Origin of the sequence: Rhodococcus sp. USK10, assembly GCF_019378875.1 — a bacterium.
Classification (GTDB): domain Bacteria; phylum Actinomycetota; class Actinomycetes; order Mycobacteriales; family Mycobacteriaceae; genus Rhodococcus_F; species Rhodococcus_F pseudokoreensis.
The window spans coordinates 7012870-7127255 of the sequence record NZ_CP076048.1 but is presented as its reverse complement, the minus strand read 5'-3'; the positions used below and the strand labels follow the sequence as shown (position 1 = coordinate 7127255).

108 protein-coding genes, 1 tRNA gene and 1 pseudogene (2 of these 110 only partly in view) are annotated in these 114386 nt (G+C 68.7%); 42 read left to right on the top strand and 68 right to left on the bottom strand.

Features of this window, described 5'->3' with window-relative positions; all coding sequences use genetic code 11:
* Positions 1-627, bottom strand: the 5' portion of a protein-coding gene (locus I1A62_RS39650) for a 4-hydroxy-3-methylbut-2-enyl diphosphate reductase (protein ID WP_087556506.1). The gene continues 384 nt to the left of window position 1, outside the view; 627 of the gene's 1011 nt are visible here — the first part of the coding sequence; its start codon is at positions 625-627; its stop codon lies off the left edge, out of view.
* 142 nt (positions 628-769) lie between these two features.
* Between I1A62_RS39650 and I1A62_RS39645 the strand changes: the two genes are divergently transcribed.
* The 3 genes from I1A62_RS39645 to I1A62_RS39635 are packed head-to-tail and all read left to right on the top strand — an operon-like array spanning position 770 to position 2890.
* The gene (locus tag I1A62_RS39645) at positions 770-1402 is read left to right on the top strand and encodes a lipid droplet-associated protein (RefSeq protein WP_219457720.1); all 633 of its coding nucleotides are present in this window, start codon (positions 770-772) and stop codon (positions 1400-1402) included.
* Positions 1399-2655: an exodeoxyribonuclease VII large subunit gene (gene xseA / locus I1A62_RS39640; RefSeq protein WP_219457719.1), complete on the top strand. Its 1257-nt coding sequence runs from the start codon at positions 1399-1401 to the stop codon at positions 2653-2655. The genes I1A62_RS39645 and xseA overlap by 4 nt, the downstream gene beginning before the upstream one ends.
* Before the next feature lie 4 nt (positions 2656-2659).
* Positions 2660-2890 (top strand): exodeoxyribonuclease VII small subunit, encoded by a 231-nt coding sequence (locus I1A62_RS39635; RefSeq protein ID WP_124389433.1) that lies wholly within the window; start codon positions 2660-2662, stop codon positions 2888-2890.
* Positions 2891-2905: 15 nt separating this feature from the next.
* Here the strand turns inward: I1A62_RS39635 and I1A62_RS39630 are convergent, their stop codons facing one another.
* On the bottom strand, positions 2906-3475 hold the full coding sequence (locus tag I1A62_RS39630; RefSeq protein ID WP_009479114.1) for a DUF4245 domain-containing protein: 570 nt from the start codon (positions 3473-3475) through the stop codon (positions 2906-2908).
* Between the two features lie 189 nt (positions 3476-3664).
* Here I1A62_RS39630 and glpX point away from each other — a divergent pair, with 189 nt between their 5' ends.
* Positions 3665-4705: a class II fructose-bisphosphatase gene (gene glpX, locus I1A62_RS39625; RefSeq protein WP_037231517.1), complete on the top strand. Its 1041-nt coding sequence runs from the start codon at positions 3665-3667 to the stop codon at positions 4703-4705.
* Between the two features lie 97 nt (positions 4706-4802).
* Positions 4803-6206, top strand: a complete 1404-nt coding sequence (locus tag I1A62_RS39620; protein ID WP_219457718.1) for a class II fumarate hydratase — start codon at positions 4803-4805, stop codon at positions 6204-6206.
* Positions 6207-6266: 60 nt separating this feature from the next.
* On the opposite strand, the gene I1A62_RS39615 is transcribed toward I1A62_RS39620, so the two are convergent.
* Positions 6267-7124 carry an acyl-ACP desaturase gene (locus I1A62_RS39615; protein WP_124389430.1) on the bottom strand — a complete coding sequence of 286 codons (858 nt, stop codon included), beginning with the start codon at positions 7122-7124 and terminating at the stop codon, positions 6267-6269.
* Between the two features lie 156 nt (positions 7125-7280).
* On the opposite strand from I1A62_RS39615, the gene I1A62_RS39610 reads away from it, so the two are divergent.
* Together I1A62_RS39610 and I1A62_RS39605 are read left to right on the top strand one after the other, a co-directional pair.
* Entirely contained in the window at positions 7281-8891 is a 1611-nt protein-coding gene (locus I1A62_RS39610; protein WP_219457716.1) for a serine hydrolase, read from the top strand.
* Positions 8892-8918: 27 nt separating this feature from the next.
* A pseudogene (locus tag I1A62_RS39605) lies at positions 8919-9351 on the top strand (limonene-1,2-epoxide hydrolase family protein).
* A 74-nt stretch (positions 9352-9425) separates the two neighbouring features.
* Here I1A62_RS39605 and I1A62_RS39600 read toward each other — a convergent pair.
* From I1A62_RS39600 to I1A62_RS39590, 3 genes are all read right to left on the bottom strand, one after another.
* Positions 9426-10793, bottom strand: coding sequence for a PhoH family protein (locus I1A62_RS39600; RefSeq protein WP_160103132.1), 1368 nt, complete (start codon positions 10791-10793; stop codon positions 9426-9428).
* 309 nt (positions 10794-11102) lie between these two features.
* Positions 11103-12398, bottom strand: coding sequence for a serine hydroxymethyltransferase (glyA, locus tag I1A62_RS39595; RefSeq protein ID WP_124389426.1), 1296 nt, complete (start codon positions 12396-12398; stop codon positions 11103-11105).
* 66 nt (positions 12399-12464) lie between these two features.
* Positions 12465-13685 (bottom strand): DUF885 domain-containing protein, encoded by a 1221-nt coding sequence (locus I1A62_RS39590; RefSeq protein ID WP_124389425.1) that lies wholly within the window; start codon positions 13683-13685, stop codon positions 12465-12467.
* 169 nt (positions 13686-13854) lie between these two features.
* Between I1A62_RS39590 and coaA the strand changes: the two genes are divergently transcribed.
* On the top strand, positions 13855-14787 hold the full coding sequence (gene coaA, locus I1A62_RS39585; protein ID WP_124389424.1) for a type I pantothenate kinase: 933 nt from the start codon (positions 13855-13857) through the stop codon (positions 14785-14787).
* A gap of 41 nt (positions 14788-14828) precedes the next feature.
* Here the strand turns inward: coaA and I1A62_RS39580 are convergent, their stop codons facing one another.
* Positions 14829-15596: an isoprenyl transferase gene (locus tag I1A62_RS39580; protein WP_219457714.1), complete on the bottom strand. Its 768-nt coding sequence runs from the start codon at positions 15594-15596 to the stop codon at positions 14829-14831.
* Between the two features lie 161 nt (positions 15597-15757).
* Between I1A62_RS39580 and I1A62_RS39575 the strand changes: the two genes are divergently transcribed.
* The gene (locus tag I1A62_RS39575) at positions 15758-16426 is read left to right on the top strand and encodes a hemolysin III family protein (protein WP_124389422.1); all 669 of its coding nucleotides are present in this window, start codon (positions 15758-15760) and stop codon (positions 16424-16426) included.
* A 6-nt stretch (positions 16427-16432) separates the two neighbouring features.
* On the opposite strand, the gene I1A62_RS39570 is transcribed toward I1A62_RS39575, so the two are convergent.
* Genes I1A62_RS39570 through mca form a run of 3 tightly spaced genes read right to left on the bottom strand, consistent with a single transcriptional unit; the run spans position 16433 to position 19661 of the window.
* A complete protein-coding gene (locus I1A62_RS39570; RefSeq protein ID WP_219457712.1) occupies positions 16433-18448 on the bottom strand; it encodes a thioredoxin domain-containing protein in 2016 nt (671 codons plus the stop codon).
* Positions 18449-18465: 17 nt separating this feature from the next.
* A complete protein-coding gene (locus tag I1A62_RS39565; RefSeq protein WP_072940693.1) occupies positions 18466-18786 on the bottom strand; it encodes a hypothetical protein in 321 nt (106 codons plus the stop codon).
* Positions 18783-19661, bottom strand: coding sequence for a mycothiol conjugate amidase Mca (gene mca, locus I1A62_RS39560; RefSeq protein WP_087555983.1), 879 nt, complete (start codon positions 19659-19661; stop codon positions 18783-18785). Before mca ends, I1A62_RS39565 begins: the two co-directional genes overlap by 4 nt.
* Positions 19662-19851: 190 nt before the next feature.
* Here mca and I1A62_RS39555 point away from each other — a divergent pair, with 190 nt between their 5' ends.
* Both I1A62_RS39555 and greA read left to right on the top strand, forming a co-directional pair.
* The gene (locus I1A62_RS39555; protein ID WP_124389420.1) at positions 19852-20277 is read left to right on the top strand and encodes a DUF4307 domain-containing protein; all 426 of its coding nucleotides are present in this window, start codon (positions 19852-19854) and stop codon (positions 20275-20277) included.
* A 225-nt stretch (positions 20278-20502) separates the two neighbouring features.
* On the top strand, positions 20503-20997 hold the full coding sequence (gene greA / locus I1A62_RS39550; protein WP_005238978.1) for a transcription elongation factor GreA: 495 nt from the start codon (positions 20503-20505) through the stop codon (positions 20995-20997).
* Between the two features lie 80 nt (positions 20998-21077).
* On the opposite strand, the gene I1A62_RS39545 is transcribed toward greA, so the two are convergent.
* A complete protein-coding gene (locus I1A62_RS39545) occupies positions 21078-22427 on the bottom strand; it encodes a bifunctional lytic transglycosylase/C40 family peptidase (protein WP_124389419.1) in 1350 nt (449 codons plus the stop codon).
* A 146-nt stretch (positions 22428-22573) separates the two neighbouring features.
* Entirely contained in the window at positions 22574-24466 is a 1893-nt protein-coding gene (locus tag I1A62_RS39540) for a YecA family protein (protein ID WP_219457710.1), read from the bottom strand.
* 120 nt (positions 24467-24586) lie between these two features.
* Between I1A62_RS39540 and I1A62_RS39535 the strand changes: the two genes are divergently transcribed.
* Complete coding sequence (locus I1A62_RS39535) at positions 24587-24778, top strand: hypothetical protein (protein ID WP_009479096.1); 192 nt, start codon at positions 24587-24589, stop codon at positions 24776-24778.
* A gap of 25 nt (positions 24779-24803) precedes the next feature.
* Positions 24804-25574, top strand: coding sequence for an FAD:protein FMN transferase (locus I1A62_RS39530; protein WP_124389417.1), 771 nt, complete (start codon positions 24804-24806; stop codon positions 25572-25574).
* An 8-nt stretch (positions 25575-25582) separates the two neighbouring features.
* On the opposite strand, the gene ilvA is transcribed toward I1A62_RS39530, so the two are convergent.
* The 4 genes from ilvA to I1A62_RS39510 all read right to left on the bottom strand — a co-directional run bounded on the left by ilvA (position 25583) and on the right by I1A62_RS39510 (position 30105).
* On the bottom strand, positions 25583-26815 hold the full coding sequence (gene ilvA, locus I1A62_RS39525; RefSeq protein ID WP_124389416.1) for a threonine ammonia-lyase: 1233 nt from the start codon (positions 26813-26815) through the stop codon (positions 25583-25585).
* Between the two features lie 72 nt (positions 26816-26887).
* On the bottom strand, positions 26888-28060 hold the full coding sequence (locus I1A62_RS39520; RefSeq protein ID WP_087555687.1) for a cystathionine gamma-synthase: 1173 nt from the start codon (positions 28058-28060) through the stop codon (positions 26888-26890).
* A gap of 21 nt (positions 28061-28081) precedes the next feature.
* Positions 28082-28615 (bottom strand): hypothetical protein, encoded by a 534-nt coding sequence (locus I1A62_RS39515; protein ID WP_219457708.1) that lies wholly within the window; start codon positions 28613-28615, stop codon positions 28082-28084.
* 104 nt (positions 28616-28719) lie between these two features.
* Positions 28720-30105 (bottom strand): cystathionine beta-synthase, encoded by a 1386-nt coding sequence (locus tag I1A62_RS39510; protein ID WP_124389412.1) that lies wholly within the window; start codon positions 30103-30105, stop codon positions 28720-28722.
* A gap of 135 nt (positions 30106-30240) precedes the next feature.
* Between I1A62_RS39510 and I1A62_RS39505 the strand changes: the two genes are divergently transcribed.
* On the top strand, positions 30241-31263 hold the full coding sequence (locus I1A62_RS39505) for an SGNH/GDSL hydrolase family protein (RefSeq protein ID WP_219457706.1): 1023 nt from the start codon (positions 30241-30243) through the stop codon (positions 31261-31263).
* Between the two features lie 107 nt (positions 31264-31370).
* Positions 31371-32588: an acetyl-CoA C-acetyltransferase gene (locus tag I1A62_RS39500; protein WP_219457704.1), complete on the top strand. Its 1218-nt coding sequence runs from the start codon at positions 31371-31373 to the stop codon at positions 32586-32588.
* Positions 32589-32656: 68 nt separating this feature from the next.
* Here the strand turns inward: I1A62_RS39500 and I1A62_RS39495 are convergent, their stop codons facing one another.
* The 3 genes from I1A62_RS39495 to I1A62_RS39485 form a co-directional block, all read right to left on the bottom strand.
* Positions 32657-33511: a Bax inhibitor-1/YccA family protein gene (locus I1A62_RS39495; protein WP_219457703.1), complete on the bottom strand. Its 855-nt coding sequence runs from the start codon at positions 33509-33511 to the stop codon at positions 32657-32659.
* A gap of 163 nt (positions 33512-33674) precedes the next feature.
* The gene (locus I1A62_RS39490) at positions 33675-34817 is read right to left on the bottom strand and encodes a class I SAM-dependent methyltransferase (protein WP_219457701.1); all 1143 of its coding nucleotides are present in this window, start codon (positions 34815-34817) and stop codon (positions 33675-33677) included.
* 1 nt (position 34818) lies between these two features.
* A complete protein-coding gene (locus tag I1A62_RS39485; protein ID WP_219457698.1) occupies positions 34819-35526 on the bottom strand; it encodes a nitroreductase in 708 nt (235 codons plus the stop codon).
* Between the two features lie 103 nt (positions 35527-35629).
* Between I1A62_RS39485 and I1A62_RS39480 the strand changes: the two genes are divergently transcribed.
* From I1A62_RS39480 to I1A62_RS39470, 3 genes are read left to right on the top strand one after another with little or no spacing between them, the layout of a single operon-like run.
* Positions 35630-39118 (top strand): serine/threonine-protein kinase, encoded by a 3489-nt coding sequence (locus tag I1A62_RS39480; RefSeq protein WP_124389511.1) that lies wholly within the window; start codon positions 35630-35632, stop codon positions 39116-39118.
* Positions 39119-39176: 58 nt separating this feature from the next.
* Positions 39177-39905 (top strand): flavodoxin family protein, encoded by a 729-nt coding sequence (locus I1A62_RS39475; RefSeq protein WP_206005719.1) that lies wholly within the window; start codon positions 39177-39179, stop codon positions 39903-39905.
* A gap of 24 nt (positions 39906-39929) precedes the next feature.
* Complete coding sequence (locus tag I1A62_RS39470; protein WP_124389406.1) at positions 39930-40799, top strand: class II glutamine amidotransferase; 870 nt, start codon at positions 39930-39932, stop codon at positions 40797-40799.
* An 8-nt stretch (positions 40800-40807) separates the two neighbouring features.
* Here the strand turns inward: I1A62_RS39470 and I1A62_RS39465 are convergent, their stop codons facing one another.
* Together I1A62_RS39465 and I1A62_RS39460 are read right to left on the bottom strand one after the other, a co-directional pair.
* The gene (locus tag I1A62_RS39465; RefSeq protein WP_124389405.1) at positions 40808-41863 is read right to left on the bottom strand and encodes a ferredoxin--NADP reductase; all 1056 of its coding nucleotides are present in this window, start codon (positions 41861-41863) and stop codon (positions 40808-40810) included.
* A 106-nt stretch (positions 41864-41969) separates the two neighbouring features.
* Complete coding sequence (locus I1A62_RS39460) at positions 41970-42731, bottom strand: SDR family NAD(P)-dependent oxidoreductase (RefSeq protein WP_219457697.1); 762 nt, start codon at positions 42729-42731, stop codon at positions 41970-41972.
* Positions 42732-42844: 113 nt separating this feature from the next.
* Between I1A62_RS39460 and I1A62_RS39455 the strand changes: the two genes are divergently transcribed.
* Positions 42845-43618: an SDR family oxidoreductase gene (locus tag I1A62_RS39455; protein WP_219457695.1), complete on the top strand. Its 774-nt coding sequence runs from the start codon at positions 42845-42847 to the stop codon at positions 43616-43618.
* Positions 43619-43689: 71 nt separating this feature from the next.
* Here the strand turns inward: I1A62_RS39455 and I1A62_RS39450 are convergent, their stop codons facing one another.
* Genes I1A62_RS39450 through I1A62_RS39425 form a run of 6 tightly spaced genes read right to left on the bottom strand, consistent with a single transcriptional unit; the run spans position 43690 to position 49339 of the window.
* Positions 43690-44502, bottom strand: a complete 813-nt coding sequence (locus I1A62_RS39450) for a MaoC/PaaZ C-terminal domain-containing protein (RefSeq protein WP_219457693.1) — start codon at positions 44500-44502, stop codon at positions 43690-43692.
* A 2-nt stretch (positions 44503-44504) separates the two neighbouring features.
* Complete coding sequence (locus tag I1A62_RS39445; protein ID WP_219457691.1) at positions 44505-45683, bottom strand: lipid-transfer protein; 1179 nt, start codon at positions 45681-45683, stop codon at positions 44505-44507.
* Positions 45680-46129, bottom strand: a complete 450-nt coding sequence (locus I1A62_RS39440) for a MaoC family dehydratase (protein ID WP_219457689.1) — start codon at positions 46127-46129, stop codon at positions 45680-45682. The genes I1A62_RS39445 and I1A62_RS39440 overlap by 4 nt, the downstream gene beginning before the upstream one ends.
* Positions 46126-47238 (bottom strand): acyl-CoA dehydrogenase family protein, encoded by a 1113-nt coding sequence (locus tag I1A62_RS39435; protein WP_219457687.1) that lies wholly within the window; start codon positions 47236-47238, stop codon positions 46126-46128. The genes I1A62_RS39440 and I1A62_RS39435 overlap by 4 nt, the downstream gene beginning before the upstream one ends.
* Positions 47238-48176, bottom strand: a complete 939-nt coding sequence (locus I1A62_RS39430; protein ID WP_219457684.1) for a bifunctional MaoC family dehydratase N-terminal/OB-fold nucleic acid binding domain-containing protein — start codon at positions 48174-48176, stop codon at positions 47238-47240. The genes I1A62_RS39435 and I1A62_RS39430 overlap by 1 nt, the downstream gene beginning before the upstream one ends.
* The gene (locus I1A62_RS39425) at positions 48173-49339 is read right to left on the bottom strand and encodes an acyl-CoA dehydrogenase family protein (RefSeq protein WP_124389397.1); all 1167 of its coding nucleotides are present in this window, start codon (positions 49337-49339) and stop codon (positions 48173-48175) included. The genes I1A62_RS39430 and I1A62_RS39425 overlap by 4 nt, the downstream gene beginning before the upstream one ends.
* Before the next feature lie 139 nt (positions 49340-49478).
* Between I1A62_RS39425 and I1A62_RS39420 the strand changes: the two genes are divergently transcribed.
* Positions 49479-49919, top strand: coding sequence for a nuclear transport factor 2 family protein (locus I1A62_RS39420; RefSeq protein ID WP_219457682.1), 441 nt, complete (start codon positions 49479-49481; stop codon positions 49917-49919).
* Here the strand turns inward: I1A62_RS39420 and I1A62_RS39415 are convergent.
* Genes I1A62_RS39415 through I1A62_RS39405 form a run of 3 tightly spaced genes read right to left on the bottom strand, consistent with a single transcriptional unit; the run spans position 49903 to position 53691 of the window.
* The gene (locus tag I1A62_RS39415) at positions 49903-50790 is read right to left on the bottom strand and encodes an LLM class F420-dependent oxidoreductase (RefSeq protein ID WP_219457680.1); all 888 of its coding nucleotides are present in this window, start codon (positions 50788-50790) and stop codon (positions 49903-49905) included. The genes I1A62_RS39420 and I1A62_RS39415 overlap by 17 nt on opposite strands.
* A 13-nt stretch (positions 50791-50803) precedes the next feature.
* Positions 50804-52471 carry an AMP-binding protein gene (locus I1A62_RS39410; RefSeq protein WP_219457678.1) on the bottom strand — a complete coding sequence of 556 codons (1668 nt, stop codon included), beginning with the start codon at positions 52469-52471 and terminating at the stop codon, positions 50804-50806.
* Between the two features lie 26 nt (positions 52472-52497).
* Positions 52498-53691, bottom strand: a complete 1194-nt coding sequence (locus tag I1A62_RS39405; RefSeq protein WP_219457677.1) for an NADH:flavin oxidoreductase — start codon at positions 53689-53691, stop codon at positions 52498-52500.
* Positions 53692-53845: 154 nt separating this feature from the next.
* Between I1A62_RS39405 and I1A62_RS39400 the strand changes: the two genes are divergently transcribed.
* On the top strand, positions 53846-55507 hold the full coding sequence (locus tag I1A62_RS39400) for a class I adenylate-forming enzyme family protein (RefSeq protein ID WP_124389392.1): 1662 nt from the start codon (positions 53846-53848) through the stop codon (positions 55505-55507).
* 73 nt (positions 55508-55580) lie between these two features.
* On the opposite strand, the gene I1A62_RS39395 is transcribed toward I1A62_RS39400, so the two are convergent.
* The 6 genes from I1A62_RS39395 to I1A62_RS39370 form a co-directional block, all read right to left on the bottom strand.
* Positions 55581-56396 (bottom strand): mycofactocin-coupled SDR family oxidoreductase, encoded by an 816-nt coding sequence (locus I1A62_RS39395; RefSeq protein WP_308340760.1) that lies wholly within the window; start codon positions 56394-56396, stop codon positions 55581-55583.
* 17 nt (positions 56397-56413) lie between these two features.
* Positions 56414-57064: a PaaI family thioesterase gene (locus I1A62_RS39390; protein ID WP_124389390.1), complete on the bottom strand. Its 651-nt coding sequence runs from the start codon at positions 57062-57064 to the stop codon at positions 56414-56416.
* A complete protein-coding gene (locus tag I1A62_RS39385; protein ID WP_124389389.1) occupies positions 57061-57933 on the bottom strand; it encodes a MaoC/PaaZ C-terminal domain-containing protein in 873 nt (290 codons plus the stop codon). Before I1A62_RS39385 ends, I1A62_RS39390 begins: the two co-directional genes overlap by 4 nt.
* Position 57934: 1 nt before the next feature.
* Entirely contained in the window at positions 57935-60136 is a 2202-nt protein-coding gene (locus I1A62_RS39380; protein ID WP_219457674.1) for an acyl-CoA dehydrogenase, read from the bottom strand.
* A 23-nt stretch (positions 60137-60159) separates the two neighbouring features.
* A complete protein-coding gene (locus tag I1A62_RS39375) occupies positions 60160-61323 on the bottom strand; it encodes a steroid 3-ketoacyl-CoA thiolase (RefSeq protein ID WP_219457672.1) in 1164 nt (387 codons plus the stop codon).
* A gap of 189 nt (positions 61324-61512) precedes the next feature.
* On the bottom strand, positions 61513-62124 hold the full coding sequence (locus I1A62_RS39370) for a TetR family transcriptional regulator (RefSeq protein WP_192581691.1): 612 nt from the start codon (positions 62122-62124) through the stop codon (positions 61513-61515).
* Between the two features lie 184 nt (positions 62125-62308).
* Between I1A62_RS39370 and I1A62_RS39365 the strand changes: the two genes are divergently transcribed.
* On the top strand, positions 62309-63847 hold the full coding sequence (locus I1A62_RS39365; protein WP_124389386.1) for an FAD-dependent oxidoreductase: 1539 nt from the start codon (positions 62309-62311) through the stop codon (positions 63845-63847).
* Here the strand turns inward: I1A62_RS39365 and hsaA are convergent, their stop codons facing one another.
* Positions 63848-65014, bottom strand: a complete 1167-nt coding sequence (gene hsaA, locus I1A62_RS39360) for a 3-hydroxy-9,10-secoandrosta-1,3,5(10)-triene-9,17-dione monooxygenase oxygenase subunit (protein ID WP_124389385.1) — start codon at positions 65012-65014, stop codon at positions 63848-63850.
* A gap of 166 nt (positions 65015-65180) precedes the next feature.
* Between hsaA and I1A62_RS39355 the strand changes: the two genes are divergently transcribed.
* Genes I1A62_RS39355 through I1A62_RS39345 form a run of 3 tightly spaced genes read left to right on the top strand, consistent with a single transcriptional unit; the run spans position 65181 to position 67391 of the window.
* Positions 65181-66344 carry a Rieske 2Fe-2S domain-containing protein gene (locus I1A62_RS39355; protein WP_219457670.1) on the top strand — a complete coding sequence of 388 codons (1164 nt, stop codon included), beginning with the start codon at positions 65181-65183 and terminating at the stop codon, positions 66342-66344.
* Entirely contained in the window at positions 66322-66576 is a 255-nt protein-coding gene (locus I1A62_RS39350) for a hypothetical protein (RefSeq protein ID WP_219457669.1), read from the top strand. Before I1A62_RS39355 ends, I1A62_RS39350 begins: the two co-directional genes overlap by 23 nt.
* Before the next feature lie 23 nt (positions 66577-66599).
* On the top strand, positions 66600-67391 hold the full coding sequence (locus I1A62_RS39345; protein WP_219457667.1) for an SDR family oxidoreductase: 792 nt from the start codon (positions 66600-66602) through the stop codon (positions 67389-67391).
* 11 nt (positions 67392-67402) lie between these two features.
* Here the strand turns inward: I1A62_RS39345 and I1A62_RS39340 are convergent, their stop codons facing one another.
* Complete coding sequence (locus tag I1A62_RS39340) at positions 67403-68188, bottom strand: SDR family NAD(P)-dependent oxidoreductase (protein WP_124389381.1); 786 nt, start codon at positions 68186-68188, stop codon at positions 67403-67405.
* A 231-nt stretch (positions 68189-68419) separates the two neighbouring features.
* Here I1A62_RS39340 and I1A62_RS39335 point away from each other — a divergent pair, with 231 nt between their 5' ends.
* Both I1A62_RS39335 and I1A62_RS39330 read left to right on the top strand, forming a co-directional pair.
* Positions 68420-69235: an alpha/beta fold hydrolase gene (locus tag I1A62_RS39335; RefSeq protein WP_124389380.1), complete on the top strand. Its 816-nt coding sequence runs from the start codon at positions 68420-68422 to the stop codon at positions 69233-69235.
* A 70-nt stretch (positions 69236-69305) separates the two neighbouring features.
* Positions 69306-70532: a low temperature requirement protein A gene (locus tag I1A62_RS39330; RefSeq protein ID WP_219461687.1), complete on the top strand. Its 1227-nt coding sequence runs from the start codon at positions 69306-69308 to the stop codon at positions 70530-70532.
* Here I1A62_RS39330 and I1A62_RS39325 read toward each other — a convergent pair.
* The 12 genes from I1A62_RS39325 to I1A62_RS39270 all read right to left on the bottom strand — a co-directional run bounded on the left by I1A62_RS39325 (position 70529) and on the right by I1A62_RS39270 (position 81574).
* A complete protein-coding gene (locus tag I1A62_RS39325) occupies positions 70529-71365 on the bottom strand; it encodes a DUF427 domain-containing protein (protein ID WP_219457666.1) in 837 nt (278 codons plus the stop codon). The genes I1A62_RS39330 and I1A62_RS39325 overlap by 4 nt on opposite strands.
* Positions 71366-71384: 19 nt before the next feature.
* On the bottom strand, positions 71385-71984 hold the full coding sequence (locus tag I1A62_RS39320) for a hypothetical protein (protein ID WP_219457664.1): 600 nt from the start codon (positions 71982-71984) through the stop codon (positions 71385-71387).
* Complete coding sequence (locus tag I1A62_RS39315; RefSeq protein ID WP_124389377.1) at positions 71984-72352, bottom strand: PEP-utilizing enzyme; 369 nt, start codon at positions 72350-72352, stop codon at positions 71984-71986. Before I1A62_RS39315 ends, I1A62_RS39320 begins: the two co-directional genes overlap by 1 nt.
* Positions 72353-72366: 14 nt before the next feature.
* Positions 72367-72753 carry a hypothetical protein gene (locus I1A62_RS39310; protein WP_124389376.1) on the bottom strand — a complete coding sequence of 129 codons (387 nt, stop codon included), beginning with the start codon at positions 72751-72753 and terminating at the stop codon, positions 72367-72369.
* 78 nt (positions 72754-72831) lie between these two features.
* Positions 72832-73983, bottom strand: a complete 1152-nt coding sequence (locus tag I1A62_RS39305; protein WP_219457663.1) for a S9 family peptidase — start codon at positions 73981-73983, stop codon at positions 72832-72834.
* Entirely contained in the window at positions 73980-74891 is a 912-nt protein-coding gene (gene bphC / locus I1A62_RS39300) for a biphenyl-2,3-diol 1,2-dioxygenase (protein ID WP_206005750.1), read from the bottom strand. The genes I1A62_RS39305 and bphC overlap by 4 nt, the downstream gene beginning before the upstream one ends.
* 87 nt (positions 74892-74978) lie before the next feature.
* Positions 74979-76157, bottom strand: a complete 1179-nt coding sequence (locus I1A62_RS39295; RefSeq protein WP_219457661.1) for an acyl-CoA dehydrogenase family protein — start codon at positions 76155-76157, stop codon at positions 74979-74981.
* Between the two features lie 40 nt (positions 76158-76197).
* The gene (dmpG, locus tag I1A62_RS39290) at positions 76198-77256 is read right to left on the bottom strand and encodes a 4-hydroxy-2-oxovalerate aldolase (protein ID WP_219457659.1); all 1059 of its coding nucleotides are present in this window, start codon (positions 77254-77256) and stop codon (positions 76198-76200) included.
* A gap of 35 nt (positions 77257-77291) precedes the next feature.
* Positions 77292-78197 (bottom strand): acetaldehyde dehydrogenase (acetylating), encoded by a 906-nt coding sequence (locus tag I1A62_RS39285; protein WP_219461685.1) that lies wholly within the window; start codon positions 78195-78197, stop codon positions 77292-77294.
* Positions 78198-78204: 7 nt separating this feature from the next.
* On the bottom strand, positions 78205-78990 hold the full coding sequence (locus I1A62_RS39280; protein WP_219457657.1) for a 2-keto-4-pentenoate hydratase: 786 nt from the start codon (positions 78988-78990) through the stop codon (positions 78205-78207).
* Positions 78990-80702 (bottom strand): FAD-binding protein, encoded by a 1713-nt coding sequence (locus I1A62_RS39275; protein ID WP_219457656.1) that lies wholly within the window; start codon positions 80700-80702, stop codon positions 78990-78992. The genes I1A62_RS39280 and I1A62_RS39275 overlap by 1 nt, the downstream gene beginning before the upstream one ends.
* Positions 80699-81574 (bottom strand): alpha/beta fold hydrolase, encoded by an 876-nt coding sequence (locus I1A62_RS39270; protein WP_219457654.1) that lies wholly within the window; start codon positions 81572-81574, stop codon positions 80699-80701. Before I1A62_RS39270 ends, I1A62_RS39275 begins: the two co-directional genes overlap by 4 nt.
* A 196-nt stretch (positions 81575-81770) precedes the next feature.
* Between I1A62_RS39270 and I1A62_RS39265 the strand changes: the two genes are divergently transcribed.
* Positions 81771-82307: a flavin reductase family protein gene (locus I1A62_RS39265; protein WP_124389367.1), complete on the top strand. Its 537-nt coding sequence runs from the start codon at positions 81771-81773 to the stop codon at positions 82305-82307.
* A 33-nt stretch (positions 82308-82340) separates the two neighbouring features.
* On the opposite strand, the gene I1A62_RS39260 is transcribed toward I1A62_RS39265, so the two are convergent.
* On the bottom strand, positions 82341-83234 hold the full coding sequence (locus I1A62_RS39260) for an IclR family transcriptional regulator (RefSeq protein WP_124389366.1): 894 nt from the start codon (positions 83232-83234) through the stop codon (positions 82341-82343).
* A 199-nt stretch (positions 83235-83433) separates the two neighbouring features.
* Here I1A62_RS39260 and I1A62_RS39255 point away from each other — a divergent pair, with 199 nt between their 5' ends.
* Both I1A62_RS39255 and I1A62_RS39250 read left to right on the top strand, forming a co-directional pair.
* Entirely contained in the window at positions 83434-84330 is an 897-nt protein-coding gene (locus I1A62_RS39255) for a TIGR03619 family F420-dependent LLM class oxidoreductase (RefSeq protein ID WP_124389365.1), read from the top strand.
* Entirely contained in the window at positions 84327-84809 is a 483-nt protein-coding gene (locus I1A62_RS39250; RefSeq protein ID WP_124389364.1) for a nuclear transport factor 2 family protein, read from the top strand. The genes I1A62_RS39255 and I1A62_RS39250 overlap by 4 nt, the downstream gene beginning before the upstream one ends.
* A 71-nt stretch (positions 84810-84880) precedes the next feature.
* On the opposite strand, the gene I1A62_RS39245 is transcribed toward I1A62_RS39250, so the two are convergent.
* A complete protein-coding gene (locus I1A62_RS39245; protein ID WP_219457652.1) occupies positions 84881-86344 on the bottom strand; it encodes an MFS transporter in 1464 nt (487 codons plus the stop codon).
* A 247-nt stretch (positions 86345-86591) separates the two neighbouring features.
* Here I1A62_RS39245 and I1A62_RS39240 point away from each other — a divergent pair, with 247 nt between their 5' ends.
* The 5 genes from I1A62_RS39240 to I1A62_RS39220 all read left to right on the top strand — a co-directional run bounded on the left by I1A62_RS39240 (position 86592) and on the right by I1A62_RS39220 (position 90791).
* Positions 86592-87527: a 3-oxoacyl-ACP reductase gene (locus I1A62_RS39240; RefSeq protein WP_219457651.1), complete on the top strand. Its 936-nt coding sequence runs from the start codon at positions 86592-86594 to the stop codon at positions 87525-87527.
* A gap of 25 nt (positions 87528-87552) precedes the next feature.
* Entirely contained in the window at positions 87553-88296 is a 744-nt protein-coding gene (locus I1A62_RS39235; protein ID WP_124389362.1) for an SDR family NAD(P)-dependent oxidoreductase, read from the top strand.
* Positions 88297-88320: 24 nt separating this feature from the next.
* Positions 88321-89154 carry a mycofactocin-coupled SDR family oxidoreductase gene (locus I1A62_RS39230; protein WP_124389361.1) on the top strand — a complete coding sequence of 278 codons (834 nt, stop codon included), beginning with the start codon at positions 88321-88323 and terminating at the stop codon, positions 89152-89154.
* Between the two features lie 91 nt (positions 89155-89245).
* Positions 89246-89785 carry a MarR family winged helix-turn-helix transcriptional regulator gene (locus I1A62_RS39225; protein ID WP_087560224.1) on the top strand — a complete coding sequence of 180 codons (540 nt, stop codon included), beginning with the start codon at positions 89246-89248 and terminating at the stop codon, positions 89783-89785.
* A 19-nt stretch (positions 89786-89804) separates the two neighbouring features.
* Complete coding sequence (locus I1A62_RS39220; RefSeq protein ID WP_124389360.1) at positions 89805-90791, top strand: helix-turn-helix domain-containing protein; 987 nt, start codon at positions 89805-89807, stop codon at positions 90789-90791.
* Here the strand turns inward: I1A62_RS39220 and I1A62_RS39215 are convergent.
* Together I1A62_RS39215 and I1A62_RS39210 are read right to left on the bottom strand one after the other, a co-directional pair.
* On the bottom strand, positions 90763-91365 hold the full coding sequence (locus I1A62_RS39215) for a metallophosphoesterase (protein WP_219457648.1): 603 nt from the start codon (positions 91363-91365) through the stop codon (positions 90763-90765). The two genes, I1A62_RS39220 and I1A62_RS39215, sit on opposite strands and share 29 nt — an antisense overlap.
* Positions 91362-91835, bottom strand: coding sequence for a hypothetical protein (locus I1A62_RS39210; RefSeq protein ID WP_225857873.1), 474 nt, complete (start codon positions 91833-91835; stop codon positions 91362-91364). The genes I1A62_RS39215 and I1A62_RS39210 overlap by 4 nt, the downstream gene beginning before the upstream one ends.
* 132 nt (positions 91836-91967) lie before the next feature.
* Between I1A62_RS39210 and I1A62_RS39205 the strand changes: the two genes are divergently transcribed.
* From I1A62_RS39205 to I1A62_RS39195, 3 genes are all read left to right on the top strand, one after another.
* Positions 91968-92411, top strand: a complete 444-nt coding sequence (locus I1A62_RS39205; RefSeq protein ID WP_219457646.1) for a hypothetical protein — start codon at positions 91968-91970, stop codon at positions 92409-92411.
* A 155-nt stretch (positions 92412-92566) separates the two neighbouring features.
* Positions 92567-92938 carry a hypothetical protein gene (locus I1A62_RS39200; protein WP_087560264.1) on the top strand — a complete coding sequence of 124 codons (372 nt, stop codon included), beginning with the start codon at positions 92567-92569 and terminating at the stop codon, positions 92936-92938.
* Between the two features lie 17 nt (positions 92939-92955).
* Positions 92956-93732, top strand: a complete 777-nt coding sequence (locus I1A62_RS39195) for a trans-aconitate 2-methyltransferase (RefSeq protein ID WP_219457643.1) — start codon at positions 92956-92958, stop codon at positions 93730-93732.
* A gap of 47 nt (positions 93733-93779) precedes the next feature.
* Here the strand turns inward: I1A62_RS39195 and I1A62_RS39190 are convergent, their stop codons facing one another.
* Complete coding sequence (locus I1A62_RS39190) at positions 93780-94667, bottom strand: pentapeptide repeat-containing protein (RefSeq protein WP_219457641.1); 888 nt, start codon at positions 94665-94667, stop codon at positions 93780-93782.
* Positions 94668-95002: 335 nt separating this feature from the next.
* Here I1A62_RS39190 and I1A62_RS39185 point away from each other — a divergent pair, with 335 nt between their 5' ends.
* On the top strand, positions 95003-95911 hold the full coding sequence (locus tag I1A62_RS39185) for an HNH endonuclease (protein ID WP_257890663.1): 909 nt from the start codon (positions 95003-95005) through the stop codon (positions 95909-95911).
* A 236-nt stretch (positions 95912-96147) separates the two neighbouring features.
* On the opposite strand, the gene I1A62_RS39180 is transcribed toward I1A62_RS39185, so the two are convergent.
* From I1A62_RS39180 to I1A62_RS39155, 6 genes are all read right to left on the bottom strand, one after another.
* A tRNA-Leu gene (locus I1A62_RS39180) sits at positions 96148-96224 on the bottom strand.
* A gap of 50 nt (positions 96225-96274) precedes the next feature.
* Positions 96275-97219 carry a Ppx/GppA phosphatase family protein gene (locus I1A62_RS39175; RefSeq protein WP_219457639.1) on the bottom strand — a complete coding sequence of 315 codons (945 nt, stop codon included), beginning with the start codon at positions 97217-97219 and terminating at the stop codon, positions 96275-96277.
* A complete protein-coding gene (locus I1A62_RS39170) occupies positions 97216-97770 on the bottom strand; it encodes a DUF501 domain-containing protein (protein ID WP_124389354.1) in 555 nt (184 codons plus the stop codon). The genes I1A62_RS39175 and I1A62_RS39170 overlap by 4 nt, the downstream gene beginning before the upstream one ends.
* On the bottom strand, positions 97767-98489 hold the full coding sequence (locus I1A62_RS39165) for a septum formation initiator family protein (RefSeq protein WP_219457638.1): 723 nt from the start codon (positions 98487-98489) through the stop codon (positions 97767-97769). Before I1A62_RS39165 ends, I1A62_RS39170 begins: the two co-directional genes overlap by 4 nt.
* A 33-nt stretch (positions 98490-98522) precedes the next feature.
* A complete protein-coding gene (gene eno / locus I1A62_RS39160; RefSeq protein WP_219457636.1) occupies positions 98523-99809 on the bottom strand; it encodes a phosphopyruvate hydratase in 1287 nt (428 codons plus the stop codon).
* Between the two features lie 196 nt (positions 99810-100005).
* Positions 100006-100776 (bottom strand): lytic transglycosylase domain-containing protein, encoded by a 771-nt coding sequence (locus I1A62_RS39155; RefSeq protein WP_124389352.1) that lies wholly within the window; start codon positions 100774-100776, stop codon positions 100006-100008.
* A 246-nt stretch (positions 100777-101022) separates the two neighbouring features.
* On the opposite strand from I1A62_RS39155, the gene efeU reads away from it, so the two are divergent.
* From efeU to efeB, 3 genes are read left to right on the top strand one after another with little or no spacing between them, the layout of a single operon-like run.
* Positions 101023-101958 carry an iron uptake transporter permease EfeU gene (gene efeU, locus I1A62_RS39150; RefSeq protein WP_219457635.1) on the top strand — a complete coding sequence of 312 codons (936 nt, stop codon included), beginning with the start codon at positions 101023-101025 and terminating at the stop codon, positions 101956-101958.
* 16 nt (positions 101959-101974) lie between these two features.
* Entirely contained in the window at positions 101975-103114 is a 1140-nt protein-coding gene (gene efeO / locus I1A62_RS39145) for an iron uptake system protein EfeO (protein ID WP_219457633.1), read from the top strand.
* A gap of 2 nt (positions 103115-103116) precedes the next feature.
* Positions 103117-104397, top strand: coding sequence for an iron uptake transporter deferrochelatase/peroxidase subunit (gene efeB, locus I1A62_RS39140; RefSeq protein WP_219457631.1), 1281 nt, complete (start codon positions 103117-103119; stop codon positions 104395-104397).
* A gap of 18 nt (positions 104398-104415) precedes the next feature.
* Here the strand turns inward: efeB and I1A62_RS39135 are convergent, their stop codons facing one another.
* The 7 genes from I1A62_RS39135 to I1A62_RS39105 all read right to left on the bottom strand — a co-directional run.
* Positions 104416-108384, bottom strand: coding sequence for a bifunctional diguanylate cyclase/phosphodiesterase (locus tag I1A62_RS39135; RefSeq protein ID WP_219457630.1), 3969 nt, complete (start codon positions 108382-108384; stop codon positions 104416-104418).
* A gap of 260 nt (positions 108385-108644) precedes the next feature.
* A complete protein-coding gene (locus tag I1A62_RS39130; protein WP_192581690.1) occupies positions 108645-108791 on the bottom strand; it encodes a hypothetical protein in 147 nt (48 codons plus the stop codon).
* 43 nt (positions 108792-108834) lie between these two features.
* A complete protein-coding gene (locus I1A62_RS39125) occupies positions 108835-109674 on the bottom strand; it encodes a glycoside hydrolase family 16 protein (protein ID WP_219457629.1) in 840 nt (279 codons plus the stop codon).
* Between the two features lie 56 nt (positions 109675-109730).
* Positions 109731-111839 (bottom strand): hypothetical protein, encoded by a 2109-nt coding sequence (locus I1A62_RS39120; protein WP_219457628.1) that lies wholly within the window; start codon positions 111837-111839, stop codon positions 109731-109733.
* On the bottom strand, positions 111832-112629 hold the full coding sequence (locus tag I1A62_RS39115; protein WP_218269401.1) for a glycoside hydrolase family 16 protein: 798 nt from the start codon (positions 112627-112629) through the stop codon (positions 111832-111834). The genes I1A62_RS39120 and I1A62_RS39115 overlap by 8 nt, the downstream gene beginning before the upstream one ends.
* A gap of 31 nt (positions 112630-112660) precedes the next feature.
* Positions 112661-113332, bottom strand: coding sequence for a DUF998 domain-containing protein (locus I1A62_RS39110; protein WP_124389344.1), 672 nt, complete (start codon positions 113330-113332; stop codon positions 112661-112663).
* Between the two features lie 2 nt (positions 113333-113334).
* Positions 113335-114386 carry the 3' portion of a hypothetical protein gene (locus I1A62_RS39105; RefSeq protein WP_219457627.1) on the bottom strand. It continues 190 nt past the right edge of the window, so only the last 1052 of its 1242 coding nucleotides appear in the window; its start codon lies beyond the right edge, outside the window; the stop codon is at positions 113335-113337.

Genomic DNA, 114386 nt, shown 5'->3' with positions numbered 1-114386 from the left:
ACTCGGGAAACGCTCCCGCAGGCGCGCGACGGTCTGCATCGTCTCGTCGACGCTCAGCGTGGTCTGCGACAACCAGATGACCTTCGATTCGTCGCGGACCGTCACGGCGTCGACGGAATCGGGGCCGTCCACGAGTTGCACGTGATCGGGGGCCTCGCCGGCCGTGCCCTCCACTTCCTCGTGGCCCTCGTGGCCGATGAGGAGGATGTCGAAGTCGTCGCGGGCGAATCGCTTGGCTTCCTGGTGGACCTTCGTGACCAGCGGGCACGTAGCGTCGATGGTGCGCAGATTGCGTGCGGCGGCCGATTCGTGGACCGCCGGTGACACGCCGTGGGCGGAGAACACGAGCAGCGCACCCTCCGGAACCTCATCGGTCTCGTCGACGAAGACCACACCCTGATCGCTGAGCGTCTCGACGACGTGCCGGTTGTGGACGATCTCCTTGCGCACGTAGATGGGGGCGCCGTGCTTCTCGAGCGCCTTCTCCACCGTCTCGACGGCGCGGTCCACGCCGGCGCAGTAGCCGCGGGGCTCTGCGAGCAGTACGCGCTTCCCGCCGTCGGCACGCGACGCTCCCGAATCTGCAGAACGTGTGATACCCACATTGAGTGGAACAGCCGAAGACATGGCTCCAGACTACGGGTCACCCCGGACGGACGACACTTTCGCGGGGCCTCGGCGGGGTAGTGTGCGCATCGTCGCACCCAAGTCGTCGACGCTGTGGGCACGTCGGCTACCCAAACGTGCCGTTGTCAGGCAGGCTGTGGGAATGATTCGTCCCCCGTTCGTGGCGCGTGTCGCCGCTGGAATCGCCGTGACGGCCGTCGAAGAGGCCAGGAAACTGCCGACCACCGCGGCGACCCTGCCCATGACCGCGGTCAGTCAGGTGCTGCAGACCACCATGCGCGTGCAGCAGTCCATGACGGCGCTGGCCATCAAGGGCGACCAGGCCTTCGCACTCATCAACTGGACCCACGACGACGAGCAGCCCGCGTGGGCCGTCTTCGACGAGGACACCGATCCGGCGCCCGGCGTCGACGGTGCCACCGAGGAGCGGTCAGCCGGACCCGGCCGGTTCGCGCTGTACTCGCTGAGCCCGCAGGACGAGAGAACACCCGAGAAGATCTCGGCCCCGAAGGTCACACCCGCCGCCACCAACGGCGCCGCCACCACGAAAACGGCGAGCAAGAAGCCGGCCACCGCCCGGCCTGCCGTGGCCGAACCCGAGATCGCCGTCGTCCTCGACTACGGCACGCTGACCCTCGCCCAGTTGCGGGCGCGTCTGCGCACCCTGTCAGTCGGGGACCTGACGACGCTGCTGGACTACGAGAACGCGACCCTGGCCCGCGCGCCGTTCCAGACCATGCTGACCAACCGCATCACCACCGCCAAGGCCAAGTGACCTCCGCACAGCCCCGCGCAGCCAGTACCGGACCGAGTACCGCCGAGCAGCCGTGGCCGGTCCGCACCGTGTCGGCCAAGGTCGCACAGTGGATCGACCGGCTCGGGAGTGTCTGGGTGGAGGGACAGATCACCCAGATCAACGCGCGTCCGGGCACCCGGACGGCGTTTCTGGTGTTACGTGATCCCTCCGTCGACATGTCGCTGTCGGTGACCTGCTCCCCGCAGTTGCTGCAGAGCTCGCCCGTCCCGCTCACCGAGGGCAGCCGGGTGGTGATGTTCGGCAAGTTGTCGTTCTACACGGGCCGCGGTTCGGTCTCGTTGCGGGTCACGGAGATCCGTGCGATCGGGATCGGCGAACTCCTGGCCAGGATCGAGCGGTTGCGCGCGCTGCTGGCCGCCGAGGGCCTGTTCGACCCGCGGCTGAAGCGTCCGCTGCCGTTCCTGCCCGGCACCATCGGGTTGATCACGGGACGCGCCAGCGCCGCCGAGCACGACGTCCTCAGCGTGGCGCAGCGCCGCTGGCCCGCCGTGCGCTTCGAGGTGCGCAACACTCCGGTGCAGGGCGCGACCGCCGTCCCGCTGATCCTCGACGCGTTGAAGGAACTGGACGCCGACCCGCACGTCGACGTGATCATCCTCGCGCGCGGCGGCGGCAGCGTGGAGGATCTGCTGCCGTTCTCGGACGAGACGCTGTGCCGGGCGATCGTCGCGTGCCGCACCCCAGTGGTCAGCGCCATCGGCCACGAACCGGACAGTCCGCTCAGCGACCACGTCGCCGACCTGCGGGCCGCGACACCGACGGACGCCGCCAAGCGGGTCGTGCCGGATGCCGTCGCCGAGCAGGCACTCGTCGGCGAACTGCGGTCGCGGAGCGCGGCCGCCCTGCGCAACTGGGTGCAGCGCGAGTCGCACCTGATCTCCCAGCTGCGCAGCAGGCCGGTCCTCGCGGACCCGTTGCGCGCACTCGACGACCGGTCGGACGAGGTCGAGCGGCTGCGGGAGGCCGGGCGACGCGACATCAGCCGGGCGATCGCCGCGGAGAGCACCACGATCGAGCACCTGCGGGCACGGCTGACGACCCTCGGCCCCGCCGCGACCCTGGCCCGCGGCTACTCCGTGGTCCAGCGGATCGTGCCGGACGGCGACCCGGAGGTTCTGCGTTCGGTCGACGACGCCCCGCCGGGCACTCAGATTCGCGTTCGAGTCGCCGACGGCGCAATCCGCGCCGCGGTGATGGGAAAGGACAAGTAGGAACATGAGCAACCCCACCGGAAACGACGCCGACATCGCGGAGCTCGGGTACGAGGCAGCGCGCGACGAACTCGTCGACGTGGTCAAGGTGCTCGAACAAGGTGGCCTCGACCTCGACGCGTCACTCGCGCTGTGGGAGCGCGGCGAGGCGCTGGCCAAACGCTGCGAGGAGCACCTCGCGGGGGCCCGCAAGCGCGTGGAGACGGCCCTCGCCCAGGCCGAGGACGAGGGCTGATCCGCGCCCCCGTCGTCAGGCGGCGAGGATCGGGGCGTCGGCCGCCGCGGTGGTGAGCTGCTCGAACGCCTCGGGTGATGCGCTGCCCGTGACGAGCAGCCGGACGTCGCCGAAGTCGGACACCCAGATCGGTTCGACACCCTCCCCGCCGTACACGATCCAGCTGTGACCTGCGACGTCCTCGGTGCCCGTCGCCGTGCGCGGACCACCCGCGACGAACGGCACCAGCACCGTCTCGACGGCGTTGCTCTGCGTCAGCTGGATGTAGCGGCCGGCCTCGGTGATGAATCCGACGGTGCTCGAATCGCCGCCGCCGTCGCCGCTGACGATGCTGCGGCTGCCCGAGTTGGGCGTCCAGCCCTCCGGCGTCTCCGGCTTGCGCACCGGGAACGGCAGGTCCTGCGCGTCGTACTTCAGCGCCGCGTCCACGTCGAAGCTGGGAATCGGGCCGCTCGTGGGTCCGCCCGGGCTGAACGTGCACTGGCTGGCGATACCCGCGATCAGCACACAGAACAGGACAAGGGGTACGAGCGACCACACCATGTCGCGGTTGTTGTGCAGGATGCGGGGTTTATCAGATGCCACGCCCACCAGTATCCAGGGTCGGTCCCGGAACAACGATTCTCGGTCCCGTGATTCGCGCCCCAGCAGCGCACGTCACACATCTTTCTGGGAGAATCAGCTGCGAGATCCACTCGACAATCGGCGGCCGACGGCCACCGACACAGCGTCGACGTACAACGTCGACCGTGACTGCACCAGGAGGCACTGCCCATGACGGCTAGCACCACTTCGAGTCGCCGCGAGGCCCCGGACCGAAATCTTGCTCTGGAATTGGTCCGAGTCACCGAGGCTGGTGCGATGGCTGCCGGTCGCTGGGTCGGACGTGGCGACAAGGAGGGTGGCGACGGCGCCGCCGTCGACGCCATGCGCCAGCTCGTGAGCTCGGTCTCGATGCGCGGCGTCGTCGTCATCGGCGAGGGCGAGAAGGACGAAGCCCCGATGCTGTTCAACGGCGAAGAGGTCGGCAACGGCGACGGACCGGACTGCGACTTCGCCGTCGACCCGGTGGACGGCACCACCCTGATGTCCAAGGGCATGCCGAACGCGATCTCCGTTCTCGCGGTCGCCGAGCGCGGCGCGATGTTCGACCCGTCCGCCGTGTTCTACATGGAGAAGATCGCCGTCGGACCCGACGCAGCCGATGTCATCGACATCACAGCGCCCGTCGCCGAGAACATCAAGCGGGTCGCGAAGGTCCGCAAGGCGTCGCCCTCCGACGTCACGGTCTGCATCCTCGACCGTCCCCGGCACGCCCGGCTGATCGAAGAGGTCCGGGACACCGGGGCCCGGATCCGCCTCATCTCCGACGGCGACGTCGCGGGTGCGATCGCCGCCGCACGTCCGGAGTCGGGCACCGACATCCTGCTCGGCACCGGTGGCACGCCCGAGGGCATCATCGCCGCCGCCGCCATGCGCTGTATGGGTGGTTCGTTGCAGGGCCGGCTGGCCCCGACCGACGACGCGGAACGCCAGAAGGCCATCGACGCAGGCCACGACCTGGACCGCGTGCTGACCACCGAGGATCTCGTGTCCGGTGAGAACGTCTTCTTCTGCGCCACCGGTGTCACGGACGGCGACCTGCTGCGCGGTGTCCGCTACTACGGTGGCGGCGCCTCGACGCAGTCGATCGTGATGCGGTCGAAGTCGGGCACCGTCCGCATGATCGACGCGTACCACCGTCTGGAGAAGCTGCGCGAGTACTCGTCCGTGGACTTCACGGGCGAGGACGGCGCCGTCCCGCCGACGTTCTAGGCCCTTCGGGCTCGTGCGCCTTTCCGGTGGCCGCAGCAACCGGAAAGGCGCACGGGGAGCACCCCCACGACGCGCTCGAAAGTGGCATGTTTGACGCATGACCGAGAGCAACGAGCAGCAGTACCGGATCGAACACGACACCATGGGCGAGGTGCGGGTGCCCGTGGATGCGCTGTGGCGCGCGCAAACTCAGCGCGCCGTCGAGAACTTCCCGATCAGCGGTCGAGGTCTCGAGCGCACCCAGATACGCGCGATGGGTCTGCTGAAGGCAGCCTGCGCGCAGGTCAACAAGGATCTCGGCCTCCTCGACGCCGAGAAGGCGGACGCCATCATCGCCGCGGCGGGCGAGATCGCCGAGGGCAAGCACGACGACCAGTTCCCCATCGACGTCTTCCAGACCGGTTCGGGCACCAGTTCCAACATGAACGCCAACGAGGTGATCGCGTCGATCGCCGCGGCGAACGGTGTGGTCGTCCACCCCAACGACGACGTGAACATGTCGCAGTCGTCCAACGACACCTTCCCCACCGCGACGCACGTCGCGGCGACCGAGTCTGCGGTGAAGGACCTGCTGCCCGCTCTCGACCACCTGCGCCTGGCCCTGCTCGACAAGTCCACCGAGTGGAAGACCGTCGTGAAGTCGGGCCGCACCCACCTCATGGACGCCGTCCCGGTGACCCTCGGTCAGGAGTTCGGCGGGTACGCCCGTCAGATGGAGGCGGGGATGGAGCGGGTGGTGGCCGTTCTTCCGCGGCTCGGTGAGCTGCCCATCGGCGGCACCGCGGTCGGGACGGGACTCAACGCCCCCGACGGATTCGGCCCGAAGGTCGTCGCCGAACTGGTCAAGGCGACGGGTGTCGACGCCCTGACGCCGGCGAAGAACAGCTTCGAGGCGCAGGCGGCGCGTGACGGTCTGGTGGAGGCGTCCGGCGCGCTGCGAACGATCGCGGTGTCCCTGACCAAGATCGCCAACGACATCCGCTGGATGGGGTCGGGTCCGCTCACCGGTCTCGGCGAGATCCGTCTCCCCGACCTGCAGCCCGGCAGTTCGATCATGCCCGGCAAGGTCAATCCGGTTCTCCCGGAGGCCGCCACCCAGGTCGCCGCACAGGTGGTCGGTAACGACGCCGCGGTCGCCTGGGGCGGTGCGGCGGGTGCCTTCGAGCTCAACGTGTACATCCCGATGATGGCGCGAAACCTGCTCGAATCGCTGACGTTGCTGGCCAACGTGTCGCGGCTGTTCGCCGACCGGTGCGTGGTGGGGCTCGTCGCGAACATCGAGCATCTCAAGACGCTCGCGGAGTCGTCGCCGTCCATCGTGACGCCGCTGAACTCCGCGATCGGGTACGAAGAGGCCGCGGCGGTCGCGAAGCAGGCGCTGAAGGAGAAGACGACCATCCGCGAGACCGTCGTCGACCGCGGTCTGATCGACGACAAGCTGACCGAGGAAGAACTCGACAAGCGTCTCGACGTGCTGGCGATGGCGAAGGTGAAGGACTGACCCTGCCGACGAAAGAGGGCCCGCACTCGGTTCGAGTGCGGGCCCTCTCGCGTCGAAGTCCTACAGCAGCGCGGACAGTTCGTCGCGGGCCTTCTCGCCCTCGGCGCCGAGGTCGGTGCGTCCGGCGATGTTCCACGAACGGAGCAGCGGAGCGAACACCTTCTCCCCCTGCTGGGCGGGGTCGTAGATGCCGGCCTCCGCGAGCACCGCGGTGCTGTCGGTTCCGCCGGGCAGTGCCACGCTCGGCACGTCGAACGCGGCGATCCGCGAGGCGATGGCACGCATCGTCTGGTCGGGCACCAACTCGAACGCCGCCTCGACGATGTTCCGGTAGAAGAGCGACTGCAGTTCGTCGTCGGCGGCCAGCCGCTCGGCGATGACGGCCACCAGCGCGTCCTCACCGAGTGCGGCCGTGTTGTGATGACGCACGGCCGCGGCCTTCTCCTCGAGCGCGGAGTTCGCGAGCATCTCGATCAGATGCATCGGCGGCATCGCGTAACCGCGGACCATCTCGTCCATCCGGGCGCGCTCGAGGGCGACGGGATCGACGGCACGCGTCACCATCAGGTAGTTGCGGAGCACGATGGAGTGCCGGTTCTCCTCGGCGGTCCAGCGGCCGACCCAGCGCCACCACGGGCCCACGAGGGCGAGGTGCTTGGCGATCTCGCGGTGGTACGCGGGCACGTTGTCGGCCACCAGCACGCCCACCGTCAGCGCGAGCGCCTCGACGTCGCTCAGGGTCGACTGATCTGCCGACCAATCCGTTCCACCCATGAACGCGAAGTTCTTGCCCTGGTCCCAGGGAACCAGATCGTGCGGCTGCCAGCCGTCCGCCTCGGCGATGTGGCGTGTGAGGTTTTCGTCCACCACCGGGGCCAGCTCACTGAGCAGCTGCGAGTCGTCTTTTTCAATCGGCATCCGCACACCGTAGCGTCCGCGACTCGGAGCCGGGTCGACCACCGGTGGATTCGACGTGAACAACACCGGCGTTGTGACGAAAACAGGCAGGTCATGGGCTTGCAGTCGTTAGGCTGACAGTTCACAGCTGCCCCGGGCCCGAGCAGAGGATCACCAATGCGCAGACTTCGGAACCTGACGATACTTCTCTCGGCGCTCGCCCTCGGCGGGTCACTCGTGACCGGGTGCGGCTCCGACACGGACGACGCCGGGTCCGCCGACTCGTCCGGTGCGAGTCCCACCTCGGAGTCCTCCGGGCCGCCCAACCCGGCCGCCGTCGCGGGCGTCGACATTCCCGACGGCCAGATCGACGACGCCGTGGGCCGCCTCGACGACCTGGCGAACGAGTTGATGGAGAGCTCCGGACTGCCGGGCATGGCGGTCGCCGTCGTCCACGGCGGGCAGACCGTCTACGCGAAGGGATTCGGTGTGCGTGAGGCGGGCACGGATCAGAAGGTGGACGCCGACACCGTGTTCCAGCTGGCGTCGATGTCGAAGCCGGTGGGGTCGACGGTGGTGGCCCGTCAGGTCGATGCCGGCGTCATCGGCTGGGACACTCCTGTGGTGTCCAAGCTGCCCGGTTTCGCCCTCGCCGACCCGTGGGTCACCGAGCACGTCACGGTGGGCGATCTGTACTCACACCGGTCGGGATTGCCCGATCACGCCGGCGACCACCTCGAGGACCTGGGGTACAACCAGCAGCAGGTGCTCGACAAACTCCGGCTCGACCCGCTGAACCCGTTCCGGATCACCTACGAGTACACCAACTTCGGCCTCACCGCGGCAGCCGAGGCCGTCGCGGCGGCATCGGGGACGGATTGGGCGACGCTCTCCGAGCAGGCGATCTACGGGCCGCTGGGGATGTCGTCCACGAGTTCGCGGTTCGCCGACTACGAGACCCGCAGCGACCGCGCCGTCGCGCACCAACTCGTCGACGGCAAGTACGTCGCCGATGCGGTACGCAACCCCGACGCGCAGTCCCCCGCCGGTGGGGTGAGCTCGTCCGTCAACGACATGGGCAAATGGCTGGCAATGCTGCTGGCCGACGGGACGTTCGAGGGCAAGGAGATCGTCTCCCCCGAGGCGCTGCAACCGGCGGTCAGTCCTCAGATCGTGTCCAGCCCACCGCGTTCGATGGACAGCCGTCCGGGGTCGTACGGTTACGGGTTCAACGTCTCGACCACCCCGGCAGGCCGGGTCTCCCTCAGCCACTCCGGCGCGTTCCAGCTCGGGGTGGCGACGAACTTCGTCGCGATACCGTCCGCCGACGTCGCGATCGTCGCCCTCACCAACGGCTCGCCCGTCGGAATTCCCGAAACCCTCACCGCCGAGTTCGCCGACCTCGTCCAGTTCGGGGAAATCCGCGAGGACTGGAGATCGTTGTACCGGCAGGCCATCTCGCCGATGTCCGACCCCGAGGGCAGTCTCGTCGGCCAGACGGCCCCCGCGAACGCGGCACCAGCGCAGCCGCTCCCGACCTATGCGGGCACGTACAACAACGCGTACTGGGGCCCCGCGGTCGTCACCGAGAGCAACGGCGCGCTCACGCTCGGGCTCGGGCCCGCCGGGCAGACGTACCCCCTGACACATTGGGACGGCGACACCTTCACGTTCACGCTCAGCGGGGAGAACGCTCCGCCCGGAACCATTTCCAAGGCCACGTTCGCCGGCAACGACGTCACACTCGAGTACTACGACACCGAAGACAACGGGACATTCGTCCGCTGAGCCGACACAATCGACGGGGAGAAGATCATGAGCACCAACTCGCATGCACCGACGGGAACCGATCGCACGGAGACTGCGAATGTCCGGGTGGTCCGGGCATTCCTGGACGCCCTCGTCGCCGGCGACCCGGACGCCGCGCAACAGTATCTCCACGACGACATCGTGTGGCACAACGTGTCGCTGCCGAAGATCCGCGGCATCGGCGCCGTCATGCGGATCTTCCGCGGAATGAGCCGTCCCGGTTTCGGATTCGACGTGCGCCTGCACCACATCGCCGACGACGGAACGGCCGTGCTGACCGAACGTACCGACGTCCTGATCTACAAGCGGCTGCGCAGCGAATTCTGGGTGTGCGGCACGTTCGAGATGAGGGACGGCAAGATCGCCGTCTGGCGCGACTACTTCAGCAACCGGGATGTCCTCTGGGGCACCCCTCAAAGGCATCGTGCGCGCGTTCTGACGTGTCCGACCGATGTCACCTCGGTCCGATCGGATCGGGGTGACATCGGGCGGATCACGCTGCGGGGCAGGCGCCTACGGCGTCGGCCCGAACTCCTCCAGCATCTCCGTCACCAGCGCCGCGATCGGCGAACGCTCACTGCGCGTCAACGTGATGTGCGCGAACAGCGGATGCCCCTTGAGCTTCTCGATCACCGCGGCCACGCCGTCATGACGTCCGACCCTCAGGTTGTCGCGCTGTGCGACGTCGTGAGTGAGGATCACCCGGGACCCGGTGCCCAGCCGGGACAGCACCGTGAGCAGCACGTTGCGTTCCAGCGACTGCGCCTCGTCCACGATCACGAACGAATCGTGCAGTGACCGTCCGCGAATATGCGTGAGCGGCAGCACTTCCAGCATGCCGCGGCTGATCACCTCGTCCATCACCTCGGTGCTGGCCAGTCCGTCGAGAGTGTCGAAGACCGCCTGGGCCCACGGACCCATCTTCTCGCTCTCACTGCCCGGCAGATAGCCGAGCTCCTGGCCGCCGACCGCGTAGAGCGGCCGGAAGACAACGACTTTCCGCTGAGTGCGACGCTCCAGGACCGCCTCCAGCCCCGCCGTCAACGCCAGCGCCGACTTGCCGGTGCCCGCCTTGCCGCCGAGCGACACGATGCCCACGCTGTCGTCGAGCAGGATGTCGAGGGCGATCCGCTGCTCGGCCGAACGTCCGTGCAGGCCGAACGCCTCCCGCTCCCCCCGCACCAGCTGCACCCGCTTGTCGGCGTTCACCCGGCCCAGCGCACTCGACGAACCACCCAGCAGCCGAATACCCGTGTGGCACGGAAGCTCCCGGGCCTCCTCCAGGTCGACGACGCCTTCGGAGAACAGCTCGTCGATCGACGAGGACGCCACGTCCAACTCGGTCATACCCGTCCATCCAGACGGAACGACGTCGTGGGCGTGGTATTCGTCGGCGGGAAGACCCACCGCACCGGCCTTCACCCGCAGCGGGATGTCCTTGCTGACCAGGACGACGTCACCGCCCTCGGCCTCGAGGTTCAGCGCACAGGCCAGGATCCTCGAATCGTTGCTGTCCGTGCGGAATCCGACCGGCAGAAGCGACGGATCGGTGTGATTCAGCTCGACCTGCAGGGTGCCGCCGTCCGTGCCGATCGGCACGGGCTGGTCGAGTCGACCGTACTCGAGACGAAGGTCGTCGAGCATACGCAGCGATTCTCTTGCGAACCATCCCAACTCGTGGTGATGCCGCTTCCCTTCGAGCTCGCTGATCACGACGAGGGGAAGCACCACGCGGTGCTCGGCGAACCTGGTGACGGCCCAGGGGTCGGACAGCAGTACGGAGGTATCGAGTACGAACGTACGAAGTGCAGAATCCGACGATTTCCTGGGGGCGACGGACGACTGTCCGGCGCGGGCTGAGACGGAGCGTGAAGCAGTCACGTTGGCTCCTAGGTCTGCGCGGCACCCGCGCAAACTCGGTTCGCTGGACCGGTCCGTCCCTGGTGTGTCACCACACGAGGGCCGGGCGCCGGCCCCCTCGCACTGAGTGTGTCAGCCACGATCAGGACCTCCCGTACAAGCAACTTCCCCGCTGCCTGTTACCCCCGACGGTACTGCCAAACACGCCGATCGGCTGACCGAGCGGCGGGCGTGTCGGTGAACAACTGGTTACACGGAGAAGGCGCTTCGCGCCCGTGCGTGGTTGACGAGTCTCTGCACTCGTCAACCACGCACGGGCGGCGGAGCCGCCTAGATCAGGCGCCAGTCCTCGAGACCCTCGTACAGCGGGAAGTCGGCGGCGAGCTTCGACACGCGGGCCTTCAGCGTCTCGACGTCGGACGCACCGGCGAGCGCGGTGCCGATGATGTCGGCGACCTCGGTGAACTGCTCGTCGCCGAATCCGCGGGACGCGAGCGCGGCGGTGCCGATCCGGAGGCCGGACGTGACCATCGGGGGGCGCGGGTCGAACGGCACGGCGTTGCGGTTGACGGTGATGCCGACCTCGTGGAGGAGGTCCTCACCCTGCTGGCCGTCCAGCTGCGAGTTGCGCAGGTCGACGAGCACGAGGTGTACGTCGGTGCCACCGGTGAGGACGCTGACGCCCTTGTCCACGACATCCGAGCCGGTCAGACGCTCGGCGAGGATCTTCGCGCCGGTGAGGGTGCGCTGCTGACGGTCCTTGAACTCCTCGGTGCCCGCGATCTTCAGGGAGACGGCCTTGGCGGCGATGGCGTGCATCAGCGGCCCGCCCTGCTGGCCGGGGAACACGGCGGAGTTGAGCTTCTTCGCCCACTCCTGCTTGGCGAGGATCAGACCGGAGCGGGGTCCGCCGAGTGTCTTGTGGACGGTGCTGGACACGACGTCGGCGTAGGGCACGGGCGACGGGTGGAGCCCGGCCGCGACCAGGCCCGCGAAGTGCGCCATGTCGACCCACAGGTACGCGCCGACCTCGTCGGCGATGGACCGGAACGCGGCGAAGTCCTCGTGCCGCGGGTACGCGGACCAGCCGGCGACGATGACCTTCGGCTGCGCGGCGACGGCGATCTTGCGGACCTCGTCCATGTCGATGCGGTGGTCTTCCTTGCTGACCCCGTACGACTCGACGTCGTAGAGCTTGCCGGAGAAGTTCAGCTTCATGCCGTGCGTGAGGTGACCGCCGTGCGCCAGGTCGAGACCGAGGAGCTTCTCACCCGGGTTCATCAGGGCCATCAGGACCGCTGCGTTGGCCTGCGCGCCGGAGTGCGGCTGGACGTTCGCGAAGTCGGCGCCGAACAGTTCCTTCGCCCGGGTGCGGGCGAGGTCCTCGACGATGTCGACGTGCTCGCAGCCGCCGTAGTACCGGCGTCCCGGGTACCCTTCGGCGTACTTGTTGGTGAGGACGCTGCCCTGAGCCTGGAGGACGGCGCGGGGAACGAAGTTCTCCGACGCGATCATCTCCAGCGTGTCGCGCTGACGGGCCAGCTCACCTGCCATGGCCTGGGCGACTTCGGGGTCGAGTTCGGCGAGGGGGGCCGTGTTGACGTCGGTACCGGGCACAGCGGTCATCGAGGAATCTCCAAGCTGGATGCGGAAACGAATGCTCCCAGTCTACGAACTACCCGTGAGGACTTCCTAACCGCCCGCGGTGAGGTATCCCTCACCGGCACGCAGGACGCTGGGAACGAGCGGCTCGTCGAGCAACCGGCGGAACCGTTCCGACCGCTCGGCGCCGACCGGCACCTCCGCCAGCCAGCCCCCGAGCAGGCGGTACCCCTCCACGTAGGTGCTGGTGTACGCCCGCCACAGCGGCGAGGACAGGAAGCGCAGCGACTGCCGGGCCCGCTCGGGGGTCGACAGGCTCCACCGCTGCAGGAACGCCGCGACGTCGTCGTGGCTGCGGCCCTCGTCGTGCAGCATCATCGCCGCGTCCTGCCGCACCCCGAGCAGCTGTCCGGACGCCCCGGACAGGCGTTGCGCCTGCTCACCGTCGAATCGCAGCCCGAGGTCGGCGTAGATTTCCTGCGCCCACAGCCCCCAGTCGGACCCGACGATCGCTTCGAGCGCGAGGTCGGCGAGGCCCTCGGCCATCAGGCACTGCGGGGTGTTGACGACGAACAGCGTCTGCTCGAGTTGTCCCGCGCCGACGAGTCCGGCTTCCTTCCGGCAGTGCTCGGTGTGGTGACCGGGGTACGACTCGTGCGCGATCAGCCGCGGCAGGTTCGCCATGTGCTGCTCGAGGTCGGAGTTGATCGCGACCTTCGAGCGGTAGTCGCCGAGGTAGTAGTTGAACCCGGACCACGGCTTGTCGCCCACCACCTCGTACTCCACCACCTCGGACTCGGGCAGCGCGTAGTGCTGCCGCACCAGGTCGCGCAGGGCGCTCGAGAAGGCGTCGACGCATTCCTGCAACCGGTCGGCGGGAATCGCGTCCTTCGCGCGGTGGATCCGGATGCGCTCGGCCAGCGGTCCCGGGCCGGGCAGCACGGCGTCCATCTTCCGGTGCGCCTCCCGGTACTGCTCCTCGTCGCCGCGTTCGATGCGGACGTCGAAGTACGCCTCGACCTCGTCGACGAAGCCGACGTCGTCACCCGCGAATTTGCGCCCCGAGCATTCGAGGGCGCGCAGGTGGACGTCGAGGAACCGAGTCCGTTCCTCGGACAGTCCCGCCGACGGCAACTCCGCGCGGAGGTTCGCCGCCGTCCGGGCGAGGTCGCGCGGATCGGGCTTCGGCGCGTTCTCCACCTGCCTGCGCAGCGCGGGATCGCCGGTGTACGCGTCGACAAATCCTTCCTCCAGCCGGTCGAAACCCAGCCCGAGCAGCAAGTATTCGCGAACGAACGAATCGGATTCCATGCCGTCCGACCTTAGTCGCAGACACGTCTGCCTGACCCGCCGACAGCGCAGCCTGTGGCACCAAGCACAATCCGACTATGCAACCGCTACTCGCCAGCGCGACGACGACGGCAGAGATTCTGGGCATGGACCGCTCACTCCCCCGTGTACCCGAGTGTGAGCGGAACTGATGGCGCGGACGAGCGAGTCCAGTCCGTACGTCGAATTCGACCGGAAACAGTGGCGCACACTGCGTAAGTCGACGCCGCTCGTCCTCACCGAGGAAGAGCTGTACGGACTGCGTGGCCTCGGCGAGCAGATCGACCTCGAGGAGGTCGCGGAGGTCTACCTGCCGCTGTCGCGTCTCATCCACCTGCAGGTGGCGGCCCGGCAGCGACTGTTCGCCGCGACCGCGACGTTCCTCGGCGAAAAGCATCCCGACCAGCAGGTGCCGTTCGTGATCGGCGTCGCGGGCAGCGTGGCGGTCGGCAAGTCCACCACGGCGCGTGTCCTGCAGGCGCTCCTCGCGCGCTGGGAGCACCATCCGCGGGTCGACCTGGTGACGACGGACGGCTTCCTGTACCCGACGGCCGAGTTGAACCGCCGCGGAATCATGCACCGCAAGGGCTTTCCCGAGAGTTACGACCGCCGCAAGCTGCTGCGCTTCGTCACCGAGGTGAAGTCGGGGGCCGAAGAAGTGGCCGCACCGGTCTATTCGCACATCTCGTACGACATCATCCCCGGTCAGTACCATCTGATCCGGCAGCCGGACATCCTCATCATCGAGGGTCTCAACGTGCTGCAGACCGGGCCCCGGCTGATGGTGTCGGACCTGTTCGACTTCTCGATCTACGTCGACGGCCGGATCGAGGACATCGAGAACTGGTACATCCAGCGATTTCTCGCGCTCCGGAAGACGTCGTTCTCCGACCCCGACGCGCATTTCCACCACTACGCCGGACTGTCCGACCGGGACGCGACGTCTGCCGCGCAGGAGATCTGGCACAACATCAACCGGCCGAATCTGGTGGAGAACATCCTGCCGACGCGGCCGCGCGCGACGCTCGTGCTCCGCAAGGATGCCAATCATTCGATCAACCGGCTCCGCCTGCGCAAGCTGTAGGTGAGTGGCGAAGTGTGTTCCGGCACGCTTCGCCGCTCACGTCAGACGCCGAAGCGGCGGTGCCGGGCGGCGTAGTCGCGCAGCGCCCGGAGGAAGTCGACGCGGCGGAACTCCGGCCAGTACGCCTCCGTGAACCAGATCTCGGAGTACGCGCTCTGCCACAGCAGGAACCCCGACAGCCGCTGTTCCCCCGACGTACGGATCACGAGGTCGGGGTCGGGCTGACCGGACGTGTAGAGGTGGCCGTCGATGCCGTCGATGGTGATCGATTTCACGAGTTCGTCGCCCGCCAGTCCGGCGAGGAGTTTCTCGCTGAGCAGCGACTGCACGGCGTCGGCGATCTCCTGGCGCCCGCCGTAGCCGATCGCGACGTTGACGTGGGTGCCGGTGCGACCCTCGGTTCCGTCGGCCGCATCCCGCAGACGACGGGACTGTTCGGCGGGCAGGAGGTCGAGGGCGCCGACGATCTTGACGCTCCAGTTCTTGTCCGGTCCGGAGATCTCCTCGACGACGTCGGTGATGATCTCGAGCAGGGTGTCGAGTTCCTCGGGGTCGCGGCGCAGGTTCTCGGTGGACAGCAGGTAGATGGTGGCCATCTCGATGCCCGCGGCGTCGCACCAGCCGAGCATCTCGGAGATCTTGAGGGCGCCCATGCGGTGGCCGTGGCTGACGTCCTCGAAGCCGTTCTCCCGGGCCCACCGCCGGTTGCCGTCGCACATCACGGCTATGTGCCGGGGGTGCTGTAGACCGTCGAGCCGCTTGAGTAGCCGACGCTCGTAGATGCTGTACAGCAGTCCTCGCGCACTCACCTGGAGATCACCATGACAGGCAAGACTACGCCGCGGCCGTAGGTGATCCGCGACGGCCGTCACACAGCGCACGACTTCCTGCTACCGACGGGTACGCTCTCACCACAAGCTAACCTACGGTTGCGTAGGTTAGCGCCACGCACAGTGAGAAGAGGTGTTCAGTGACCGCTTTCGGCCTCGACGAATTGCCCGTCAAGCCCCGACTGCGAGGGTGGATCCACCTGTGGGCGTTCGGCGTCTCCGTGATCGCCGGCCTCGTCCTCGTCACGCTGTCGGGCACCCAGGTGTCCGGGGAAGCGGCGCTCGCCACCGCCGTCTACAGCCTCACGGTGTGCGGTGTGTTCGGGGTCAGCGCCACCTACCACCGCATCCACTGGAACACGGTCGCGGCCCGCACATGGATGAAGCGCGCGGACCATTCGATGATCTTCCTGTTCATCGCAGGCAGTTACACCCCGTTCGCGGTGCTGGGGCTGCCGCCCGACACGGGCCGGACGCTGCTGATCGTCGTGTGGGCGGGAGCACTCGCCGGGGTCGCGCTGAAGATGCTGTGGCCGACGGCGCCGCGCTGGGTCGGGGTGCCGCTGTACCTGCTGCTCGGCTGGGCCATCGTCCCGGTGGCACCCGAACTGACGCACGAAGTCGGCGTCCTCCCGATGCTGCTGTTGCTGATCGGCGGCATCCTGTACTCGGTCGGGGCGATCCTCTACGCCACCAAGTGGCCCAATCCGTGGCCCACCACGTTCGGGCATCACGAGTTCTTCCACGCCGCCACCGTCATCGCGGCGCTGTGCCACTACATCGCCGTGTGGCTGGTGGTGTTCCGGTAGGCCGGACTACCGGCTCAACGCGGCGGCAAGGTCCTCGGCCGTCGATACCGGGCGGTCGCACACGAACCCGCGGCACACGTACGCCGCCGACGCACCGCCGACCAGCGGCCGGTCGGCGAGCAGCGGCGACGAGTCCGGTTCGCCGCCGATTACGACGGCACCGCCGGGAGCGAGCCTGCGCGCCTCCCGCAGCAGCGCGGAATCGCCGTCGGTGGCCACCGCCACCTGGATCGGGCCGCGCACCGAGGCCTCGGCCACCGCGAGCCAGTGCCCGGCCGATCGCGGCGCGCGCTCCAGCAGCAGCGCCACCCGGTCGAGCGATGCGGCGGCCGCGGTCGCGTACCGGCCCGAGGCGTCCGCGTCGGCCACCGCGGCCGCGGTGAGCAGCGCCTCGGCCAGGCACGACGCCCCGGACGGCGTCGCACCGTCGACCGGGTCGCGGGGACGGGTCACGAGGGTTTCGGCGTCGTCGGCGGTGTCGAACCAGCTGCCCGGCCTCTGGTCGTCGGCGAAATGGATCAGTGCGCGGTCGACCAGCGACTGCGCGTGCGCCAGCCATTCGGTGCCGCCGGTCGCCTGATACAACGCGAGCAGCCCCGTCGCCAGGCAGGCGTAGTCCTCGAGCACCCCGGCCGACTCGCCCACCGACGTTCCCAGGGACGCCCGCCGCAGGCGACCGTCCACGACGTGCAGGTCCAGCAGCGCGCGCGCACACTCGGCGGCGGCGTCCACCCATTCCGGTCTGCCGAGACCGGCGCCGGCCTCGGCCAGTGCGGTGATCGCGAGGCCGTTCCAGGCGGTGACCACCTTGTCGTCGCGGCCCGGCTGCGGCCGCGTCGCGCGACGGGCGAGCAGTGTGTCCCGGATCCGGCGCCAACGGTCCCAGTCGTCCGGATCGCGCGGGAGTTGCAGAACCGACGCGCCCGCCTCGAACGTCCCGTCCGAGGTCACCGCGAACACCCCGGCCGCCCACTCGCCGTCGTCCGGTCCGAGGACGTCGGCGAGCTGTTCCGGGGTCCACACGTACGTGAGCCCCTCGACGCCCTCGGTGTCGGCGTCGAGTGCGGACGCGAACGAACCGCTTTCCGTGCGCAGGTCGCGCAGCAGGAACCCGACGGTTTCCTCGGTGACGCGGACCGCCAGATCCGAGCCCGTGCGCCTGCCCAGGTGCGCGTAGGCGCGCAGCAGCTGGGCGTTGTCGTAGAGCATCTTCTCGAAGTGCGGCACCACCCATGCGGCGTCGACCGAATAGCGGGCGAAACCGCCGCCGAGCTGGTCGTAGATGCCGCCGCGCGCCATCGCCGACGCCGTCCGCGTCACGACGCCAAGTACGTCGTCGTCGCCGGACCGCTCGTACGTGCGCAGCAGGCCTTCCATCAGCGCGGACGGCGGGAACTTGGGGGCTCCCCCGAACCCGCCGCGTTCGGCGTCCTCGTCGCGCAGCACGGTCCCGGCGGCAGCGTCCAGCAGGGCCGCGGTCACCCGGACGTCACCCTCGGGGACGCCGCCGGCCCCGCGCCGCAGTTCCGCGACCACCGAGGCGGCCGCGTCGTCGACGTCGCCGCGGCGGTCCCGCCACGTGTCGGCGATGGCCCCCAGCAGCTGGGTGAACGACGGCATCCCACCGCGCGGTTCGGCCGGGTAGTAGGTGCCGCAGTAGAACGGGGCCCCGTCCGGGGTGAGGAAACACGTCATCGGCCAGCCGCCCTGGCCGGTCATCGCGACCGTGGCGTTCATGTACACGGCGTCGAGGTCGGGACGCTCCTCACGGTCGACCTTGACGCACACGAAATGCTCGTTCATCAGCGACGCCACCGCCTCGTCCTCGAAGGACTCGTGGGCCATGACGTGGCACCAGTGGCACGCCGAGTATCCGATCGACAGCAGGATCGGGACGTCCCGTTCCCGCGCCCACTCGGTCGCCTCGGGACCCCACTGTTGCCAGTGCACCGGGTTGTCGGCGTGCTGCCGTAGATAGGGGCTCGTGGACCCACCGAGCGTGTTGTGTTCGCGTGGGTCCATGTCCAGCTCCTGTTCGACTACTTCTGCAGGTTCGGCGGAGTGTCCGTGGGCTTCGGCGGTTCGGTCTTGCCCGCGCCGCCGCCGTGGATCGCGCCGCGGTCGGTGCCCTCGTCCACTTCCTGGTCCGGTTCGGGGTGTTCCGGCTCGAACGTCTCGGGCAGGTTCTTGAGCTTCTTGTTCATCGACCGCACCAGCAACACCACGCCCGCGAGCAGCGCGAGAATGACGACGAGGCCGATGGGCGACGCCTTGCCGAACTCGGGACCGGACGGGGTGCTCGGCGTCTGCGCCAGGATGTCCGCCGCGCCGGCCACGATGTTCACCGTCAACGCATTCACTGCTGTCCGTCCTCGTGGATGCCCGCGAACAGATCGCTCTCCGGGATGGAGGTCGTGACCCGCGTCTTGGCGAGCTCGAATTCCTCGGTCGGCCAGATCTTCTGCTGGATCTCGAGCGGAACCGCGAAGAACGAGCCGTTCGGGTCGATCTGCGTCGCGTGGGCGCGCAACGCGTCGTCACGCTGCGGGAAATAATCGCCACACGTGATCTGGGTGGTGACGCGCGCCATCAAATCACCCTGCTCGGTCTTCCACTTCTTGAGCCACTCGGCCATCGGGAATTCTTCGCCGCGGCGGTCGTACTCCTCCTGAAACTGCAGGAGGCGCTTCCGGATGAAGCCGTGCGAGTAGTAGACCTTCTGCACCTTCCACGGCTCCCCGGCGTCGGGGAACTGCTCCGGGTCGGCGGCGGCCTCGTAGGCGGCCATCGACACCTCGTGGCAGCGGATGTGATCGGGGTGCGGGTAGCCGCCGTTCTCGTCGTACGTGGTCATGACGTGCGGACGGAACTCGCGGATGACGCGCACCAGCGCCTCGGTCGACTCCTCGAGCGGAACGAGCGCGAAGCAGCCCTCCGGCAGCGGCGGCTTCGGGTCGCCTTCCGGCAGTCCGGAGTCCACGAATCCCAGCCACTGGTGCTGGACTCCGAGGATGCGGGCGGCCTCGGCCATCTCCTCGATGCGCACCTCGTGGATGCGGTCACGCACCCCGGGCACGTCCATCGCGGGGTTGAGGATGTCGCCACGTTCACCACCGGTCAACGTCACGACCTTCACTTCGTTGCCCTCTGCGGCGTAACGGGCCGTTGTCGCCGCACCCTTGCTCGACTCGTCGTCGGGATGCGCATGGACGGCCATGAGCCGGAATCCGCTCACGTATTCGTTCACCTCAACTTCGCCAGTAGCCGTTGCCGGCTTGTCCGTGTCGCGCGCTCTCGCCTCCGCCATCGCTGACGGCGCACCGACGCACGTCCTCTATAGTTCCACCCGAGAGTTCCGCTTGCAGCCGTGCCCCCGCTCGAGTGCTGTGAGTTACGTGGAACCGGAGCGGTACGAGAGTTGAGAGATGACGAGAACGCTTCCCCCGGGCCGATACACAGCCGCGGCAAAGCCTGCGCGCCCGAAGCGCTGGCTCGTGTGGGCGCTCTCCGCGGCGGTCGTCGTCGTCGGTGTGATCGTGGCGTTCGTCGCATACGAGAAGTTCGCCGTCTCCGAGATCGACAGTGAAGCCACGTCGTTCGATCTGGTGAGTGAGTCACAGCTCGACATCACGTTCACGGTCACCCGGGAGGATCCGTCCCGTGCCGCGGTGTGCATCGTCCGCTCCCGCTCCAAGGACGGTTCCGAGACCGGCCGGCGCGAGGTGTACATCGCCGGCGGCGACAGCCAGACGGTGAAAGTCACCGCTCCCGTCTACACGTCGCGCCCCCCTGCGATGGGCGACATCTACGGCTGCAGCCTGGACGTTCCGGCCTATCTGACCGGCGGCTGACACCCGCGCAGCCGAGCGACCGTTCGGGTTATTCGGGGTTTGCGCTCCCCGATCGTGCTAGAATCGCCTGGTACACGGTTCCGTTTGGAACCGTGTATTGCTGCATTGGCGGCAAGGCGGAACACGAACGGCCCCGGCCGTCGAATCCGCCGAGCCGTTGATCACTGCTGTTGCAGTGGTCTGTCGAGGGAGCCCGGCGGCTCCAACTACGAGGGAGTGATCGAGATGACCGAGACCCAGGTGACCTGGCTGACCCAGGAGTCACATGACAGGCTCAAGAGCGAACTCGACCAGCTCATTGCCAATCGTCCGGTCATCGCCGCCGAGATCAACGAGCGTCGCGAAGAGGGCGATCTGAAGGAGAACGGTGGCTACCACGCGGCCCGAGAAGAGCAGGGTCAGCAGGAGGCGCGCATCCGTCAGCTCCAGGAACTGCTGAACAGCGCGAAGGTCGGCGAGGCCCCCACCCAGTCCGGTGTCGCACTGCCCGGTTCCGTGGTGAAGGTCTACTACGACGGCGACGAGAAGGACACCGAGACGTTCCTGATCGCGACCCGCGAAGAGGGTGCACGCGACAACAAGCTCGAGGTGTACTCGCCCAACTCCCCGCTGGGCGGCGCACTGCTCGAGGCGAAGGTCGGCGAGACCCGCGAATACACGCTGCCCAACGGCAGCAGCATGAAGGTGACGCTCGTCAGCGCGGAGCCGTACCACAGCTGATCTCGGATCAACCGCCGAAAACTCCGGTCCGGGCCCAGTGCCCGGGCCGGAGTTTTTTGCGTCGACCCCCGCGGATGTGATCAGAAGACCCGGCGGGCCTTCATGTCGGCGAACACGGGTCCGATGCGCACCACGTCTCCCGTCGTCGGGGCGTGCAGCATCTGTCCGTTTCCGACGTAGATCGCCACGTGACCCGGCCCACCCGACTGCCAGTTGCCGAACAGCAGGTCTCCGGGCCTGGCCTCCGACAGCGGCACCTCCACACCGACGTTCCACTGCGTTTCCGACGTGCGGGGCAGTGCGACGCCGGTGGCGGCGTACACGGCGAACGAGGTCAGCCCCGAGCAGTCGAACCCGCCGCCGGACGGTCCGTTGATGTTGCCGCCGCCCCACACGTACGGCAGGCCGATGAACCGCATGGCCGCCTCCACGACGCGGCTCGTGTCACCGGCGGCCGCACCGTAGAAGAACGGCGACAGCATCCGCGCGAACGACTCCTCGAGCGATCGGATGCGTGCGACGTACGGCTGCGTTTCGTGCTCGTAGTCGAACTTGCCGGCGGGCATACCCCCGGCGGTCCGGACCGCACCCGCACCGGCGTTGTAGGCGGCGATCGTGAGGTCGAGGGTGTCGCCCTTGACCACACCCTCCTTCTTCCACCCGTCGATCTGCCCGAACAGGTCGCACAGCATCTGACCGGACGCCATCATCGGGTCGGCGACGCCGTTGATGTCTACCTTGCCGTCGCCGTCCGCGTCCTTGCCGTACCTCGCCCAGGCTTCGGGCATGAACTGGCCGGGGCCGCGGGCACCAGCCCGGGACACCGGTGACGTCGCGCCGTAGCGGAACCCGTTCTCGACCGAGTACAGGGCCGCCAGCGTCGGCGGCTTGATGCCCTCACACAGCGATCCGGCCTTCCGGATCCACGGCGCGAAGACGGCGATGGCGCCGACGGGCGCGAGCGAGACACCCGGAAACCCGGCGGGGACGGACGGGATCAGCGATCCGAGTCCGCTGATGAGAGCCGGTACCCCCGGCAGAGCGGCGAGGCCCCCGATCGCGGTTCCGGCGTCGGGGGCACTCATCACGGGCGGCTGGTCGAGCGGGGTGTCCGGCAGGGCCAGCGGCGGAACCGGGGCAGGCGGCGGCGCCGCCTCCAGGGCAGGCGGCGGCGGAATGTAGGGGTCGGTTGCCTGCTTCACGACATCCGAGGCCTGCGCCACCATCTGCTCGGCCTGCGCACGGGCCGGATCCGGGAGGGTCGATATTGCGTCGTTTACCTGTTTCTGAACGTCGGGTGAGGCCTGCTCGACCACCTGAATTGCTTCTGCTGCCTGATCTTTCACCGGCTGCGGTATGTCCGCTCCCTGAACGATGGCCCCCGCTGCGGTGGTGATCGCCACGATGATCGCCGCTGCATCAACTGACATACGTGCGCTCCTCCTCCTCGGTGCACCTAACCGAGTGAGTTCACGTTACGACGGGGCACAGCAGATCCGAGGCGATTCTGCGGGATTGATCCGTTTCCTACCGTGACCTGCGGGATAGCGGCACCCGGCGAATCCTGCCGACTCGATCACCCAGTCACTGGCACGAATCGCTCGCTGAGGATCTCGACCAGGTACGCCGGATCCGTGGTCTCGTCGTCCAACGCCGCGAGGAGTGACGCGCGCCGAGCCTGCGAGATCGGTTCGATTCCCCCGAAGATCTGCCACGTGTCGCCCGCCGGGACGACGCGCGCACAGATCAGATTCCCGGCGTGCAGTTGGTGGCTTGCGGTGACTTCCCTGATGTCGCGCCGGTCGCCGGTGCGCAGGTCCCGCAGTGTCAGACCCGCACCCGGCCGGACCTCCTCCACCTCGTGCAGCGACCGTTCGACTTCCTGCCACTGCCGCGCGAGTGCGAACTCGTCCGGGGGCAGCAGGTCGCCGCGGCACTCGACGAAGTCGGCGAATGCACCGCCCTCGAAGAGTGCGACGTCGGTGACCAGAGGGTCCTCCAACGCCTGGTACAGCGCGGCGTCGCCCGCCCAGTTCTCGGAACGGATCTCGGCGTAGTCGACGATCTGATCGCGCCAGCCGAGTTCCTGCGCGTGCAACTTCGCCTTCTGGTACAGCCACCCGGCCCGCTCGGACAGGGCATGGTCACCCTTGCCGAGGTGGCACGTCTTGTACTTCCTTCCCGACCCGCACCAGCAGGGATGGTTGCGGCCCAGCCCCGGCCGGGGCGTCGGCTGAAAGTATTCGAGCACCGCGTGCAGCGGCTCCGCATCCCCGCCGGCCATCCGGTTCAGCAATGACAGCCCGCGGACGGCATCGCCGCGGTCCGAGGCGAAACGGGCAAGGTCGAAGAGCGCGAGATCGAACGCTCCATCCAGGACGAGCGCGTGCTCGTAGTGTTCTTCGGCCTGTTTCGGGAAGCCCTCCATCTCGGTGGCCCGGCCGGCGATCCACGACGCTGCCGCTTTCACTTCGCGCGGTCCCGACACGAGCAGCCGCTGCGCGGCGACCAGGAGCACCTCGGGCTCGACGTCCAAGTCGAACAACTCCTGCGCGGCGACTTCCATGACAGCCGGATCGGCGAGGGCCGCGTAGAGCTCCGGCTTGTCGAAGAATCTCGCCTGGATGTCCTGGTTCTCGTCTTCCTCGAGAGCCGTGACCAGCGACACCAGCGCGGCGACGGCCACCGCCGCATCCATCGGCACCCCGAGTTCGTCGGCGTACACGCCGATCATCAGGTCCCGGCCGTAGGCCTCGAAATCGAATCCACGAGCCGCGACGAGTTGCCCGGACCTGTCGAAGCCGGCGGCCTCGACTATGTCCGCCAACGGCAGCGTCGGCACGGTGAACGCCACCGGATCGTCGACCAGGAGGTGCCAGAACTCCTCCTCGAGGTCGAGCACCGAAGTCTCGCTCAGCCGACGAGTGAGCCGCAGCGCAAGCTCGGGTGCGTCCGCAACCGGCTCGCCGACGAAGTCGAGGCGCACCCCGCTGTCCGTGGCGATCACCGCCAGAAGGTCTCCGGGAGAACACTGCGCGAGAGCGCCCCGGGGAAGGACGAGCACCTCCTCGTCCGACCAGCTCGCGCCGACGCCTCCTCTCGCGGCGAGTTCGTCGGCCTCGTCCTCGAAGAACACGACCTCGAAGCCGTCGACGTCAGGCTCCCCGGATGCAAGGTGCAGGAGTGAGCTGAAATCGTCCGGCTCCACGACGTCGGCCGCGATCTCCTCCGCGGTGAGGCGGTGCGTGAGGACGCGTCCCGCGAGCAGAACGTCGAGCGCCACCTTCCGGTCGTCGGGGAGAATTCCGAGAAGCGGCGCGTCGAACTCCTCCACGTAGTCGATCAGTTCGTCGACACCTCCCCAGCCCGAATCCGCAAGGGCGACTGTCAGCTCGCGGTCGGACAGGGGGCCGCGCTCCCGCAGCACACCCAGAGCGGCATCGAGCAGTTCGTCATGGTCCGCGATCACGGATCCGATCGTAGTGACGACTCCGTCACAGCGGTGGCTGTCGGGCACGACTGCGCACTCGGCGCGGAGAGTCAGATTCTTCCCAGGTTGTTCTAAGGTTCGTCGGGGAAGCTGGTCGGCATGAGTGAAGACCGACGGATTTCCCGCCTGCTTCCCGTTCGCCGCGTGTTGGCGGCAGCCGGAATCGCCGGACTGGTCGCCGGTGGCGGTATGGCGGCGGCCGCGGATCCTGCGACCCCCGATTCGACGGTGGCGGCGCCCCTCGTCTCGGCCGGATTCGGCGCACCGGACGCCGTGTCCAGCGGTTCCTGAGATCCCGCACCCGGAGACCCACCACATGACCAGCGCACGTAGCGCAACGGAATGGTCCACCTGGGGTGTGCACGCGCGGATCGTCGTCACCGACCCCGACGCCCTGAGCTCGGCGTCGAACCTGATCCGCGGTTACCTCGCGGCCGCCGACGCCGCCGTCAACCGGGACCGCGCCGACGCCGAGATCCGCGGGCTCGACGAGGGCCCGAACACGGTGACCCCGATGTTCGCGCGGTTCCTCACCGACGCCCTTGCCGCGGCGCGCACCACCGACGGCGCCCTCGACCCCACGGTGTCGGCGCCCGCACCCCACTCGTGGCGGTCGATCACCGTCGACGGCACCGAGGTCACGCTCCCCGCCGGGGTGGAACTCGACCTGACGGCCACCGCGCGGGCGAGTTCCGCCGACCACTGCGCGTCGACGACGGCGGAGTTGCTCGGGTGCGGCGTCCTGGTCGCGCTCGGCGGCGACATCGCCACGGCCGGGGCCACGCCGCCGGGCGGCTGGCAGGTCCAGGTCCAGGATCTGCCGGGCGATCCCACCTGCCAGGTGTCGATCCCGTCCGGTGCGGCCGTCGCGACCGCCAGCACCGTCAAGCCCCTGCACCCCGACTCCGTGTCGTTGTGGCGGACCGTGTCGGTGGTCGCCGGGTCCTGCACCACGGCGCACGCGTCGAGCACGGCGGCGGTCGGGATGGGCGGCGGCGCGGTCGACTGGCTCACCAACCTGGAGTTGCCGGCCCGGCTGGTCGATCAGGAGTTCCGGGTGATCACCCTGGGCGGGTGGCCGAGCTAGGTCCGGCCTTATTCCTGCAGTCGGACCGCGTACCGGGCGTCGCGGAGGGCCTCGAGGAGATCCTGCCGGTGCCCGGGACCGCGGGTCTCGACGGTGAGGAACACCTCCACCTCGTCGAGTGCGAGCGCGCCGCCGGTGCGGGAGTGGACGACGTCGACGACGCTGGCGCCGTTGCCGCTGATCACGCCGAGGAGGCTGACCAGACCACCCGGTCGGTCCGGAATGGTCACGTGCACACCGAGATACCGGCCGGCCGCGCGGAGACCGTGATTGACGACGTGGGTGAGCAGCAACGGGTCGATGTTGCCGCCGGACAGCACCGCGCACACCTTGCCGGTGAGTCCCAGCTCTTCGGTGGAGCAGCTGATCAACGCGGCGACCGCCGCCGCGCCCGCGGGCTCCACGATGAGCTTCGCGCGCTCGAGGCACAGGAGCAGCGCCCGCGACAGTGCGTCCTCACTGACCGTGACGATGGCGTCGACCTGGGAGCCGACGTGAGCGAACGGCACGTCGCCGGGGCGGCCGACCGCGATACCGTCTGCCATGGTCGACATGGTCTCCAGCGGAATCGGGCGACCCTCCGCCAGCGACCGCGGCCAGGCTGCCGCCTGCTCGGCCTGGACGCCGACGATCCGCACGTCGGGCCGCGTGGCCTTCACCGCCGCGGCGATGCCCGCGATCAGGCCGCCCCCGCCGGTCGGGACGACGATGGTGCCGACGTCGGGTTCCTGCTCGAGAATCTCGAGTCCGACGGTCCCCTGCCCGGCGACGATGTCGACGTGGTCGAAGGGATGGATGAGGATGGCGCCGGTCTCGTCGGCGAACGCCTTCGCGGCGACGAGTGCGTCGTCCACCGTGTCGCCGGTGAGGTGGACGGTCGCGCCGTACGCCTTGGTGGCGACGAGTTTCGGCAGGGGGGCACCGGTGGGCATGAAGACGGTCGACGGGATGCCCAGCTCGGTGGCGGCCCAGGCCACGCCCTGCGCGTGATTGCCGGCACTGGCCGCCACGACCCCGCCGGCCCGTTCCGCGACCGAGAGATTCGCGATCCGGTTGTATGCACCACGAGGTTTGAAAGATCCTGTGCGCTGCAGATTTTCACACTTCAGCGACACGACGTGCCCGCATCGTTCCGACAGCGCCCGGGACGCGATCACCGGCGTCCGGCGCATGACGGGGTCCAGCAGCTTACGGGCTGCTCTGATCTGATCCAGCGTGACAGGCTCCACGCGGGCCAGCATAGGGCGCTCCGCGCCCCGTGCGTGGTTACCGAGTGCAGAGACTCCTTAACCACGCACGGGCGGCGAAGCCGCCTACTTCAGCGCCTGCTCGATGTCACCCACCAGATCGGCGGCGTCCTCGATGCCGACGGACAGGCGCACCAGGTCGTCCGGCACCTCGAGGAGCGAACCGGCGGTCGAGGCGTGGGTCATGGCGCCCGGGTGCTCGATGAGCGATTCGACGCCGCCGAGCGACTCGGCGAGCGTGAAGATCTCGGTGCGCGAGCAGAAGTCCAGCGCGGCCTGCTTGCCGCCGGCGAGGCGGACCGAGATCATGCCGCCGAAGCGGCGCATCTGCTTCTCCGCGACCTTGTGGCCGGGATGCGACTCGAGTCCGGGGTAGATCACCTGCGACACCGCCGAGTGCCCGCTGAGCAGTTCGACGACCTTCTCGGCGTTGTCGCTGTGCCGCTCCATGCGCAGCGACAGGGTCTTGATGCCGCGGAGGGTGAGGAACGCGTCGAACGGTCCGGGGACCGCGCCTGCACCGTTCTGCAGGAACGCGAACGCCGTGTCGAGTTCTTCGTCGTTGGTGACGAGTGCGCCGCCGACGACGTCGGAGTGCCCGCCGATGTACTTGGTGGTCGAGTGCAGCGCGACGTCGGCGCCGAGCTGCAGCGGCTGCTGCAGGTACGGCGACGCGAACGTGTTGTCGACGACGATCTTCGCGCCGGCTTCGTGCGCGATGTCGGACAGTGCCTCGATGTCACCGATGTTGAGGAGGGGGTTGGTGGGCGTCTCGACCCACACGAGCTTGGTGTTCGGCCGGATGGCCGCCCGGACCGCGTCCACATCGGACACCGCGGCCGGCGTGTACTCGATGCCCCACTGCGTGAAGACCTTGTCGATCAGACGGAACGTTCCGCCGTAGGCGTCGTTCGGGATGACGAGGTGGTCGCCGGGGCGGAGCGCGGCACGGAGCAGGCAGTCGGTGGCGGCCATGCCCGAGCCGAAGGCGCGACCGTACGTGCCCGACTCGAGGGCTGCGAGGTTGGCCTCGAGCGGTCGTCGGGTGGGGTTGCCGGTGCGGGCGTATTCGAATCCGTTCCGCATGCCGCCGACGCCGTCCTGTGCGAACGTCGAACTCGCGTAGATGGGGACGTTGACGGCGCCCGTCTGCGGGTCCGGGTCGAATCCTGCGTGCACGGCCTTGGTGGAGAACCCCTGCCAGCTGATGTTGTCCGCTTTGCTGCGCTGCTCACTCATGGCCCCAAGCCTAGTGGGGACCTAATTCTCCAGATACTCCGCGATGGCGAAGGCGACGTCGAGCTTGGTCGCGTCGCTGACGGAGGGGTCGAGCGCGTTGACGATGATGCTGTGCTGCGGTGTGAGCAGGGCCATGGCCACGACGTCGAGGACCACCCCGCCGAACGCGGCGGACCGGGGGTCGGCGACGACGTTCGTCCCGTTCCGCATCTCGACGATGACGGCGGGATCGGTGACCTGCGGCCTGACCGACACGGTGAGGGTGCTCATCACGTTGGTCGGTCCCTTGGACCACGAGCAGGTCGGGTCGGTCGATCCGGGGAGGACGGCCTCGGTGAGATGCGGCCGGTCCGAGACGAGCCGTCCGAGCGCCTTCGTCAGCGCGGTGCAGTCGGCGGACGCCTCCGAAGGCGACGTGTCCGAGGACACCGATCCGACGTCCGTCGATCCCGGCTGTGCGACGGCGGCACCCTCGATGCTGTTCCCGCATCCGGCGGCGGCGAACCCGAGCAGGACGACCGGGACCACCAGGACACGACGCAGACGAACACTCACTGTGAACTCCCCCTCACGGACACCGGACCGGCGCCCCGCTGTGCACCGTACGTTCCGTCCGCAGCGGGGACCAGTCTTCTCGCGTCGTGCCCTCGACGTGTCGGCTAGGAGCCGGCGCTGAGGAAACCGAGAAGGTCGTGCCGGGTGATGACGCCCGCGGGCTTTCCGTCGTCGACGACCATCAGCGCGTCGGTGTCGCCGAGCGCCTTGGTGGCGGCCGACACGGGTTCGCCCGAACCGATGAGCGGGAACGGCTTGCTCATGTGCTTCTCGACCGGGTCGGCCAGGTGTGCGCGTCCCTCGAAGACGGCGCTGAGCAGGTCGCGCTCGGTGACGCTGCCCGCGACCTCACCGGCCATGACGGGCGGCTCGGCACCGACGACGGGCATCTGGGACACCCCGTACTCGCGGAGGATCTCGATGGCGTCGCGCAGCGTCTCGGACGGGTGGGTGTGGACGAGGTCCGGGAGTTCGCCGGACTTGCCGCGCAGCACGTCGCCGACGGTCTTCTCGTCGGGCTTGCCGTCCAGCGGGGTGCGGAGGAATCCGTAGGACGCCATCCACTTGTCGTTGAAGATCTTCGACAGGTAGCCGCGACCGCCGTCGGGCAGCAGGACGACGATGACGGCGTCGGGGCCCTCGCGCTTGGCGACCTCGAGCGCGGCGACGACGGCCATGCCGCAGGAGCCGCCGACCAGCAGGCCCTCCTCGCGGGCGAGACGACGGGTCATCTCGAAGGAGTCGGCGTCGGACACGGCGATGATCTCGTCGGGGATGGACGGGTCGTAGGCGCTCGGCCAGAAGTCCTCGCCCACTCCCTCGACCAGGTACGGACGGCCGGTGCCACCCGAGTACACGGAGCCCTCGGGGTCGGCGCCGATGACCTTGACCTTGCCGCCGGACACCTCCTTGAGGTAGCGGCCGGTGCCGGTGATGGTGCCGCCGGTGCCGACACCCGCGACGAAGTGGGTGATCTTGCCGTCGGTGTCGGCCCAGATCTCGGGGCCGGTGGTCTCGTAGTGGCTCTGCGGGCCGCCCGGGTTGGAGTACTGGTTGGGCTTCCAGCCGCCGGGCAGTTCGCGGGCGAGCCGGTCGGAGACGGTGTAGTAGCTGTCCGGGTGGTCGGGCGCGACCGCGGTGGGGCACACCACGACCTCGGCGCCGTAGGCCTTGAGGACGTTGCGCTTGTCTTCGCTGACCTTGTCGGGGCAGACGAACACGCACTTGTATCCGCGCTTCTGGGCGACCAGCGCGAGGCCGATGCCGGTGTTGCCGGACGTGGGTTCGACGATGGTCCCGCCCGGTTTCAGCTCGCCCGACGCCTCCGCGGCGTCGATCATCTTGACCGCGATGCGGTCTTTCGAGCTTCCACCCGGGTTGAGGTATTCGATCTTGGCTGCAACGGTCCCGTGGTTCTCACCGATGACGGAAGAGAGCTTGACGAGAGGGGTGTTGCCGATCAGGTCGACGACGTGTTCCGCGATGCGCATGCCTCCATGCTCCCAGATGCCCTGATCCGATGCTCACAGACGTCCGGCACGGGGGCCCCGATCCGACTAGATTGGTGCGGACGCAGTCCGCTGGAACCCGTGAGATGAGCACCAGGTAGCGGAAAGGTGAGACCAGTGCCCAAGAGGACCTGGCAGTCCGGAGTGAAGGCCGGCGCCGCGGCTGTCGTGGCAGGTTCGAGTGCAGGCACGCTGTCGTGGGCGGCGTACTCGTATCTGATGTCGCAGGCGACGGCGGCCCGCGGGGTGATCGGCCACAACGTCGCCAAGCCGCCGGAGGCCGACGGCGTCTACTCCCCCGGCGCCGCGGGGCCCGAACGCTGGCTACGGACCACTCCGTACGACGTCCATCTGATGATCTTCGGCGACTCCACGGCCGCCGGGGTGGGGTGCCTGTCGGCGGAGGAGGTGCCCGGCGTGCAGATCGCGCGGCGCCTCGCCGACGAGACGGGGAAGCGGATCCGGTTGAGCACCAAGGCCATCGGCGGCGCCACGTCCCGCGGGCTCAGCGGGCAGGTGGACGCGATGTTCGTCGCCGGGCCGCCGCCGGATGCCGCGGTGATCCTGGTCGGCGCCAACGACGTCACGTCCAAGAACTCCATCCGGGCGTCGGCGCGCAGGCTCGGGGAGGCCGTCGAGCGACTCCGCGCCCACGACTGCGCCGTCGTCGTCGGAACGTGCCCCGACCTGGGGGTGGTGACGGCGATTCCGCAGCCCCTGCGGACCGTGGTCCGGACCTGGGGGCTGCGACTGGCCCGGGCGCAGGCGGCCGCGACCAGCGCGGCGGGCGGCCACCCGGTGGCACTCGCCGACCTGCTGGCCCCCGAGTTCCTGGCGGCGCCCGACCGGATGTTCTCCTCCGACCACTTCCACCCGTCGGCGGCGGGCTACGAATTGGCGGCCATCCAGATCGTGCCCGTACTCGCGACGGCCCTGGGTCTGTGGCACGGCGGGCCCCTGCCCGATCTGCCGGAGGTGTCGGAGGCCGCGGAATCACGCAAGCTGTCGACCCGGATGACGGCCTCGCTCAACCGTTTTCTGTGGCGACGCGACGTCCGGCGACGCACACCCGCCCGCCTCGACGAACTCCTCGCGATCGAGGAGGCGTCCGCGCCCGGGACGCGACGGGTCGCTGAGTGAGATGGCGACGACCCCGGCGGCGCCCGGCAACGTAAGTTGTCGGGAAGGCCACAAAACGGGTGGTCTGAAACACAGTGCAGACACCCGCCGTTGACAAAGGAGTTTTCATGCCCGAGGCAGTCATCGTCTCCGCAGTACGCTCACCGATCGGCCGAGCCATGAAGGGCTCGCTCAAGACCATCCGCCCGGATGATCTGACGACGCAGATGGTGGCCGCGGCGCTGGCGAAGGTCCCCGAACTCGACCCCACCGAGATCGACGACCTGCTCCTCGGCTGCGGCCAGCCCGCCGGGCAGTCCGGCTTCAACATCGCACGCGTCGTCGCGGTGGAACTGGGTTACGACTTCCTGCCCGGCGTCACCGTCAACCGCTACTGTTCGTCCTCGCTGCAGACCACCCGGATGGCACTGCACGCGATCAAGGCCGGCGAGGGCGACGTCTTCATCTCCGCCGGTGTCGAGTCGGTGTCCAGCTTCGTCACCGGCAACGCCGACGGCCTGCCGAACACCAAGAACGCGAGGTTCGCCGACGCCGAGGCGCGCACCGCGAAGCTCGCCGAGGGCGGTGTCGCGTGGACCGACCCGCGTGAGAACGACCAGATCCCCGACGTCTACATCGCCATGGGCCAGACCGCCGAGAACGTCGCTTCGGCCACCGGCATCACCCGCGAGGAGCAGGACCGCTGGGGCGTCCGCTCGCAGAACCGCGCGGAGGAGGCGATCAAGAACGGCTTCTTCGAGCGGGAGATCACCCCGGTCACCCTCCCTGACGGCACCGTCGTGTCCACCGACGACGGCCCCCGCGCCGGCACCACGTACGAGGGCATCAGCCAGCTGAAGCCGGTGTTCCGGCCCGACGGCACCGTCACCGCGGGCAACGCGTGCCCCCTCAACGACGGTGCCGCGGCGCTCGTGATCATGTCCGACACGAAGGCGAAGGCCCTCGGCCTGACCCCGCTGGCCCGCATCGTGTCCACCGGTGTGTCCGGCCTGTCGCCCGAGATCATGGGTCTCGGTCCGATCGAGGCTGTCAAGAAGGCACTCGCCATCGCGGGCAAGTCCATCTCCGACATCGACCTGTTCGAGATCAATGAGGCGTTCGCGGTGCAGGTTCTCGGTTCCGCCCGCGAACTGAACATCGACGAGGACAAGCTGAACATCTCCGGCGGTGCCATCGCCCTCGGCCACCCGTTCGGCATGACCGGCGCCCGCATCACCAACACCCTGCTGAACAACCTCCGTGAGCAGGACAAGACGTTCGGCGTCGAGACGATGTGCGTCGGCGGCGGTCAGGGCATGGCGATGGTCCTCGAGCGCCTGAGCTAGGCGGCTCCGCCGCCCGTGCGTGGTTGACGAGTGCAGAGACTCGCTAACCACTCACGGGCGCGAAGCGCCTAGTCGCTGTTGAAGTAGCTCAGCAGTCGCAGGATCTCGACGTACAGCCACACCAGGGTGACGGTGAGGCCGAAGGCGACGCCCCACGCTGCCTTCTCCGGCGCCTGGGCGCGGATCAGCTGGTCGGCGGCGTCGAAGTCCAGCAGGAAGCTGAACGCGGCGATGCCGATGCAGACGAGGCTGAAGATGATCGCCACGGGACCGCCGTCGCGGAGGCCGAAGCCACCGTCCATGAAGAAGCTGGCGATCAGGTTGCCCAATGCGAGGACGACGACACCGATGAGGGCGCCGATGATCATCCGCGTCAGGCGGGGCGTGACCCGGATGGCGCCGGTCTTGTAGACGACGAGCATGCCGAAGAACACGCCGAACGTGCCGAGCACGGCCTGCCCGATGAGCGCCGCACCACCGACTCCGCCGAAGGTGACGTCGGTGAACATGAACGACAGCGCGCCGAGGAACAGGCCCTCCGCGACGGCGTAGGCGAGGACGATGGCCGGGTTGTCCATCTTGCGGCCGAACGTGGCCACGAGGACCAGCACGAGACCGACGAGGCCGCCACCGATGACGAGCGGGGTCGCCAGGTTCGCGTCGTTGCTCACCAGGAAGTAGGAGATGATCGCCGATACCGTGAGCACGCCCAGCGTGACGCCCGTCTTGGTGACGACGTCGTCGATGGTCATCGAACGGTGGTCGGGACCCGTCCGGTAGGGCTCGGCCTGCGTGTACTGCGGCTGACCGAACTGCTGCGTGACCTGCGCGGCGCCGGCCGTCGTAGATCCGAACGAGGCGTATCCGCCGCTGCCCTCTTGTTTGGGCAGGTTGCGGAACACCGGGTTACTGGTGGTGCGCACCGTGCACATCCCTTCTCGTGGCTCGCCGGGTGGATCCGGGTGTCTTGTACGTTGAACGTCCCGCACCCACCGCAAGTTCCCGTTCGTCGCTTTCGGGTCGGACAATTCGGACTCTACCGGTGCCGCGGCGACACTCGCCAGACGAGGCCGGTCGGCGTGGCGGTCAGGCCACCGACCGGGTGACCGTGAATTTGGGATTCCGCCCGACCACATCGGTTCTCCCGACGAGCCGCTGCAACCGGCCCCGGTATCCGAGGTGGGAGTTGTACACGGTCCACAACTCGCCGCCCGGCCGGAGCACGCGCCCGGCTTCGGCGAACATCTTCGACGCCCCACCGGTGTGGACGGCCGCGCCCACGTGGAACGGCGGGTTGCACAGGACGACGTCCTGACTGTCGGTCGCGAGACTGGACATGGCGTCGTCGCGCAGGGTGGACACCCGCCCGTCGAGACCGTTGGCGCGGGCGGTGGCGGCAGCAGACGCCACCGCCGCCGCCGACTGGTCAGTCGCGATCACCGACACCTCCGGGAGGAGCCGGGCCAGGCTGACGGCGAGGATGCCGGTTCCGCAGCCGAGGTCCACGGCCGCCCGGGCCCGGGGGTTCACCCGGGGCAGGAAGTCGAGGAGGTATCGGGTCCCGATGTCCAGTTTGGGGCCGGCGAACGCCGCCCCGTAGGAGACGACGTCCAGCCCGATCTCGGCGAGGTGATCGGTGACGGGGTACGTCTGCTGCGCCGAGTCCCGCGGTCCGCGCGCGATCAGCACCCGCGACTTCTGTCTGCCGAGGGTGGCGCGGACGTCGGAGAACGACCGCCCGAGGACGTCGTTCATGGCGGTGGAGATGTGCTTGTTGCGTCCACCCGCGTAGACGACGACGGACGGGTCGGCGTGGCGGGCGATCGTCTCGGCGACCTCGGTGAGTTCGCCGAGGCTCCGCGGCAGTTGCATCAGCACGACCGTCGTCCCCGCGAGCAGTTCCTCGCCGAGCGCGCACGACCGGTAGCGATCGGCGAGCCCGACGGTCGCGGCGTTGGCGGCCAGCGCCAGTTCGCCGGTCAGCGGGTCCTGGTGCACGCGGATTCCGGTGGCACCGTGCGCCGCCGCGGCGCCGAGGGTGAGAGCGCCGTAGTGGTCGCCGATCACGGTGAGCGTCCCGGAAGGCGCGGCGGACAGGGCGGCCGCGGCCTCGTCGAGGATCAGCCGGTCGGCGGCGTCGACGGCCGTCAGGTTGGGGGCCTCGACGTCGGGGCGGCGACGCAGCCGGGAGAACAGGTCGTCCCGGTCGAACACTTCGGAGTCGAGCACGTTACCGGGACACCCACTGCGCGACGTGGGCGACGGGTTCCCGGTGGGTGCGGAATCCGTTGACGGGGTTCTCGGTGTCGGGGTACCCGAACGAGATCGCGCAGACCACCCTGCGGTCCTCCTCGAGCGCGAAGAAGTCGTGGAGGAACCGCGAACTTCCCGCGACGGCGGCCTGCGGGATGGTCGCCACTCCGAGGCTCTGCGCGGCGAGCAGGAACGTCTCGACGTACAGGCCGCAGTCCACGGCGCCGTAGGTGCCGAGTGCTTCGTGCGTGGTGACGATCGCGACGTGCGGCGCCCCGAACAGGTCGAAGTTCTTCATCGTCTGCTCGGCGGACGCGGCCCGGTCGCCGGGGGCGATCCCGACGCTGGCGTACAGCTGCATGGCGCACTCGCGGCGGCGCAGTTTGTGCTCGCCCACGTATTCGCGGGGCCAGTCGAAGTCGGACTCCTGCGGGTGGGTGCGGACGTACTCTGCCAGCCCGGCGCGGAACCGCTCGGTGCCATCCCCCTCGGTGATCGCGACCTGCCACGGCTGCGTGTTGCACCACGACGGCGTCTGCTGGGCGAGCTCGAGGATCCTCTCGATCACGTCGTGCGGCACCTGCTCGGGCAGGTATGCCCGGCAACTGATTCGCGCGTCGAGGAGCTGGGCCAGGGTGCGCTCGGCCGGGGTCGTGCGCGCTGTCGCAATGCCGGTATCCGTCACCGTCGAATTCTCCTCGGGTCTACTCGTTCTCGAACACCGCTCTCCGTGTCGCACGTCCGCGATATGCTGGCGTCAGTGCACCGAGAAGGTGATTTCATTGAGTGTGCCACGACACCCGGAAAGCAGTTCCGGGCCGACCGACTCGGATCCGCAGGCTACCAAGCGGATCGTCGTGACCGACATCGTCGCGGAGCTGTCTTCGGAAGGATTCGACGACGCCCGCGAGATCGGCCGGGGAGGGTTCGGGGTCGTGTACCGCTGCCTTCAGACGGCCCTCGACCGCACGGTCGCGATCAAGGTGCTGTCCTCCGATCTGGACGGCGAGGATCGGGAACGTTTCCTGCGCGAGCAGCGTGCGATGGGAAAATTGTCGGGGCACCCGCACGTCGTCGACATCCTGCAGTCCGGGGTGACGCGCAGTGGCAGGCCGTACATCGTGATGCCGTATCACTCACGCAACTCGCTGGACGCCTGGATTCGCCGTGAAGGGCCGCTGCCGTGGAGCGAAACACTGCGCGTCGGCGTGAAGTTGGCGGGCGCCCTGGAGACGGCGCACCGGCTCGGCACGCTGCACCGCGACGTGAAGCCCGCGAACATCCTGCTCACCGGATACGGCGAACCGCAGCTCACCGACTTCGGCATCGCGCGCGTCTCGGGGGGCTTCGAGACCACGTCGAGCATGATCACCGGTTCGCCGGCGTTCACGGCCCCGGAGGTCCTGCGCGGCGACGCGCCGTCCGCGTCCTCCGACGTGTACAGCCTGGGCGCCGCCCTGTTCTGTCTGCTCACCGGTCACGCCGCGTTCGAGCGGCGCAGCGGGGAACGCCTCGTCGCGCAATTCCTCCGCATCGCCACGCAACCCGTTCCGGACCTGCGGGGCGAGGACATTCCCGACGACGTGTGCACTGCCATCGAGCGGGCCATGTCCGAGGAACCGACCGACCGACCGGAATCTGCAGCGGAATTCGGCCAGGAACTCCGCGACATCGAGCGCAGGCACGGTCTCGACGTCGACGAGATGGCGCTCCCCGCCGCGGCCGACGAGTTCCCGCGCACCGAGCACACCTCGACGCCGACGACGCAGTCCGGGCGCAGTCGCAGCTACCGGCGGCGGTCGGGTGCCACCCCGCCGAGCGCCGCCGCCCGGTTCCGGCCGCCGACCCCGATGCGTTCCCTGGTGGAGCGCACCCGCCTCCTGGATCTGCTCCGGCTGGGCCAGCGGAGGCGGTTGACGCTGATCCACGCCCCCGCCGGGTTCGGGAAGAGCACGGTCGCGGCCCAGTGGCGCGACGTCCTCATCGAGGACGGCGCCGCCGTCGCCTGGTTGACGGTGGACAACGACGACAACAACGTCGTGTGGTTCCTGTCCCACCTCGTCGAGGCGATCCGCCAGGCCGAGCCGACGCTGGCCGACGAACTGGGGCAGGCGCTCGACGAGAACGGCGCCGACGCGGAGCGGTACGTGCTGACGTCGCTGGTGAATCAGGTCCACGACAGCAGGCGCCACGTGGTGGTGATGATCGACGACTGGCACCGTGTCACATCGCCGGACACGATCGCGGCGATGGACTTCATCCTGGAGAACGGCTGCCACCACCTGCAGATGGTGGTGAGCAGCCGAAGCCAGGCGGGACTTCCGCTCGCCAAGATGCGGGTGAGGGACGAGCTCGTCGAAATCGACTCCGTAGCATTGCGTTTCGACCTCACGGAGTCGCAGCGGTTCCTGGTCGACCTCGGCGGACTGCACCTCGACGACTCCGACGTGGAGGCGCTGGAGGAGACCACGGACGGGTGGGTGGCGGCGCTGCAACTGGCGTCGCTGTCGCTGCGCGATCGCGACGATCCCGGCGACCTCATCCGGCACATGTCGGGCCGCCACCACGCGATCGGCGAATACCTGGCGGAGAACGTGCTCAGCACGCTCGAGCCTGCGCTGCTCGACTTCATGCTGGCCACGTCCATCACCGAGCGGGTGTGCGGCGAACTCGCGTGCGTGCTGGCGAACGTGCCCCGCGGTCAGGCCCTGCTCGAGCAGGTCGAATCACGCGACCTGTTCCTGCGCAGCCTCGACGAGGACCGGGAGTGGTTCGAGTACCACCACCTGTTCGCCGAGTATCTCCGCCGGCGGCTCGAGCGCGACCATCCGTCGCGCGTCGCGGATCTGCACCGGGCGGCCGCGCACTGGTTCGCCGATCACCACTACGTCAGCGACGCAGTGGATCACGCGCTGGCGGCGGGTGATCGCGACGTGGCCGTCGCGGTGGTCGAGGAGCAGGGCATGTACCTGGTGGAGCATTCGCGGATGGTCGCGCTGCTCGGCCTCGTCGACAAGCTGCCGCAGTCGCTGGTCGAGTCCAGTCCGCGCATCCAGATCGCGGTGGCGTGGGCGAACATCCTGCTGCAGCGGGTGGCGCCGGCGCTGCAGGCGCTGTCGCTCGTCGCGTCGAGGCTCGAGTCTTCGGCGCTGAGCGAATCCGAGCAGGCGGACATCCGGGTGGAGGCCGACATTGTCCGCGCCGTGATCGCAGTGTCGTCCGATCGCATCGCCGGAGTACCCGACCTCATCGCGGAATGTCTGGCCCGGCCGGAAACCCTGCGCCCGTGGGTGGTCTCGGCGGGGTCCAATCTCGCCTCCGCGGTCGCGATCGCCCAGTTCGATTTCGTGGAGGCGCGCCGCCTGCAGGAGTGGGCCACCGGGTATCACCAGCGGACCGTCGGACCGTTCAGCAAGATGTACGGCTACTGCTTCGCCGGTATCGCCGCGCTGGAGCAACTCGACATCACCGCGGCCGAGGACAATTTCCGGCTGGCCGTGCAGACCGCGACGAAAGGGGTGGGCCCGCACTCGCACGCCGCACGTCTCGCGGGGGCGCTCCTGGGCGAGTTGATGTACGAGCTGGGTCATCTCGACGAGGCCGAAAGACTTCTCGACGAGAGCTACGAACTCGGGCCCGAGGCCGGCATCGTCGATTTCATGATCGCCAGGTTCGTCACGGGTGCCCGGCTGAAGGCGGCACGCGGCGACGTCGCGTCCGCTGCCCGGCACCTCGACGAGGGTGCGTCCGCGGCGGCGGCGCTGGGACTCCCCCGGCTGCGCGCCCGGGTCGAGAACGAACGGGTTCGGCTCGGACTGCCCGCCTCGCCGCAGCCGCCGCCCACTGCCGGGAAACTCACCCGGGAACCCGATTTCGGTTTCGCCGAGATCATCGCGCAGCTCGACGACGCCACGGAGATCCGGAAGCAGCTGGCGGTCGAGCCGGACGTCGCGTGCCGCCGCGCGGAGGAGTGGGTGCGCCGGGTCGAACAGGAGAGCAGGCCGAGGGCGGCCATGCAGGCCAATCGCCTGCTCGTCGCGTGCCTGGTCGCGGCGGGCCGGGTCGACGAAGCGAAGTCGGTGCTGGCGTCCATCGCCGCGACGTGTGCGCGAATCGGCTTCGTGCGCTACCTGATCGACGGCGGGCCGCGCGTGGTGCCCGCGCTGACGGCGCTCCTCGAGGACAGGGTGGCGGGCCGGTGGCCGTCCGACCGTCCGGAGGTTCCGGCGGAGTTCCTGGCCGCGGCACTGGAGACGGCGACGCCGATCGAGAGCTAGCCGTGCCCTGTCGCCGCTTCCGCCACGAAGAGGAACCGCCGCGGCATATCGTGGACTGATGACCGATCCATCGCCGCAGGACGGGCCACGGTTCAGTGGTCTGCGCGCTTTGTTCGTCAATTGCACCCTCAAGCGGTCACCCGATGTGAGCAACACCCAGGGCTTGATCGACCGCAGCGTCGGCCTGATGGAGAAGGAAGGCGTCACGGTCGACCAGTTCCGGGCGGTGGACCACGACATCGCGACCGGCGTCTACCCGGACATGACCGAGCACGGGTGGCCGAGCGACGAATGGCCACAACTGTTCCGCCGTGTGCTGGACGCCGACATCCTGGTGCTGGCGGGCCCGATCTGGCTCGGCGACAACGGTTCCGTCACGAAGCAGGTGATCGAGCGGCTGTACGGGTGCTCGTCGCTGCTCAACGACCACGGCCAGTACGCGTACTACGGGCGGGCCGGTGGGTGTCTGATCACCGGCAACGAGGACGGGGTCAAGCATTGCGCGATGAACATCCTCTACAGCCTCCAGCATCTCGGATACGTGATCCCGCCGCAGGCCGACGCCGGGTGGATCGGTGAAGCCGGGCCGGGACCGTCGTATCTCGACGAGGGGTCGGGCGGCCCGGAGAACGATTTCACCAACCGCAACACCACGTTCATGACGTACAACCTGATGCACGTCGCCGCGATGCTGAAGTCGGCAGGCGGGTTCCCCGTGTACGGAAATCAACGGTCGGAATGGGACGCCGGGTGCCGTCCCGACTTCGCCAACCCGGACTACCGCTGATCCGTCCCACCCGAGAGGGAAGTCATGTGCCGATTGTTCGGGCTGTCCGCCGCCCCGCACCGCGTTCGCGCGTCGTTCTGGCTGCTGGACGCCCCGGACAGTCTGGCGCAGCAGAGTCACCGCGAACCGGACGGCACCGGCCTCGGCACGTTCGCGGAGGACGGGACGCCGCTGGTGGAGAAGCAACCGCTCGCCGCGTACGAGGACGTCGAATTCGCGCAGGAGGCGAAGCACCGGTACTCGGCCACGTTCGTCGCGCACATCCGCTTCGCGACCACCGGTGAACTGCTTCCGCAGAACACCCATCCGTTCGCTCAGGACGGTCGCGTGTTCGCCCACAACGGCGTGGTCGAGGACCTGCCGAAGCTCGAGGCGGAACTGGGCTCCGATCTGGCTCTCGTTCACGGCGACACCGACTCGGAACGGGTCTTCGCGCTCGTGACGCGGCACATCGGCAGGAGCGGCGGCGACGTCACGGCCGGGATCACCGCCGCCGCCCGGTGGCTGGCCGACAACGTGCCGATCTACGCGCTCAACATCCTGCTGACCACTCCCGGCGAATTGTGGGCGCTGCGCTACCCGGACACCCACGACCTGCTGTTCCTCGAGCGGCGCGCGGGCGGCCCGAGCGGTGGCCGCCACCTCCAGCACGCGAGCACTCCCGGCCGGATCCGGGCCAGGTCCGAACATCTCTCCGAGCGTCCGGCGGTGGTCGTCGCGAGTGAGCAGATGGACGAGGACCCCGGGTGGACACCGCTGCAGTCCGGCGAACTGCTGCACGTCGGCCGCGACCTCGCCGTCACCCGGGAGGTGATCGTCGATCACCCGCCGCGGTACCCGATCCGCCTCGAGGACCTGAATGCCCGGTCCGCTGCGGCGCAGACCGAGAAGTAGCCACCCGGTCAGAACTCGATCCGCAGGTGCTCGCTGACGGGGCGGGCCTGGCACGCGAGGATGTAGCCGCTCGCGATGTCCTCGGGGTCGAGGATCGACGCGTTGTCCATGTCCACCTCGCCCTCGACGACCGTGCATGCGCAGGAACCACATTCGCCTTCGCGGCACGAGTACGGGACGTCGAGCCCCTTGGAGAGCATGACGTCGACGAGTGTCGCCTGGCGCGGCCAGCTCAGGTTGTGCGCTTCGCCGTCGAGTTGCACCTCGACCGTCGACGCCGTTCCCGGTTCCGTGTCCTCCAGCGCTTCCACGACGATCTCGGCGAACGGATCACCCGTCAGTGACGTGAACACTTCGGCGTGCACGCGGTCCCGGGGGACGCCGGCGAGTGCGAGCGACTCGTGGATCGCCTCCATGAACGGACGCGGTCCGCACATGTACGCCCGGTGGTCCCGGAACCGGTCCGACAGGTTCGCCAGCTGCCGCGGCGTCGGCAGGCCCTGCACGCTCTCGAGCCAGTGCACGACGGTCAGCCGGTGTTCGTGGCGGGCGGCGAGGTCCCGCAATTCGTCGGCGAAGATCACCGACTTCTCGTCCCGGTTCGCGTACACGAGAACGACTTTCCCGGTACCCTCACTCAGCGCCGATTTGAGGATAGACATCACCGGGGTGATTCCGCTGCCCGCGGCGAACAGGATCAGGTCTTCGTCCAGGCTCGCCGGAGTGAACACTCCGGCGGGCGGCAGCACCTCGATGCGGTCGCCGACGCCGACGTTGTCGCACAACCAGTGCGAACCGTATCCGCCCGCGGTGCGCTTGATCGTCACCTTCGGCAGGTCGTCGGTGAACGGGGAACTGGCCAGCGAATAGCACCGGGCGACCGACCCCGTTCGGTCGCTCGGGATACGCAGTGTCAGGAACTGCCCGGGCTTGTAGGCGAATTCGTGCCTGCGCTCGTCGGGGACGTCGAACACCAGCGAACGGGCGTCGGACGTCTCCTCCACGACGGCGGCCACGGTGACCACTACTGATCGCGAACTGCGTGGTGTTTCAACGGTCGTCATCGCGACGGTGCCCTCTCGCTACGGTAACTCGATCCTGCCGAAACTACTGCAGGTCGGCGGCGGCGGCCGCGGGTCTTCCCGCTGGGCGGGACCCGGATTTTCGCCGTCACCCCCACCGCGACTGCCCGCCGTCCAGCGGGATCGTCGCCCCGGTGAGGTAGCCGGCGTCGTCGCTCACGAGGAACACGACGGCGCGCCCGATGTCGGATTCGGCGTCACCGACCCGCCCGAGGGGGATGCCCGCCACGAACTCTGCCGCCTCGTCCGGGTTCCGGTCCATCCACCGTGCGAGCGCCGGACTTTTCGCGTGCGGGGCGACGGACAGCACCCGGATCCCGTCCCGGCCCCACTCGCAGGCCGCCGACCTGGTCAGCGAACGCATGCCCTCCTTGATCGAGCCGTACGCCCCGTAGTTGCTCGCGTCCCACCGGACGGCCGCCGACGTGACGAGGTTGACGATCACGCCGCCGCCGCGCGCGACCATGTGTGGGTGGCACGACTGCATCATCCGCAGCGTCGCGAGCGGTCCCGTCGCGAACGACCGCTCGTACTCCTCGTCGATCACCGACAGGATCGGCCCCGGTGAGCAGTCGTTGGCGTTGTTGACCAGGATGTCGACGCCGCCGAACGTGTCCACGGTCCGCTCGACGGCGGACGCGATGTCCTCGCGCCTGCTGACGTCGCACACCACCGGTGCGCTGCGGGCGCCGATCGCGGACAGTCGTTCGCACGTGTCGTGCAGTTTCGACTCCGTGCGTCCGGCGACCGCGATCGCCGCCCCTTCCCGCGCGAGGGCGAGGGCGATTCCCTGCCCGATCCCCTGGCCCGCACCCGTGATCAGTGCAACCTTGCCGTCGAGTGTGTTCATGTCTGCTCCCGTTCCCCTACTATCGAACCAAGCAATTGCTTGGTCTTGCGTATTCGCTGATCACCGCCGAGCGCCGGGTCTCCCCCGCGCTCCTCACTCCGAAGGTCTCCCCCGTGACACATCCCCATCCTCTCGATTTCAGTGGCCTCGCCGTCGTCGTGACGGGCGGCACCAAGGGCATCGGTTTCGTCGTCGCCGAAGCGTTTCTCGCCGCGGGTGCGAACGTGCTCGTGTGCGGCCGGTCCGCGCCGGACACCCTGCCCGCACACGGTGATCGCACCGCCGCGTTCCGCGCGACCGACGTTCGCGATCACGCCGACGCCGCCGGACTGATCGACGACGCCGTCGCCCGATTCGGCCGCCTCGACGTCCTTGTCAACAACGCGGGTGGGTCGCCCGACGCGGACGCCGCCACCGTCTCGCCGCGCTTCGTCGAGAAGATCGTCGCGCTGAACCTGCTGGCTCCCTTCACCGTCGCCCAGGCCGCGAACGCGGTGATGCAGCAGCAGTCCGACGGCGGCGCGGTCGTCAACATCGGCAGCGTCTCCGCGCACGATCCGCAACCCGGCACCGCCGCGTACAGCGCCGCGAAGGCCGGCCTGCTCGTGCTGACGAAAGCACTTGCGCTCGAATGGGCTCCGAAGGTCCGCATCAACCACATCACCACGGGTCTCATCCGCACCGAGAGCGCGGCGTCCGTCTACGGCGAGGACGGCGGCGCCGCCGTCACCCGGACCCTTCCGATGGGGCGGATGGCGGTGCCGTCCGACATCGCGGACGCCTGCCTGTTCCTGGCGAGCGCGCAGGCGTCGTACGTCAACGGCGCCGATCTCGCCGTCCACGGCGGCGGCGAATACCCCGCGCGGTACCTCGCGACCCACTCCTGACGTCCGCGCCGAATGTCACCCCGGTTGTTCTGCACCGGTGTGACATTCGGCGGTGGAATCCGGACGTGCGGTCAGCCGAACTCGGCGCGGGCGCCTGCGATCACCGGCGCGTCGTCTCGGACCAGTTCGAACGACGCGTCACGCGCGTCGCCCCACGCCCGCAACGCCGGCGTGTCGCCCGGGTACACCGGTGCGGCGAACCGTCCCTCGAGCCGCGTGAGGTCGGCGGGGTGCACGTCCAGCGCCCGCGCGAGTTCCAGCGCGCTCGCGGCGACGGTGCACAGGCCGTGCATGATCGGCCGGGGCTGCCCGATCCGCTCGGCCGCCGCCGGATCGATGTGGATGTGGTGCCGGTCGCCGGTCAACCGGTACAGCGCCGCCTGATTCTCGGCGGTGCGCAGGACGCGCTGCACGTCCGGTTCGCCCTCGGGCCGTGACGGTTTCGCGGGACCGCGCTCGCCGCCGAACCCGCCGGAGCCCGGCGCGAACAGCGACCAGGTGGCGACGAAGAACTGGGATTCGACGCGCACGTCGAACACCGCCGCCGAACCCTTGTCCCACACCTCGCCGACGGACGCCGACAACGCGATCTCGCCGCGACGCGGAAGGGGGGCGAGCACCGTCAGTTCTTGCGATCCGTGCAGCGCCGTCTTCGTGTCGAACGCGCCCCGCGATCCGAGTTCGTCCGGCGCCCACTGGGCGAGGGTGAGAGCGAACGTGGGCAGCACCCGCAGACGCTCCTCGAAGACGAGGTCCAGTTCGGTGGCTCGCGCACCCACCGACAGTGCGTACAGGATGGCGTCGCGCTCGTCGTAGCTCACCGTGCGGGTGCCGAGGTCCTCACCCCGCCACGCTCCTGCCGTCGTGCGCTCGGTTGTCGTCATGATCAGTCCTCTCTGCCCAGGATCAGGCCGCTGGTGGGCACGGCGGTGCCCGCGGTCACCAGCACGTTGCCGATGCCGTCCGGTTGTGTCGTCGATGTTCCGCGGATCAGGCGGACCGCCTCCGCGATGCCGTTGACGCCGTGCAGATAGGCCTCGCCGATCTGCCCGCCGTGCGTGTTGGACGGGAGGCGTCCGCCGATCTCGAGGTTGCCGTCCCGGATGAAGTCCTTCGCGTCGCCGGGGTCGCAGAACCCGAGTTCCTCGAGTTGCGGCAGGACGAGCGGGGTGAAGTGGTCGTAGAGGATCGCCGCCGAGATGTCGTCCGGTGCGAGACCGCTCTGCCCGTAGAGTTGCCTGCCGACGAGGCCCATTTCGGGTATGCCCGTGATGTCGGGCCGGTAGTAGCTTGCCATCATGTGCTGGTCCTTGCCGGACCCCTGCGCAGCGGCCTTGATGATCGCCGGGGTGCTGCGCAGATCCTTGGCGCGTTCGGCGGAGACCACGACGAGGGCCTGGCCGCCGTCGGTTTCCTGGCAGCAGTCCAGCAGGTGGAGCGGTTCGGCGATCCACCGCGACTGCTGATGGTCGTCGAGGGTGATGGGACGCCCGTGGAACCAGGCGGCGGGGTTGACGGCGGCGTGCTTGCGGGCGACGACCGCGACCCGGCCGAAGTCCTCGCTGGTGGCGCCGTACCGGTGCATGTACCGGCGGGCGAACATCGCCACCCACTGGGCGGGCGTCGACAGTCCTTGCGGGGTCAGCCAGGCGTAGGCGGCCCGGTCCGCGGTGCTGTCCATCGGGCGGTCGTGCTGCCCGAGTCCGTAACGCACACCGGACCGTTCGTTGAACGCGCGGTAGCAGACGACGACGTCCGCGATGCCCGTCGCCACGGCCATGGCCGCCTGCTGGACGGTGGCGCACGCGGCGCCGCCGCCGTAGCCGATGCGGGAGAAGAACTTCAGCTCACCGATGCCCGTGTTGCGGGCGACGAGTACCTCACCGTTGGTTTCGGCGGTGTACGTGGACAGTCCGTCCACCTCGGACGGGTCGATGCCCGCGTCGGCGAGCGCGGCGGCGATCGCCTCGCACGCCAGTTGCAGTTCGCTGCGTCCCGAGTGCTTGGAGAATTCGGTGGCGCCGATGCCGACGATCGCGGCGGCGCCCGACAGGGGGCTGGTCACAGGTCTCCTCGTGCAGGCAAGTCTCCTCGAGCAGGCAGGGCGACGACGACGGTGCCGGTGGCGTGGTCGCCGAGGCTGTTGGCGCCGCGGATCTTCACGCTCACGAGGCCGTCGTCCTTCGCGACCACCTCACCGGTCAGGGTCATCTCGTCTCCGGGGTAGTTGGGGGCGCCGAGCCGCACCGCGATGCGGCGTAGCGACGCGTGCGGTCCCGCCCAGTCGGTGACGAACCGCCCCACCAGCCCGTTGGTGGTGAGGATGTTCATGAACACGTCCTTCGATCCCCGCTCCACCGCGAGGTCCGGGTCGTGGTGGACGTCCTGGAAGTCGCGGGTGGCGAGGGCGGTGGCGACGATCAGGGTGCGGGTCAGTGGAATCACCAGTTCCGGCAGCCGGGTGCCGATCTGCACGGTCTCGTAGGTCGGGGCGCCGATGGTCGCGGTCATGCGACCACCTCGACCCCGGCCGCCAGTTGCGCGCCGAGACGCGCCAGGTCGGAGGAGGCGCCGCCGAGTGTGGCGGCGAGCTGTTTGCCCCACAGCAGGTGCCGGTGCACGGGGTAGTCGGTGTCGACGCCGATCCCGCCGTGCACGTGTTGCGTGCGGTGGACGACCCGCTGACCGCCGTCGGTGGCCCACCATTTCGCCACCGGCACGGCGGTTCCCGGATCCTCGCCGCTCCCGAGCAGCCAGACGGCCTGCCAGAGCGTCACCCGCATCGCCTCGAGGTCGATGTAGCAGTCCGCGAGCTGGTGGGTGACGGCCTGGAACGTCGCGAGCGGGCGGCCGAACTGCGTGCGTCCGTTGAGGTAGGTGACGGCCTGACGGACCGCGCCTTCGCCCACTCCGAGTTGCATTGCGGCGACGGCGAGTTCCGCGCGGTCGAGCAGCCACCGCACCGCGGTGCCGTCCGCCGGGCCGAGCGGCTCGGCCGGCGCCCCGTCGAACGTGACGTTGGCGCAGATCTCGCGGGTGGTCGACTCCGCCTGCTGCGCAGTCACTCCCACGGATTCCGGGCGCACCAGGAACAGTGCCGGACCGCTGTCCGTGGCCGCGGAGACGACGAGGCGGTCGGCGACATGCGCCACCGGCACCGCGGCCTTGACGCCGTGCACGTGCCACCGGCCGTCCACCTCGCGTGCCGTCGTCGACGGTTCGCACGGGGCATGCGGGCCGAACTCCTCGAGCGCGACGGTGACGATCCCGCTGCCGTCCGCCGCCGCGGGGACCAGGGCGTCGCGTTGGGCGGGCGTCCCGAACTCGGCGATCGCGAGCGCGCCGAGCACGTGCGGCCACAACGGAACCGGGGCGACGTTCCGGCCCTGCTCCTCGAGCAGCACGTACAGTTCCGCAAGTCCCGCGCCGCCGCCCCCGAGGTTCTCGGGCAGGGCGAGGCCGAGCAGACCGGTGGTGGCGAGTTCGCGCCACAGTTCCCGGTCGATCCGGTCGGCGGTCGACTGGATCTCCTTGATCCGTTCGGGTCGCGATTTGGCGGCGAACACGTCCGCGGCCAGTCCGCGGACCGCCTCCTGCTCCTCGCCGAATGTGAAGTCCATCAGTTCTCCTCCCGTGTGGCGGGCCGGAACGCGGGGAGCGTGAGTTCCGGGTCGGCGTCGATCCATTCCAGTTCCACCGGCATCCCGATGTGCACGTCCGCCGGTTCGACGCCCGTCATGTTGGCGATCAGGCGGGTGCCTTCCTCGAGTTCGATCACCGCGACGATCAGGGGGTAGTCGAAGGCGTCGATCTGCGGGTGGTGGTTGACGACGAACGTGTAGACGGTGCCCCGTCCCGACGCGTCGACGGTGTCCCAGTCGGTGGACCGGCACTCCCCGCACATCGGTCCGGTCGGGTGCCGCAGCACCCCGCAGTCCGTGCACCGCTGGATGACGAGGCGGTGCTCGCGGGCGGCCGCGAACCAGAAGGCGTTGTCCTCGTTGAGGGCGGGCCGCGGGCGCAGGGCGCGGGGGGCCGGCCGTTCGGCGGGCCGGAAGCGGAGTGTCCGCCACCGCTGGGTGCCGACGATCTCGCCGTCGCCGTTGCAGTACGTCTTGAGGGTGGTGACGAAATGTCCGGCGCCGAGACCGGTCTGCTTCTCCGCGGAGACGGACTCGACCACCTCGGTCGTGCTCACCCGGTCGCCGGGGCGCAGTTCGGCGAAGAATTCCTGGTCGGAGTCCGTGGCGACGACGGACGTGAAACCGGCCTCGTCGAGGGTGGCGATCAACTCCGTCCAGACGGGTGACGGGTCGGCGCCGGAAATCTTGTCGACGTACGTGCGCATGGTCCACACCTGCAGCATCTGGGCGGGCGCGACGGCACCGGGGCGGCCGGTGGCGCGTGCGGCGTCGTCGTCGAGGTAGACGGGGTTCGTGTCCCCCATCGTCTCGGCCCAGTGCCGGATCATGGGGGTGTTCACCGGGTCGGGCCCCCAGGTGGCCGGGACGATCGTCCGGCCCTCGAACGCGCGCAGCCGGGTGAGGAGTTCGCTCATTTCGCCCTCTTCTCGCGCACCAGTCCGAGGCCGAGGGTGCCGACCATGTCGCGGAGCACCTCGTTGACGCCGCCGCCGAACGTATTCACCACACTCTGTCGCGAGATCTGTTCGATCTGGCCTGCGAGGACCGCTCCCGGTGATCCGGGGCGCAGCCGGCCGGCGGCGCCGAGGATCCCCAGCAGCGTGCGGTAGACGTCCACGTGGGTTTCGGTGCCGTACGTCTTGGTGGCGCCGGCGTCGGCGCCCGACAAACTGTCCCGTGCGACCGCCGCGGTCATCTTCCAGTTCAGCAGTCGCATCGCCTCGAGCTTGGCGTGGGTGCGGGCGAAGTCCATCTGCACCCAGGGAAGCTCGAGCGCACCGTTCTGCCGCGCCCAGTCGAGGACCTGGTGCCACAGCCCGAGCGTGCGGCCGCCGAGCGCCGCGAGCCCGATCCGTTCGTGGTTGAGTTGCGCGGTGATCAGCTGCCACCCGCCGTGCACGTCGCCCACGACGTCCTGATCGCCGACCCGGATCCCGCTGTAATAGGTCGACGTGACCGTCAGCCCTCCCACGGTGTGGATGGGCGACCAGCTGAAGCCGGGGTCGTCGGTGGGCACGATGAGGATCGAGATGCCCTTGTGTTTCGGGGCATCCGCATCGGTGCGGCACGCCAGCCACACGAAATCGGCGGTGTTGGCGCCGCTGGTGAAGATCTTGTTGCCGTCCACGATCCACGAGTCCCCGTCGCGCACGGCCCGGGTCTGCAGCGAGGCGAGGTCGGTGCCGGCCTCGGGTTCGGTGTAGCCGATGGCGAACACGATGTCGCCGGCGAGGATGCCGGGCAGGAACCGCGCCTTCTGCTCCTCGGTGCCGTACTTCATCAGCGTGGGCCCGACGGTGTTGACGGTGACGAACGGGAACGGCAACCCGGCCCGCTGCACCTCGTCGAAGAACACGAACTGGTCTTCGATCGACCGTCCCTGCCCGCCGTACTCGACCGGCCAGCCGACACCGAGCCAGCCGTCCTTGCCCAGCAGGCGCACGATGTCGCGGAAGTGTTCGCCGCCGACACCCTCCTCACCTGCGACGCGGCGCTTCTCCTCCGGCAGCAATGCCGCGAAGTAGGCGCGCAATTCCCGCCGGAGTTCCCGCTGCGCGGGCGATTCCCTCAGATCCATCGGCGATCTCCTCATGCCTGTGCGTGGCTGTCGCCACGTGTGTTCTGGACGCTAACCAGCACGCCCCCGCCCCGGTGCCGGTGTCTCGGTCACCGGGAGGCGGCTGTCGCCGATGCCGGACGTCCGCTGGAATGGTGGAATGGCCACCGAATTCGCTCTCACCGAACTCACCGCCCGTTACGCGCGGGCCGTCGACCGGCGTGAGGCGGCGACGCTCGCGGCGCTGTTCGACCCGGACGCGACGTTCGTCCTCCCGCCCGCGTTGACGGGCACCGGCGCGCCGACGGAACTGCGTGGCAGCGACGTGCTCGCGTCCGCCGTCGTGGACGCCGTCACGCATCTGCATTCCACCCGGCACGTCGTCCACCAGCAGGTGCTCGACGTGGACGGGTCGGCGGCGTCGGGTGAGACGTACTGCACGGCGCATCACGTCTACTCCGGCCGAAACGGGTTCCGCGACAACCGGATCGCGCTGCGCTATCACGACCGCTACGTGCTCGGCGACTCCGGCTGGCGGTTCGCCCGGCGCGAACTGATCGTCGACTTCAGCGAGGACGTGCCGGTCACCGTGCCGGACTGAGTCCCAGCCGGGCCGAGCAGGCGGCCATCTCGTCGACGACCTGGTCCAGGGACTGCGCGTGCCGGGACGCCGACAGGACCAGCCGGTTCGCGCCCAGGTCCCGGGACCGGTCGAGTTTCGCCTCGTCCAGCCGGGGCAGCGTGGCACCCAGCACCAGTTCGACGTCGGCGGGGTCGCGGCCCGCGCCTGTTGCGGCGGCCCGCATCCGGGCGATCGCCCGGTCCAGGTCGTCGCCGGCGAGGCCGAGGGGCTGGAACCCGTCGCCGAGCCTCCCGGCGCGGCGTGCGGCGGCCGGGCTGTGTCCGCCGATGAACAGCGGCACGCCCGAATCCCGGTGCGGTTTGGGCCAACTCTGCGCGCCGCGGAAGGAGAAGTATTCGCCGTCGAAGTCGACCGCGGCGGTGCCCGACCACAGGGCCCGCATCACCGCGATCGCCTCGTCGGCCACCGCGGCCCGTCGGTCGAAGTCGCCCCCGCAGGCTTCGATCTCCTCGCGCATCCAGCCGAGACCGAGGCAGACGCGGAGGCGTCCCGCGGACAGCCGGTCCAGGGTGGCGAGGCGTTTCGCGAGCACCACCGGGTGATGGTTGGGGAGTACCAGCACTCCCGTCGCGAGACCCAGCGTCGTCGTGGCGCCGGTGACGAACGACAGCAGTTCCAGGGGGTCGGGGAGGCTGCAGTCGTCGGGCAGGTGCGACTTCCCGGTGGGCGAGTACGGGTATTCGCTCTCCGTGTCCGCGATGACGACAGAGTGCTCGACGGCGGAGATCTCGTCGAATCCGAGTGATTCCGCGGCCCTGGCGAATTCGAGTATCCACTCGGGCTCACCGGCCCGCCCCAGCTCGACGGGAATCACCACACCCAGTTTCATGTCACCCTCACCGTCACACGTGCAGGAATCGTTGCCGGCCGTGCGTGTGGAACTCCTGCTCCAGCGCGGCCTTCTCACTGTCGGTCATCTCGCGGTACTCGGGAACACCGCGTCCCACCCACCGGAAGATCGGATCGTCGCACCGCCAGCACTGTTCCTGCAGGGTCCGTTTGAGCACCTTGTTCGATCCCGTCACCGGCAGGTCCGTCGACACCCGGACGAATCGCGGGGCCGCCTTCGTGCCCAGGTCGTCCTGGCCGGCGAGGAACGCGGCGAACTCCGCCGGATCGAAATCGGCCGGATCCGACACCTCGACGGCGGCCATCACCTGATCGCCCGACCTCGGGTCGGGGACGGCGTACACGCCGGTGGCGATCACTTTCGGGTGGCGGCGCAGAATCCGCTCCACCATCAACGCCGAGGTGTTCTCGCCGTCCACCCGGATCCAGTCGCCCTTCCTGCCTGCGAAGTAGATGAAGCCGGCCTCGTCGACGTACCCGAGGTCGCCCGTCCAGTACCAGCCGTGCCTGATCCGGTCGGCGATCGCGTCCTCGTTCTTGTAGTAACCCTCGAACCGTGCTGCGCCCGCCTTGTCGATCATCTCGCCGATCGCCTCGTCCGGGTTGAGCACCCGGCCGTGCTCGTCGAGCAGTGCCCGGGCCTTCTCCGCGCGGGTGTCGGGGTCGACGATGACGATGTTCTCGTTCGCGGGCCTGCCGAGCGCACCCTCGGGGGCGTGGGGGTCGAGCGTCACCGAACCGGCGCCCTCGCTCGAGCCGTATCCCTCGTACAGTTCGGCGCCGAACCGTCGGACGAATTCGGTCTTGTCCTCCGGGGACGCCTCGGTCCCGAAACCGCGGACGAGCGTGTTGTCCCGGTCGTCGGGCTGCTCCGCGGTGGCCATCAGATACGCCAGCGCCTTGCCGACGTAGGTGAAGAACGTGGCACCGAAGAACCGGACGTCGGGCAGGAATCCGGACGCGGAGAACTTGCGCGGCAGGCAGACGGTGGCGCCGATGGCGAGCGCGGGCGCCCACAGCGCCATCAGCGCGTTGCCGTGGAACAGCGGCATGCAGCAGTAGTCGACGTCCTCGCGCACGTGCCCGTACTTGGCGATGTTCGCGTACGCCAGCCGGGCGAGGCGGCCCTGGCTGCACCGCACCGCCTTCGACGTGCCGGTGGTGCCGGACGTGAAGAGCAGCAGGAACAGCGTCGACGGGTCGAGCGCGGGGTCCGGGGCCGGCTGCTCGACGGCGTGGGCCGCGACGAGGTCGGTGTAGTCCGGTTGGTCGACCAGCAGGAACCGGTCCTCGGACAACCCGAGGTCGAGGCCCGCGAGCTGCGCCTTCCCCGCGGTGTCCGTCACGATCAGCTGGCAGTCGACGTACCGGATCTCGGCCTCGAGTTCCGCCCCGCGACGGGTCGGGTTGATGCCGACGACGGTGGCGCCTGCGAGGGCCGCGCCGCCCAGCCAGAACAGGAACTCGGGGGTGTTCTCGAGCAGGACGCCCACGTGGAACGGGCCGTCGCGGCGCAGCGAGGACGCGACGGCCCCGCGGGCGGCGCTCTCGTGCACGACCTCGTCCCAGGTCCAATCCTGTTCCCGGGTGCGGACTCCCAGTGTGCCGTCACCCAAGCGGTCGAGCAGCATCCGGGCGATCGTGGTGCGTTCCAACGCCATCTCTCCTGTCGACACGGCCTGCGCGTTCACTGCGCTCGGAGCACGCAGTGGGTGCCACCGTAGATCGCCGTCATGCACTTGTTGCAGTGAATGCACAATCCGGGGTTGTGGTTCTCCTCCGCGATGCGGTTGACGAGGTCGGGTTCCCGCAGCAGTGCCCGTGCGACCGCCACGAACTGGAAGCCCTCCTCCATCGCGAGGTCCATGGTCGCCTTGCCGGTGATGCCGCCGAGCAGCACGAGCGGCATCGTCACGGCGGCCCTGATCTGCCGGGCGTCCTCGAGGAGATAGGCGTCGCGGTAGGGGTATTCCTTCAGGAAATGCTTGCCGACCAACCGGATTCCCAGTTTCGTCGGTTGCGGCATGACGGCGGCGAACTCACGCAGCGGTGCGTCGCCCTTGAACAGGTACATCGGATTCAGCAGCGAACTGCCGGCGGTGAGCTCGAGCGCGTCGAGAGACCCGTTCTGTTCGAGCCACTGCGCCACCTGGATGGCCTCGTCCACCCAGAAGCCGCCGGGCACACCGTCGTCCATGTTCAGCTTCGCGAGGATCGCGATCCGGTCGCCCACCGCGTCGCGCACCGCCCGGGCGGTCTCGAGCGCGAACCGGGCGCGGTTCGCCAGAGACCCGCCGTACTCGTCGGTGCGCTTGTTGACCTTCGGGCTCAGGAAGGAGCTGATCAGGTAGTTGTGGCCGAAATGGATCTCCACGGCGTCGAATCCCGCCTCCACCGCGCGGCGGGCCGCGTTCGCGTGCGCCTCGACGATCCGGGTGATATCGGCCGTCGAAGCCGGCTTGGAGAAGTTCTGCGTGGTCATCCGGAAGGCACGGGACGGGCCCAACGCGGGGTACCCGATGTACTTCGCGGCCGCGACCGGTCCCGCGTGACCGATCTGCGCAGACACCGCCGCGCCCTCGCCGTGGATGGCGTCGGTCAGCTTCCGCAGGCCCGGCATCGTCTCGTCGGTCCATTGGATCTGGCCGGGCGACGTCCGGCCGTCGGCAGCGACTGCGCAGTACGCGACTGTCGTCATGCCCACGCCCCCGGCGGCGGGCCGCCGATGGAAGTCGATGAGCTCGTCGGTGACCAGACCCTTCGGGGTCAGCCCCTCGTACGTCGCCGCCTTGATCACGCGATTACGCAAAGTGATCGGCCCGAGCCGGGCCGGGGCGAGCGGATCGACCTTCACTGCGGGCGGGTCGAGATCTATCGTCATATGAGTTCCTCCAGCTGCGATTCGCTGTCGAACGTAACGGCGCCGGGATGTCACGGATCGTGGCAGTCTCGCTGAGTGGTAACCACGTCCGGGCGCCCGTCACGGCGTGCCATCTTGTGTCGGTACGAGTGCCCGAGGACGAAAGGTCGCCCCGATGACTGCCCCTACAGATCCACAATTGCTCCTGGATCAGGTGATGTCCCGCCTCACCGGACCCGGTGGCCGGTTCGAACTCGTCGAGGAACCTGTGCTCGGCACCCGGATGCCGGTGATGAAGAACCGCGGGCGCTCGGTGGGTGAACTCCTCACCACCTCACTGCGCTGGGGCGACCGCGACTACCTGGTGACCGCCGACCGCCGGATGTCCTACACCGAGCACGCCGCCGCCGTCGCCGCGCTGGCGACGGCGCTGCGCGAGGAGCACGGCGTCCGGAAGGGTGACCGGGTGGCGATCCTGGCGGCGAACACCCCCGAGTGGGTGGTCGCGTTCTGGGCCACGCAGGTGCTCGGCGCCATCAGCGTCGGATTGAACGGCTGGTGGGTTCCGCGGGAGGTCGAATACGGGCTGACGCACAGCCGGCCCACCGTGGTGATCGCCGACGCGAAGCGCGCCGAGACGCTCGCCGCGGTCGGCACCGCTGTCCCCGTCCTCACGATGGAGGACGATCTGCCCGGAATCTTCGCGCGCTACGCGGGCTCCCCCATGCCGCACACCGACGTCGACGAGGACGACCCCGCCGCCATCCTGTACACCAGCGGCACGAGCGGCAGGCCCAAGGGAGCGCTGCACTCGCAGCGCAACATCCTGGCCGTCGTCGACTACCACCGCTTCAGCGACGCCGTCGTCGGCGAATTCAGCGGACGGCCCGTCGATCCGGCGGTGCCGAGCCCGCTCCGCTACCTCCTGACGTCTCCCCTGTTCCACATCGCGAGCCTGCACAATCTGGTGATTCCGCGGCTGGCGACGGGCGGCGCCGTCGTCATGCATCAGGGTGGATTCGACGTCGACGCCGTGCTCCGCCTCGTCGAGCGGGAACGCGTCACCAACTGGGGTGCGGTGCCCACCATGGCGTCCCGCCTGGTGGAGCACGACAACCTCGACAGGTACGACCTGTCGTCGCTCACGTCGTTCTCGCTGGCCTCCGCGCCGTCGTCGGTCGCGTTCAAGGAGCGTCTGCGCGAGAAGGTGCCGTTCGCGCGCAACGCGCTCGTCGACAGCTACGGGCTGACCGAGTGCAGCACCGCGATCGCCGTCGCCACCGCCCCCGAACTCGAGCAGTTCCCGGGCACCCTGGGACGCCCGATCATCACCGTGAGCATGGAGATCCGCGACCCGTTCGGGGAGTGGCTGCCCGACGGCGTCGAGGGTGAGGTGTGTGTGCGCAGCCCGTTCGTGATGCTCGGCTACTGGGAGGACGAGGCCGCCACCGCCGCCGCGATCGCCCCGGGCCGGTGGCTCCGGACCGGCGACTTCGGGCTCGTCGAGAACGGCCGGCTCCGGCTGACCGGACGTCGCTCGGATCTGATCCTGCGCGGCGGCGAGAACGTGTACCCCACCGAGATCGAGCAGTGCCTCGACGAGCACCCCGACGTACTCGAGTGCGCGGTGATCGGCGCACCCCACGAGGATCTGGGGCAGGAGGTGGCCGCCGTGGTGGTGTTACGACCGGGTGCCGCGACCACCGAGGCGGAACTGCGGGACTACGCGGCTGATCGCCTGTCGTATTTCAAGGTCCCGACCCGCTGGCGGATCAGCACGGACCTGCTGCCCCGCAACGCGACCGGCAAGATGATCCGCCGCGACATCACCGTCTGACACGCCGAATGCCGCGGGGGTGCAGTCGAACTGCACCCCCGCGGCATTCGGGCGATTGAAGACCGGGCGAACGTCAGCGGATGAGGTTGCCGAGATCGACGGGGATCTGCGCCCCGGTGATGTACTTCGCTTCGTCGGAACACACCCAGGCGACGACGGCGGCGACGTCCTCCGGCTGGGTGATGGTGTAGGGCAGCGTGTTCTGGTAGATCGAGCCGAGAGTCGACGCGTACTTGACGATGAGCGGGTGCAGGTCGCGCGTCTTCATGCCGGTGTCGACCCCGGCCGGGTGCACGGTGTTGACGCGGATGCGGTGCTCACCGAGTTCGTTCGCCATCGTCTTGGCCAGCCCGGTGATGCCGTGCTTGGTGGCGACGTAGTGCCCGGTGAACGGGGTGCCCTTCAACCCGGACACCGAACTGGTGAAGACGACGGCGCCGCCCTCGCCCTGTTCGATCAGGTACGGAATCGCCGCCTTCGCGGTGTGGAATGTTCCCGTGAGGTTGACGTCGACCGTCTCCTGCCACTGCTCGGCGGTGATCTCCCACGACAGCGCCCCCGAGCAGATGCCCGCGTTCGCGATCACCACGTCGAGGCGGCCGAGCCGGTCGATGCCGTCGGCGAGTGCCCGCGAGAGGCCGTCGAAGTCGCGCACGTCGGCGGTGGCTGCGACGATCCGCCTTCCTGTCGACTCGACGAGCCGGACCGTCTCGGCCAGGTCGTCCCGGGTGGCGCCGGGATAGGGCGTGGACGCGAATTCGGTGCAGGCGTCGATCGCGATGACGTCGGCGCCCTCGGACGCGAACCGGACGGCCTCGGCGCGGCCCTGCCCGCGGGCGGCGCCGGTGACGAAGACGACCTTGTTCTCGAAACGCTGCGGTGACGTCACGTTCTGCTCCTGAGGGGTCATCGTGGGCGGGGCACGCTCTTGTCGACGAACAGTCCCTCGACGGAGACGCACACCTGGCCGTCCGCGGTCCGGATGTCGCCGGCGGTGGTGATCTTGCGGCCGTCGACCGAGATCAGTTTCCCGGTCAGGGTGAGCGGTTCGAACAGCGGCGTCGGGCGGTGGTAGCGGGTGCTCAACTGCGCTGTCATGCCCGCCTTTCCGCCCCAGGCGTTGGCGACGCCGAGGACGTGGTCGAGCAGGAGCGCGGACACGCCGCCGTGGACGTGCCCGGGCGGCCCCTGGTAAGGGATGGTCAGGGTGACGGTGCCCCGGACCGATCCGTCGGGCAGGCCCTCGAGGACCAGGGGCGGCGCGAGCGCGTTCTCGGGTCCGGTGACGGGATCGTGCCGGGTGACGCCCTCGCCGTTCCACATGTCGATCAGCCGCTCCGCGACGGCGGGCGCGTGTTCCTCGAGGTGTTCGGCGATGCTGTTCAACTCCTCCGCGACGCGCGCGAGGTTGGCGTTGCCGCGGTCGGTGCGCAGCAACGCGTCGACCACTCGGCGGGCGGCCCCGGTCGCCCTGTCGACGGCGGAACCGTCGGGTGGCGACGTCAGCACCGTTCCCGGCGGGCTGTTCTCGAACGTGGGGTGCGTTCCGACGCTCATCCCGTCACCTCCATCGTCGCCTGGGTCAGCACCGGTTGCCCGGCCCGGTCGGGGCACGTCGCGCGGAGGGTGAGCCGGTCGCCCTCCTGCCAGACCGCGGTCTCGACGGTGTCGCCGGGGTACACCGAGCCCGCGAACCGCACCGCGTAGTGGCGCAGTCGCGTGGGATCGCCGTCCAGCATTCCGTCGACGACGGCCTTGCACACCACACCGTACGACGCGAGCCCGTGCAGGATCGGCCTTTCGAACCCGGCCGCGGCCGCGAACTCGGGGTCCGCATGCAGCGGGTTGAGGTCGCCGCTGAGCCGGTACAGCAGCGCCTGCGCCGTCCCGGTGCGGGACACGAGCACCTTGTCGGGCTCCCGTTCGGGGATCGTGGCCACCGACTCGGGTCCCGGGGAGCCGCCGAACCCGCCCTCATCACGGGCCCAGATCTGCATCCCCGTGGTCCACAACGGGTTCCCGCCCGAGTCGGTGGCCGTCTGTTCGAGCACGATGACGGCGGCCTTGCCCTTGTCCCACACGTCGGCCACCCGCGAGGACACCCGGGCCCCGCCCGAGGCGGGGATCGGCGCGTGCACGGTGAGCGACTGACCGCCGTGCAGGATCTTGCGCAGGTCGATGTCGATGCCGGGCAGGCTCAGCCCGGCCTGCGGTACGTCGCCCGCCGAGATGCCCTGCCCCGCGACGAGCGCGAACGTCGGCAGCACCCGCAGATTCTTCTCGTACACCCAGTGCAGTTCCGCCGGGTCCCGGGTGTTCTCGCCGGCGCCGAGTCCGAGGTGGTAGAGCATCACGTCACGTTCGGTCCACGACAGTTCGCGCACAGCCGGGTCCGCGGCCAGCGCCGCCTTCACGTCGATCGCCATGTCAGGCCACCGCTCCCTCTCCGGGCTCCGGGTCGCGGGGCAACCCCAGCAGCCGTTCGCCGATGATGTTGAGCTGGACGTTGGTGGTGCCGCCCGCGATCGACAGGCACTGCGAGTTCAGGAACATCTGCGTGTCCGACGTCCGGGGCCGGTCGCCGAGCAGGGCCTGCGGTCCCGCCCAGTCCATCGCCACCTCCCACACCTGCTGGATGTGTTCGACGCCGAGCAGTTTCGCGATCGACGACTCGGCGCCCGGTTGCCCGCCGGCGATCGAGCGCAGGGTGGTGCGCAGTGCCATCAGCCCGCCGGACTGCGCGTCGCAGAGAACCTTGCCGAGCACGGTCAGCTGTTCGTCGTCGATGCCGCCGGGCAGTGCACCGGCCAGGGTCAGCAGCGCCTCGCCGCCGGACCCCAGCGAGGAGTCGTGCGACAGCGACACGCGTTCGTTGGCGAGGGTGGTGCGGGCCAGCTTCCAGCCGTCGCCCGGTTCGCCCACGAGGAGTTCGTCGGGGACGAAGACGTCGTCGAGGAACACCTCGTTGAACAGGGCCTCGCCGGTGATCTCGCGCAGGGGCCGGATGTCGAGGCCCGCGCTGGCCTTCATGTCGATCAGGAAGTACGACAATCCCTTGTGCTTGGGAACCGTCGTGTCGGTGCGGGCGAGGCAGATCCCCCAGTCCGCGGTTCGGGCCATCGACGTCCACACCTTCTGCCCCTGCAGCATCCAGCCGCCGTCCACCTTCGTGGCCCTGGTGTTCAGGCCTGCGAGGTCCGATCCGGCGCCGGGTTCGGAGAACAACTGGCACCAGACGAGGTCGCCGCGCAGCGACGGGGGCACGAAGCGCTGCAACTGGTCTTCGCTGCCGTGCGCGATGAGTGTGGGCACCACCCAGTTGCCGATGATCATGTCGTGGGGCTTCAGCGCGGCCGTGCGCAGTTCCTCGGCGATCACGAGTTGTTCCACCGCTCCCGCTCCCCTGCCCCACGGTGCGGGCAGGTGCGGTGCGGTGTACCCCTTCTCGGCCAGGTACGTCCTGCGTTCCGTCTCGCCCAGTGCCCCGGCGGACGCGAGTTCCGCGCGGACACCGGCCCGGATGCCCGCCGCCTCCGGCGGCAGCTCGATGCCGAGGACCCGGCGGGCACCACCCAGCGTCGCGCGGGCGACGCGCCGCCGCCAGAACGCGGTGGATCCCAGCAGGATCCGCAGCGACTGCGCCCGGCGCAGGTACAGGTGCGCGTCGTGTTCCCAGGTGTAGCCGATGCCCCCGAGCACCTGGATGCAGTCCTTGGCGACGGAGAACGCCGCGTCCGGTGCGGTGGCGCCGGCGACCGCGGCGGCGAGTGACACCTCCGCCGCACCGGTCTCGGAATTCATCGCGCGGGCGGCGTCCCACGCGCAGACGCGGGCCTGCTCCGCGAGGCCGAGCATCCGTGCCACCCGGTGCTTCACGCCCTGGAACTGGCCGATGGGACGGCTGAACTGCCGACGCACCTTCGCGTAGTCGGCGGCGGTGGTCACGGCCCAGTCGGCGACGCCCGATGCCTCGGCGGCGAACAACGTCGCGGCCAGGTCGAGGACGCGCTGCGCATCGATCTTCACGACGTCGGCCTCGGTGATCTCGAGTCCGGTCACCGCCGCGGTCGCGTTGCGGCGCACCACGTCGTGGCTGGGGAGGTCGGTCACGTCGAGGCGGTCGCGGGTGAGCGCCACGAACACGGTGTCGTCGCCGTCCGCGGCCGCGAGCAGGAACAGGTCGCCCACCTGCCCGCCGAGGACGTACCCCGACTCGCCGTCGAGCGTCACCGCTCCGCCGTCCCGGACGAGGCGCAGTGAACCCGGCTGCAGCGCCACCGCGCCGAGGGTCGCACCGTCGGCCAGTCCGGACAGCTCACCCGTGCGGCCGGATTCGTGCAGGACGGCGCCGAGCAGCACGGTCGGCAGGAACGGCCCGGGCAGCAGGACCCGGCCGAGTTCCTCGGCGACCACCGCCAGTTCCACCAGCCCGCAGCCCGCACCGCCCACGTCCTCCGGCAGGTGCAGCCCCAGTACGCCCAGTTCCGCCAACGACTTCCAGAACAGCGGTCGCTGCTCGGTCTTGGCCTCGACGGCCTCCCGGAGCACGGCCGGGGTCACGGTCCGCGTGGCCCAGCCTCGCACCGAGTCGCGGAGGTCGCGCTCTTCTTCGGTCAATCCCATTGTCATGTCGGCCTCGATCGTTCGGGGGTTCAGATGCGTTCGATGATGGTGGCGGTGGACAGCGCGCCACCGGCGCACATCGTGACGAGTGCGGTTTCGTTGTCGGAGCGTTCCAGTTCGTGCAGGGCGGTGGTGATCAGCCGGGCCCCGGTGGAGCCCACCGGATGCCCGAGGGCGATGGCGCCGCCGTTGACGTTGACCTTCGACAGGTCGGCGCCGTGCACCTGCGCCCACGACAGCACGACCGAGGCGAACGCCTCGTTGATCTCGACGAGATCGATGTCGCCCAGCGACATTCCGGCGCGATCGAGGACCATCCGCGTCGAGTCGATCGGTCCATCGAGGTGGTAGTAGGGGTCGGAGCCGACCATGCCGGACGCGACGATCCTCGCCCGCGGCCGGAGTCCGAGTTCGCGGGCACGGTCCTCGTCCATGAGCAGGACGGCGGCGGCGCCGTCGCTGATCTGGGACGAGTTGCCCGCGGTGTGGATGTGGCCGTCGATCACCGGCTTCAGTGCGGCCAGGGCGTCGGCCGTCGTCTCCCGCAGCCCGCCGTCCCGGGTGACGACCGAGGATTCACCGGTGGGTGTGCCCGCCTTGTCCACGACGGGGGCGGTGACCGGCACGATCTCGCGGTCGAATCGTCCCTCCGCCCACGCCTGTGCGGCGCGTCGTTGCGATTCGAGGCCGAGGGCGTCGACGTCGCCGCGCTCGATCCCGCGCAGGTCGGCGATCCGCTGGGCCGAGGTGAACTGGTCGCCCATGTCGATCGACCAGTCGCCGGGGTACGGGTTGCCCGTCTCCGGCGTGGCGGCCTGGCCGAGGAACACCCGGCTCATCGCCTCGACGCCGCACCCGATTCCGGCGGAGATCTGGCCGGACGCGATCAGACCCGCCACGACGTGCACGGCCTGCTGGGACGATCCGCAGGCGCAGTCGACCGACGTGGCCGCCGTCGTGTACGGCAGTCCCGCGTGCAGCCACGCCTGCCGGGTCACGTTGTTGGACTGCTCGCCGGCCTGCGTGACGCATCCGCCGACGATCTGCCCGACGTCCTCCGGGGCGACACCGGCCCGTTCGAGGACCCCTCGCTGCGCGGCGCCGAGCAGTTCGGCCGGATGCAGTCCGGACAGCGCTCCGCGCCGGCGCCCGATCGGTGTCCGTGCCGCGTCGACGATGACGGCGTTGCCCATGTTCCGCTCCCTTGGGTTCTTCTGGCTCGCGGACACGCCGCGGCTCATTTCTGGAATTTATTCTATTTCTTGAAAGACAGCAATGCCCTTCGTCTTGCGAAGGACAGTTCTCGACTCAGCTCATTCGTCAGGAATGAATGTCACTTCACTTCGGGAGCGCCGGGGAGGCGGCCCCGTCCGGGCCCGCGGTCAGCGGTGCGACAGACCGACCAGCAGCAGGTCGCACGCCTTGCGGATGTCGGATTCGGCGTCGGGAATGGTGACCCGGCCGTTGAGGCAGGACTGGATCACGCCGAACCACAACTGCACCAGCAGGCGCAACGCGGTCAGGTCTTCCTCCGTCGGGTGTTCGATCCCGGCGGCGTCCAGCATGATCTGCCGGAACGCGCGGTCGACCTTCCCTGCGTCCGGCACGGACGCGACGTTGGCGGTGCTCGTGGACTGGATCATCGCCGTGGAGAGCGCCGGCCTGCGCAGCAGACCGCGGGTGGCCCGGACCAGCACGTTGTATACCGCGTCCTGCGGCGATTCCCCGGGCGGCGCACTCTTCTTGAAACCGGTACCCATCCGGTCGATCTGATCGACCATCACCGCGACGAACAGGTGCGTCTTCGACGGAAAGTAGCGGTACAGAGTCCCGATCGCGACGCCGGCGCGTTTGGCCACCTCGTGCATCTGGACGCGGGCGAGTTCCTTCTCGGTCGCCAGTTCGACGGCGGCCTCGAGCATGCGGACGTGGCGGGCCCGCTGTTCCTCCGAACTCGGTTCGGCAGCATCCCGCACCTCGGCGATTCTCGGCACCCTCGATCCCCCTTCACTCCGCACACAGCCCCGGATCCGCTGTCGATTCTCGCACTGGATCGGCAAACCTTCGAATTTCGTCCGGTGAGTGGGACCGCACGTGCCGCACGCCGCCCGGATGCGATTGCGTGAACCCCACGACTGGACCGCCAGTCACCACTGATCATCAACGGAGGAAACGACGATGCAGGACTGGACAACCGAGTGCGACGTGCTGGTGGTCGGTTCGGGGGGCGGCGCCCTGACCGGCGCGTACACGGCCGCTTCGCAGGGTTTGCGCACCCTCGTCCTCGAGAAGACCCCACTGTTCGGCGGCACGTCCGCGTACTCGGGCGCCGCGGTGTGGCTGCCGGGCACCGCCGTGCAGGAGCGTGCCAGGATCGGCGACTCCACGGACAAGGCGCGCACGTACCTGCGCGCGGTGGTGGGAGACGAGGAGATCGACCGCCAGGAGGCGTACGTCACCACCGCCCCCGAGGTCGTCGACCTTCTCGAACGCGATCCCCACATCGAGTTCGAGTGGCGCGCATTCCCCGACTACTACAAGGCACCCGGCCGCATGGACTACGGTCGCGCGATCAACCCGCTCGACCTGCCGGGCGACGAGGTCGGGGAACTTCGTGAGGTCATCCGGCCGGAGGCCGACGTCGATCGGGCCGGCGAACCGCATCCCGAGGGAACGCTGAACGGGGGGCGTGCCCTGATCGGCCGTCTCCTCATGGCCCTGTACGGCACCGGGCACGCGGAACTGCGCACGGAGACCGCGGCCCGTTCGCTGATCGTCGAGGACGGCCGGGTCGTCGGAGTCCTGGCAACGGACGCGGCCGGTGAGACGATCCGCATCCGGGCCACGCGCGGCGTGCTGCTCGCGGCGGGCGGCATCGAGGGCAGCGCGGCCCTGCGCACCGAGAACGGAACGCCCGGCCGGGCGGAGTGGAGCATGGGTCCGCGCGGCGCGAACACCGGCGACCTCCTGCAGGCGGCGGTGGAGGTCGGCGCGGACACCGCGCTGCTCGACGAGGCGTGGTGGTGCCCCGGCGTCGAACTTCCGGACGGCTCGGGCGCTTTCATGGTGGGTGTGCGCGGCGGAATTCTGGTCGACAGTTCCGGCGAGCGGTACCTCAACGAGTCGCTGCCCTACGACCAGTTCGGCCGCGCGATGATCGAGCACGGAAGCGCCGGATCCTACCTCGTCTTCGACTCGAAGGAGGGCGGGCCGGTGTTGCCTGCCATCTCCATTCCGCAGATCTCCGCCGAGAAGCACCACGCGGCGGGCACCTGGGTGTCGGCCGACACGATCGAGGAACTCGCGGAGAAGATCGGCGTCCCCGCGGACGCTCTGCGCCGCACCGTCGAACAGTTCAACGACTTCGCCAAGCACGGCGTCGACGAGGCGTTCCACCGGGGAGAGGATCCGTACGACAACTTCTTCTGCCCGCCCGGCACGGGTGCGGACGCCCCGCCCAACCCGGCGCTGAGCCCGGTGTCGCAGGGCCCGTTCCACGCGGCCCGCATCGTGCTCAGCGACCTCGGCACCAAGGGCGGCGTCCGGACCGACGCCGACGCCCGCGTCCTGCGCGCCGACGGCTCCCCCATCGACGGACTGTATGCGGCGGGCAACACCAGCGCATCGCTCAGCGGCCGGTTCTACCCGGGCCCCGGAGTGCCGCTCGGCACCGCAATGGTGTTCTCCTACCGGGCAGTTCAGCACATGCGGAGCTGATTACACGAGGTTGTCCTCCACCGGGAGCCCGAACGCACCCCTGCCGAACAGGGCGAGGGCGCGTTCGGGCTCGTTGGCCACGTGCGCGCTGCCCGCGTGGGCGTCGCGCCACGACCGTTCGATCGCGTTGCCGCGGAACAGCGAACTCCCGCCGGCGGTCTTGAACAGCAGGTCGATCGCCTCGAGGGCACGCTCGGTGGCGCGGACCTGATCGCGGCGCACCCGCAGGCGCAGACCCATGGGGAGTTCCTCACCGGCCTCGGCCAACTCCCACAGTTCCCGCACGTTGCGATCCATCTGCAGGATTGCGGCATCGATCTCGGACGCCGCCCGGGCGACCGCGACCTGGGTGAACTGGTCGTCGACGAATCGGCCGCCACCGAGGCTGAGCCGCACCCGTTCCCGCATGACCGTCAGATAGCGCTCGTAACATCCCGCGACGATGCCGACCCCGGGCGCCGCGACGGCGGTGGTGAAGAGCGTGGCGAACGGCAGCCGGTACAGGGGTCCCCGGTTCACCTTCTGCCCGGGTCCGCGCAGTTGCGCCGTCTCGTAGTTCCTCTTGATCCGGTAGTCGGGAACGAACACGTCCCGGGCGCTGATCTCGTTGCTGGCGGTGCCCCGCATCCCCACCACGTCCCACACGTCGTGGATGCGGTAGTCCGACCGCGGCACCAGCGCGGTCATGAAATCGACCGGGCGGCCCTCGGTTCCGACGACCATCGCGCCGAGCAGCGCCCACGACGCGTGCTCGCAGCCCGAGGAGAAGCCCCAGTCCCCCGTCAACCGGTATCCACCCTCGACCGGGACGAGCCGCCCCACGGGCGCGTAGGCAGACGAGACGAGCACCGAATCGTCGTGGCCCCACACGTCGCGTTGCGCCCGGTCGTCAAACAGGGCCAGGTGCCAGGGGTGCACACCGAGCACGGACGCCAGCCAGCCCGTCGAGCCGCACACACTCGACACGGCGCGCACCACCTCGTAGAAGTGCACCGGATTGCTCTCGGTGCCGCCGTACCGCCGGGGCTGCAGCATCTTGAACAATCCGGTGTCGCCGAGTTCCCGGATCACCTGCTCGGACACCCGCCGCGACTCGTCGACCTTGTCCGCGCACTCCGCGATCGTGGGCAGCAGCCCGCGGACCGATCTGAGGACCTCGTTCGTCATCTGTCGGAGGGTAGGGCGATCGCACCCGCGCGTGGATATGCATCTCGCTCAACGGGAAACGCCGCCCTCCGACCGGTCCCGTCCAGTGGGACCACACGATGCGGGCCGTTCACGCTCACTTAGCGTGCAGGGCACCGCACAAGCCCAGGAGAGGACGGGACGCATCGTGACCACCCAACAGTCCGAGACAGTCGAGGTACGCGAAATCGACGCGGGCGCAGCGCCCACCCGATTCGCCCGTGGATGGCACTGCATCGGATTGTCCGAGGCATTCCGGGACGGCAAGCCGCACTCCGTCGAGGCGTTCGGCACCAAACTCGTCGTCTTCGCCGACAGTGCCGGCGACCTCGCGGTGCTCGACGGCTACTGCCGGCACATGGGCGGCGATCTAAGCCAGGGCACGATCAAGGGCGACGAGGTGGCGTGCCCGTTCCACGACTGGCGGTGGGGAAGCAACGGCCGGTGCAAGAAGATTCCGTACGCGCGCCGGGTCCCGCCGCTCGCGCGGACCCGGTCGTGGCACGCGCTGGACCAGGACGGGATGCTGTTCGTGTGGAACGATCCGGAAGGCAATCCGCCGCCCGCGGACGTCACGATTCCCCGCATCGACGGCGCTCTCGACGACGAGTGGACGGACTGGGTCTGGTACCGCACCACCGTCGACACCAACTGCCGCGAGGTGGTCGACAACATCGTCGACATGGCGCACTTCTTCTACGTGCACTTCTCGTTCCCCACCTATTTCAAGAACGTCTTCGAGGGCCACGTCGCCAGCCAGTTCATGCGCGGGCAGGCCCGTGAGGACATGCGCCCGCACGCGTCGGGTCAGCCGAAGATGGTCGGAAGCCGCTCGGACGCGACCTATTTCGGACCGTCGTTCATGGTCGACGACCTGACGTACCAGTACGAGACGCACGACGTCGACTCCGTGCTGATCAACTGCCACTACCCCGTCAGCGCACACAAGTTCGTGCTGCAGTACGGCATCATCGTCAAGAAGTCCAAGGAACTCGAAGGCGACGCGGCCACCGAGATGGCGAAGAATTTCGGCACGTTCATCGCGAGGGGTTTCGAGCAGGACATCGAGATCTGGAAGAACAAGACCCGCATCGAGAATCCGCTGCTGTGCGAGGAGGACGGTCCGGTCTACCAGCTGCGGCGGTGGTACGAGCAGTTCTACGTCGACGTCGACGCGGTGACGCCGCAGATGACCGAGCGGTTCGAGTTCGAACTCGACACGACCCGGCCCGTGGAGTCGTGGAAGCGGGAAGTGGAAGAGAACCTCGCACGAAAGGTGCGCGAAGCCGATGCGGCCGCTGCAGTGCACTGAGTGCGGCGCGCGGGTCCTGGTCCAGAAGAACAGCTGGGAGCACACATCCATTCAGTGGGACGACGCGGCCCGCTCCCGGTGCCGTGAGATCGGCGGCTCCGGACCGGGACGCCCCGGCGCTCCCCGGGAAGGGTGCGCGGCGTTGACCGCGTCGATCACCCGGGCCGCGCAGGCGGGTGCCGTGCCGGTGCGCGATCCCGACCCCGTACCGACTCCCGTCGTCGTCCACTGACACCATTTCCGAAGGGACACATCATGATCGACATCGATCACTACGGACCGTGGGCCGTGATCGCAGGCGGCTCCGAGGGGGTGGGCGCGAGCTTCGCCGAGGAACTCGGCCGAGCGGGGATGAACCTCGTGCTGATTGCCCGCAAGCCCGGCCCACTCGAGGAGACCGCCGGCAAGGTCCGCGCGCACGGCGTGCTGGTGCGCACCCTCGCGCTCGATCTCCTCGACCGGGACGCCCTCGACCGGATCCGCGCGGCCACCGACGACGTCGAGGTCGGGTTGCTGATCTTCAACGCCGGAGCCAACAGTTACGGGCACGAGTTCGTCAGCGGAGACCTCGCCGGTTTCCAGCGGGTCATCGACCTGAACATCACGTCTCAACTGCACCTGTCGCAGCACTTCGGCGCGAGGATGAAGGACCGCGGCCGGGGCGGGATCGTGCTGGTCGGTTCGCTGGCCGGCTATCTGGGGTCGGAAGACCAGAGCATCTACGCCGCATCGAAGGCGTTCGGCCGGATCTTCGCGGAAAGCCTTTGGCTCGAACTGGCGCCGTTCGGGGTTCACGTGGTCGAACTGGTTCTCGGCGTCACCCGCACCCCGGCGATGGTCCGGGCAGGCCTGAACTTCGATCTGCCGGGGATGAAGGTCGCCGAGCCCGAAGACGTGGCCCGGGAGGGACTCGCGCACCTCGCCGACGGGCCGGTCTGGGTGGCGGGCGGCCACTACGACGCGGCGCACAAGCGCAGCGGGTTCCCCCGCGACGCACTCGTGCACGGTGCGGCCGAGGGCATGCGGAAACTTCTGGGCCGCCGGTAGTCCGCGGGCGGTCAGAGGGTGGTGACGAGTCCGCCGTCGATCACGAAGTCGGATCCCGTCACGTTGCCCGCCCGGTCGCTCGCGAGGAACACGACGAGATCTGCCACCTCGTCCGGGCGGGTGAACCGGCCCGTGACCGCCTGTTTCGCGACATTCTCCGCCACCGCCTCCGGTTCGCCGCCCGCGGCGCGCGCCACCGTGGCGGCCACCCCGTCGTCACCGAGCCACAGGGCGGTCGACACCGGGCCGGGGCTGACAGTGTTCACCCGAATACCCAACGGTCCCAACTCTTTCGACAGAGCCTTCGAGAAATTGGTGAGCGCGGCCTTCGACGCGCAGTAGTCGATGACGGTGGGATCGGGCAGGAAACTGTTGACCGAACTCGTGGTCACGATGCTCCCCCGGCCCGCGGCGATCATCGTGGGCAGCGCGGCCCGGATGGTCCGCACCGCCGACATCAGATTGAGATTCATCGTCGTGATCCAGTCGTCGTCCGTCACGTCGAGGAAGCCGGTCAGCCTCGGGTGAGCGGCGCCGACGTTGTTGACGACGACGCCGAGACTGCCACGGGCAGCGGCGGCGGCGACGAGTTCGCCCGGGCCGGTGGGGGTCGACAGGTCGACGCTCACCGCCTCCACGTGTCCGCTGCGGACGAGTTCTTCCAGTTCCGGGCCGGGCGACCGCGCCCCCGCCACCACGAAGGCGCCTTCCGCGGCGAGCGCCCGGGTGATGGCGAGCCCGATTCCCTTGCTGGCTCCGGTGACCACGGCGACGGTGCCGCGCAATGCGAGATCCACGGGGTTCCTCCTGACGGCGGCGGAGCGTGCACGGACGAGCGGAATGTCCCCCTCCGCTCACGCTAGCCGAAATGATGCCGACCGCGCTGCGGACGAGTAATCTCAGCGACGAAGGGCCAGGCCACGGCGTCGTCCGTCGTACGACACTGCTTCTCGTCGCACGACTGCTCTTGGCGCACACTCCCCTTCGCCCCTGACCACTGTGTTCCGCCCCGACCCGGGAGACGAGTGATGCGACTTCTCCGACTTCGAACCGCCGTCGCCGCGTGCGCGATCGCCGCGGCCGGCACGCTCACCGTCGGGGCCGGACCGGCCCTCGCCCAGGATCTGCCGACGGTGGTGCTGGTCCACGGCGCGTTCGCCGACACGACCAGTTGGGACGCGGTAGCCGCGGACCTGCGTGGTCGCGGGTACGAAGTCGTCGTCCCGGACAACCCGCTGCGCGGACCGGCGTACGATTCCGCCGCCATCGAGAAGGTGCTCGCGGACATCCCGGGACCGGTGGTGCTCGTCGGTCACTCGTACGGCGGCGCCGTCATCACCAATGTGCACTCGCCGAACGTCGAGGCGCTCGTCTACGTGGCGGCATTCGCCCCGGCGCAGGGCGAGCCGGTGATGCTGAATCTCGACCCGATCCGCTTTCCCGGCAGCCAGCTACTGCCGCCGGTGCTGCAGGTGAAGGTCGTCGAGAACGATCCCACCGGGATCGCGGGCAGGAACCTCGACGGCTACATCAACCCGGCCGACTTCCATCGGGTGTTCGCGCCGGACGTGTCCGACGCGACGGCCGCCGACATGCTCGCGCACCAGCGGTCGGCCGCGCTGGTGGCGAACCTCGAACCCAGCGGTGCGCCGTCGTGGGCGTCGACTCCCAGCTGGGCCATGGTCGCTCAGAACGATCAGGTGATTCCGGCGGCGTCCGAGCGGTTCATGGCCACCCGGGCGGGGGCGCAGATCACGGAGATTCCCGCGTCGCACGCCGTCCTGGTATCCCAGCCCGTCGCCGTCGCCGACCTCGTGGTGCAGGCAGACCAGGCGACGCCGTAACGGCACAGCCGTGAACGCGCCCGAAGAATCGGCATCGAACGGCAGGAGCCTCGCCCACCGCGTCCAGAAGATGGTCGGACGCGACCCGGACGAGGAACACCGTGCGGCAACGCCGTTGGAGTTGCTGTTCGACCTGACGTTCGTCGTCGCGTTCGGTGTCGCGGGAAATCAGTTCGCCCACCTCCTCGCCGAAGGACACGTCGGCGCCGGGCTGGCGGGTTTCTCGTTCGCGATGTTCTCGACCATCTGGGCCTGGATCAACTTCTCCTGGTTCGCCTCGGCCTACGACACCGACGACTGGATCTACCGCGTCACCACCATGATCCAGATGATCGGTGTCATCGTGATGGCGCTCGGCATGCCGCAGATGTTCGCGTCCATCGACCGCGGAGTCGAACTCGACAACACCGTCATGGTGTCCGGGTACATCGTCATGCGCGTCGCCATGGTGTTCCAGTGGTTGCGCGCGGCCCGCCACGACCCCGACCACCGTTCGGCGTCGCTGACGTACGCCACGGCGCTCGTCTTCGCACAGATCGGCTGGGTGACGCTGGCGATCGCACCCCTCACCGTCGAGTATGCGTTCGGCCTCGGCGTCGTCCTCATCCTCGTCGAGATGAGCAGCCCCGTCATCGCCGAACGGTACAAGGGCGGAACACCCTGGCACGCACACCACATCGTCGAGCGTCACGGTCTGCTCGTGATCATCACGCTCGGCGAGGGTGTGATCGGCACGGTGGCCTCACTGTCCGCCGTCGTCGAGCATCAGGGGTGGTCGCTCGACGCGATCCTCGTCGCCGTCGCGGGCATCGGACTCACGTTCGGACTGTGGTGGGTGTATTACATCCTGCCCTCGGCCGAGGTGCTCGCGGTGTATCGCCGCCGCTCGTTCGTCTGGGGGTACAGCCACATCGTGGTCTTCGCCGCGCTGGCCGCCGTGGGGGCCGGGTTGCACGTGGCGGCGTACTACATCGAACACGCCTCCCACATCGGCGCGACGGCGACGGTGCTCGCCGTCGCCGTCCCCGTCGCGATCTACCTCGCGGCCGTGTACCTGCTGTACACGTATCTGCTGCGGGTTCCCGACCCGTTCCACGTCCTGCTCCTCGTCCTGACCGCGGCGACGATCGCGCTCGCCCTCGTGCTGGCGGCGCAGGGCGTGTCGATGGCGTGGTGCCTGATCGTGGTGATGCTGGCACCGGTCGTCACCGTCGTCGGATACGAGTTGCTCGGGCACGCCCACGAGGCCCGGGCACTCGAGATCGCGCTCGGCGGCGCGGACGCCGCCGAGGACTAGGACCAGGGAGTCAGGGGGCGAGGCCGGGCGACACCGTCGACCATCAGATCAACCCGCTCGTCGAAGAAGGCCACGAGTCCGCGTACTTCCGACGCGTCGACGAGTGGATCCTCGTAACGCCACGCGATGTCGTGAAGCAGTCCGCCGGCGGTGACCGCCGACCGATACGTGGCCTCACCCTTGTATGCGCAATACGTCTTCGTCGCACTCGGGTGCAGTTCCGCGACGACGTCTTCGGGCGGCAGGTAGTAACGGACCGGCAGCATCGTTTCGAACAGCATGCTCGCCCGCCGCGAGTCGGCCAGGACCGTGTCGCCCAGCATCAACTGCACGTGGCGGGACGTGCGGCGGACATCGATGCGCTGGAACGGGTCGTGCGGATGGCCGACGATCTCGTCGTCCTCCTCCAGCCAGCGGTCGAAGCCGTCGAAATCGAGAACCACGTACCCGGCCAGGTCTGCGTCGCCGGGCCGGAACCCCAGGGCGTGCCGTGCGCCGTCGGTGCGGATCGCGACGGCCTCGCCCTCCGCCGTGTGCACCGAGAACGGCAACCGAGGATCGAGCACCGGCATCGACGTCACGTCCGGCAGCGCGAACCCGGCTGCCTCCACCTGCGGCACCGTCCTCGCCGGCTCCGCCGTCACCTCCGCGGCGATGTCCTCCTCCGGCACCGCGTAGGCGGGAACGACGCGCCGGGGTTCCCAGACCAGAACCGCGCGGTCGCTGTCGACCACCGCGGTCCCGTTCAGCACGGCGCGAATCCGCTTCGCCGTCGGCTCATAGCGAAGCTCGCGTAACCGACGTCCGACGGTGTCGCGCAGTCGCAGGCCCATGAGTCGAGACTAGGCCGTGTCACCGGACCAGGCCGAGGGAAGCGATGAGGTCCTCGTGGAACTCGAACCAGACGCGGTGGCAGGAGTCGCGGTCGGTCGCGGTGATCCAGGCCGGATCGGTGCTCGCCCGCTCGACGGCGCCGGCAAACCGCTGATGGTAGCCGGCGAATCGGTCCGTGCCCGCGACCAGGCGCGCCTCGAGTCCGGCCAGGGCGTCCGCCACGATTCCCAGGCGGGTGGTGGTCTCGTCGAGGGTCACGGTAGCCTCGCCGATACCCAGCTCGGCCAACTGCCAGGCGGTGCACGCGTCCGCGACGGCGACGTTGTGCGGCAGGAACTCCCGGTGGACCTGCACCACCACGGCACGGCTCCCGCACCGGTCGAGGTCAGCGGCGAGCAGTCGCTCGCCGTGCACCTTCCCGAGATCGGTCAGGGACCAGCCGCTGTCCTCGGTGAACGTGGTGCGGGTGACCCACCCACGGGCCTGGGCATCGAGCAGGTGCTCGACGGTCGCCTCGACGGGCAGGTCGAATCGGGCGGCGATGCGCGCGGTCTCGGCGTAGCCCAGGATCCGCACGGCGTGCAACACCAGAATGTCCGTCGGAGTGCGGTAGGCCATCAGATCCTCCCGGCGTTCGGAACAGCGACGTGCCCGCGAGTACCGTCCACGCGGACCAGCAGGCCGTCGGTCAGGGTGATCATGGCCTTCGGCGCGGCCAGGACGGCGGGGATGCCGAACTCGCGGGCCACGATCGCGGCGTGCGCCGACACCCCGCCGGTCTCGGTGACCACCGCACAGGCTGTGGCCAGCAGCGGGGTCCAGGCCGGCGACGTCGTACGGCAGACCAGGACGTCGCCCGGGCGGAAGCGGGCGAAGTCGTCCGGGCCGCCGATGATCCGCGCTGGGCCGACGGCAGTGCCGGGGCCGGCCGCGATGCCGGCCAGCAGCACCTCGCCCGGCGCAGCCTCCGGGAAGGGAGTGGACATCACGAGGCCACCGCTCAGTCGTCCGCGTCGTGGTCGCCGACTCGGGACACGACCCGGCTCAGGCGCTGCTGGGCGGCCTGAGCCGAACCCAGGCCGAGCGCCTGAGCAATGTCCGGCCAGGTCAGCCCACCGCCCCGGGCGGCGAACAGCAGACCGGCCTCGATCTGGTCGAGTTCGACCCGAGCCGAAGACAGCAGCCGCAGCGCGGCCGAGAGGACCGCCGGGTCCGCGCCGTTCGCATCCCGGCACGCCCACGCCGCAAATCTGACGAGGTCGCCGTCCGACCGTGGCTGGTCGGGATGCTCCCACGGACGCCGCGCAAGCCTCGCGGCGCCGGCCCGGTTCAGCGTCGTGCGTGCCGAATCCAGCTCGGCCGCGTGTGTCTGGTCGTCGGTGGTCACCCGGCCACTCCACGCCATCAACAGTCTGTTGTCAACAGACTGTTGATGGTCGTGTCGTCCGGGGAGGTCCCGGCATCGTCAGCGGGCGAGGATCCCGGCGACGAAATTCTGCGCGTCCTGCTGCGACGCCCCGATCGTCCCGCGATGGTCGGCACCCTCGTACGTCCGATACGTGAGTTCGTTCCCGTTGTCCTGCAACGTCTTCACCATCAGATCCGTCGACGGCTTGCTCACCACCAGGTCGCCGGAACTCTGCGCGACCAGCGTCGGGACCTGCACGTGGACCCTCGACGGCTCCTGCCGGCCCAGGTATTCCGTCAGCGGTCCGAGGTCGGCGTCGGGGCGGAAGACCTGACCCGCGGGCACCGGCGGCACCTTCCGGATGTCGTCGATGCACCCGGTCCGCGCCGCCGTCAGCAGCGGCTGCGCCTGCTCCGTCAGCAGCGCCGACGGGTCGATCGTGGGATCGGCGGCCTGCGCGCCGAGCAGGATCAGCGGGAGGAACGCCTCGGCCGCTTCGATACCCGGCACCCCCGAGCGGAAGTAGTTCGGGGTCTGGTCGAGCCCGTTGCCCGGGGCGATCGCCACGGCGCCACCGAGGTCGAGTTCCGGGGCGCGCTCCCCCGCCTGCGCAGCGGTGAAGAGCGCCGCCTGCCCACCCTGGCTGTGCCCGATCACGAACCACGTCGAGCCGACCGCCGGATCCACGTCGCGGGCGGCACGGACGATGTCCACGACGGCGTTCGCCTCCGTGTCACCGTTGATGTACGGATGGATTCCCGGCGTGCCCAGACCCTGGTAGTCCGTGCTCACCACCGCGTATCCCTTCGCCACCCAGTCGTCGAGGGAGGTGTTGACCCCGGAAAGATAGCTGTGGGCGGGGCCGCCTGCGAAATCCGCGGACGGGGCGCAGGTGTCCGCGACGCCGGTGGTGCCGTGCGCCCAGCTGATCACCGGATACCCGCCGTCGGGTGCCGGCGTGCGGGGAATCGCCACGGTGCCCGACACCACGACGGGGTCGCCGTTGCCGTCCTGCGACGCGTAGGTGATCACCTCGGTCCGGGCGGCGCTCGGCAGCGCGGGACCGTCGGTCACGGGGCGGGCCGACAGCAGTTGACCCGGCCGGGGCGACGTGTCGGTGACCGTCTCGGATGCCGCACTGGAACAGGCACTTCCACCGAGGAGGACGAGCGCAGCCACCGCGCCGATGCTTGCGCGCGAGACCGTCACGAGAACGCCGCCAGCGGCTCGGAACCCGACCAGTCGTGGCCCCAGTAACTGTCCGCGGTGATCTCCTCGGCGGTGTAGTGCGTCTCGTCGACGAGCATGCCCTCTGTGCCGAATTCGAGGTCCCAGCCGCCGGGGGCGCGCACGTAGAACGACACCATGCGGTCGTTGGTGTGCCTGCCGAGCGTCGACGAGATGGAGAAGCCGAGTTTGCCGAGCCGGTCGAGTGCCTGGCCGACGGCGTCTAGGGTGTCGACCTCCGTCATCAGGTGCACCATCCCGGGTTCGCCGCTGTGCGGCGCGGGGCACAACGCGAGGCTGTGATGGCGCTGGTTGACGCCCATGAACCGCACCCGGCGGGCCGGCCCGGGGGCGTCGGCCGGTCCGAGGCGGATCGCGCCGCGGGGCAGGAATCCCAGCACCTCGGTGTAGAACGTGTAGGCCTCCTCGAACGCCGGCGTCGGGAGGACCACGTGGCCCAGTCCCTGTGCGCCGGTGACGAAGCGGCCCCCGTGCGGGGTGACGACGGGACTGTGGTCGAGCACCGGCCCGAAGAACACCTCCACCCGGGTGCCGGACGGATCGTCGAACGCGATCACCTGCTCGGCGTCACGGTAGCGCGACTCCTCCTCGGACAGGACGTCGACCGTCACACCCGACTTCTCCACCTGCTCGCGCACCCGCTGGAGGGCGAACTGGTCGCGCACCTCCCACCCCACGGCGAGCGCCTTGTCCGTGTCGCCCGGCAGGACGATCAGCCGGGACCGCCGCTCGTCCACGCGCAGGTACAGGCCGTCGGGTTCGGGGCCCGACCCCTCGGCCATGCCCAGCCCGTCCACCACCAGCTCACGCCAGCGTGGCACGTCCTTCGTCTGGATCCGCAGGTAGCCGAGCCCTCGGATGTCGGTCATGTGAAGTCCTTTCCTGGGGGCGGCTCCGCCACCCGTGCGTGGTTGACGAGTCTCTGGACTCGTTAACCACGCACGGGCGCGAAGCGCCTAGATCATCGAGCGGTGGATGCCCTGGGGTTCGCCGCCGAGCTGGGTGAGGGCCGACGAGTGGAAGATCGAGCCCGGCACGTGGATGGCGTGGGAGAGGCCGGCGTGCGCGTCCCGCCAGAACCGCTGCATCGGTGTCTTCAGTTGGAGCGCACCGCCGCCGGAGCGCGCGAAGATCTCGTCGACGGCGCGCACCGCCCGCCAGGCGGCGGCCGTCTGGGTGCGCCGACCGATGGAGCGGAGTTCGAACGAGATGTCCTGCCCCTTCTCGGTCATGTCCCAGAACCGGTCGACCGTCTCCAGGATCGCCGCGCGGGACGCCGCGATCTCCGCGGCTGCCTCGCCGATCGCGAACAGCACGTAGGGGTCGTCCTTGATCGGAGTCCCGGAGACGGTGACGCGTTCGCGTTGCGCGTTCAGGTGGCAGGCAAGCGCGCCCTCGGCGATGCCGATGAGCGACGACGTGATGCCGAGCGGGAAGATGCACGAGAACGGGAAGTTGTAGAGCGTCTGGGTGCGGCCGAACTCCTTCGGCGCGGAACCGTCGAAGACCTTGTCGGCCTGCAGCGTCCGGTGCTGCGGAATGAATGCGTCCTTGACGATCAGGTCCTTGGACCCGGTGCCGCGCAGTCCGACGACGTTCCAGCTGTCCTGGTCGATGTCGTAGTCCGAGCGCGGCAGCAGCACGTGCAGGATCTTCGGGGGCATCACCCGGTTGCCGTCCCGGTCGCCGACCGCGGCGCCGATCATGACCCACCCGCAGTGGTCGGTGCCCGAGGAGAACGACCACCGTCCGTTGAGGACGTAGCCGCCGTCGACGGGCACGGCCACCCCCATCGGGGCGTACGGCGACGCCATCCACATGTCGGCGTCCTCACCCCACACCTCGTCCTGCGCGGTGCGGTCGAAGAACGCCAGTTCCCAGGGGTGGACGCCGACGATGCCGCTGACCCAGCCCGCGGCTCCGTCGATGGCGCCGATGCCCATCGCGGTCTCCGCGAACTCGCGCGGGTGGGATTCGTAGCCGCCGTACTCCTTGGGTTGCAGCATCCGCATCACCCCGGAGACGCGCAACCTCTTCGCGGAGGTGTCCGACAGCCGCATCAGCTTGTCGCCCTCGGCGCCTTCCGCGCGGATCTCGTCCGCGTACTGTTCGATCCTGTCAAGAACCTGGCCCATGATGATCTCGGCTTTCTGGTGTCGGTACCCGGCGGAACGCCTAGGCGGACTTCTTCTCGGCGACTGCGGCTTCCGCGGACTGCCGGTCCGCGAGGCCGAGGGCGATTTCGATCAGCTGGTCCTCCTGACCGCCGACCAGCTTGCGCCTGCCGGCCTCGATGAGGATTTCCGCACCGGACACGCCGTACCGGCGGGCGTGGGAGTCGGCGTGTTTGAGGAAGCTGGAGTACACGCCGGCGTAGCCCATGGTCAGCGACAGCCGGTCGAGCAGGCAGTCGCCGTCCATGACCGGCCGGACGACGTCCTCGGCGGCGTCGATGATCTTCAGAGTGTCGATGCCGGTGCGGATTCCGAGTTTCTCGGTGACGGCGGCGAACGCCTCGACCGGGGTGTTTCCCGCGCCGGCGCCGAAGCGCCGGGTGGAGCCGTCGATCTGCAGGGCGCCCGCCTCGACGGCGAGCACCGAGTTGGCGACTCCGAGGCCGAGGTTCTCGTGGCCGTGGAAACCGACCTGCGCGTCGTCGCCGAGTTCGGTCACCAGGGCGGACACGCGGTCGCTGACGGCGTTCAGGATCAGCGCTCCGGCCGAGTCCACCACGTAGACGCACTGGCAGCCGGCATCCGCCATGATCCGCGCCTGCTGCGCGAGCACTTCCGGCGACTGGCTGTGCGACATCATCAGGAAGCCGACGGTCTCGAGCCCGAGGTCGCGGGCGAGACCGAAGTGCTGCACGGAGATGTCGGCTTCGGTGCAGTGCGTGGCGATGCGGCAGATGCTCGCGCCGTTGTCCGCGGCCTCGCGGATGTCGGATTGGACCCCCAGTCCGGGGAGCATGAGGAACGCGATCTTCGCCCGTTCCGCCGTCTCCACCGCGGCCTTGATCAGTTCCTGTTCCGGGGTGTGGCTGAATCCGTAGTTGAACGAGGAACCGCCGAGTCCGTCACCGTGGGTGACCTCGATGACCGGAACCCCTGCGGCGTCGAGCGCCCCGACGATGGAGCGGACGTGGTCGACGGTGAACTGGTGACGCTTGGCGTGGGAGCCGTCGCGCAGCGACGAGTCCGTCACCCGGATGTCGAGTTCGGCACTGTAAGGCATCGGTATTCCTTAGAAGAGTGAATGGGCGGACGCGCTCAGACGCTCGCGCCGAGGATCTGCGTCGCGAAGCTCTCGCCGACCTTGGTGGCGGCGGCGGTCATGATGTCGAGGTTGCCGGAATAGGGCGGCAGGAAGTCGCCGGCGCCCTCGACCTCGAGGAAGATGCCGACGCGGGCGAGTCCTCCGCTGATCGGCGTGGGATCGTCGAATTGCGGTTCGGCGCGCAGGCGGTAGCCGGGAACGTACGCCTGCACGGACGCCGCGACGTCGTGGATGGACGCGGTGATGGCGCCGCGGTCGGCGTCGGCGGGAATGGAGCAGAACACGGTGTCCTTCATGAACATCGGCGGCTCGGCCGGGTTCAGGATGATGATCGCCTTACCCTTCTTCGCCCCGCCGATCGTCTCGATGCCGCGGCTCGTGGTGATCGTGAACTCGTCGATGTTCGCGCGGGTGCCGGGTCCCGCGGACGGCGAGGCCACGCTGGCGACGATCTCGGCGTACGCCACCTCGGCGATCCGGGAGACGGCGTGGACCATCGGGATGGTCGCCTGGCCGCCGCACGTGATGAGGTTGACGTTCGGTGCGGTGCGGTGCTCGCCCATGTTGACCGCGGGCACGACCGCCGGTCCGAGCGCGGCGGGGGTGAGGTCGACGGCCTGGATGCCGAGGTCCGCGTAGCGGGGCGCGTTCACCCGGTGCACGTAGGCGGAGGTGGCCTCGAAGACGATGTCGGGGCGCTCGTCCTGGGCGAGCAGCCAGTCGACGCCCTGGGCGCTGGCGATCACGCCCCGGTCCGCGGCGCGCTTCAGTCCCTCGCTGTCGGGGTCGACGCCGATCATCCAGCGGGGCTCGATGATCTCCGAGCGGAGGAGTTTGTACATCAGGTCGGTGCCGATGTTGCCGGATCCGACGATCGCGGCGAGAGCCTTGGTCACAATTGTCGCCTTACTTGAATTCTACTGATACAGAACCGATGTCACTGAAGTCGGCGCGGAACACGTCGCCGGGACGGGCGTCGATCGCGCGGGTGCACGACCCGGGCAGGATCACGTGCCCGGCCTCGAGCCGCACCCCGAAGCTCGCGACCTTCCGCGCCAGCCAGGCCACGGCTTTCGTGGGGTTGCCGAGCACCGCCGACGCCTCGCCCCGCGCGATCTCCTGCCCGCCCTGGAAGAGCACCGCGGAGATGGCGCCGATGTCGACCTGCGCCGGTTCCACGCGTCCGGCGCCGAGGATCACGCCGGCCGACGACGCGTTGTCGGCGATCGTGTCGGCGAGCCCGATCTTCCAGTCCGTGATGCGGGAGTCGATCAGTTCGATACTGGGAACGATGAATTCGGTGGCCGCGAGCACGTCGGCCTCGGTGCACCCCTCCCCCGGCAGTGTCTCGCCGAGGACGTACCCGATCTCCACCTCGATGCGCGGGTAGCAGAACTGCGCGGTGTCGATCGGCGTCCCCTCGGCGTACACCATGCTCGACAGCAGATGTCCGTAGTCGGGCTCGTCGACGCCCATCATCTTCTGCATGACCTCGGACGACAGCCCGACCTTGTGGCCGTACACCGTTTCCCCCGCCGCCAGCCGCGCCCGGATGTTCAGCAGCGCGATCTCGTAGGCGTCGACGACGTCGATGCCGGGCAAAGCGGTGGTGAGCGGGTCGATGGGCGCACGATCCCGTTCGGCGTTCCGCAGGAGGTGGGCGGCGGACAGTCGTTGCGCGTCGCTCAGCATCAAGCCACCTCTCCCGCACGTGAGTGCTGTCGTGTGTTCCGGGACTCTTTGCCACTCACCTGGGCGGCGTGCTGCGCGGCGATGTAGCCGAACACCATCGCGGGACCGATGGTCGCGCCGGCACCGGCGTATTCGTTGCCCATCACCGACGCCGACGTGTTGCCGGTGGCGTACAGGCCGTCGATGACGGACCCGTCCTCGCGGAGCACCCGCGCGTCGGCATCGGTGACGAGTCCGCCCTTGGTGCCCAGGTCGCCTGCCTCGCAGCGAATCGCGTAGAACGGTCCCTGCGTGATCTCGTCGAGGCACGGGTTCGTCATCGTCGGGTCGCCGTAGTACCGGTCGTAGGCGCTGTCGCCACGGCCGAAGTCCTCGTCCGTGCCGCTGCGGGCGAAGCCGTTGAAGCGGTCGACGGTCGCGACGAGGGTGTCCGCTTTGACGCCGATCTTCTCCGCGAGGTCGCGCAGCGTGTCGGCCTTGTGCACGACACCGGAGTCGTAGAACCCCTGCGGGAACGGCACACCCGGCAGCACCTGCGCGAACGGGTACCGCGACTTCGCCTTGCTGTCCATCACGAACCACGCCGGAACGTGCCCGCCGTCGAGTTGGTCGTGGACGAAGTTCACGTACGGCGACGACTCGTTGGTGAAGCGTTCACCGCGGCCGTTCACGATGACCGACGGCGGAATGCACCGCTCCGACACGAGCGGGATCACCGCGCCCATCGGGTGCAGCACCGACGGCATCCACCAGGCGTCGTCCATCAGGTCGACTGCCGCGCCGAGCTTCTGGCCGGCGACGATGCCGTCGCCGGTGTTCTCCCGGGCGCCGGCGCTGACGTCCGGAACGCCGTGCCGGGGCAGGTACTCGGCCCGCATGTCCTGGTTGTGGTCGAACCCGCCGGTCGCGAGCAGCACGCCGCGGCGGGCGCCGATCCGGACCGTCTGTCCGTCGCGCTCGGCGAGCACACCCACGACCGCGCCGGTGCCGTCGACGATCAGTTCCGTCATCGACGTCTTCAGCCACAGCGGCACCCCGGCGTCCTTGAGGACCATCCGCATCCGCGCCACCAGTGCGCGTCCGCCGGTGGCCATGTGGCGTCGCCGGATCACGTTGGACGCCACCCGCCACGCCGCCACCAGCGACGCCTTGCGGCCCTTCCAGGTGCGCTTGACCATGGCGAGGTCGTGGTAGTCCTTGGACGTGACCCACAGGCCCAGCGGACCCTTCATGCTGTTGGGACGCTGGAACTGCTCGTCCTCCTTCAGCGCCCGGGTGTCGAAGGGCATGCATTCGATGGTGCGCCCGAGCGGCCGCCCGCCCTCGTATTCCGGGTGGTAGTCGGAGTAGCCCTTCACCCAGTACAGCTTCATGTGCGGGCTGCGGTCGAGGAGTTCCATCAGCTCGGGACCCTTGTCGACGAACGCGTCGAGGCGGTCGGCGGCGACGGTGCCCTCGGTGATGATGTCGAGGTACCGGCGGATCGACTCGCGGGAGTCGACGACACCCTTCGCGCGCAGCGTCGGGGCGTTGGGTATCCAGATGCCGCCGCCGGAGATGGCGGTGGATCCGCCGAACGTCGCACCCTTGTCGATGACGAGGGTGTCGATCCCGCGGTGGGCCGCGGTGATCGCCGCGGCCATGCCGCCGCCACCGCTGCCGACGACGAGGAAATCGACTGTGGTATCGAAGGTTTCTGCGGTGCCGCTCATCGTCCGCTGCCGTCCTTGCGGAGGAGGAAGGCGAGGACGGCGCTCTCGAACGCCGTCTTCTGCTCGATCATCGCCCAGTGCCCGCAGTTCGGGAACACGTGCAGTTCCGCCCGCGGGATCGACCGCATCGGGATGATCGCCATGTCCAGGGGGCTGACCCGGTCGTCGCGACCCCACGTGAGCAGCGTCGGCGCCGTCACCTTGTGCAGCTGGGCCCAGTACGGGGTGGCGTCGGACGCGAGTGCCGCCTTGGCGCCGGCCTCGAACGCGGCCTTGCTGTACATCTTGCGGGCGCTGGCGAGGGTCTCGGGGTCGGTGGCCTGCGTCCAGCGTTCCTCGATCAGTTCCTCGGTGACCATGGCGGGGTCGAACACCATCGAGTGCAGCCACGAGATCAGTCGTTCCCGGGTGGGGTCGTCGGTGAATTCCATCAGGAGGTTGATGCCCTCGCCGGGACCGGGGCTGAAGAGGTTCCTGCCGATGCCGCCGATGGTGATCAGCTTGGCGACCCGCTCGGGGTGGGCGATGGCGAACTGGGTGCCGACGATGCCGCCCATCGAGTTTCCGAGTATCGCCACCTCGTCGAGTCCGAGCCCGTCGAGGAACCGGAGCACGGCGTCGCCCGCGGTGAGCATCGGGTGGCCGCCGAAGTCGTCGCTGACCCCGAATCCCGGGAACTCCAGGATGAAGGTGCGGAAGTGCTCGGCGAAGACGCCGAGGTTGCCGCGGAAGTTGCGCCACCCCGTCACGCCGGGGCCGGAGCCGTGCAGCAGCAGAAGCGGCGGGCCGTCGCCGGCCTCGTGGTAGCGAAGCACGCCGAGGTCGGTCTTCAGCTCCTTCAGGGTGCCCTCGTAACTCGAGTCAGTCGTCATGGTCGATCACGTTGCCAGCGTGTTCCCGGCTCGGACAGGAGCGATCCCGGTCAGCGAGACACCGCCCCGCCCGGGCACGGTCGGGGCGAGGACTTCCACTGACCGAGACGGCATCTCGTGACACTTCGGAGCCGTCCCTAGCCTCGGGGTCGATCGCCGAATCGGTCGGCGACGCAGAGCAATCGGAGGCGGTCTGATGGCAACCGAACCGGCCGGCAACATGCCCGCGGCACACCCGGACGCACCGTCACCGGACGAGATGCGCCGGGCCCTGGGACAATTCGCCAGCGGCGTGACGGTGGTGACTGGGCTCGACGCGGAGGGTCCGGTGGGTTTCACGTGCCAGTCGTTCGCGTCGGTGTCGCTCGAGCCGCCGCTGATCCTCTTCTGCGCCGATCACCGCGGGCGGGCGTGGCCGCGCATCCGGCGGTCGGGGCGGTTCACGATCAACGTGCTGCGCGAGGACCAGACGGACCTCTGCGCCCGGTTCGGTTCGAGCCGGGGTGCCAAGTTCGACGGGCTCACGTGGGAGCCGTCGCGGTGGTCGACGCCGTCGCTGCCGGGGGTCCTCGTCCGCGTGCACGCGGACGTGCAGTCGGTGCACACCGCCGGCGATCACGACGTCGTGATCGGACGCGTCCGGGAACTCGAATCGGTCTGCGAGGAGCGTCCGATGGTGTTCTTCCGGGGCAGTTTCGGTCTCGGTGCCGCTCCGCTGCCCGTGCGCGCGTAACGAGTCCAGGGACTCGTCAACCACTCACAGGAACTAGAGCCACTGCCCCGACTGCACCGCGAGGAGCTGGTCGAGGGTCTCGGTCGACCACGAGCTGTCGGGGATCTCCCGGGTCCGGCGGCCGCGACGGGGCGTTCCCAGTTCGGGGTGCAGCGTCCGGGTGACCTCCCGGGCGGCGTCGACGACGAGCGGGGCGACGCGCTCGAGTTGGACGGTGCGCGCGTCGCCGCACAGCGAGATGCCGGCCACCGGCCCGTCGGCGCTGCGGACCGCGACACCGACGCACCCGATTCCGCGCACCGCCTCCCCGCGCTCGAAGGCGAGACCGCGACGTTGCCGGATCCGGTTGAGCTCCTGGTGCAGCGTGGACAGTTCGGTGATCGTGCGGTCGGTGCTCCGGCTGAGCCGCGGCCCGTACATGCCGTCCACCTGCTCCGGGTCGACCCACGCGAGCATCGCCTTGCCGCCGGCCGTCGTGTAGGCGGGAACGCGCCCACCGACGCGGGACGGCAGGGTCGCGGCCATCCGCCCGCCCACCTTGTCCAGGTACACGCTCTCCGCGCCGTCCAGCACGGCCAGGTGCACCACCATCCCGGTCTGCATGTGCAGTTCGTGCAGCAGCGGGGCCGCCGCGGCCCGGACCTGGCTGTGCCCGTTGTCGCCGCCGCCGAGTCCCATCGCCCGCCGCCCGAGGCAGTAGCCGAAGCTGGCGTGGTCGACCCAGTCGAGACGGACGAGCTGGTCGAGGATGCGGTGCACGGTGGACCGCGGCAGCCGGGTGCGGCACGCCACCTCTTCGAGCGTCAGGCGCGACGTCCGGCCGTCGAACGCGTCGAGGATGAGCGTCATCCGTTCCACCATCGACGGCGGCAGATCCTTCTTCGCAGCGGGTACCGACAGTGCATCATCCGAATCGACGACAGTCATCGACGCCTCCAAATATCCTGGTCACACGCATACGTCCGACAAAAACTGAAATGAATTCTTAAAATGTACCAGCCGCGCCCGCCGCGGGGAAGGAATCGGACAACCGCCGCGCCCGGTCACCGGGAATGTCCGCGCACCCCGCGGGCGCCTCCACTACAACGGTGACGACAGACGACCCCGAGAGCGGAGTTACGAACTGATGCACATAGGAATCGCGCCGCCCATCGTCATCGCGCACCCCGCGGTCCGCGCGGACTGGGAACTCGGCGCCGGCATCGCGGAGTTGACCGCGATCGCCCGCACGGCCGACCGCCTCGGCTACCACCACCTCACCTGCAGCGAGCACGTCGCCGTCCCCACCGACGTCGCAGTGGAACGCGGCGGCACGTACTGGGACCCGCTCGCGACCCTCGGGTTCCTCGCCGCACAGACCACGGGCATCCGCCTGGCCACGCAGGTTCTGGTGCTCGGCTATCACCACCCCCTCGAGATCGCCAAGCGCTACGGCACGCTCGACGTCGTCAGTGGCGGCCGGCTCGTGCTGGGGCTGGGCGTGGGCAGCCTGCGCGAGGAATTCGACCTGCTCGGCGCGCCTTTCGACGACCGCGGCGTCCGCGCCGACGACGCCCTCGCGGCGCTCCGCGCGTCGCTGTCGCAACCGAGGCCCGAGTACCACGGCCCGTTCTACGACTTCGACGGCGTCGTCGTCGAACCGCACGCCATTCAGCCGCGAGTCCCACTGTGGATCGGGGGTCGCACACTGCGGTCCCTGCGCCGCGCGACGACGCTCGGCGACGGCTGGGTGCCGTTCGGTCTGTCGCTTGACGAGTTGTGCGCGCTGCTCGCCCGGGTCGACCTTCCCGAGAAATTCGAGGTGGTCCTCAGCGCAGGCGCACCGCTCGATCCGATCGCCTCCCCCGACGCCGTGGCGCGCTCCCTCGAAAAACGTCGCGAGGCCGGCACCACCGTCGTCAGCGCCACCCTCGCGTCCACCAGCGCTGCCCACTACTGCGAGCAACTGGAGGCCCTCCGGCAGCTGGGCGACACACTCGGCCTCTCCTTCCGCACCACGACCGAAGACAGGATCCGCCCATGACCGGCACCGAAGAACTCGTCCGCACACTCGCCGAACGCGTCACCGCCCTCGAGGACAAGCTCGCCATCCTCGAGCTGATGACCTCCTACGGCCCCGCCATCGACAGCGGCTCGGCCGACGCCGTCGCGCGTCTGTGGACCGAGGACGGCGTGTACGACGTCGACACCGGGGTGATGCGCGGGCACGCGGCCATCACGGCGATGGTGCAGTCGCAGGCACATCAGGGCTGGATCGGCGGCGGCTGCGCGCACATGCTCGAGCCCGGGCACGTACGCGTCGACGGCGGCACCGCGGTGGCGACGTGCAAGTCGCAGTTGATCATTCACGACGATGCCGGGTTCCGGGTCCACCGGATCACCGCAAACCGGTGGGAGCTCGCCAAGATCGACGGCGAGTGGAAGGTGACCCGCCGGATCAATCGGCTTCTCGACGGTCGTGAGGAGGCGCGCACCCTGCTGGCCGCGGGGGTGCGCGACTGAGCACGGCTTCGGTTGCACGGAAACGAGGCCCGCAGGTGCTGCGGGCCTCGTCCTCGTGGGGCGGGCGACGGTCAGGCGACCATCTCCGACTTGGGCACGGCAACGTCGGCCGGGCGCTCGATCTTGTTGCGGGTGAGGAGAAGTCCCATCACCGCGGCCAGCAGTCCGGAGACCGCCAGCGCGAAGAAGGCGTAGACGAATCCCTTCTCCGAGTACTGCGCGGCGCGGCCCACAAGCACGACGCCGGGGATCGCGACGATGGCGATCATCATCTGGCTGCCGATCGCACTGCCCAGCGAGCCCGACAGGTTCAGCATCCCGCCGGCGATCCCCTGCGTCTGCGCGGGCACGGTGCGCATGATGAGGTTCGGCAACGTCGCCGTCGCGGAGCCGAGCCCTAGGCCGATCACCAACTGCCCGAACATCATCTGCGCGGTAGAGTCGTGCAGGGTAGCGAGCAGGACCGACCCGAGCGACAGCGCGGCGCCGCCGAATACCAGAACCGGCGCGGGGCCGATACGCCGGGTGAAGTACCCGCCGACGGGGCCGGCGATCATCGACACGATGCCGGTGGGGACGGTGTAGACGGCCACGGCCAGGGCGGTGACACCGAATCCGTAGCCGAGACCGAGATCGGGATCGGTCATCACGAACATCGGGATGAGCATCGAATGGCTGACCAGGACGAACTGGACGAAACCGCTGGCCGCCAGGGTTTTCGCGACGGGGCCGTGCCGGAGCATCTGCAGGTCGATGAGCGGTTCCTTCGGCGTGCGTTCGTAGACCAGCCAGCCGGCGAGAACTGCGAGACCGCCGCCCACGCACAGAAGTGTCTGCGGGGCCGTGTATCCCCAGGTGGCGGCCTTGCCGATGCCGAACAGCAGCACGAAGGCGCCGAGTCCGAGGATGACCGCACCGAGCACGTCGAGCTTCGACCGGGTGCGCAGGGTCGTCTCGGGCACGAAGATCGCGACCGCGATGCCGACCACCGCCACGTGGGTAAGTTGCGCCCAGAACACGCCGGTGTAGCCGAAGTGGTCGATGAGATAGCCGCCGATGATCGGGCCGAGGATGGTGCTGGCGCCCATGCCCGTGGCGACGAATCCCACCGCCACGGGAATGATCGACGGCGGCAGGATGTCGCGGATCAGCCCGTAGGCGAGCACGAGGATTCCCATGCCCGCACCCTGGAGGCCGCGGCCCACCAGGAACAGTTCGAAGGTGGGGGCCAGCGCTGCGAGGACCGATCCGGCGCCGAATACCGCGGCCGACGCGAGCATCATCCGCTTCTTGCCGTAGATGTCGCCGAGTTTGCCGACGAGCGGAGTCGAGGCGGCGAGCACGAGCGTGACGATCGTGATCACCCAGCCGACGTTCGCGGTGCCGAAGTGTTTCGCGATCTCCGGCAGCGCCGGGGTGACGAAGTTGTAGGCGAGCGGGATGACCTCGACCAGAAGGATGATCAGGGCCAGGAGGGCGAACGACTTCCCGCGTGAGAGCGGTGCGCGCTCCGCCTCACCTGGGGACAGGGGCATGTTATGCATATGTGGCTCCGGGGGATTCGAGTGGATCAGCACGCCCAACCTGGCACGGCGCCCAGTGACGCCGACCACAGTTCCCACTCACCGGGACCTGCCCGCAGCCGGTGCCAGGCGACGCGAATCGGCGCGAATAGTAGAAAACATTCCTGCACGTTATTGCGCTCAAATAGTGACTGATCAGTAGTTCATGCGATACAACTAGAATGAAATCTAATTTTCACTTCGCGGATCAGGAGTTGCCATGACGGAATCACTCAGCCTCACCGGACGCACCGCCGTCGTCACCGGCGCCGGCGCAGGCCTCGGCCGGGCCGAAGCCCTCGCACTCGCGGCCGCCGGAGCCGCGGTCGTCGTCAACGACATGGGCGACGGCGCACACGAGGTCGCCTCGGAGATCACTGCGGCCGGCGGCCAGGCCGTCGCCGTCACCGGTGACGTCTCCGACTGGGCGCTGGGCGCACGCCTCGTCGACGAGGCCGTCGGCGCGTTCGGATCGATGGACATCCTCGTCAACAACGCCGGAATCCTGCGCGACAAGATGATTTTCAACCTCACCGAATCCGACTGGGACGACGTCATCCGCGTCCACCTCAAGGGCCACGCCGCCACGTCCCGCGCCGCGGCCGTGCACTGGCGCGAGGCGAGCAAGGCCGCCGGCGGTCCGGTGTACGGGCGGGTCGTCAACACGTCGTCAGAGGCGTTCCTGTTCGGATCGGCGGGGCAGCCGAACTACTCGGCCGCGAAGGCCGGGATCACCGCGCTCACACTGTCGACGGCGCAGGGCCTGTCCCGCTACGGGGTGCGGGCCAACGCGATCTGCCCGCGCGCCAGGACGGCCATGACCGCCGGCGCATTCGGCGCGAACCCGGGCGACGCGGGCCTCGACCCCCTCTCCCCCGAACGGGTCGCCACCCTTGTCCACTACCTGGCCTCCCCCGCCGCCGACGAGATCACCGGGCAGGTGTTCGTCGTCTACGGCAAGATGGTCGCGCTCATGGAGGCACCGAAGGTCGAGAACCGCTTCGACGCAGCGGGTTCCGCGTTCTCACCCGAGGAGCTCGACGGTCTCCTCACACCGTATTTCGCCGGTCGCGGACCGTACGAGAACTACGCGGCGTTCAGCGTCGCCGAACTGGAGAAGGCCGCGCTCGCGACCAGCAACCTCGCCGGTGCCTGAACCGCGATCACAGAAGGAGCGCACGATGAGGCTGCAGGGTAAGACGGCGATCGTGACCGGCGGCGCCGGCGGCATCGGACGGGCCGTCACGACGGTGTTCGTCCGCGAGGGCGCGAACGTCCTGTTCGTCGACATCGACGACGAACACGGCCGTGAACTCGAACAGGAACTGGGAGCGGCCGCCCGTTTCCTGAACGCCGATATTTCCCGGCGCGAGTCCGCCGAGCAGATCCGGGACGCCGCCGTCGCAGCGTTCGGATCGGTGGACGTGCTGGTCAACAACGCCCACGCGTCGCGTCAGGCGTTGCTGATCGACCACACCCAGGAGATGTTCGACCTCTCGTTCCAGACCGGGTTCTATCCGGTGGTGCACCTGATGCAGGCCTGTTACGAGCAGTTGAAGGCGGCGAAGGGTTCGGTGATCAACTTCGCGTCCGGGTCCGGGCTCGACGGGATGCCCACCCAGACGTCCTACGCCGCCGCGAAGGAAGCGATTCGCGGGGTGAGCCGGGTGGCGGCCAACGAATGGGCGGCCGATCAGATCCGGGTGAACGTGATCTGCCCGTTCGCCGCGACCGAGGGCGTCCTCGCCTGGCAGGAACAGTTCCCCGACCGCGCCGCCGCGTCCGTCGCGAAGGTTCCGCTGCAGCGCATCGGCGACCCCGAGACCGACATCGCGCCCGTCGCCGTGTTCCTCGCGTCCGACGATTCCCGATACATGACCGGCCAGACACTGATGGCGGACGGCGGCAGCATCAAGCTGCGCTGATCCGCCCGGACAGGAGAAACGACGATGACCGAATTCCAGGGCCGAGTCGCCCTGATCACCGGCGGCGCCCGCGGCCAGGGACGCAGCCACGCGGTCGCACTGGCGGAACGCGGGGCAGACATCGTGCTGTGCGACCGCTGCGAGGACAGCGCGGCGGTGAACTACCCCCTGGCCACCGCCGCCGACCTCGACGAGACCGCCGAACTGGTGCGCGCCACCGGCCGCCGGTGCCTCACCGCCAAGGCGGACACCGCCGACCGGGCCGCGATGGACGCGCTCGTCGCGGAGGCGGAGTCCGAGTTCGGGCGGATCGACATCGCGGTCGCGAATGCCGGCGTCTCCGTTGCCGCCCCCGTGCAGTCGCTCACGCAGGAGCAGTGGTCGGAGGCGATCGGTTCCAACCTCACCGGCGTCTTCAACACGGTAGGGGCGGTGGCACCCGGCATGATCCGACGGGGATACGGCCGGATCGTCACCATCTCGTCGATGCTGGGCCGCGCCGGCAGCACCAACATGGCGGCGTACGCGGCGTCGAAGTGGGGCGTCATCGGGCTCACCAAGAGCGCCGCACTCGATCTCGCCCCGCACGGCATCACCGTGAATGCGATTGCGCCGGGCAATATCTCGACACCGATGATCCACAACGACGCCCTCTACCGGATGATGCGACCCGATCTGGAGGCACCCGCCGCTGAGGATGTGAAACCGGTGTTCCGCAGCCTGCACGCCCAGCCGGTCGCGTGGCTGGACGCCGCCGAGATCACCCGCGTCGTGCTGTTCCTCGGCGCCGAGGGCAGCGCGCACATCAGCGGCATCGTCCTGCCCGTCGACGCGGGTACTGCCGCCCGCGGCCTGTGAGTACTTGTTAACCGCCCGACGTTGATATGTACTCACGGGTGCAGGTTGATCAAGGCTTTGACCATGTCCGTTTCGGCGCTAGTCTGAACCCATGCCCGAGGAGACGACCGACCAGAGCGCTTTGGACTTCCTGTCCTTCATGGACTTCGCGGTGGGCAAGACGGTGGACGAGTTGCCCGAGGTCGATCCGGTGTCGATGCGACTGGTGCTCGCGCTGCACCGGGTGACGAGCGCCCTGGTCTACGACCTCGAGGCGACGGTCCACCGGCCGAGCGGGTGGAGCTGGCCGGGGTTCCGGGTGCTGTTCGTGTTGTGGCTCGCGGGACCGTGCGAGGCCAAGCGGGTGGCGTCGCTGTCCGGGATGAGCAGGTCTGCGGTGTCGGCCCTGGTGAACACGCTCGAGCGCGACGGGCTCGTGACCCGGCGACCGTCCGCCGGCGACCGCCGGGCGGTCGACCTCGAGCTGACGGACGCCGGGCGCGAGGCCATCGTCAGCACGTACACGGCGCACAACAAGCGCGAGCAGACGTGGACCGAGACGCTGACACCGTCGGAGCGGGTCGTCCTGATCGGGTTGCTGGAGAAGATGGCGTCGGGCACCGCCGCCCGCGAAGCCGTCAAACGCAGCTAGCCGCCGTGTCGAGCAGGTAATGGCCGTGAGCAGTCTCATCCGTCCCGGGGAACAGCGCCTCGTGTCGTTCGACGAGTTCCGCGAGTCGGTGAGCGACGCGTTCGTCCCCCTCGAGATGACGTCGGCGGACCACGACGACTTCCGCGGCGTGGTGCGCGGCGCGACGGTCGGGGCGGTCCGGATCAGCGAGGTCACGGCTGCCCCGCACGTCATTCGGCGCACGCCGCGGACGATCCGCGCCGCCAACCCCGACTATTTCAAGCTCGGACTGCAGGTGGGCGGCTGCTGCGTCCTCGCCCAGGACGGTCGGGAAGCTGCGCTCGCCCCGGGCGACTTCGCGATCTACGACACGACCCGCCCGTATCAGCTGTCGTTCGACGACCGGTTCCGGATGCTGGTCGTGATGTTCCCCCGGCATCTCCTACGCGTGCCGCCCGACGGCATCGCGCAGCTCACCGCGCGCCGGGTGTCGGGCAGGCAGGGGCTCGGCGCCGTCGTCACGCCCCTGTTGCGCGGGCTCGGCGAGCAGATCGCCGACGCCTCCCCCACCGTCGCGCTGCATCTCGGCGACGCCGTCCTCGACCTCGTCGCGGCGGCGTTCGCGGAGCAACTCCACCTCGCCGACGGGCTGATTCCGCGGTCGCGCGGGGACGAACTGCAGGCCCGGGTCACCGCGTTCATCGACGAGCGGCTCGCCGACCGGGAGTTGGATCTGCAGTCGATCGCGGCCGCGCATCACATCTCGGTGCGGCACCTGCAGAAGATGTTCGAAGCCGAGGGCGACACGGTGAGCGGATGGATTCGGCGCCGCCGCCTCGAGCAGTGCCGTCGAGATCTCGCCGACACCCGGTACCGCGAACTGCCCGTCTCGGCCATCGGCGCCCGCTGGGGTTTCGCCGACGCCGCCCACTTCTCCCGGCTGTTCAAGGCCACGCACGGATCGACACCCCGCGCCTATCGCGCCGAAGCCACACCGCTCACGGAGACGGCGAGTCGGATTCGATGATCTCCGCGACCTCGTCGACGTGGACGGGTCGGTGCCAGCTGTCCCAGCCGACGTGGATCTGGCGCGGATGAACGGCGGCGTCCAGTACGACGGATTGGTGAGTGTGCCCGTGCAGCAACCAGTCTCCCCCGTCCTGCAGGCGGTACTCCACGCCCCGGTCCTCCTCGGTGTGATCGCCGGTGTACGGGAAATGGGACAGCAGCACCGTCCGGCCGGCGACCTTCCGTCGCGCGAACAGCTGCACCGACGCGAACGTGTCCAGGAAGACCCGCTGCCTGAGGTGGCTGTTGCGGTTCGCCATCGGGTGGCACGAGTCGTGATTACCGGGGATCAGATGCAGTTCGACGTTCCGTGTCCGCGCGAACTCGTCCAGCGCGCGGAGCGCCCAGTCCTCGGCGTCCTTACCTCCGACGGTGATGTCGCCGAGTATCCACAGTTGATCCCCGCTCCCGACGGCGGCGCCCATCGCGTCGAGAATGGATTCGTCGTGCGCGTCGATCTCCGCGTCGAAGCCCCGGATCTCCACCAGTCGCGCGTGCCGAAGGTGTAGGTCGGACGTGAACCAGACGCTCATTCCAGGAACCGCGACCGCAGCTCCGCGAAGAACGCTGCCGACAAACGTGTGAAGTCGTCGGCGCTCACCCGGATCCGGTCGCCGATCTCGAGCTTCAGAACGGACTTGGCGGGAACGTACGCGAGGACGTTGATGCCGCGCAGGACGCCGCCGTTGTTCATCAACGAGTCGGCAATGATCTCGACTTCGTTGAGCGGGTTCGCGTCCTTGCCCGTCACCGCCCGCACCCGGTGGACGAAGTAGCGGTCCAGCGCGAGGATCATGTTGCCGAAGAACAGGGGCTCGAAGTCCTCCAGTGCGGCGAAGACCTTCTTGCCCGTGACCTCGCCCGCGATCGCTCCCGTCAGCGACGTGTACGCGGCGAGTTGCTCCGCGACGGACGCCTCGGCGTGGTCGATCTCGTCCTGCGTGTAGTTCTTCCGTCCGAGCACTTCGCCGTCTCCTTCGATCACCGGGTGCCGGATCGACACGCTGAGAACTCCCAGACCAGCAGTGTTCCACCTTTCGCGTCCCAGCGGATCGGGGTTGGAGGTGCGATACTCCCGGGTGGCTCCTGGCTCGTATTCAAAACCGGCAACCGAGCAGTCCGGAAGGATGCACCGATGAAGGTCACGATCGCACGAACCGTAGGAATTGCCGCCGCAGTCACCGGCGTGGGTCTACTCGCCGCCCCCACGGCGTCCGCGGCACCCGAAGACCTCTCCGTGGATATCGCCGTCGAGGGCAACGCGATAGTCATGGACGTCGCGTACGACGTCCCTGGCGCCGTGGTGTGTGTGCTGAACACCCTCCCCGGCGACGGAACCGTTCCCGCCGCCATCGCCGGACCCACCGTGGTGATGGGCGGCGACGACGGCGAACTGCGGGCCACCGTCGAGCCCGGCAAGTACACGGTGCAATGGTCCTGCTCGAGCATCCCGTCGTTCGAGCAGTGGGGCACCGCTCCGCCGCTGACCAACGGCACCGAGGACCCCACCACCGTCACCGTCACCGACACGTCCGGACCGGACGGCGGAGGCTCGTCGGGCAGCCCGTTCGGGAGCTGACGGCCCCCGCGTACGTGAGTGGCAAAGCGTGTTCGAGGACTCTTTCGCACTCACGTAGGCGGGATCGGCGAACTTCCTGGGGCGGGGGCGTAACGAAACCGGTGCGAGTGGGGATTGACAGTACGGAATCCCGCAACGGACAGGAACCCTCCGCCATGGCTACCGTCACGCACATCGATATCGCTCGCGCCCGCCGCTCCCGTCGGGTTCTCTTCATCGGAAACCCCACCCGGTACAAAGAGGTGTCGCACTGGGCGATGGTGAAGCAGTGGATGGTCGTCCACGGACTCGAGCCTGTCCGGAAGCTGGACGGCCCCGCGCTCTGCGCGATCGTCACCGAGGACGTCCTCGACGGAGTCGGCTCGCCCCAGGACGCGCAGGCGATTCAGAATGCCCGTGAACAGGGCATTACGGTTATCAGCGTGCACGACAGCACCCAGATCTGGCAGGCCACGGCCCGCGTCCGCGCGTCCATCGCGCGATCAGGGGGCGGCGCGCACTCGAGCCCGCACCACCAGGGCGCCTGAGCAAACCGCAGGCCGTCGTGGTCGACTGGGACGGCGAAGGCTACGCCGATGTCGGTGCACTGCAGCGTGCCGTCGCGGAGCAGTCGATCGCGGAGCTTGACCTCGCCGGCACCGAACGTGTGCTGGACGTGGGGTGCGGCGACGGATTCGTCACGCTCCGGATCGCCGGGCGGCTTCCCGGCGGTTCGGTGGTCGGAGTGGACGCCTCCCCGCGGATGATCGCGAAGGCAGAATCGAGGTCGGTGCCGGACGGGGCCCGCGCCGAGTTCCGTATCGCGGACGCTCGCGACCTTCCGTTCGACGGCGAGTTCGACGTCGCGGTGTCGTTCAACGCGCTGCACTGGGTTCCCGACCTGCAGGTGGCGTTGGCCGCGATCGCCCGCAGCGTCGTGGACGGTGGCCGGGTGATCGTCCAGATGGTGTGCGCCGGCCCACGGACCAGCGTCGAAGACGTGATGATGACCGTCTCGGCGCGCCCACGGTGGGCGGAGTTCTTCACCGACTTCCCGGCCCCGTACATCCACGTCGAGCCGGACACATTCCGCGGACTCGCGAAGACAGCAGGACTCGACACCACCGGCCTCGTCGTGCGGGACGTCGAATGGGATTTCGGATCGCGGGAAGAATTCATGCGGTGGTGCACCGTCGGGTCCACCGACTGGACCGCGCACCTCGACGCCGCCGCCGTCCCCGAGTTCATGGACGACGTCGCACGCGAGTACGAGCAGATCTCCCGACGCCCGGGGTTGTTTCTGTTCACCCAGATGCGCGGGGAACTCGTCCGGGCGTCGTGAGGACAGCGTGCGGCGGGGTCGCTCCGCCTTGGCCCTTACTTTCTCGCTCAGTGGACGGGCTCACGCGCTGGCTTGAACTTGTCTCGCCATCTCCGCGCGTAGCCGGTGCTCATGCCGCCCCGGCGACCCTCCAGACACGTTCCGTTGAGTTGGGCACCAGTCAAATCGGCGCCACGTAGATCTGCACCGCTAAGATTTGCTTCGGTCAGATTCGCATAACGCAGATCTGCGCCACGAAGGTCGGCGTGTTCGAAATCCGCCCCGCGCGCGTAGATTCCCGTGCACTTCGCATTTACGAGAATCGCTCGATCCAGAATCCCATTCTCGAGATCTGCTCTCGACAGGACTGCGCCGGACAAATCCGCTCCCGACAAGGTGATGCCGGCAAGGTGCGCCCGGTAGAGATCAATCGAAACCAAGCAACTGTCGGAGAGATCCGTATCGAGATGACACCAGACGTCCTTGGCGTCAGCACCCACCGAGCGCAACCACCAATCGGCGCGACGCGCAATCGCCTCGACTACCGCTTTTCGCAATTCCCGTTCGCGAGCACTGAGTCCGACGGATCCACTGTCTACACCCATACGCAGATAGGCTCGCAGCAGATCGACCGAAGTCTGCGCGTCCGTACCCTGATCGGTCCGGACCCACTCGTCTGCGAGCGCCGCCAAACCATAAGCTCCTGCCAGGCGAACCGCAGATGATTCGTGGCCGAGCTGTGCGGAATGCGTGGCGTATCTATCGCGTCGGTCGCGCTCACGTTCTGCATTCTCATTCGCTTCGAACTGCTGCCGCTCACCTTCGCGCGCCGTCCGGAAGTGCTCGCGATCGAGCTTCCTGGTCAGCCAGCCGCTCAGAAACGTGACCACGGCAGCGAGTGCGACTGCCGAACCGGCCAACAACGTAGCCACCGGTTGTGTGAGCCCATCGAACATACTTACCCCCTCTGCCAGTGCTGACACTCAGCCCCAGCGCCTGCATTCATCGACACTGTGGACAGAGGTTTCCACGTACATACGACACGACTGGAGGTCAGAACGTCCGCGCTCGGGTTGGACCAGACGCGGCCTACTGCACACACGCGGCTATCGGGCCCCAGTGGTGTGAATACGGCGGCACACGTTGCTCTTCTGGGCAGTGCTCGTGTTCGCCGCCGAGTCGTCGCGACCAACTGTTTTGCTGCGCACCCGATTTCTGTCGGTCGGGCCGGGCATACTTCACCGGCACGGGGGCGGGTTCGCGCTTCCCGTCGAACCGGAGGTGAGAACATGTGGCAGGTGATCGGGGTTCTACTCCTCGCCGGCATTGTGGTTGCAGCGATCCAGGCTCTTTGGCCGGTCGCCCTCGTCGCAGGAATTGGCTATCTCGTGTACCGGCTCATCCGGCACATCCTGAAGGAGCGCTACTTCGCAGGCGAGGAACGTTCGTACTCGGCGGTTCATCGACCGGTGCTCGGGCGCACCTGGCGACGTTCGACAACACCAGCCGTCACAAGTACCGGCGTGACCGCAACCTGGCCACTTATCAGTCTCCGCACGTTCACAACTGCTCGCTGCAGGTCGTTCGCAACGCCAGCGTCGACCCGATCAAGTACCTCATGAAGTACTTCGACATCAGGGCCAACGAGGAAGATCTCGCCGAGGTGGAGAGCCTCGGGGACGGCATCACCCGCCTCGAGGATGCGGTCACGAATCTTCAGCAGCGGGAGGCCGGCATCACACAAATGGTCAACCCGCCGAAGTTCATCCTCGCGCACTACTCCGACGAGCTCATGAAGCACGTCGGAGTCGAGTTGTCGCCGATCAGCGTGCCGTACCCGGTCTATGCCTTCGAGTACGTCAGTGCCGGTGGAAACAGCGGCCAGCGATCATCTGTCACTCTCAACCGGCAGACGATCGACGTGCTGATCGAAACTATGTCGCAGAAGATCAAGTGGCGGAAGAGCGCGGCCGGCCAGCGCGCGCTCATGACCACAACGCTGCGCAACATGATCAAGACCCGTGACAACCACACTTGCCGGTACTGCTCGATTTCTCTGTCGGCGGAACCGCATCTGTTGCTAGAGGTGGATCACATCATGCCTGTGTCCAAGGGCGGTCTGACAGCGCCGGAGAATCTCCAAACCTTGTGCTGGCGGTGCAACCGGACGAAGTCGAACAAGATCATCGCGGCGGGATAGGGCGTGCCTGTGGAGCGTCATATCGCCTGCCCCGTGCTCTCGCACTCCGCCGGCTCGCACACCTCAAACGACCAGTCCGCCATCCAATGCATGTGCCACCGCCCCTTCGGCCTCCGATCGGACGGACGTCTCGGTCCTTGTCGTGCTCGTGCCGCTCCATCCAATGCGGCCACGCCGCAACCTGGTCAACGTCACCTTCGTAACGCGAGACGGGAATGCCCCTAACTGCGGCGATGTGGTGCCCCCAGTCGGACTCGAACCGACACTTGGCGGATTTTAAGTCCGCTGCCTCTGCCAATTGGGCTATAGGGGCTACCGGCCGCCGAGGGTGTTGCTCGGTGACCGTGCGCAGATCACCCTAGCTCAGGCGATCGACAAGGCGATTCCGTCGAGGATGTCGTGTTCGCTGACGACGAGTTGGTCGATGCCGGCCTTTTTCTCGAATGCGTCGGCGAGGGCGAGGGTCACGATCGCTCCGCCGCCGATGACGTCGACCCGTCCGGGGTGCATCGGTCCGAGCGCGGCGCGTTCGGTGTGGGTCATGGCGATCAGCGCGGTGCAGACTTCCCGCAGCCGGGGCAGCGGGATGCGGGAGAGATGCACCTGTTCGGCGTCGTATTCGGGCAGTTCTTTCGCGAGTGCGGCGATCGTGGTCATCGTGCCGGCGACACCGACCCAGGTGTGGGCCTGTTCGACGGGAACGCGCGCGAACGCGTCGTCGAGGCGTTCCTGCGCGAACACCCGGGCGTCCTCGATCTGCGCCTGTGTCGGCGGGTCGTCGTGGAGGCAGCGCTCGGTGATGCGCACGCATCCGATGTCGGTGGAGAACGCTGCGTGGACGACGGATTCGTCGCCGAGCACCACTTCGGTGGAACCGCCGCCGAGGTCCACGACCACGAACGGCCCCTGGGAGGGATCGAGTTCCCCGACCGCCCCGTTGAACGACAGTCGTGCTTCCTCGTCGCCGGTGATGACTTCGGCCCCGGCGCCCGCGATGACGGCGCCGAGCACGTCGCGGGTCATCGAGAAGAAGTCCTCCCGATTGGACGCGTCGCGGGTGGCGGACGTGGCCACCATGCGGACGGCGGTGGCGCCGGCGTCCGCGATCATTCCGGCGTACTCGGTCAACGCGACGCGGGTGCGTTCGATGGCCTCGGGCGCAAGCCGCCCGGTGGCGTCCACACCCTGCCCAAGCCGGACGACGCGCATCTCGCGGCGGACGTCGTGCAGTGCGCCCTTGTCGTCGACGTCGGCGACGAGGAGGCGGATGGAGTTCGTGCCGCAGTCGACGGCGGCGACGCGCGTCACTGCTCGGGACTTTCGATGTCGTCGATGCCGGGCCAGTCCGCGGGAATCGCGGTGCCCCTCAGCTTTCCGCCTGCCGCGGACGCGGCGAGGGCCACCGACTCGTCGCCGAGCGGGTTGACGCCCGGCCCCTTCGCCAGCGAGTGGGCCATCAGCACGTGCAGGCACTTGACGCGCTCGGGCATGCCGCCGCCGGTGAAGTCCGTTCCCAGGGGTTCGATGGCGTCGCGCTCGGCGAGATACGACTGGTGGGCGCGCAGGTATGCGGCCGCGAGTTCCGGATCCTGCCCGAGACGTTCGGTCATCTCACGCATGACACCCGCGGACTCCTGCCTGCTGGCCTCCGCGGTCAGTCGCGGGTCCGTCAGGTAGTACAGCGTCGGGAACGGCGTTCCGTCGGGAAGTTTGGGCGCGGTCTTCACGACGCCGGGTGCGCCGTCGGGACTGCGGTACGCGATCTCGAGCACTCCTCGCGGTTCGCGGCCGAGTTGGGCGGCGACGGCGTCGAGGTCTTCCTGCGGCACGGGGCTGGACGGGTCGGACGAAGTGGTCACCCGGTGGGTTCTCCTGGTTCTGGCGGTACGGGCGGCGGCACCACGGGGGGCGCCGGAGCCGGTGCCGGCTGCACCTCGGGCGCGGCCGGCGGTTCTGAAATGGTCTTCCACAGGTCGGAGTACCAGGGGCCCTCCATCTCGGCGTCCTTCTCCTCCGGCTTCTCCGGCTCCTTGTAGTCGCCGGGCAGCTGCACCTGGAACGGGGTGTCGCCGGGCTTCACCCACCGCAGCCGTCCCCGCGCCTGCGCCTCGATGTAGGCGGGGTCCGAGTAGCGTTCCTCGAGGATCCGCAGTTCCCGCAGATCCTTCTCGAGTTGAACCTGTTCCGCCGCAATACGATCCGCTTCACCACGCTGGGTGAGGTAGTTGCGCAGCGGAACCGCGAGGGTGAGGGCGAGAAGCAGCACGACCATGACGAGGACGAGCGCCTGGCCCGTCGACAGCCCGAGGATCTTGTGCTCGGACCGAGGTATGCGGGCGGCCCCGGTCGCGCCCACCCGTCTCGGGCGGGCGCGGCCCGGGAGCACCTTGCCGGTGTCGGCGCTGTCGACGGCGTCCGGTTTGCCGTCGGCCTGCCCCGGCGTCGTCGACTTGGTGGTGCGGGGGCGTCGCGCTCCGGGAGCGCCCTCCGCGCGACTTCCGCGGCCCCGTTCACCACGCCCGGTGCCACGGCCGCCCGGACTTGCTCCAGACGACCGCGGCCTGCCGCGCTGTGCCACCTACCCCAACACCCCTCACTCGACTGTCGAACGTCAGCCTTCGAATGCGAACCGCGGGAAGGCGACCTCACCGGCGTAGCGGGCGGCGTCGCCCAGGTTCTCCTCGATGCGCAGCAGCTGGTTGTACTTGGCGACACGCTCGCTGCGTGCGGGGGCGCCGGTCTTGATCTGACCACTGCCCACGGCGACCGCGAGGTCGGCGATGGTGGTGTCCTCGGTCTCGCCGGACCGGTGGCTCATCATCGTCTTGTAGCCGTTGCGGTGCGCGAGGTCGACGGCGTCGAGGGTCTCGGTCAGCGTGCCGATCTGGTTGACCTTCACCAGCAGCGCGTTCGCGGCGCCCTTGACGATGCCCTCTTCCAGACGCTCCGGGTTGGTGACGAACAGGTCGTCACCGACGAGCTGGACCTTGTTGCCGATCTGATCGGTGAGGGCGACCCAGCCGTCCCAGTCGTCCTCGTCCAGCGGGTCCTCGATGGATACGATCGGGTACGCGTCGACCAGTTCGGCGTAGAACGCCGCCATCTCGTCCGCGGTCCGGTTGCTGCCCTCGAACTTGTAGCCGGTGCCGTCCGTGTAGAACTCGGTGGCGGCGACGTCGAGCGCCAGCGCCACGTCGGTGCCCAGCACCAGGCCGGTCTTGCCGACGGCGACGCTGATCAGGTCGAGGGCTTCCTTGGTGCCCGCGACGTCGGGTGCGAAGCCGCCCTCGTCACCGAGACCGGTGGCCAGACCCTTCTCCTTCAGTACCGACTTGAGCGCGTGGTACACCTCGGCGCCCCAGCGCAGCGACTCCTTGAACGTGGCCGCACCGATCGGGGCGACCATGAACTCCTGGACGTCGACACCCGTGTCGGCGTGCGCGCCACCGTTGAGGATGTTCATCATCGGGACGGGCAGGACGTGGGCGTTGGGACCGCCGACGTAACGGAAGAGGTCGAGACCGGACGACTCGGCGGCCGCGCGGGCCACCGCGAGGGACGCACCCAGGAGCGCGTTGGCGCCCAGACGCGACTTGTCGGGGGTGCCGTCCGCGTCCAACAGGGCCTGGTCGACGGTCCGCTGCTCGGTGGCGTCGATCCCGATGATGGCCGGAGCGATCTCGCTCAGGACGGCCTCGACGGCCTTCTCGACACCCTTGCCGTTGTACCGGTCGCCGCCGTCACGCAGTTCGACGGCCTCGTGCTCACCGGTCGAGGCACCCGACGGAACCGCGGCGCGAGCGAAACTTCCGTCGTCGAGCAGCACCTCGACCTCCACCGTGGGGTTACCACGGGAATCGAGGATCTCACGGGCTCCGACCTGCTCAATGATGGACACTTGCTGATTCTCCTTATATTGGCCTTCGCACTGTGCAGCGACCGGTCCGATCGTGCCAGGACACCAGATCGTGCCAGGACACAGCGTAACGGCACACCGAAACCCGCGCGGGATGGCGCGCCCCGCCGACGGCGATCCGCCCGCGCGACACCTGTCGATGCAGCGTCGATCACGTCACGAAGCGGTGGTGGAGGGATTACGGGCGCACCCCGACGGAGTAGGCGGACGCCCGGTCGCGCACCAGGGTGAGGTACTCCCCCGACAGGTTGTAGGCCATCAGAGCCGACTGCCAGCCGTCCGGCGTGGTGAGGTCGCCGCCCCGGTCGCACAGGTAGCGGGCGGCGGTCAACGACGCGTCGTCGATGTTGTCGGCGTCGGCCACGCCGTCACCGTTCGCGTCGACACCCCACCTCTTCCACGTCTCGGGAATGAACTGCAGGGGACCCATGGCGCGGTCGTGGACGGGGTCGCCGTCCATCGCGCCGCCGTCGGTGTCGGGGATCTCGGCGACGCCGGGTCCGCCGTCGAGGGGGATGCCCCGGATCTCGGGCGTCACCTGCCCGGTGGGCCCGACCGTCGAACCGGCGTGCGTGCCGTGCCTGCTCTCGACGCTGGCGATTCCGGCGAGGGTGGTCCACCCGATCCCGCATTCGGGTTTCGTCTCGGCTATCACCGCCGACGCGTAGCCGTACGCCTCGAGCGCGGTATTTCCGACGCCGATCGAGTCGGCCAGTCCGGCGGACCACTCGTGCAGTTGATCCGCGGAGCGTCCGGGTGCGTTGATGTCGATCGGCGGGGTCGCCGCGCCGGGACCGGGCGGGATGCCCTCCGGGATCGCGATCCTCGGTTGCTGCTCCCGCGAGCACGCGCCGTAGGCGAGAACCACGACCACCGTCGCCGCGAGGAGAGCGAACAGCGGTCCGGGCCATCGGGAACGACGTTTCGGCCGCGCGGGATATCGGTTCACGTCTCCATCATCCACACCGAACTCGCCGATCCCGGCCAGGCGAGACGGCGTCCACACCGAACACGGGTCACGACACCGCAACACACCGAAGGTAAAGAGTTGTAAAAGTGCTGGTGAGGGGTTCTTCGGACGCGCAGGCGCGGTGTATGTTTTTCCACATGGCTAAGGTTCGCCTTGCCTACGGCAAGGTTGCCTACCCAACCTTGCTGATCAGTCAGCTCGACGTCGTCTCGATCAGGAGTGTGCATGTCCGTCCTCGCCGCAGGGACCGCGCCGTCGATCGCCACACAGCTGTTCGGCAGCGGATTGATCGGTCTCCGGGAGGGCCTCGAGGCGGGCATCGTCGTCATGATCCTCGCCGCGTTCCTCGTGAAAGCCGAACGCAAGGACGCACTCAAATGGGTCTGGCTCGGCGTCGGCATCGCCGTGGCGATGGTGGCGGCGATCTTCCTCGTCATCCACTACGGAACGTCGACCGTCACCGGACTGACCGCCGAGATCATCGCCGGGGTCGCATCACTCGTCGCGGTCGCGATCGTCACCACCATGGTGCTGTGGATGCGGAAGGCCGCGCGGACCATCTCCCACAACCTCGAGGCCGGCATGGAGAAGGCACTGGTCGCCGGTCCGATCGCGGTACTCACCCTCGCGTTCTTCGCCGTCGGCCGAGAAGGTGTCGAGACCGCGCTCCTCATGGTCGGGTACGCCGAGAACACCGCAGGCAGTGCGTGGCCTCTCGTCGGCCTCCTGCTCGGCATCGTCGCCGCCGCGCTACTCACCGTGCTGCTGTACGTCGGCGCCGTCCGCCTCGACTTCGCGAAATTCTTCAAGTACACCGGCATCTTCCTGATCATCGTCGCCGCCGGAATCCTCGGGTACGGCGTCCATGCGCTGCAGGTCGGTGGTGTCCTGCCCGGCGGTTCCGCACTCGCGTTCGATATCTCCGGCGGATACGACGCCTCCAGCTGGTACGGCACCGTCCTCGCCGGCATCTTCAACTTCCGGCCCGACCCGACCGTCCTGCAGGCGGTCGCCTGGGTCGGGTACGTCGTCGTGGTCCTGTTCCTGTTCCTCCGGCCCGTCTCCGCACCCAAGCGCGCACCCGAGCCCTCCGCATCCCCGACGGCCTCCGCGGCCCCCGAGCGCACTGCCTCCCCCTCACCCGACGAAACAGTTTCGTGAAAGGCAACTTCCGCCCATGAAGACCATGCGCCGATCCACCTTCGCCCTCGCCTCGGTCGCCGTGCTGCCGCTTGCCCTCGCAGGCTGTACCGAGAAGTCGACGGCGAGCACCGACGACATCACCGTCACCGCGAGCGACGAGACCTGCGACGTCAGCGCCGACTCCGGGACCACCGGGAGCAGCACGTTCCAGGTCACGAACAACGGCAGCAAGGTCACCGAGTTCTACGTGTACGCCGAGGGCGACCGGGCGATGGGTGAGGTCGAGAACATCGGTCCCGGGCTCACCCGCCAGCTGATCGTGTCGCTGCCCGACGCAGGCACCTACCAGCTCGCGTGCAAGCCCGGCATGGTGGGCAACGGCATCCGTCAGGAGTTCACCGTCACCGGCGACTCGATGAGCGCCTCCGACGAGAGCGGACAGCTCGCCGAGGCGGCCGACGGCTACCGCCGCTACATCCGCAGTCAGGTCGCCGCCCTGCAGGACACCACGCAGCAGTTCGTCGACGCCGTGAAGGCCGGCAACATCGATCAGGCCAAGGCCCTGTTCCCCGTCGCCCGCACCTACTACGAGCGCATCGAGCCCGAGGCGGAGAGCTTCGGCGAACTCGACCCCAAACTCGATCTGCGGGAGGCCGACCTCGAGCCCGGGCAGGAATGGACCGGCTTCCACCGGCTGGAGAAGGACCTGTGGGTGACCGGTCCCCAGCCCGACACCAACGCGATCGCCGACCAACTCGTCGTCGACGTCCAGTACCTCGCCGACCAGGTGAACGCCGAGGACTACACGATCGACCCCACCAAGATCGCCGGCGACGCGCAGGGGCTGCTCGACGAGATCTCGACGTCGAAGATCACCGGTGAGGAAGACATCTTCTCGCACACCGACCTGTGGGACTTCCAGGCCAACGTCGACGGCTCGCAGGCCGCGGTCGCCGCACTGCAGCCGATCATCGAAGAACGCAATCCCGAACTGGCCGCGAACATCACCCAGCGTTTCGCGGACCTCGATGCCGAACTCGCCCAGTACCGCCAGGGTGACGGGTTCGTCTTCTACGACACTGTCAACGAACAACAGCGCCAGGAACTGTCGCGCAAGATCGACGCCCTCTCGGCCGAGGTCAGCCAGGTTCAAGGCGTGGTAGCAGGCGCATAGTCATGACTGATCCGACCGGTACGACCGACACGACCACCACGCTGGACGAGCGCAAAGGCGTGTCCCGACGACGTCTGTTCGGCGCCGTCGGGGCGGGAGCCGCCCTGGCAGGCGCCGGTGCACTGGTCGGGCGCGCCACCGCCGCCGAACCGCCGCTCTCGCATGCCGACGTCGTCGCCTTCCGGGGCGAGCACCAGGCAGGCATCGTGACGCCGGCCCAGGACCGGATGCACTTCGTGGCGTTCGACGTCACCACGAAGTCCCGGGAAGAACTCGAAGCGCTGCTGAAGAAGTGGACCGTGATGGCCGAGCGGATGACCGCCGGCGAGGAGGCCACCCCGGACGGGGCCATCGGCGACGGGCTCTACGTTCCGCCCAGCGACACCGGGGAGGCGCTCGGCCTGGCGGCGTCCCAGCTGACGCTGACCATCGGGTTCGGACCCTCGCTGTTCGACGACCGTTTCGGGTTCGCATCCAAGAAACCCGCGGCGCTCGAAGAACTTCCGCACTTCCGGGCGGACAATCTGGATCCGGCGCGCAGCGGCGGCGACATCGCGATCCAGGCGTGCGCCAACGACCCGCAGGTCGCCGTCCACGCCATCCGCAACCTGGCGCGCGTCGCGTTCGGGACGGCCTCGGTCCGCTGGTCGCAGCTCGGCTTCGGCCGCACGTCGTCCACGTCCACCACCCAGGACACCCCGCGGAACCTGTTCGGGTTCAAGGACGGGACCAACAACATCAAGGCGGAGGAAACCGACGTCGTCGACGAGAACGTCTGGGTGGCCTCCGGCGACGACCAGCCGTGGATGGCCGGCGGCACGTACCTCGTGGCGCGGCGGATCCGCATGCTCATCGAGCAGTGGGACCGCACCGTGCTCGGCGAGCAGGAACGCGTGATCGGGCGGTCCAAGGGCACCGGCGCCCCCCTGAGCGGCAATGCCGAGTTCGACGAACTCGACCTCGATTCCAAAAAGGGGCACGACCCGGTGATCGACGTCGACGCCCACGTGCGGCTAGCATCCGCGCAGGAACTCGGCGGCATCCAGATCCTGCGTCGCGGATACAACTTCACCGACGGCTCCGACGGTTTCGGCCACCTCGACGCCGGACTCTTCTTCATCGCCTACTGCCGCAACCCGCAGGAACAGTTCGTTCCGATGCAGCTCAACCTGTCGCGAAACGACGCGATGAACGAGTACATCCAGCACGTCGGTTCCGCACTCTTCGTCTGCCCGCCCGGCCTCGCCGAGGGGCAGTACTGGGGTCAGGGTCTGTTCACGTAGCCCGCACGGCGCTTCGCGTCACCGGTGCCCGCCGATCAACCGAAGGTCGAGTTGGTCGGGGGGCAACGGCCGGCCGTGGTAGTGGCCCTGGGTGACGTCGCAGCCGTACCGGCGCAGCGCCCGCAGGGTGTCCTCGTCCTCGACACCTTCCGCCACCAGCGACGCACCCAGGCTGTGCGCGAGCTCCACCGTCGAACGTACGATCGCGACCGACCGAGGGTCGCTCGCGAGGCGCGCGACGAAGACCCGGTCGAGTTTGAGCTCGTCTACGGTCAGGTCCTGCAGGTACGCCAGGGAAGACCAGCCGGTGCCGTAGTCGTCGATCGACAGTCCGATTCCCAGTCCCTGCAGCGCTTCGACCACCCTCCTGGCGCGGATGTAATCGGTCATCAGGACGCTTTCGGTGATCTCGAGGATCAGCGTGTCGGCGGGTAACCGAAGGTCGTCCAGGAGTCGGTTGATCTCGGCGACCAGGTCGACGTCGAGGAGATTGGTGACCGACAGATTCACTGCGACGGTCAGTGATATCCCGCGATCGAGCCAGCTCCGCGCCTGACCCAGCGCAAGCTCGAGCACCCTCGTCGTCAGTGGCCGCATCAGTCCGGACTGTTCGGCCTGAGGAAGGAACTCGTCGGGCAGGAGTAGGCCGCGGAGCGGATGCTCCCACCGGACGAGCGCCTCGACGCCGTGCACTCGGCCGTCGGAGGCGCTGACCTTGGGTTGGTAGTAGCACGTGAGCTCGCCATCGGTGATCGCCGTGCGCAACTCCTCGACGGTCTGCCGCTCCTCGATGCTGCGCTGGTATTCGGTGGCGTCGTACACGGCGATCGTGCGGCGGGAGCCCTTCGCGCGATACACCGCCACTCCCGCGCATTGCAGCAGGTCCTGGGGATTGGTGCAGTGCTGGGGGCAGAGGGCGATCCCGATGCACGCCTCGATACGCACCGTGACCTCGTCGAGGTCGAACGGCTCGCGAAATGCCTCGAGAAGACGGCCCGCCAACGCCCGGGCTCCTGCGAGATCGGTCCCTACAGGCAGCAGGACCGCGAACGTGTCTCCGTCGAGGCGTGCCGGAAGATCGCCCGGTCCCACCGACCGCGACAACCGGTCCGCCACCTGGCACAGCAATTGATCGCCCACGTAACGTCCGAACGAGTCGTTGATCTCCTTGAAGCGGACCACATCCATCAGCAGCAGACCCGGACCCGGACTGTTGTGGTCCCCGGCCGGCTGCGCCGCCTGGTCGTCGTACGCGGCCGTCAGCGCGGCCGCGATCGCCCGCCGGTTGGCCAGGTTCGTGAGGTCGTCGGTGATCGCCTCGCGGTGACTGTCGGCCAGGACGACGACTTGCCGGAACGTCACCGCGAACCGGGCCGCGACCGCGACCAGGCTGAGCGCTGCCAGCATGACCGCGAGCCTCGGCAGGCGCGCATCGTGATCGATCACCAGCAGCCCGACCGCGGCGGCGGTGCACGCCAGCGGGGGAACCCAGATGACCGGTCCCGGTCGCTGACCCGTTTTCCGTCGGCCCGGAGCCCGCCAGCTCGCCACGGCTACGAGCATCACCGCGACGTGCGGGAGCACATCGACCCACATATCCATGTCATGACCGGCGGCACTTCGGAGCAGGTACACGGTGTCGGCCACCGCGAACAGCACGAACCCCGCGGCCAGCAGCACCCACCGCTGCTCGGCGCGCCACCCCAGCACCGCGAGCGCCCCGATTGTGAGTGCCAGCAGCAGCACATCTCCCACCGGATAGGCCAACCCGACGATCACCGTGGCGGGCGATCCGTCGGCCACCGAGTCGATCGGGCCGAATGCGAGGGCGGCCGCCAGTGCCGCCAGCGTCAACGCTGCGGTGACCGCGTCAAACCAGATCTCGGTCGGCACCCGCCGCACCCGTGCGCGCAGCAGCACCACCAACCCGGCGTACACGAGTGGGTAGAACGCCAACTTCAGTGGATCGGCCACCGAGGGCGACTGGCCGTCAGGCACCCACGACGTCGCCAGGACATCACCCACACCCCAGCTCGTCATCCCCAGCGCGATCAGCGCCCACGCCCTCTTCTCGGTCGGCACCCACCATGCACGAGCAGAGACGAGAAGCGCGGCAGACAGAGCCAGTGCGTCGTAGAGCACCTCGAGCAGCACCATCCAACCTGCTTGATCCTCCGACCCGATCGAGATCCCCAGCAGGGCCACTCCGATCAGCAGGATCCCGAGCCTGACGGTGACGCCACACCGCAACGGGTCGGACGGTGCCACCCAGTTCGCCCGGGCCGGCCGTGACAGGTGGTGCGACGTCGTCGACCCCGGCACGCTGTCGCTTCCGGATACGGCCAGGGGGCGCGCGTGCCGCGGTGTGTGTGCGGCTTCTCCGGGTCTGGTGACGACGAGGCGGTCTGTCGGGCGGTCGACGTCGGTCAGCGCCTCGATCTCGTCGGCGTCCGCCCGGTCCGGGATGTAACTGCGCAGGCAGCCGCCACCGCAGCGCTTCGCCGCATACATCGCGAGGTCGGCTTGTTTGAGCAGGCTCTCGGTCGTCGCGTCGGGGACCTCCGACGTGGCGATGGTAAGCCCGATGCTGGGACGGATGGAAAGGACGACACCGTCGATGATGAACGGCGGGGTGAATGCCTCGAGTACCCGGTCCGCGGCCGACAGTGCATCCTCGACGCTCCCTTCGACCAGTGCCGCGAACTCGTCACCACCGAGCCGGGCCACGGTGTCGGCGCTCCGCATGCAGCCGGTGAGCCGTTCGGCGACGCGGATCAACAACTCGTCGCCGGCGGGGTGGCCGAGGCTGTCGTTGACAGTCTTGAAATCGTCGAGATCCATGCACAGCACGACAATCGGTGTCGGTTCCCGGCGCCGACGCTGTACGGCCTGGTCGAGCCGGTCGAGAAACAACGCGCGGTTCGCCAGTCCGGTCAGCCGGTCGCGAAAGGCTTGCCGGGCCACGGTGAGCAAGAGCCGTCGGTTCTCGGCCAGCACGATGAACTGCCGCGCGAGCAGGGCGACCACCAGGACGATGATCACAGCGGGAATCGGGCCGGAACCCAGACCGGGCAGCTCCCGCTGCAGGCCGACCGCAGCAGCGAGCACCAACGGGAGGTACGGCAACCACAACCGTGTCCGAGACGGAATCTGCACCGGAACCGGTTCGCGCGACGGCTCGCGCGTACTCGACAGCGCCGCCAGCCCGAATGCGGCGAAGGCGGCGACCCAGCCCAGGTCGATCACACTTCCGGAGTGATACGTGCCCATTGCGGTGATGTACGTGAATGCGCTGGCGGACAGCGCCATCAGGATGATCCCGATACACAGCAACCCGAGGGTCAGACGTTGCCCGGACCGCGCCCGGGCCAGCACCACGATCGCCATCGTCGCGGTCACCACGTCCGCGACAGGGTAGGCGAGGGACAACACGAGGGCGAGCGGTGTGTCGCTTCCCGCGCGGTACACGCTGCCCAGCACGCTGACCCACGACACCACGAACAGTGAACCGGCCACGATGATTCCGTCCAGAATCAACCGGGTGCGGGACTGTCCGCCGTCACCCGCCGGGAACAGCAACAGCGCCGCGCCTGCACCGACCGGAAACAGCAGGAAAGCCGCGTCCGCCGGCGAGGGGAACGGGACCTCCTCGAGCCCTTGCCACACCTCGTAGTAGCACCAGATGGCTTCGCCCACCGACCAGGCCGCCAGCCCACCCGCCAGCGCCAGCCAACTGCGGCGGCTACCGCCCCGTCCTCTCCAGGCCGCCCACCCGGCGCACCCGGTCGCGAGGAGAGCGAACACCAGCAAGCCCACGTCGACGACCACCGTGGTCGCAAAAGCTCGATCCCACCCTCGCCACAGAGCCGGCGCAAACAGCAACGCCGGTACGGTAATCATCACCAGGATCAGCCACAGGGCATCGCGCAGCCGGACCGCCGTTACACCCGACGACGTCTCCACGCGTTCGGCTGTCCGACGTTCCATCGTCACCACCCGAACTGCCGTCTGCCGCAACTGCGCATACACCGTTCATGCGTATGTGAATTCAAAGTTTTGATAACACTATTTTTACACGATGCATGTACTGTAATACAGCCCTATACATACTTGAAGTATGTTATGCCGTCGCACAGTGAGACGGCAGCGCGAATGGAGCTTTCAACGCGTTCAGTGCGTCGCACGGTACATCTATCCCGGCAATCGCCCGAGGGACGTGGAACCATCCGGACGAATTGTGTGCGCGGTCAGCGGCCGACGAGTTTCCCGATCAACCGCGGGAACGGCCGCCGGAACTTCGGACAGTCGCACATCGCACAGGACGTGCCCTTGCGGTAGTGCTCGTGAGCGGCGAATGTGTGGCCGCAACGGCACTCGGAGTTCGACACGGCCATGTCGTCGATTCTATTCACACGTGAAATTCGCCGGTCTCCGGCGTCACTGGGAGAACCTCACCCAGTCCACCAGCATGGTGGTGGGAAAGCGTGTGGACGGAGTGACCGGACCGGGCCAGTTTCCGCCGACGGCCACATCGAGCAGCAGGTATGCGGGGGCGTCGAACACCCAGCGTTCCTCGGGTCGGAGGTCCGCGGTGGTGACGGTGCCGACGATGTTCCCGTCGATCCCCACCGAGATGCGTCCGGGTGCCTTGATCAGCGCGTAGTCGTGGAAACCTGCGTTGAGGTTCGCGCCGATCGAGCCGTCCGTCGAGCGCTCCCAGTGGCCGCCGCTGACGGTGGGGCCGTGTACTCCCGCGTGGTACCGCGAACCATCCCCGATCACTTCGAGGATGTCGATCTCGCCGCAGGCGGGCCACCCGACACTGTTGATGTTGGTCCCGAGCGTCCAGAACGCCGAATGGATTCCCGGGCCGGACGGCACCTGTATCCGTGCCTCGATCACGCCGTACGTGAAGTCGAACTTTCCGCGGGTCACGAGCCGCGCCGAGGTGAACCCGCCACCGTTTCTGCGCGCCTCGACCACGAGGCGGCCGCTGCCGTCGAGTCGCGAATTCTGCCTGGAATCGGTGTACACCTGTTTCTCGTTGTTGCCCCACCCGCCGCCGCCGAGGTCGTACCCCCAGAATTGTGGATTGGGTGCAGCATTTGCGGGTCCGTCGAATTCGTCGCTGCCGATCACGGTGTACCCGGGGTAGGCGGTCCGGGCACCTCCGGCGACGGGAACGGCGACGGCCACAGCTGGGGTGAGGGACAGCGCGCACAGCGCCACCGAGCACGTCAACGCCATGTCGAACATGGCCGAGCGCATCCGCTGCATGTGCCGATGCTAAGCGCCCGCCGCGACCGTTCGCGACCGAATACGCCAGGTAGCCGTTACCTCCTCGGGCCGGTGTACCGGAAAATGGTGCTGTCGACGTCCTGCGCGGACACGGACCAGTCGGGGCTGGACCGCAATTGGTCTTCGAAGTTGTCGACGGATCCGTCCAGTAGATAACCGTAGTAGCGGATGGCGGCAGTGCCCTGAGTGTTGAACACGAGATACGTGTCGCCTTCCCGTTTCGCCGCATCCGCGGTGAGCATCTCGATCTGGCCGCCGTGCGGGAAACCCTCCAGCAAGGCGGGTGGCAAGGCCAGCAGGGGTTGATCGAAATCCTTGTCGACGACGGCGAACTTGATGTAGTCGGCGCTGACCCGAGTGGGAAGACCCGCGGGATAGATGGACATGATCATCGCCGGTGGCTGTTCGTTCGCGAGGATGTCCTCTGCGAACGTCACCTGGGACTGATAGCCGACGACCAGCGACCACAGCCCGTAATAGCCCTGCAGGCCCGCGAATGTCACGTACGCCAGTCCACTCGCGAGTCCGACGGGGACGACTCGGCGGAGCAATCCGGACCGGAACCTGATCGTGAGCGCGTCCACGAAAATCGGAGCGATGAGGATCGCGCAGCCGGGCACGGCGTAGAGGTAGACCCGGAAGATCGCCTCACCGCCGTAGCTCTGGCCCGCCAGGAGCGCGAACGAACTGAACGCCATGACGGTCGCGATCCAGGCGGGACGCTTGCTCCGCCAGAGGAGGATCGCGCAGACCACGGCGAGCAGGATGATGCCCGCGGACAGGGAACGGCACACGGCGGAGGTGAAGATCTTCCCGAACGTGCCGACCGCGGTCACGTTGCTGGCGGCGTTGTCGACCGGGTTGAAACCGGACAACAGCCCGTACGGTGCCACGATGTCGAGCCGGGGCACGAGATAGGCGACGAGGATCGCGAAGTAGGGCACGGGAAGCCACCACGGTCGGATCTTCCGCGTCACCGTCAGGGCCGCCGTCACTCCGAACAGCCAGTAGGGGGTCAGCTGGTGGGTGGGTACCAGGGCAGCGAATACGAGGATCGACAGGTATGCCGCGGATCGGTGCTCTGTTGACACGACGAGCAGCGCCACCACACCCAGCGCCATGACGAGTGCGATGGCCTGCGGCGAGAAGTAGTCCTGCCCGACCCAGTTGGCGAGTTCCGCCACCATCGCAGCTGTCAGTGCCACCCGCATGTCGAACCCGAGGAGCCGGGCGATCGCGGCGATCACGATCGCCAGCAACACGTGGATCACCGGCGCGAACCAGTGGGCGATGGACATCATGTCCGCCGACGTGATGTCACCGAACCACGCGAACGCGGTGAAGAAGCCCGGCCACTCACCGTAGATGTCGACGCCCTTGGGCGGCAGTGTCTGGAACTGCTGGATGTAGTCGACCACGCCGAGGTGCTTGTACGTCCAACCGTAGATGGGCACGTCGGTGACGAGTGTCGGGGTGAGCCGTTCCACCACGATCACACCGAGCACAGCCGTGGCCGCTGTTCCGACAGCCTTTGTGCGGAGAGCCCAGACGAACGCGCCGAGCATCATCAGCGCGCACACCACCAGCCCGGGCCCGCTTCCGACGAACAGCAGACCGAACTGTGAGTACTCGGTGGTGCCGAGCCCGAAGAGCACGGCCACCCACAGAGCCAGTGTCACTGCGACGAGGATCAGGGGTCGATTACGGCGGGCGTCGTGCGCCCATTGCGCCAGGCGAAACCGCGTCTGCCGCAGGGTGACCACGCGAACCGGGCCGGCGCCGGTGTCGTGCCACCGATGCCGTAGCGCGGACGCGACGACGGCCAGGACCATCACCAGCAGCAGACCGGTGGCGGGCCAGCGGTAGAACCAGGCCAGGACTGTGGTGGCGGCAGTGACCACGGACAGTCCGAGGACGGGGACGGCCGCGACCGACGCGGCGACCGGTATCCGCAACCACGTCACGATCGCGAGACCCGGGCCGCTCAGCACGAACACCGTCAGCAGCACGGCGCTGACCGGTGACGGAAGCGGGGCAAGGGATGTCAGTCCCGCGACCGCCGACGCCAGGGCAGCGACGTCGTAGTACCGGGACCGCTCCGGAGTTCGCGTGTCGAGGCGCTCCGCCGTGAGGAGATCACTCATCGGTCACCCTCACCCAGTCGACGAGCATCGTGGCCGGAAACGTCGTGCCGGCTCCGACTTCGCCGGGCCACCGTCCGCCGACCGCGACGTTCAGCAACAGGGAGAACGGCTTGTCGAACACCCATTCCTGCCCCGGATCCAGGTCCGTGCGCGAGAACTCGCCCGTCACGGCGTCGTCGATGCCGAACGTGATCCGGTCCGGCGACCGCTCCACCCAGTAGTCGTGAAAATCGTCCGACACGTCCTCGCTGCCTTCGGCATTCAGAGCCCAAGGTGTTCCGTCGGCGGACGGTCCGTGCAGCGCGCTGTGGTAGAACGACGCGTCGTTGATCGTCTCGATCACGTCGATCTCCCCCGATTGCGGCCAGCCCACCCGGTTGACGTCCGTGCCCAGCAACCAGAACGCCGGGTGCAGGCCCTGCCCCTTCGGCAGCTTGATGCGGGCCTCGGCACGTCCGTACTGGAAGGCGAAGCGGTCGAGGGTGACCAGCCGTGCCGACGTGTAGCCGGATCCGTCGCGGCGGGCTTCGATGACGAGGTTGCCCTCGCCGTCGAGCCGGGAATTGGCGGGATCGTCCGTGTAGACCTGCGCCTCGTCGTTTCCCCAGCCTCCTCCCCCGACTGCGTGCCCCCAGTAGCGGGAGTCGGGCGACGTTCCGGCGGCCCCGACGAAATCGTCGAACATGAGCACGTTCTCGCCCTTCCCGGATGCCTGCGCGACATCGTTCGACGCGTACCACCCGGTGGCGCCGACGCAGGCGAGCGCGAGGAACACCGCGGCCGACGACACGGCACGGGCTCTGCGTGGACGGTTCAGCTGTCTATGCACCGGCTTTGTCTCCGACCCGGACGGCAGCCGAACGTCGAACGGACTGCAACTGTGTCACGAGGTGGACGCACACGACGAAGCCGAGGATCGCCGAGTACGCCGCGACCCTTTCGATGCCGCCGACACCGAGACCGAGGTCCCAGGAGTACGTGAAACAGAAGTATCCGACCAGTCCGAGCACCCCCAGCGCGACGGCGACGTACGTGGCCGGCCCCGACATCTGCGGCCAGACGGTGAGTGCCGTCGTCAGCGTGAAGAGACTGCCGAAGATGAGAAACAGCGTCGCGCCGAGCGAATGAATTTCCCAGTGCGTGTTCGACGGCGCGAGACCGACGACCGCTCCGCCGATTCCAGCCACCACGAGGAACACCACCGGGACGAGTGGGAGCACCCGCTCGGCTCGGTACCAGAGGACGGCGGCAACCACATACGCGATACCGGCCACGACGAACGCTGCGTCCATCAACAGCGACGTCCTGCTGCACGGCGCGGTGCCGTCGGTGCCGCAGAACGGAACACCGAGGTCGCTGATGAAGTTGGTCGAGTAGCTGTAGTGACCGCGCCAGGTTCCGGCGACGAGGAATTCGACGACGAAGAACTGCAGCGCGGCGACGGTGAGGTACAGCGGGGTTCGCTTCGATGTCTCCAGGACGTGTGAGGGCATGGCTAGACAATCCTTCGAGACAGGAGAGACAGTGGGTCGCACAGGGCGTCCGCGAGCGCATCGCGGACGAGTTCGGGGTCGAACACGTTGTCGTGCAGGGACGCCGACACGTCGAGTTCGCGACCGCGGCGCACCGAGGTGAAGACGATCGACGCCGGATCGGCCGGCTCGCTCAGTGCGGTGACAATCCGCCGGCCGGGCTCGTCGGTCCAGTCGAGATCGGCCAGCAGCGCGGCCTCCCCCATGTCGGAGTACACGAGCCTCGCCCGGGGCGTCGCCGCGACGTGCGCGGTCTCGGCGTGCGCCGTGCCGGCACGCATGCGCCTGCGGAACTTGGCGACGCTGAATGCGAGCGAGGCGAGCGGCCTGCCCGACGCGGTGGCCTGCGCGATCGCCGCACTCATCTCGGCGGCATCACCCGGGTCGGACAGCGCGAGCCGCACTCCGGCAGCGAAATTTCCGTTCACCGTCGCACCGTCCGGGAGATAACGGCGACAGTCGAAGAGGACGTCGACCTTGTCGTCGACCGTCAGACCACGACTGCGCATCGCCCGCGCGACTGCCGTGAACAGCAACGACGACACCGACGCACCCGGCAGTTCCCGATCCCGCCAGCGACGGAGTTCCGCGGTGGTGCCGGACACGGCGGACTCGACCACCGCCGTGGGTGACCTGCGCCAGGGCACGGTCTCGACGGGACCGGCGTCGAGTGTGATGGGGGGCCGGGGTTCGAGGAGCTGAGCGACACGGGCGGGGGACGTCGCGAAGGCCCGGGTCAGGGCGCGTGCGAGCGGCAGTGCGCTGTCGCGTGTCCGGGCCCATTCGGGGACCGGCGTTCCGGTGCGTCCGCCGGCGACAGCACGGACGAGTGCCAGTGCGAGCCGTCCGTCACCGAGTCCGTGCGAGATGTCAAGGAGGAGAAAGTCACCCGCGACCGCGACGTTCAGCGGGTGCGCGGATGCACCGGCGCGTGCCAGCCGGGCCAGCAGCCGAGGCACCTCCTCCCGGGTGCACGGCCCGAATTGCCGGACGTTCCCGAGGAAGTCCTGCGGTC

What these genes read in the sequence shown, in the direction of transcription:
- I1A62_RS39620 (WP_219457718.1), top strand. Translation starts at nt 4,803, where the DNA reads ATGACCGAGAGCAACGAGCAGCAGTACCGGATCGAACACGACACCATG.
- I1A62_RS39350 (WP_219457669.1), top strand. Translation starts at nt 66,322, where the DNA reads ATGCGGCCGCTGCAGTGCACTGAGTGCGGCGCGCGGGTCCTGGTCCAG.
- I1A62_RS39120 (WP_219457628.1), bottom strand. Translation starts at nt 111,839, where the DNA reads ATGAGTGATCTCCTCACGGCGGAGCGCCTCGACACGCGAACTCCGGAG.
- I1A62_RS39110 (WP_124389344.1), bottom strand. Translation starts at nt 113,332, where the DNA reads ATGCCCTCACACGTCCTGGAGACATCGAAGCGAACCCCGCTGTACCTC.
- efeU (WP_219457635.1), top strand. Translation starts at nt 101,023, where the DNA reads ATGTCCGTCCTCGCCGCAGGGACCGCGCCGTCGATCGCCACACAGCTG.
- I1A62_RS39280 (WP_219457657.1), bottom strand. Translation starts at nt 78,990, where the DNA reads ATGCTGAGCGACGCGCAACGACTGTCCGCCGCCCACCTCCTGCGGAAC.
- I1A62_RS39220 (WP_124389360.1), top strand. Translation starts at nt 89,805, where the DNA reads ATGGCCGTGAGCAGTCTCATCCGTCCCGGGGAACAGCGCCTCGTGTCG.
- I1A62_RS39205 (WP_219457646.1), top strand. Translation starts at nt 91,968, where the DNA reads ATGAAGGTCACGATCGCACGAACCGTAGGAATTGCCGCCGCAGTCACC.
- I1A62_RS39345 (WP_219457667.1), top strand. Translation starts at nt 66,600, where the DNA reads ATGATCGACATCGATCACTACGGACCGTGGGCCGTGATCGCAGGCGGC.
- I1A62_RS39435 (WP_219457687.1), bottom strand. Translation starts at nt 47,238, where the DNA reads ATGGACTTCACATTCGGCGAGGAGCAGGAGGCGGTCCGCGGACTGGCC.
- greA (WP_005238978.1), top strand. Translation starts at nt 20,503, where the DNA reads ATGACCGAGACCCAGGTGACCTGGCTGACCCAGGAGTCACATGACAGG.
- I1A62_RS39270 (WP_219457654.1), bottom strand. Translation starts at nt 81,574, where the DNA reads ATGACGACTGACTCGAGTTACGAGGGCACCCTGAAGGAGCTGAAGACC.
- I1A62_RS39235 (WP_124389362.1), top strand. Translation starts at nt 87,553, where the DNA reads ATGAGGCTGCAGGGTAAGACGGCGATCGTGACCGGCGGCGCCGGCGGC.
- I1A62_RS39225 (WP_087560224.1), top strand. Translation starts at nt 89,246, where the DNA reads ATGCCCGAGGAGACGACCGACCAGAGCGCTTTGGACTTCCTGTCCTTC.
- I1A62_RS39265 (WP_124389367.1), top strand. Translation starts at nt 81,771, where the DNA reads ATGGCAACCGAACCGGCCGGCAACATGCCCGCGGCACACCCGGACGCA.
- I1A62_RS39255 (WP_124389365.1), top strand. Translation starts at nt 83,434, where the DNA reads ATGCACATAGGAATCGCGCCGCCCATCGTCATCGCGCACCCCGCGGTC.
- glpX (WP_037231517.1), top strand. Translation starts at nt 3,665, where the DNA reads ATGACGGCTAGCACCACTTCGAGTCGCCGCGAGGCCCCGGACCGAAAT.
- I1A62_RS39510 (WP_124389412.1), bottom strand. Translation starts at nt 30,105, where the DNA reads ATGCGCATCGCGGAACACGTCGTCGACCTGATCGGCAACACCCCTCTC.
- I1A62_RS39545 (WP_124389419.1), bottom strand. Translation starts at nt 22,427, where the DNA reads ATGTCAGTTGATGCAGCGGCGATCATCGTGGCGATCACCACCGCAGCG.
- I1A62_RS39295 (WP_219457661.1), bottom strand. Translation starts at nt 76,157, where the DNA reads ATGGGCCAGGTTCTTGACAGGATCGAACAGTACGCGGACGAGATCCGC.
- I1A62_RS39615 (WP_124389430.1), bottom strand. Translation starts at nt 7,124, where the DNA reads ATGCCGATTGAAAAAGACGACTCGCAGCTGCTCAGTGAGCTGGCCCCG.
- I1A62_RS39190 (WP_219457641.1), bottom strand. Translation starts at nt 94,667, where the DNA reads ATGTTCGATGGGCTCACACAACCGGTGGCTACGTTGTTGGCCGGTTCG.
- I1A62_RS39390 (WP_124389390.1), bottom strand. Translation starts at nt 57,064, where the DNA reads ATGAGCGTCGGAACGCACCCCACGTTCGAGAACAGCCCGCCGGGAACG.
- ilvA (WP_124389416.1), bottom strand. Translation starts at nt 26,815, where the DNA reads ATGCTGGCCCGCGTGGAGCCTGTCACGCTGGATCAGATCAGAGCAGCC.
- I1A62_RS39415 (WP_219457680.1), bottom strand. Translation starts at nt 50,790, where the DNA reads ATGAAACTGGGTGTGGTGATTCCCGTCGAGCTGGGGCGGGCCGGTGAG.
- I1A62_RS39365 (WP_124389386.1), top strand. Translation starts at nt 62,309, where the DNA reads ATGCAGGACTGGACAACCGAGTGCGACGTGCTGGTGGTCGGTTCGGGG.
- I1A62_RS39555 (WP_124389420.1), top strand. Translation starts at nt 19,852, where the DNA reads ATGACGAGAACGCTTCCCCCGGGCCGATACACAGCCGCGGCAAAGCCT.
- I1A62_RS39425 (WP_124389397.1), bottom strand. Translation starts at nt 49,339, where the DNA reads ATGGATCTGAGGGAATCGCCCGCGCAGCGGGAACTCCGGCGGGAATTG.
- I1A62_RS39320 (WP_219457664.1), bottom strand. Translation starts at nt 71,984, where the DNA reads ATGGCCTACCGCACTCCGACGGACATTCTGGTGTTGCACGCCGTGCGG.
- I1A62_RS39460 (WP_219457697.1), bottom strand. Translation starts at nt 42,731, where the DNA reads ATGAACACACTCGACGGCAAGGTTGCACTGATCACGGGTGCGGGCCAG.
- I1A62_RS39635 (WP_124389433.1), top strand. Translation starts at nt 2,660, where the DNA reads ATGAGCAACCCCACCGGAAACGACGCCGACATCGCGGAGCTCGGGTAC.
- I1A62_RS39405 (WP_219457677.1), bottom strand. Translation starts at nt 53,691, where the DNA reads ATGACGATAGATCTCGACCCGCCCGCAGTGAAGGTCGATCCGCTCGCC.
- I1A62_RS39375 (WP_219457672.1), bottom strand. Translation starts at nt 61,323, where the DNA reads ATGGGCAACGCCGTCATCGTCGACGCGGCACGGACACCGATCGGGCGC.
- I1A62_RS39130 (WP_192581690.1), bottom strand. Translation starts at nt 108,791, where the DNA reads ATGGCCGTGTCGAACTCCGAGTGCCGTTGCGGCCACACATTCGCCGCT.
- I1A62_RS39440 (WP_219457689.1), bottom strand. Translation starts at nt 46,129, where the DNA reads ATGACCGCGACCATCGGCGCCCCGACCTACGAGACCGTGCAGATCGGC.
- dmpG (WP_219457659.1), bottom strand. Translation starts at nt 77,256, where the DNA reads ATGCCTTACAGTGCCGAACTCGACATCCGGGTGACGGACTCGTCGCTG.
- I1A62_RS39215 (WP_219457648.1), bottom strand. Translation starts at nt 91,365, where the DNA reads ATGAGCGTCTGGTTCACGTCCGACCTACACCTTCGGCACGCGCGACTG.
- efeB (WP_219457631.1), top strand. Translation starts at nt 103,117, where the DNA reads ATGACTGATCCGACCGGTACGACCGACACGACCACCACGCTGGACGAG.
- I1A62_RS39610 (WP_219457716.1), top strand. Translation starts at nt 7,281, where the DNA reads ATGCGCAGACTTCGGAACCTGACGATACTTCTCTCGGCGCTCGCCCTC.
- I1A62_RS39535 (WP_009479096.1), top strand. Translation starts at nt 24,587, where the DNA reads ATGAGTGAAGACCGACGGATTTCCCGCCTGCTTCCCGTTCGCCGCGTG.
- I1A62_RS39450 (WP_219457693.1), bottom strand. Translation starts at nt 44,502, where the DNA reads ATGACGACAACCGAGCGCACGACGGCAGGAGCGTGGCGGGGTGAGGAC.
- I1A62_RS39230 (WP_124389361.1), top strand. Translation starts at nt 88,321, where the DNA reads ATGACCGAATTCCAGGGCCGAGTCGCCCTGATCACCGGCGGCGCCCGC.
- I1A62_RS39590 (WP_124389425.1), bottom strand. Translation starts at nt 13,685, where the DNA reads ATGGAATCCGATTCGTTCGTTCGCGAATACTTGCTGCTCGGGCTGGGT.
- efeO (WP_219457633.1), top strand. Translation starts at nt 101,975, where the DNA reads ATGAAGACCATGCGCCGATCCACCTTCGCCCTCGCCTCGGTCGCCGTG.
- I1A62_RS39570 (WP_219457712.1), bottom strand. Translation starts at nt 18,448, where the DNA reads ATGGACCCACGCGAACACAACACGCTCGGTGGGTCCACGAGCCCCTAT.
- I1A62_RS39385 (WP_124389389.1), bottom strand. Translation starts at nt 57,933, where the DNA reads ATGGCGATCGACGTGAAGGCGGCGCTGGCCGCGGACCCGGCTGTGCGC.
- I1A62_RS39500 (WP_219457704.1), top strand. Translation starts at nt 31,371, where the DNA reads ATGCCCGAGGCAGTCATCGTCTCCGCAGTACGCTCACCGATCGGCCGA.
- glyA (WP_124389426.1), bottom strand. Translation starts at nt 12,398, where the DNA reads ATGACCGCTGTGCCCGGTACCGACGTCAACACGGCCCCCCTCGCCGAA.
- I1A62_RS39410 (WP_219457678.1), bottom strand. Translation starts at nt 52,471, where the DNA reads ATGGCGTTGGAACGCACCACGATCGCCCGGATGCTGCTCGACCGCTTG.
- I1A62_RS39470 (WP_124389406.1), top strand. Translation starts at nt 39,930, where the DNA reads ATGTGCCGATTGTTCGGGCTGTCCGCCGCCCCGCACCGCGTTCGCGCG.
- I1A62_RS39275 (WP_219457656.1), bottom strand. Translation starts at nt 80,702, where the DNA reads ATGAGCGGCACCGCAGAAACCTTCGATACCACAGTCGATTTCCTCGTC.
- I1A62_RS39240 (WP_219457651.1), top strand. Translation starts at nt 86,592, where the DNA reads ATGACGGAATCACTCAGCCTCACCGGACGCACCGCCGTCGTCACCGGC.
- bphC (WP_206005750.1), bottom strand. Translation starts at nt 74,891, where the DNA reads ATGACCGACATCCGAGGGCTCGGCTACCTGCGGATCCAGACGAAGGAC.
- I1A62_RS39380 (WP_219457674.1), bottom strand. Translation starts at nt 60,136, where the DNA reads ATGACAATGGGATTGACCGAAGAAGAGCGCGACCTCCGCGACTCGGTG.
- I1A62_RS39200 (WP_087560264.1), top strand. Translation starts at nt 92,567, where the DNA reads ATGGCTACCGTCACGCACATCGATATCGCTCGCGCCCGCCGCTCCCGT.
- I1A62_RS39520 (WP_087555687.1), bottom strand. Translation starts at nt 28,060, where the DNA reads ATGAGTGAGCAGCGCAGCAAAGCGGACAACATCAGCTGGCAGGGGTTC.
- I1A62_RS39125 (WP_219457629.1), bottom strand. Translation starts at nt 109,674, where the DNA reads ATGCAGCGGATGCGCTCGGCCATGTTCGACATGGCGTTGACGTGCTCG.
- I1A62_RS39335 (WP_124389380.1), top strand. Translation starts at nt 68,420, where the DNA reads ATGCGACTTCTCCGACTTCGAACCGCCGTCGCCGCGTGCGCGATCGCC.
- I1A62_RS39420 (WP_219457682.1), top strand. Translation starts at nt 49,479, where the DNA reads ATGGCCACCGAATTCGCTCTCACCGAACTCACCGCCCGTTACGCGCGG.
- I1A62_RS39250 (WP_124389364.1), top strand. Translation starts at nt 84,327, where the DNA reads ATGACCGGCACCGAAGAACTCGTCCGCACACTCGCCGAACGCGTCACC.
- hsaA (WP_124389385.1), bottom strand. Translation starts at nt 65,014, where the DNA reads ATGACGAACGAGGTCCTCAGATCGGTCCGCGGGCTGCTGCCCACGATC.
- I1A62_RS39260 (WP_124389366.1), bottom strand. Translation starts at nt 83,234, where the DNA reads ATGACTGTCGTCGATTCGGATGATGCACTGTCGGTACCCGCTGCGAAG.
- I1A62_RS39400 (WP_124389392.1), top strand. Translation starts at nt 53,846, where the DNA reads ATGACTGCCCCTACAGATCCACAATTGCTCCTGGATCAGGTGATGTCC.
- I1A62_RS39430 (WP_219457684.1), bottom strand. Translation starts at nt 48,176, where the DNA reads ATGAGCGAACTCCTCACCCGGCTGCGCGCGTTCGAGGGCCGGACGATC.
- I1A62_RS39325 (WP_219457666.1), bottom strand. Translation starts at nt 71,365, where the DNA reads ATGGGCCTGCGACTGCGCGACACCGTCGGACGTCGGTTACGCGAGCTT.
- I1A62_RS39645 (WP_219457720.1), top strand. Translation starts at nt 770, where the DNA reads ATGATTCGTCCCCCGTTCGTGGCGCGTGTCGCCGCTGGAATCGCCGTG.
- I1A62_RS39530 (WP_124389417.1), top strand. Translation starts at nt 24,804, where the DNA reads ATGACCAGCGCACGTAGCGCAACGGAATGGTCCACCTGGGGTGTGCAC.
- coaA (WP_124389424.1), top strand. Translation starts at nt 13,855, where the DNA reads ATGGCGCGGACGAGCGAGTCCAGTCCGTACGTCGAATTCGACCGGAAA.
- I1A62_RS39245 (WP_219457652.1), bottom strand. Translation starts at nt 86,344, where the DNA reads ATGCCCCTGTCCCCAGGTGAGGCGGAGCGCGCACCGCTCTCACGCGGG.
- I1A62_RS39475 (WP_206005719.1), top strand. Translation starts at nt 39,177, where the DNA reads ATGACCGATCCATCGCCGCAGGACGGGCCACGGTTCAGTGGTCTGCGC.
- I1A62_RS39315 (WP_124389377.1), bottom strand. Translation starts at nt 72,352, where the DNA reads ATGTCCACTCCCTTCCCGGAGGCTGCGCCGGGCGAGGTGCTGCTGGCC.
- I1A62_RS39330 (WP_219461687.1), top strand. Translation starts at nt 69,306, where the DNA reads ATGGTCGGACGCGACCCGGACGAGGAACACCGTGCGGCAACGCCGTTG.
- I1A62_RS39465 (WP_124389405.1), bottom strand. Translation starts at nt 41,863, where the DNA reads ATGACGACCGTTGAAACACCACGCAGTTCGCGATCAGTAGTGGTCACC.
- I1A62_RS39135 (WP_219457630.1), bottom strand. Translation starts at nt 108,384, where the DNA reads ATGGAACGTCGGACAGCCGAACGCGTGGAGACGTCGTCGGGTGTAACG.